The organism is Mesorhizobium sp. M0698 (genome assembly GCF_040320455.1).
In the GTDB taxonomy this organism is placed as follows: Bacteria; Pseudomonadota; Alphaproteobacteria; order Rhizobiales; family Rhizobiaceae; genus Mesorhizobium.
Genome location: NZ_JAMYPQ010000010.1, coordinates 55877 through 166401 on the forward strand (window position 1 = coordinate 55877; position 110525 = coordinate 166401).

At 62.5% G+C, this 110525-nt stretch carries 120 protein-coding genes (2 of these 120 running past the window's edge); 45 read left to right on the plus strand and 75 right to left on the minus strand.

Going from position 1 to position 110525, the window contains the following annotated elements:
* The 6 genes from NKI16_RS20210 to NKI16_RS20235 all read right to left on the minus strand — a co-directional run.
* Positions 1-222, minus strand: partial view of a DUF6638 family protein gene (locus NKI16_RS20210; RefSeq protein WP_031212593.1) — the 5' end (the start) only. The gene continues 1077 nt to the left of window position 1, outside the view; 222 of the gene's 1299 nt are visible here — the first part of the coding sequence; it begins with the start codon at positions 220-222; the stop codon falls past the left edge of the window.
* A 198-nt stretch (positions 223-420) separates the two neighbouring features.
* Complete coding sequence (locus NKI16_RS20215) at positions 421-2331, minus strand: AAA family ATPase (RefSeq protein WP_023679510.1); 1911 nt, start codon at positions 2329-2331, stop codon at positions 421-423.
* Positions 2332-2355: 24 nt separating this feature from the next.
* The gene (locus NKI16_RS20220) at positions 2356-3501 is read right to left on the minus strand and encodes a hypothetical protein (RefSeq protein WP_023679509.1); all 1146 of its coding nucleotides are present in this window, start codon (positions 3499-3501) and stop codon (positions 2356-2358) included.
* 35 nt (positions 3502-3536) lie between these two features.
* The gene (locus NKI16_RS20225; RefSeq protein WP_023679508.1) at positions 3537-4625 is read right to left on the minus strand and encodes a hypothetical protein; all 1089 of its coding nucleotides are present in this window, start codon (positions 4623-4625) and stop codon (positions 3537-3539) included.
* A 215-nt stretch (positions 4626-4840) separates the two neighbouring features.
* The gene (locus NKI16_RS20230) at positions 4841-5230 is read right to left on the minus strand and encodes a c-type cytochrome (protein ID WP_023679507.1); all 390 of its coding nucleotides are present in this window, start codon (positions 5228-5230) and stop codon (positions 4841-4843) included.
* 127 nt (positions 5231-5357) lie between these two features.
* Positions 5358-5969 carry a thymidine kinase gene (locus tag NKI16_RS20235; RefSeq protein ID WP_023679506.1) on the minus strand — a complete coding sequence of 204 codons (612 nt, stop codon included), beginning with the start codon at positions 5967-5969 and terminating at the stop codon, positions 5358-5360.
* A gap of 238 nt (positions 5970-6207) precedes the next feature.
* On the opposite strand from NKI16_RS20235, the gene NKI16_RS20240 reads away from it, so the two are divergent.
* The 3 genes from NKI16_RS20240 to choV all read left to right on the plus strand — a co-directional run bounded on the left by NKI16_RS20240 (position 6208) and on the right by choV (position 9294).
* On the plus strand, positions 6208-7143 hold the full coding sequence (locus NKI16_RS20240) for a choline ABC transporter substrate-binding protein (protein ID WP_023679505.1): 936 nt from the start codon (positions 6208-6210) through the stop codon (positions 7141-7143).
* 118 nt (positions 7144-7261) lie between these two features.
* On the plus strand, positions 7262-8116 hold the full coding sequence (choW, locus tag NKI16_RS20245; RefSeq protein WP_023679504.1) for a choline ABC transporter permease subunit: 855 nt from the start codon (positions 7262-7264) through the stop codon (positions 8114-8116).
* Positions 8113-9294, plus strand: a complete 1182-nt coding sequence (gene choV / locus NKI16_RS20250) for a choline ABC transporter ATP-binding protein (protein ID WP_023679503.1) — start codon at positions 8113-8115, stop codon at positions 9292-9294. Before choW ends, choV begins: the two co-directional genes overlap by 4 nt.
* Positions 9295-9531: 237 nt before the next feature.
* Here choV and NKI16_RS20255 read toward each other — a convergent pair whose 3' ends face one another.
* Together NKI16_RS20255 and NKI16_RS20260 are read right to left on the minus strand one after the other, a co-directional pair.
* Entirely contained in the window at positions 9532-10941 is a 1410-nt protein-coding gene (locus NKI16_RS20255; protein WP_023679502.1) for an ATP-binding protein, read from the minus strand.
* On the minus strand, positions 10938-11654 hold the full coding sequence (locus tag NKI16_RS20260; protein WP_023679501.1) for a response regulator: 717 nt from the start codon (positions 11652-11654) through the stop codon (positions 10938-10940). Before NKI16_RS20260 ends, NKI16_RS20255 begins: the two co-directional genes overlap by 4 nt.
* Before the next feature lie 237 nt (positions 11655-11891).
* Here NKI16_RS20260 and NKI16_RS20265 point away from each other — a divergent pair, with 237 nt between their 5' ends.
* The 3 genes from NKI16_RS20265 (at position 11892) to clpS (ending at position 13050) form a co-directional block, all read left to right on the plus strand.
* Positions 11892-12236 (plus strand): hypothetical protein, encoded by a 345-nt coding sequence (locus NKI16_RS20265; RefSeq protein ID WP_023679500.1) that lies wholly within the window; start codon positions 11892-11894, stop codon positions 12234-12236.
* A 34-nt stretch (positions 12237-12270) separates the two neighbouring features.
* A complete protein-coding gene (locus tag NKI16_RS20270) occupies positions 12271-12486 on the plus strand; it encodes a hypothetical protein (RefSeq protein WP_023679499.1) in 216 nt (71 codons plus the stop codon).
* Between the two features lie 258 nt (positions 12487-12744).
* Positions 12745-13050, plus strand: coding sequence for an ATP-dependent Clp protease adapter ClpS (clpS, locus tag NKI16_RS20275; RefSeq protein WP_023679498.1), 306 nt, complete (start codon positions 12745-12747; stop codon positions 13048-13050).
* 172 nt (positions 13051-13222) lie between these two features.
* On the opposite strand, the gene NKI16_RS20280 is transcribed toward clpS, so the two are convergent.
* Genes NKI16_RS20280 through NKI16_RS20295 form a run of 4 tightly spaced genes read right to left on the minus strand, consistent with a single transcriptional unit; the run spans position 13223 to position 20051 of the window.
* Positions 13223-15310 (minus strand): membrane protein, encoded by a 2088-nt coding sequence (locus NKI16_RS20280; protein WP_023679497.1) that lies wholly within the window; start codon positions 15308-15310, stop codon positions 13223-13225.
* A gap of 3 nt (positions 15311-15313) precedes the next feature.
* The gene (locus tag NKI16_RS20285; RefSeq protein WP_023679496.1) at positions 15314-18136 is read right to left on the minus strand and encodes a DUF4159 domain-containing protein; all 2823 of its coding nucleotides are present in this window, start codon (positions 18134-18136) and stop codon (positions 15314-15316) included.
* Complete coding sequence (locus tag NKI16_RS20290) at positions 18133-19047, minus strand: DUF58 domain-containing protein (protein ID WP_023679495.1); 915 nt, start codon at positions 19045-19047, stop codon at positions 18133-18135. The genes NKI16_RS20285 and NKI16_RS20290 overlap by 4 nt, the downstream gene beginning before the upstream one ends.
* Positions 19047-20051, minus strand: coding sequence for an AAA family ATPase (locus NKI16_RS20295; RefSeq protein WP_023679494.1), 1005 nt, complete (start codon positions 20049-20051; stop codon positions 19047-19049). The genes NKI16_RS20290 and NKI16_RS20295 overlap by 1 nt, the downstream gene beginning before the upstream one ends.
* Before the next feature lie 146 nt (positions 20052-20197).
* On the opposite strand from NKI16_RS20295, the gene NKI16_RS20300 reads away from it, so the two are divergent.
* The 3 genes from NKI16_RS20300 to NKI16_RS20310 are packed head-to-tail and all read left to right on the plus strand — an operon-like array spanning position 20198 to position 22738.
* Positions 20198-20827 carry a DUF1285 domain-containing protein gene (locus NKI16_RS20300; protein WP_023679493.1) on the plus strand — a complete coding sequence of 210 codons (630 nt, stop codon included), beginning with the start codon at positions 20198-20200 and terminating at the stop codon, positions 20825-20827.
* Between the two features lie 13 nt (positions 20828-20840).
* Positions 20841-21473 (plus strand): CoA pyrophosphatase, encoded by a 633-nt coding sequence (locus NKI16_RS20305; protein ID WP_023679492.1) that lies wholly within the window; start codon positions 20841-20843, stop codon positions 21471-21473.
* Positions 21470-22738, plus strand: a complete 1269-nt coding sequence (locus NKI16_RS20310) for a CCA tRNA nucleotidyltransferase (protein ID WP_031212590.1) — start codon at positions 21470-21472, stop codon at positions 22736-22738. Before NKI16_RS20305 ends, NKI16_RS20310 begins: the two co-directional genes overlap by 4 nt.
* Positions 22739-22741: 3 nt before the next feature.
* Here the strand turns inward: NKI16_RS20310 and NKI16_RS20315 are convergent, their stop codons facing one another.
* The 3 genes from NKI16_RS20315 to hemF form a co-directional block, all read right to left on the minus strand.
* Positions 22742-22927, minus strand: a complete 186-nt coding sequence (locus NKI16_RS20315; RefSeq protein WP_023679490.1) for a DUF1059 domain-containing protein — start codon at positions 22925-22927, stop codon at positions 22742-22744.
* A 280-nt stretch (positions 22928-23207) separates the two neighbouring features.
* Positions 23208-23468, minus strand: coding sequence for a DUF1344 domain-containing protein (locus NKI16_RS20320; protein ID WP_023679489.1), 261 nt, complete (start codon positions 23466-23468; stop codon positions 23208-23210).
* 256 nt (positions 23469-23724) lie between these two features.
* A complete protein-coding gene (gene hemF / locus NKI16_RS20325) occupies positions 23725-24639 on the minus strand; it encodes an oxygen-dependent coproporphyrinogen oxidase (protein WP_023679488.1) in 915 nt (304 codons plus the stop codon).
* A 103-nt stretch (positions 24640-24742) separates the two neighbouring features.
* Between hemF and NKI16_RS20330 the strand changes: the two genes are divergently transcribed.
* Positions 24743-25000, plus strand: a complete 258-nt coding sequence (locus NKI16_RS20330; protein WP_023679487.1) for a hypothetical protein — start codon at positions 24743-24745, stop codon at positions 24998-25000.
* A 36-nt stretch (positions 25001-25036) separates the two neighbouring features.
* Here NKI16_RS20330 and NKI16_RS20335 read toward each other — a convergent pair whose 3' ends face one another.
* From NKI16_RS20335 to NKI16_RS20345, 3 genes are all read right to left on the minus strand, one after another.
* Positions 25037-25387 carry a hypothetical protein gene (locus NKI16_RS20335; protein ID WP_156937440.1) on the minus strand — a complete coding sequence of 117 codons (351 nt, stop codon included), beginning with the start codon at positions 25385-25387 and terminating at the stop codon, positions 25037-25039.
* A gap of 119 nt (positions 25388-25506) precedes the next feature.
* Entirely contained in the window at positions 25507-25950 is a 444-nt protein-coding gene (gene soxR / locus NKI16_RS20340; RefSeq protein WP_023679485.1) for a redox-sensitive transcriptional activator SoxR, read from the minus strand.
* Between the two features lie 170 nt (positions 25951-26120).
* A complete protein-coding gene (locus tag NKI16_RS20345; protein ID WP_023679484.1) occupies positions 26121-26579 on the minus strand; it encodes a tRNA (cytidine(34)-2'-O)-methyltransferase in 459 nt (152 codons plus the stop codon).
* A 283-nt stretch (positions 26580-26862) separates the two neighbouring features.
* On the opposite strand from NKI16_RS20345, the gene NKI16_RS20350 reads away from it, so the two are divergent.
* Genes NKI16_RS20350 through NKI16_RS20365 form a run of 4 tightly spaced genes read left to right on the plus strand, consistent with a single transcriptional unit; the run spans position 26863 to position 31537 of the window.
* On the plus strand, positions 26863-27405 hold the full coding sequence (locus tag NKI16_RS20350) for a hypothetical protein (protein ID WP_031212588.1): 543 nt from the start codon (positions 26863-26865) through the stop codon (positions 27403-27405).
* Positions 27406-27431: 26 nt separating this feature from the next.
* Positions 27432-29321 carry an ABC transporter ATP-binding protein gene (locus NKI16_RS20355; protein WP_352782466.1) on the plus strand — a complete coding sequence of 630 codons (1890 nt, stop codon included), beginning with the start codon at positions 27432-27434 and terminating at the stop codon, positions 29319-29321.
* Positions 29318-31198, plus strand: coding sequence for an ABC transporter ATP-binding protein (locus NKI16_RS20360; RefSeq protein WP_352568015.1), 1881 nt, complete (start codon positions 29318-29320; stop codon positions 31196-31198). Before NKI16_RS20355 ends, NKI16_RS20360 begins: the two co-directional genes overlap by 4 nt.
* A gap of 24 nt (positions 31199-31222) precedes the next feature.
* Positions 31223-31537 carry a DUF6665 family protein gene (locus tag NKI16_RS20365; RefSeq protein ID WP_023679480.1) on the plus strand — a complete coding sequence of 105 codons (315 nt, stop codon included), beginning with the start codon at positions 31223-31225 and terminating at the stop codon, positions 31535-31537.
* 27 nt (positions 31538-31564) lie between these two features.
* Here NKI16_RS20365 and NKI16_RS20370 read toward each other — a convergent pair whose 3' ends face one another.
* Complete coding sequence (locus NKI16_RS20370) at positions 31565-31921, minus strand: cupin domain-containing protein (protein ID WP_023679479.1); 357 nt, start codon at positions 31919-31921, stop codon at positions 31565-31567.
* 280 nt (positions 31922-32201) lie between these two features.
* Here NKI16_RS20370 and petA point away from each other — a divergent pair, with 280 nt between their 5' ends.
* From petA to NKI16_RS20390, 4 genes are all read left to right on the plus strand, one after another.
* On the plus strand, positions 32202-32762 hold the full coding sequence (petA, locus tag NKI16_RS20375; protein ID WP_352638464.1) for a ubiquinol-cytochrome c reductase iron-sulfur subunit: 561 nt from the start codon (positions 32202-32204) through the stop codon (positions 32760-32762).
* Between the two features lie 16 nt (positions 32763-32778).
* A complete protein-coding gene (locus NKI16_RS20380) occupies positions 32779-34080 on the plus strand; it encodes a cytochrome b (RefSeq protein ID WP_352586768.1) in 1302 nt (433 codons plus the stop codon).
* Positions 34081-34168: 88 nt separating this feature from the next.
* Positions 34169-35041 (plus strand): cytochrome c1, encoded by an 873-nt coding sequence (locus NKI16_RS20385; protein WP_023679477.1) that lies wholly within the window; start codon positions 34169-34171, stop codon positions 35039-35041.
* Between the two features lie 213 nt (positions 35042-35254).
* Positions 35255-35800 carry an adenine phosphoribosyltransferase gene (locus tag NKI16_RS20390; protein ID WP_023679476.1) on the plus strand — a complete coding sequence of 182 codons (546 nt, stop codon included), beginning with the start codon at positions 35255-35257 and terminating at the stop codon, positions 35798-35800.
* A 43-nt stretch (positions 35801-35843) separates the two neighbouring features.
* On the opposite strand, the gene NKI16_RS20395 is transcribed toward NKI16_RS20390, so the two are convergent.
* From NKI16_RS20395 to NKI16_RS20430, 8 genes are all read right to left on the minus strand, one after another.
* Positions 35844-36314: a MaoC family dehydratase gene (locus NKI16_RS20395; RefSeq protein ID WP_023678444.1), complete on the minus strand. Its 471-nt coding sequence runs from the start codon at positions 36312-36314 to the stop codon at positions 35844-35846.
* Positions 36311-36772 carry a MaoC family dehydratase gene (locus NKI16_RS20400; protein WP_352782464.1) on the minus strand — a complete coding sequence of 154 codons (462 nt, stop codon included), beginning with the start codon at positions 36770-36772 and terminating at the stop codon, positions 36311-36313. The genes NKI16_RS20395 and NKI16_RS20400 overlap by 4 nt, the downstream gene beginning before the upstream one ends.
* A gap of 134 nt (positions 36773-36906) precedes the next feature.
* Complete coding sequence (gene corA, locus NKI16_RS20405) at positions 36907-37881, minus strand: magnesium/cobalt transporter CorA (RefSeq protein WP_352841381.1); 975 nt, start codon at positions 37879-37881, stop codon at positions 36907-36909.
* A 217-nt stretch (positions 37882-38098) separates the two neighbouring features.
* Positions 38099-39202, minus strand: coding sequence for a redox-regulated ATPase YchF (gene ychF / locus NKI16_RS20410; protein ID WP_352782462.1), 1104 nt, complete (start codon positions 39200-39202; stop codon positions 38099-38101).
* A gap of 77 nt (positions 39203-39279) precedes the next feature.
* Positions 39280-39843: a hypothetical protein gene (locus NKI16_RS20415; RefSeq protein ID WP_352782461.1), complete on the minus strand. Its 564-nt coding sequence runs from the start codon at positions 39841-39843 to the stop codon at positions 39280-39282.
* Positions 39844-39846: 3 nt separating this feature from the next.
* Positions 39847-40572 carry an aminoacyl-tRNA hydrolase gene (gene pth / locus NKI16_RS20420; RefSeq protein ID WP_352782460.1) on the minus strand — a complete coding sequence of 242 codons (726 nt, stop codon included), beginning with the start codon at positions 40570-40572 and terminating at the stop codon, positions 39847-39849.
* Positions 40573-40595: 23 nt separating this feature from the next.
* A complete protein-coding gene (locus NKI16_RS20425) occupies positions 40596-41240 on the minus strand; it encodes a 50S ribosomal protein L25/general stress protein Ctc (RefSeq protein ID WP_023678438.1) in 645 nt (214 codons plus the stop codon).
* Between the two features lie 253 nt (positions 41241-41493).
* Positions 41494-41988 (minus strand): DUF2938 domain-containing protein, encoded by a 495-nt coding sequence (locus NKI16_RS20430; protein ID WP_352450509.1) that lies wholly within the window; start codon positions 41986-41988, stop codon positions 41494-41496.
* Positions 41989-42083: 95 nt separating this feature from the next.
* Here NKI16_RS20430 and NKI16_RS20435 point away from each other — a divergent pair, with 95 nt between their 5' ends.
* On the plus strand, positions 42084-42761 hold the full coding sequence (locus NKI16_RS20435) for an ArsR/SmtB family transcription factor (RefSeq protein WP_352450508.1): 678 nt from the start codon (positions 42084-42086) through the stop codon (positions 42759-42761).
* A 217-nt stretch (positions 42762-42978) separates the two neighbouring features.
* On the opposite strand, the gene NKI16_RS20440 is transcribed toward NKI16_RS20435, so the two are convergent.
* A complete protein-coding gene (locus tag NKI16_RS20440) occupies positions 42979-43659 on the minus strand; it encodes a response regulator transcription factor (RefSeq protein WP_352623098.1) in 681 nt (226 codons plus the stop codon).
* A complete protein-coding gene (locus NKI16_RS20445) occupies positions 43637-45241 on the minus strand; it encodes a sensor histidine kinase (protein ID WP_352623099.1) in 1605 nt (534 codons plus the stop codon). The genes NKI16_RS20440 and NKI16_RS20445 overlap by 23 nt, the downstream gene beginning before the upstream one ends.
* Positions 45242-45503: 262 nt before the next feature.
* Here NKI16_RS20445 and NKI16_RS20450 point away from each other — a divergent pair, with 262 nt between their 5' ends.
* Together NKI16_RS20450 and NKI16_RS20455 are read left to right on the plus strand one after the other, a co-directional pair.
* On the plus strand, positions 45504-46874 hold the full coding sequence (locus tag NKI16_RS20450; protein WP_352623100.1) for an SLC13 family permease: 1371 nt from the start codon (positions 45504-45506) through the stop codon (positions 46872-46874).
* A gap of 1 nt (position 46875) precedes the next feature.
* Complete coding sequence (locus tag NKI16_RS20455; protein ID WP_051406170.1) at positions 46876-48066, plus strand: glycerate kinase family protein; 1191 nt, start codon at positions 46876-46878, stop codon at positions 48064-48066.
* Between the two features lie 123 nt (positions 48067-48189).
* On the opposite strand, the gene NKI16_RS20460 is transcribed toward NKI16_RS20455, so the two are convergent.
* Positions 48190-49440 carry an MFS transporter gene (locus NKI16_RS20460; RefSeq protein WP_352568006.1) on the minus strand — a complete coding sequence of 417 codons (1251 nt, stop codon included), beginning with the start codon at positions 49438-49440 and terminating at the stop codon, positions 48190-48192.
* 128 nt (positions 49441-49568) lie between these two features.
* Here NKI16_RS20460 and NKI16_RS20465 point away from each other — a divergent pair, with 128 nt between their 5' ends.
* Positions 49569-50450 carry an AraC family transcriptional regulator gene (locus NKI16_RS20465; protein WP_023678428.1) on the plus strand — a complete coding sequence of 294 codons (882 nt, stop codon included), beginning with the start codon at positions 49569-49571 and terminating at the stop codon, positions 50448-50450.
* 97 nt (positions 50451-50547) lie between these two features.
* On the opposite strand, the gene NKI16_RS20470 is transcribed toward NKI16_RS20465, so the two are convergent.
* The 6 genes from NKI16_RS20470 to lgt form a co-directional block, all read right to left on the minus strand.
* Positions 50548-51483 carry a ribose-phosphate pyrophosphokinase gene (locus NKI16_RS20470; protein WP_023678427.1) on the minus strand — a complete coding sequence of 312 codons (936 nt, stop codon included), beginning with the start codon at positions 51481-51483 and terminating at the stop codon, positions 50548-50550.
* Between the two features lie 253 nt (positions 51484-51736).
* The gene (locus NKI16_RS20475) at positions 51737-52357 is read right to left on the minus strand and encodes a hypothetical protein (protein WP_352568005.1); all 621 of its coding nucleotides are present in this window, start codon (positions 52355-52357) and stop codon (positions 51737-51739) included.
* 54 nt (positions 52358-52411) lie between these two features.
* A complete protein-coding gene (locus NKI16_RS20480; RefSeq protein ID WP_023678425.1) occupies positions 52412-53563 on the minus strand; it encodes a M24 family metallopeptidase in 1152 nt (383 codons plus the stop codon).
* On the minus strand, positions 53563-54351 hold the full coding sequence (pgeF, locus tag NKI16_RS20485) for a peptidoglycan editing factor PgeF (RefSeq protein ID WP_023678424.1): 789 nt from the start codon (positions 54349-54351) through the stop codon (positions 53563-53565). Before pgeF ends, NKI16_RS20480 begins: the two co-directional genes overlap by 1 nt.
* Positions 54352-54490: 139 nt before the next feature.
* Positions 54491-55579 (minus strand): class I SAM-dependent methyltransferase, encoded by a 1089-nt coding sequence (locus NKI16_RS20490; RefSeq protein ID WP_023678423.1) that lies wholly within the window; start codon positions 55577-55579, stop codon positions 54491-54493.
* Complete coding sequence (gene lgt / locus NKI16_RS20495) at positions 55576-56427, minus strand: prolipoprotein diacylglyceryl transferase (RefSeq protein WP_023678422.1); 852 nt, start codon at positions 56425-56427, stop codon at positions 55576-55578. Before lgt ends, NKI16_RS20490 begins: the two co-directional genes overlap by 4 nt.
* Positions 56428-56558: 131 nt before the next feature.
* Here lgt and NKI16_RS20500 point away from each other — a divergent pair, with 131 nt between their 5' ends.
* The 3 genes from NKI16_RS20500 to NKI16_RS20510 all read left to right on the plus strand — a co-directional run bounded on the left by NKI16_RS20500 (position 56559) and on the right by NKI16_RS20510 (position 58059).
* Positions 56559-56861: an accessory factor UbiK family protein gene (locus NKI16_RS20500; protein ID WP_023678421.1), complete on the plus strand. Its 303-nt coding sequence runs from the start codon at positions 56559-56561 to the stop codon at positions 56859-56861.
* Between the two features lie 331 nt (positions 56862-57192).
* Complete coding sequence (locus NKI16_RS20505; protein ID WP_023678420.1) at positions 57193-57693, plus strand: type III secretion system chaperone family protein; 501 nt, start codon at positions 57193-57195, stop codon at positions 57691-57693.
* 6 nt (positions 57694-57699) lie between these two features.
* A complete protein-coding gene (locus tag NKI16_RS20510; RefSeq protein WP_023678419.1) occupies positions 57700-58059 on the plus strand; it encodes a tRNA-binding protein in 360 nt (119 codons plus the stop codon).
* A 12-nt stretch (positions 58060-58071) separates the two neighbouring features.
* Here the strand turns inward: NKI16_RS20510 and NKI16_RS20515 are convergent, their stop codons facing one another.
* The 4 genes from NKI16_RS20515 to NKI16_RS20530 all read right to left on the minus strand — a co-directional run bounded on the left by NKI16_RS20515 (position 58072) and on the right by NKI16_RS20530 (position 62001).
* Positions 58072-59094 (minus strand): glycosyltransferase family 4 protein, encoded by a 1023-nt coding sequence (locus tag NKI16_RS20515; RefSeq protein ID WP_023678418.1) that lies wholly within the window; start codon positions 59092-59094, stop codon positions 58072-58074.
* Positions 59095-59300: 206 nt separating this feature from the next.
* Complete coding sequence (locus NKI16_RS20520) at positions 59301-60716, minus strand: ATP-binding protein (RefSeq protein WP_023678416.1); 1416 nt, start codon at positions 60714-60716, stop codon at positions 59301-59303.
* 51 nt (positions 60717-60767) lie between these two features.
* Positions 60768-61487, minus strand: a complete 720-nt coding sequence (locus NKI16_RS20525) for a response regulator (RefSeq protein WP_023678415.1) — start codon at positions 61485-61487, stop codon at positions 60768-60770.
* Entirely contained in the window at positions 61474-62001 is a 528-nt protein-coding gene (locus NKI16_RS20530; protein ID WP_023678414.1) for a MarR family winged helix-turn-helix transcriptional regulator, read from the minus strand. The genes NKI16_RS20525 and NKI16_RS20530 overlap by 14 nt, the downstream gene beginning before the upstream one ends.
* Before the next feature lie 249 nt (positions 62002-62250).
* On the opposite strand from NKI16_RS20530, the gene NKI16_RS20535 reads away from it, so the two are divergent.
* The 3 genes from NKI16_RS20535 to NKI16_RS20545 all read left to right on the plus strand — a co-directional run bounded on the left by NKI16_RS20535 (position 62251) and on the right by NKI16_RS20545 (position 64419).
* The gene (locus NKI16_RS20535; protein ID WP_352623101.1) at positions 62251-63144 is read left to right on the plus strand and encodes a branched-chain amino acid aminotransferase; all 894 of its coding nucleotides are present in this window, start codon (positions 62251-62253) and stop codon (positions 63142-63144) included.
* 145 nt (positions 63145-63289) lie between these two features.
* Positions 63290-63601, plus strand: coding sequence for a hypothetical protein (locus NKI16_RS20540; protein ID WP_023678412.1), 312 nt, complete (start codon positions 63290-63292; stop codon positions 63599-63601).
* 176 nt (positions 63602-63777) lie between these two features.
* Positions 63778-64419 carry an MBL fold metallo-hydrolase gene (locus NKI16_RS20545; RefSeq protein WP_352923633.1) on the plus strand — a complete coding sequence of 214 codons (642 nt, stop codon included), beginning with the start codon at positions 63778-63780 and terminating at the stop codon, positions 64417-64419.
* Positions 64420-64488: 69 nt separating this feature from the next.
* On the opposite strand, the gene NKI16_RS20550 is transcribed toward NKI16_RS20545, so the two are convergent.
* The 3 genes from NKI16_RS20550 to NKI16_RS20560 form a co-directional block, all read right to left on the minus strand.
* A complete protein-coding gene (locus tag NKI16_RS20550) occupies positions 64489-64899 on the minus strand; it encodes a BA14K family protein (protein ID WP_023678410.1) in 411 nt (136 codons plus the stop codon).
* Positions 64900-65091: 192 nt separating this feature from the next.
* Positions 65092-65304, minus strand: coding sequence for a cold-shock protein (locus NKI16_RS20555; protein WP_006202521.1), 213 nt, complete (start codon positions 65302-65304; stop codon positions 65092-65094).
* Between the two features lie 229 nt (positions 65305-65533).
* On the minus strand, positions 65534-65746 hold the full coding sequence (locus tag NKI16_RS20560; RefSeq protein ID WP_006202520.1) for a cold-shock protein: 213 nt from the start codon (positions 65744-65746) through the stop codon (positions 65534-65536).
* A gap of 491 nt (positions 65747-66237) precedes the next feature.
* Here NKI16_RS20560 and NKI16_RS20565 point away from each other — a divergent pair, with 491 nt between their 5' ends.
* Positions 66238-66639 (plus strand): Kazal-type serine protease inhibitor family protein, encoded by a 402-nt coding sequence (locus NKI16_RS20565; protein WP_023678409.1) that lies wholly within the window; start codon positions 66238-66240, stop codon positions 66637-66639.
* Positions 66640-66777: 138 nt separating this feature from the next.
* Here the strand turns inward: NKI16_RS20565 and NKI16_RS20570 are convergent, their stop codons facing one another.
* Both NKI16_RS20570 and NKI16_RS20575 read right to left on the minus strand, forming a co-directional pair.
* Complete coding sequence (locus NKI16_RS20570; protein WP_023678408.1) at positions 66778-67023, minus strand: hypothetical protein; 246 nt, start codon at positions 67021-67023, stop codon at positions 66778-66780.
* Positions 67020-67286, minus strand: coding sequence for a hypothetical protein (locus tag NKI16_RS20575; RefSeq protein WP_023678407.1), 267 nt, complete (start codon positions 67284-67286; stop codon positions 67020-67022). The genes NKI16_RS20570 and NKI16_RS20575 overlap by 4 nt, the downstream gene beginning before the upstream one ends.
* A gap of 367 nt (positions 67287-67653) precedes the next feature.
* Between NKI16_RS20575 and NKI16_RS20580 the strand changes: the two genes are divergently transcribed.
* The 3 genes from NKI16_RS20580 (at position 67654) to NKI16_RS20590 (ending at position 69954) form a co-directional block, all read left to right on the plus strand.
* On the plus strand, positions 67654-67836 hold the full coding sequence (locus NKI16_RS20580; protein ID WP_023678406.1) for a hypothetical protein: 183 nt from the start codon (positions 67654-67656) through the stop codon (positions 67834-67836).
* 10 nt (positions 67837-67846) lie between these two features.
* Complete coding sequence (locus NKI16_RS20585; protein ID WP_023678405.1) at positions 67847-68113, plus strand: DUF1488 family protein; 267 nt, start codon at positions 67847-67849, stop codon at positions 68111-68113.
* A 185-nt stretch (positions 68114-68298) separates the two neighbouring features.
* On the plus strand, positions 68299-69954 hold the full coding sequence (locus NKI16_RS20590; protein ID WP_023678404.1) for a tetratricopeptide repeat-containing sulfotransferase family protein: 1656 nt from the start codon (positions 68299-68301) through the stop codon (positions 69952-69954).
* Here NKI16_RS20590 and NKI16_RS20595 read toward each other — a convergent pair.
* The 6 genes from NKI16_RS20595 to NKI16_RS20620 all read right to left on the minus strand — a co-directional run bounded on the left by NKI16_RS20595 (position 69941) and on the right by NKI16_RS20620 (position 77654).
* Entirely contained in the window at positions 69941-70294 is a 354-nt protein-coding gene (locus NKI16_RS20595) for a DUF1428 domain-containing protein (RefSeq protein WP_023678403.1), read from the minus strand. The two genes, NKI16_RS20590 and NKI16_RS20595, sit on opposite strands and share 14 nt — an antisense overlap.
* Before the next feature lie 77 nt (positions 70295-70371).
* Positions 70372-70800 (minus strand): VOC family protein, encoded by a 429-nt coding sequence (locus NKI16_RS20600; protein ID WP_023678402.1) that lies wholly within the window; start codon positions 70798-70800, stop codon positions 70372-70374.
* A 128-nt stretch (positions 70801-70928) separates the two neighbouring features.
* Positions 70929-71102, minus strand: coding sequence for a hypothetical protein (locus NKI16_RS20605; RefSeq protein WP_023678401.1), 174 nt, complete (start codon positions 71100-71102; stop codon positions 70929-70931).
* A gap of 104 nt (positions 71103-71206) precedes the next feature.
* Positions 71207-72736 carry an ABC-F family ATP-binding cassette domain-containing protein gene (locus tag NKI16_RS20610; RefSeq protein ID WP_023678400.1) on the minus strand — a complete coding sequence of 510 codons (1530 nt, stop codon included), beginning with the start codon at positions 72734-72736 and terminating at the stop codon, positions 71207-71209.
* A gap of 431 nt (positions 72737-73167) precedes the next feature.
* A complete protein-coding gene (uvrB, locus tag NKI16_RS20615; protein ID WP_023678399.1) occupies positions 73168-76287 on the minus strand; it encodes an excinuclease ABC subunit UvrB in 3120 nt (1039 codons plus the stop codon).
* A gap of 113 nt (positions 76288-76400) precedes the next feature.
* The gene (locus tag NKI16_RS20620) at positions 76401-77654 is read right to left on the minus strand and encodes a hypothetical protein (RefSeq protein WP_352623103.1); all 1254 of its coding nucleotides are present in this window, start codon (positions 77652-77654) and stop codon (positions 76401-76403) included.
* Positions 77655-77815: 161 nt separating this feature from the next.
* On the opposite strand from NKI16_RS20620, the gene NKI16_RS20625 reads away from it, so the two are divergent.
* Together NKI16_RS20625 and NKI16_RS20630 are read left to right on the plus strand one after the other, a co-directional pair.
* Positions 77816-78856 carry a CapA family protein gene (locus tag NKI16_RS20625; RefSeq protein ID WP_352623104.1) on the plus strand — a complete coding sequence of 347 codons (1041 nt, stop codon included), beginning with the start codon at positions 77816-77818 and terminating at the stop codon, positions 78854-78856.
* A 61-nt stretch (positions 78857-78917) separates the two neighbouring features.
* Positions 78918-79889: a hypothetical protein gene (locus NKI16_RS20630; protein ID WP_352623105.1), complete on the plus strand. Its 972-nt coding sequence runs from the start codon at positions 78918-78920 to the stop codon at positions 79887-79889.
* A 26-nt stretch (positions 79890-79915) separates the two neighbouring features.
* Here the strand turns inward: NKI16_RS20630 and NKI16_RS20635 are convergent, their stop codons facing one another.
* On the minus strand, positions 79916-80401 hold the full coding sequence (locus NKI16_RS20635; protein WP_023678395.1) for a YegJ family protein: 486 nt from the start codon (positions 80399-80401) through the stop codon (positions 79916-79918).
* A 61-nt stretch (positions 80402-80462) separates the two neighbouring features.
* Here NKI16_RS20635 and NKI16_RS20640 point away from each other — a divergent pair, with 61 nt between their 5' ends.
* On the plus strand, positions 80463-82142 hold the full coding sequence (locus NKI16_RS20640) for an FAD-binding oxidoreductase (RefSeq protein WP_352623106.1): 1680 nt from the start codon (positions 80463-80465) through the stop codon (positions 82140-82142).
* Positions 82143-82150: 8 nt separating this feature from the next.
* Here the strand turns inward: NKI16_RS20640 and NKI16_RS20645 are convergent, their stop codons facing one another.
* The 3 genes from NKI16_RS20645 to NKI16_RS20655 form a co-directional block, all read right to left on the minus strand.
* Positions 82151-82666: a hypothetical protein gene (locus NKI16_RS20645; RefSeq protein WP_023678393.1), complete on the minus strand. Its 516-nt coding sequence runs from the start codon at positions 82664-82666 to the stop codon at positions 82151-82153.
* Between the two features lie 160 nt (positions 82667-82826).
* Positions 82827-83957: a hypothetical protein gene (locus NKI16_RS20650; RefSeq protein ID WP_023678392.1), complete on the minus strand. Its 1131-nt coding sequence runs from the start codon at positions 83955-83957 to the stop codon at positions 82827-82829.
* A 6-nt stretch (positions 83958-83963) separates the two neighbouring features.
* Positions 83964-84398: a DUF4383 domain-containing protein gene (locus tag NKI16_RS20655; RefSeq protein ID WP_023678391.1), complete on the minus strand. Its 435-nt coding sequence runs from the start codon at positions 84396-84398 to the stop codon at positions 83964-83966.
* 736 nt (positions 84399-85134) lie between these two features.
* Here NKI16_RS20655 and NKI16_RS20660 point away from each other — a divergent pair.
* A complete protein-coding gene (locus tag NKI16_RS20660) occupies positions 85135-86073 on the plus strand; it encodes a diacylglycerol/lipid kinase family protein (RefSeq protein ID WP_023678389.1) in 939 nt (312 codons plus the stop codon).
* Positions 86074-86165: 92 nt separating this feature from the next.
* On the opposite strand, the gene NKI16_RS20665 is transcribed toward NKI16_RS20660, so the two are convergent.
* The 7 genes from NKI16_RS20665 to NKI16_RS20695 form a co-directional block, all read right to left on the minus strand.
* Positions 86166-87089: an NAD(P)-dependent oxidoreductase gene (locus NKI16_RS20665; RefSeq protein WP_023678388.1), complete on the minus strand. Its 924-nt coding sequence runs from the start codon at positions 87087-87089 to the stop codon at positions 86166-86168.
* Positions 87086-88297, minus strand: a complete 1212-nt coding sequence (locus NKI16_RS20670; protein ID WP_023678387.1) for a mandelate racemase/muconate lactonizing enzyme family protein — start codon at positions 88295-88297, stop codon at positions 87086-87088. Before NKI16_RS20670 ends, NKI16_RS20665 begins: the two co-directional genes overlap by 4 nt.
* Positions 88294-89910 carry a GMC family oxidoreductase gene (locus NKI16_RS20675; protein WP_352782450.1) on the minus strand — a complete coding sequence of 539 codons (1617 nt, stop codon included), beginning with the start codon at positions 89908-89910 and terminating at the stop codon, positions 88294-88296. The genes NKI16_RS20670 and NKI16_RS20675 overlap by 4 nt, the downstream gene beginning before the upstream one ends.
* 142 nt (positions 89911-90052) lie before the next feature.
* Positions 90053-90673 (minus strand): SMI1/KNR4 family protein, encoded by a 621-nt coding sequence (locus NKI16_RS20680; protein WP_352640815.1) that lies wholly within the window; start codon positions 90671-90673, stop codon positions 90053-90055.
* Between the two features lie 311 nt (positions 90674-90984).
* Entirely contained in the window at positions 90985-91623 is a 639-nt protein-coding gene (locus tag NKI16_RS20685; RefSeq protein WP_352639983.1) for a hypothetical protein, read from the minus strand.
* Entirely contained in the window at positions 91623-92207 is a 585-nt protein-coding gene (locus NKI16_RS20690; protein ID WP_352782448.1) for a GNAT family N-acetyltransferase, read from the minus strand. The genes NKI16_RS20685 and NKI16_RS20690 overlap by 1 nt, the downstream gene beginning before the upstream one ends.
* A gap of 114 nt (positions 92208-92321) precedes the next feature.
* Positions 92322-93113: an alpha/beta fold hydrolase gene (locus tag NKI16_RS20695; RefSeq protein ID WP_352782446.1), complete on the minus strand. Its 792-nt coding sequence runs from the start codon at positions 93111-93113 to the stop codon at positions 92322-92324.
* Between the two features lie 105 nt (positions 93114-93218).
* Here NKI16_RS20695 and NKI16_RS20700 point away from each other — a divergent pair, with 105 nt between their 5' ends.
* From NKI16_RS20700 to NKI16_RS20715, 4 genes are all read left to right on the plus strand, one after another.
* Positions 93219-94145, plus strand: a complete 927-nt coding sequence (locus NKI16_RS20700; RefSeq protein ID WP_352697595.1) for a LysR family transcriptional regulator — start codon at positions 93219-93221, stop codon at positions 94143-94145.
* A 262-nt stretch (positions 94146-94407) separates the two neighbouring features.
* The gene (locus tag NKI16_RS20705) at positions 94408-95379 is read left to right on the plus strand and encodes an MBL fold metallo-hydrolase (protein WP_352743236.1); all 972 of its coding nucleotides are present in this window, start codon (positions 94408-94410) and stop codon (positions 95377-95379) included.
* 200 nt (positions 95380-95579) lie between these two features.
* Positions 95580-95975 (plus strand): acyl-CoA thioesterase, encoded by a 396-nt coding sequence (locus NKI16_RS20710; RefSeq protein WP_023678380.1) that lies wholly within the window; start codon positions 95580-95582, stop codon positions 95973-95975.
* A 143-nt stretch (positions 95976-96118) separates the two neighbouring features.
* Complete coding sequence (locus NKI16_RS20715) at positions 96119-96439, plus strand: hypothetical protein (protein WP_352567975.1); 321 nt, start codon at positions 96119-96121, stop codon at positions 96437-96439.
* Positions 96440-96488: 49 nt separating this feature from the next.
* Here NKI16_RS20715 and NKI16_RS20720 read toward each other — a convergent pair whose 3' ends face one another.
* Entirely contained in the window at positions 96489-96857 is a 369-nt protein-coding gene (locus NKI16_RS20720; protein WP_023678378.1) for a winged helix-turn-helix transcriptional regulator, read from the minus strand.
* Between the two features lie 91 nt (positions 96858-96948).
* On the opposite strand from NKI16_RS20720, the gene NKI16_RS20725 reads away from it, so the two are divergent.
* Entirely contained in the window at positions 96949-97554 is a 606-nt protein-coding gene (locus tag NKI16_RS20725; RefSeq protein WP_023678377.1) for an NADPH-dependent FMN reductase, read from the plus strand.
* 74 nt (positions 97555-97628) lie between these two features.
* Here the strand turns inward: NKI16_RS20725 and NKI16_RS20730 are convergent, their stop codons facing one another.
* Positions 97629-98021 carry a winged helix-turn-helix transcriptional regulator gene (locus tag NKI16_RS20730; protein WP_023678376.1) on the minus strand — a complete coding sequence of 131 codons (393 nt, stop codon included), beginning with the start codon at positions 98019-98021 and terminating at the stop codon, positions 97629-97631.
* Positions 98022-98119: 98 nt separating this feature from the next.
* Here NKI16_RS20730 and NKI16_RS20735 point away from each other — a divergent pair, with 98 nt between their 5' ends.
* A complete protein-coding gene (locus tag NKI16_RS20735; protein WP_352567974.1) occupies positions 98120-99100 on the plus strand; it encodes a quinone oxidoreductase family protein in 981 nt (326 codons plus the stop codon).
* Positions 99101-99149: 49 nt separating this feature from the next.
* On the opposite strand, the gene NKI16_RS20740 is transcribed toward NKI16_RS20735, so the two are convergent.
* The 5 genes from NKI16_RS20740 to NKI16_RS20760 all read right to left on the minus strand — a co-directional run bounded on the left by NKI16_RS20740 (position 99150) and on the right by NKI16_RS20760 (position 102747).
* Positions 99150-99878 carry an HAD family acid phosphatase gene (locus NKI16_RS20740; protein WP_352843389.1) on the minus strand — a complete coding sequence of 243 codons (729 nt, stop codon included), beginning with the start codon at positions 99876-99878 and terminating at the stop codon, positions 99150-99152.
* A gap of 696 nt (positions 99879-100574) precedes the next feature.
* Positions 100575-101009, minus strand: a complete 435-nt coding sequence (locus NKI16_RS20745; RefSeq protein ID WP_352575815.1) for an FKBP-type peptidyl-prolyl cis-trans isomerase — start codon at positions 101007-101009, stop codon at positions 100575-100577.
* A 234-nt stretch (positions 101010-101243) separates the two neighbouring features.
* Entirely contained in the window at positions 101244-101969 is a 726-nt protein-coding gene (locus NKI16_RS20750; protein WP_352567972.1) for an SDR family oxidoreductase, read from the minus strand.
* A gap of 34 nt (positions 101970-102003) precedes the next feature.
* The gene (locus NKI16_RS20755; RefSeq protein WP_352456958.1) at positions 102004-102489 is read right to left on the minus strand and encodes a VOC family protein; all 486 of its coding nucleotides are present in this window, start codon (positions 102487-102489) and stop codon (positions 102004-102006) included.
* Between the two features lie 72 nt (positions 102490-102561).
* Positions 102562-102747, minus strand: a complete 186-nt coding sequence (locus NKI16_RS20760; RefSeq protein ID WP_352637203.1) for a DUF1127 domain-containing protein — start codon at positions 102745-102747, stop codon at positions 102562-102564.
* A 208-nt stretch (positions 102748-102955) separates the two neighbouring features.
* Between NKI16_RS20760 and gcvA the strand changes: the two genes are divergently transcribed.
* Positions 102956-103849: a transcriptional regulator GcvA gene (gene gcvA / locus NKI16_RS20765; RefSeq protein ID WP_352615639.1), complete on the plus strand. Its 894-nt coding sequence runs from the start codon at positions 102956-102958 to the stop codon at positions 103847-103849.
* Positions 103850-103888: 39 nt separating this feature from the next.
* Here gcvA and NKI16_RS20770 read toward each other — a convergent pair whose 3' ends face one another.
* The 3 genes from NKI16_RS20770 to NKI16_RS20780 form a co-directional block, all read right to left on the minus strand.
* Positions 103889-104671, minus strand: a complete 783-nt coding sequence (locus NKI16_RS20770; protein ID WP_352782441.1) for a class I SAM-dependent methyltransferase — start codon at positions 104669-104671, stop codon at positions 103889-103891.
* Between the two features lie 84 nt (positions 104672-104755).
* A complete protein-coding gene (locus NKI16_RS20775) occupies positions 104756-105229 on the minus strand; it encodes a VOC family protein (RefSeq protein WP_352450557.1) in 474 nt (157 codons plus the stop codon).
* A 258-nt stretch (positions 105230-105487) separates the two neighbouring features.
* Entirely contained in the window at positions 105488-107485 is a 1998-nt protein-coding gene (locus NKI16_RS20780; RefSeq protein ID WP_352456961.1) for an ABC transporter ATP-binding protein/permease, read from the minus strand.
* Between the two features lie 428 nt (positions 107486-107913).
* Here NKI16_RS20780 and NKI16_RS20785 point away from each other — a divergent pair, with 428 nt between their 5' ends.
* The gene (locus NKI16_RS20785) at positions 107914-108204 is read left to right on the plus strand and encodes a hypothetical protein (RefSeq protein WP_352456962.1); all 291 of its coding nucleotides are present in this window, start codon (positions 107914-107916) and stop codon (positions 108202-108204) included.
* A 52-nt stretch (positions 108205-108256) separates the two neighbouring features.
* On the opposite strand, the gene NKI16_RS20790 is transcribed toward NKI16_RS20785, so the two are convergent.
* Positions 108257-108550 carry a hypothetical protein gene (locus NKI16_RS20790; protein WP_352541050.1) on the minus strand — a complete coding sequence of 98 codons (294 nt, stop codon included), beginning with the start codon at positions 108548-108550 and terminating at the stop codon, positions 108257-108259.
* 214 nt (positions 108551-108764) lie between these two features.
* Here NKI16_RS20790 and arr point away from each other — a divergent pair, with 214 nt between their 5' ends.
* Positions 108765-109181 carry an NAD(+)--rifampin ADP-ribosyltransferase gene (arr, locus tag NKI16_RS20795; protein ID WP_502897611.1) on the plus strand — a complete coding sequence of 139 codons (417 nt, stop codon included), beginning with the start codon at positions 108765-108767 and terminating at the stop codon, positions 109179-109181.
* Between the two features lie 126 nt (positions 109182-109307).
* Here arr and NKI16_RS20800 read toward each other — a convergent pair whose 3' ends face one another.
* Both NKI16_RS20800 and NKI16_RS20805 read right to left on the minus strand, forming a co-directional pair.
* Positions 109308-110045: a class I SAM-dependent DNA methyltransferase gene (locus NKI16_RS20800; protein WP_352684361.1), complete on the minus strand. Its 738-nt coding sequence runs from the start codon at positions 110043-110045 to the stop codon at positions 109308-109310.
* Positions 110046-110121: 76 nt separating this feature from the next.
* A protein-coding gene (locus NKI16_RS20805) for a hemolysin family protein (RefSeq protein ID WP_352623125.1) crosses the window boundary here: on the minus strand, positions 110122-110525 show its final stretch. 907 nt of this gene lie beyond the right edge of the window; the window shows 404 of its 1311 coding nt (coding positions 908-1311); the start codon falls outside the window, past its right edge; the stop codon is at positions 110122-110124.

The window sequence follows — 110525 nt, forward strand, 5'->3', positions numbered from 1 at the left end:
GTTGACCTCGTTCGGATCGAGGTAGCTGTAGTCGCCGCATTCCTCGGCGACCTGCGGCGAGAAGCCAGTGCGATCGATCTCGAAGCTTTTCAACTTGGTCGGCTTCAAGCCGAACGCGACCATCGCCTTGTTGTAGCGCTGGATCAGGTGCGGCTCGTCGATCGTCAGCAGCCGGCCGTAGATCAGCTCGTTGTCGCGCAACAGATCGGGTTTCTTAGCCATTATTCCTTCTCCCCGTTCACGGGGAGAAGGTGCCCGAAGGGCGGATGAGGGGCGCGAACGCTCCTTCTCCCCTTGTGGGAGAAGGTGGCCGAGCGAAGCTCGGTCGGATGAGGGGTGTTCCAGCTTGACGAATACCCCTCATCCGTCGCCTTCGGCGACCCCTTCTCCCACAAGGGGAGAAGGGGGCGTCGGCGCATCTCACGCATTCCACAGCCCCTTTTTCTTCATATCCTCGATCTCGCGGACGGCACGCTCCCGCAGACGGGTGTCGCGGATCATCTTGGTCACCGCCGCATCATCGGACTTGTCGGAATAGCGGAACTCGGAATCCGCGTAGCGGTTGATCTCCTGCATGACCATGTCCATCGAGAATGGCCCGCGCAGCTCCTCGATCATGGCTTTCTTGTCGTCGTAACCCTTGTGCATGAAGGCTTCCGGCTTTTCGAACCACTCGTCCGGCAATTCGATGTCCATGGCGCGCATCTTGATGGCATCGGTGACGTTCTTGATGGCGCGACCGGTAAAGCGCGGCTCGGCATCCTTGATCATATGCAGATAAGTGCCGATGTCGGCCATCGTCTTTGGCGCGCCATTCTCCTTCATGTAGCGCTCATAGACCTTCATCAACCCGTCTTCCTGTGGCTTCTCATGCTCCTCGTAAGCTTCCATCACCGCGCGCTGGATCTCTTGCGCCACATAGAGCTTGTGGTCGCCGAGCGGGATCTTGTGGTTCTTGCCGGCGAGCAGAACGAAGATGTCGATGTAGTCGTCGCGGCTCTGCGGGCCGTCGACCAGCCAGCGCGCGCCGGCGCGCTGGCGTAGCGCGTCGTCGACGTTTTCGGGATAGTTGGAGAACATGCCGAACGAGCAGTTGCCGCGCACCACGGTCGCCGCACCTCCAAAGGCGTCCATCAGGACGCCGGTGATTTCCTGCTGGCCGGCCGAGGCGCGGTCGTCGGACCGGCGTGCCGCCACCTGGTCGATATCGTCGATGGTGCCGAAGCCGATGACGCGCGGGTTCAGCACATTGTTGATGAACTGGCGGCAGTTCTGGCCGGACTTGCCCTGGTAGGAGGAGATCTGGTCGACGCCGAAATTCTCGTAGGCGAAGGGATAACCGGCGACCTGGCAATAACCATTGAGAAGACCGGCGATCATCTGGATCAAGGTTGTCTTGCCGGTGCCGGGCGCGCCATCGCCGATAAAAGTGAACAGGAAGCCGCCGAGCTCGACGAACGGGTTCAGCTCGCGCTCGAAGTCATAGGCCATCAGCATCTTGGCAAGCTTGACCGACTGGTATTTGGCGATGTGGTTGCCGACGACCTCTTCCGGTTTTTTGAAGGTCATCACCAGCGGCTTTGCCCGCTTACCCGGCGCGACGTCGAAGCCGTCAAGGGTAAAATCGTCGACGTCGATGCGGATATGCGCGTTCTCGAACGGACCGATGCCGTCGAAGCGGCCCTTTCGCGCCAACAGCCCGTCGATGGCGACGCGGGCAAAGGCGCGGGCGCGGGTCATCAGGTCGGCATCGTCCTTCGAACCCGCTATCGCCCTGTCGAGCCCGGCCACGATCGACTTCACCGCATCCTGTGGCGTGTCGAACAGAAAGTCCGGCTCGGGCGTGTCGTTCGGCGCCTCGCCGTCGCTGTCGATCAGCTGGAACAAATAGGAGGCAAGGCTGAAGGCGGAGATGTAGGCAGAGGCCGACAGCAGCTTCTTGAAGGTGGCAGCTTCATCGCCTTCGAGCGGCGCGCGGGCGTTTTTCGCCTGCAGACTTTCGAGGTCCGAGCCCTCGGCGAAGACATCCGATATGGCCAGCGCTATCGCTGTGCCGCGCCGGGCGCGAAACAACAGCGTGTGCTGCGGGATAGTCAGCAACTGGTCGTCGGAATGGACGGCGGCGACGGTTTTGGAGAGCTCGACCTCGCGCGTGCGGCGCACCGAGCCGACCGAGACGGTAGAGACGAAGCGGCGGTTGGTGCCGGCAAGCGCGGTGCCGGACTCGCGCGATGGGTCCTCCAGCACGACGATGCGAGTGATGAAACTTTGCGCAGTGGCACGGTGCTTTTCAATTGCCGCTTCCGGGATGGTGGTCAGGCCGGTGTCCATGGAGGATGCTCCGCGATTTGATGGTCAGACGTCGCTGATGACCTGCCCTTTGGACAGGATGTGGACCTTGTAGCCCGAAAAGATCTTCTGCGCCTCGCCGGCGGCATAGAGCGCCTGATAGGCCTCGTGCGGAATCAACGCATGGTTCTCATAGCTCGACACGCCTTGCCGCGCGGCCTCGAGATCGTCGGTATTGATGAAGAATTCCTGCGTCGTCTTTTCGCTCGAAAACAGCCCCTTGCGGCCTGGCTTTTCGGCCTTGGAAAAGACCTCCTGGATGGTCCAGGTCAGCAGCCAGGCGTTTTCCGGCTTGCGCACCTTGGCCAGCACTTCGCTCACCGTCGAATTGTTGTCGGTAATCCCTGCAGAATAGAACGGGCCGAGCACGACGCGACGCAGTTGCTTGGGATGCAGCGGCTCGAAATCCTTGTCGAGGTTGACCGCGATGGTCGCCGGCGACAGCGCGTAGGCGGAATTCTTCTCGGTGAAATCGTCGAAACGGTGGGCAAGCTCGGGATTGAGCAAGCCGTCGACCGGCAGCGGAATGTCGACCCTCTCATTAAGTTTGCCACTGGAGTCGACAAGCTGCCGGATCATGTCGTCCGAGGAATCCTCGACCGTCACCATATACACAAGCGGCAGGTTGGCGCTGCCGTCGAAGCAGGCCCAGTGGACCAGATAATAGGGGCGCAACGTCTTCGGATTGACCGACACCTTGACCGTCTGGGCCAGCGTGAACGGGCCGAAGGTGGTCTCGCTCTTGACGTCCTCGAGGTAAAGCCGCTCGGCCATCGACTTCTGCAGCGCTTCGGGAAATTCCTTGTGGCGCAGGATGAAGTCCGCCATTTCCTCGCGCAGCTCATCGGCCAGCGGAAGGTTGGCGAGGCGCGCATCGGCCTGGAGCCGGTCGTTCTCCAACTCGAGCAGGTTCTGGAAGACCGGAAAACCGCTTTCGGCGCGCGAGATGCGGAACGTCTCGGTGAAGCCCAGCCGGTTGCGCCAGCACGAGAACGACTTGTCGAGCCGCGCAATATATTCGGCGACGACCTTGGCGACGATGCCGTGCCGATAGAGCGGCGAGCGATCGTCGCGCATGAACACTTCGAGGCCGCCAAGTGCCGCCGTGATCGCCGAGAAATAGCGCGCCGCAGCTTCGTTTTCGGGGGTCATGCTGCCAGCCCTTGGGAGCAGTGCACGTGCAGCAATTACGATTGCACGTAATTTGCCGAATTGTGCTTCTTCATCACATCGTCGAAGCGGCGGGCGAAGGCATCGTCGGCGAGCTTCTTGCGGCGCTGGATGTCGGCGGTGGCGACCATGTTCTTCTCGTGCATTTCAAGCAGATCGCCGATGTGCTTTTGCGAGGCGGCACCAATGCCGGCCATGGTCTCTTCGGCGGTGTTGTCGACCTGGCTGCCCAGCGTGTTGATCTTGTGGGCGACATCCTGTTGGGCGGCGGTCTTCAGCGAATCTTCCAGCGCCTTGTACAGAACGATGCGCTGCTCGGTATCGATGGTCAGCTTGTTGATCAGCGTCGATTGCGCCGCGATCTGGTTGTTGAGCGAATCGACGAAGGTCTGGAACATCGAGGTGTAGCGCTCCAGCGTCTGGCTTTCGGCCAGCAATTCCTGCTCCTTGGCCTGCTTCTCGTTGTATTCCGTGGCCAGTTTCGAGCGTTCGCCTTCCAGCTGCGTGCGCACCTTCTGGCTGGTCGAGGCGGCGATCTTGTTCTCGATGTCGAGCAGCATCGGGTTGAGCTCCTCGATGCGCTTCTGCACGGTCTCGAGATTGGACATGGTGGTCTTGCGGCGCTCGATCACCTGCGACAGGCTGGCCTCGGAGGTCTTGTAGCGCGTGTCGAGAACCTGCTTCTGCGCCTTGAGGATGCCGACGATGGTGTCGGATTTCGCCAGCAGCTCCTGCAGATTGCCGGCCAGCGACATGTTGCGGACGCGGTCGGTGCGCAGGCGCTGCTTGCGCTGGCTGGAGAAGACACCGACGAAATTTTCCCAGCCGGTGTAGTTCTTCATGCTCTCGAATTCGGCGCCGAAGACGTTGGTGGCGTCCTCGAGGCCGATAATCAGGTCGGCGATATTGCCTTCCATCACCTTCTGCTGCTTCAGCACATCCTCAATGCGGGCATTCTCGATGTCGAAATTGGCGTCGCCGATCTTCTTGTCGGCGGTGGCGAGCGTGTCGAGCACAGTACCGGACTGCTCGATCTTGGTGCGCATGTCCTCTACGACCTGCTTGGTCTTGGCAATCTCGGCATCGAAATTCTGCAATGTCGCCATTGGGGCCTCCCGCTTCGGCATCGGTTTCGTTTCGCAAACCGCCGCGAATATATGTGCCGGGTTTGGCGAATGAAAGACGGAAGACATGGGATTACAGGAAAACAAAAGAATTTCAGGAGGCCGACCGCAGGATAGTCAGGCAATGATTACGGTGTAACTGCCGTCCGGTCAGACACCGCTTCAACCGCGGCTGGACTTTAGGTCGGGAGCGACGCTCAGGGCTTGGGATCGGCCTTGAGGTAGGCGATGACATTGGCGATGTCGTCGTCGCTGGTCAGGCCGGAGAAGGCCATTTTGTTGCCGGGGACCTTCTGCCGCGGCGCCCGCAGGTATTCGGCGAGGTTTGCTTCGTCCCAGACCAGGCCGGCGGCGCCGGCGTCCTTCATCCCCTGCGAGTAGCGGCTGAGATAACTGTCCGCGGTGCCGGCGGTGCGGCCGACGACACCCAGCAGATGCGGGCCGACCTTGTCGTGGTCGCTCGTGGCCTCATGACAGGCCATGCATCTGTTGAAGACTTTCTTGCCGAGAGCGGCATCGCCGTCGGCATGCGCGGCAAGAGCGCCGGCGATGAGGAAAGCAGCGGCAGACGAAATGGCTCGAAGCATGGGAACTCCCCGACGGCTCTGGCTGAGAGGTTCTGAAATAGCAAGCAGGCCTTAAACAAGCGCCGCACGATGGCGCGATTGGTGAACGAATGTCGGCCGGGAGGTCGGATGAAAGCAATAGCGCTGGTCAGGTTTTGGTGAAGCCGATGAAATCGTCGGGCACGGCGCGGCCCATTTCTTCTTCCCAATGGCGGCGGCAGAGCGAGACATAGACATCCTTGCCGATCGCCACCTGTTCGCCCTGTTTCGCCACCTTGCCGTCGGCGCCGAGGCGCACCACCATCGTCGCCTTGCGGCCGCAACGGCAGATGGTGCGCACCTCGCGCAGGTCGTCGGCGATTGCCAGCAGGGTGCGCGATCCGGAAAACAGCTTGCCTTGGAAATCGGTGCGCAGGCCGTAGCACATGACCGGGATGTTCAGCCGGTCGGCGATGCGGGCGAGTTGCCAGACCTGCTCCTCTTCGAGGAACTGCGCCTCATCGACGAAGACGCAATGGACCGTGGCGTGGTCGTGATGCTCGGCGACCCGGGCAAACAGATCGTCGCCGTCGCGGAACATCTCGGCTTCCGTCTCCAGGCCGATGCGCGACGAGATCAGCCCGGTATCGCCCTTGCGGTAGTGGCCGGCGATGAACAGCATCGTCGTCATGCCGCGCTCGCGGTAATTATACGAGGCCTGCAACAGCATCGTCGTCTTGCCGGCATTCATCGTCGCATAATGGAAGTACAGCTTGGCCATGCCGTCCTTTTAAGCCGAGTTGCAACAAAGCGGGGAGGGGGAGCGCCTACATTCCACCGGGAAAAGGCGACTTCCATCCGGAAAGCGGCGGGCGTGTCGCTGATCGGCCAGCCTGCGCCGTTGTTCGTGATTGCCTTAGTGCTTGAAACCGCAGCAGAATGATGTTTGGCTGACAGAACAAAGGCGGAGATAAAACCGTCGCTTCGCTTCACCGAGAACTGAAAATGGGAGAATTTTCATGTCGCGTATGAGTTCATTCGTCGCCGGCCTCGGCCTGGCGGCTTTTCTATCCACGACTGGGGCCTTCGCCGGCGATCCGGAAAGCTGCAAGACGGTGCGTCTGTCCGATGTCGGCTGGACCGACATCCAGGCGACCACCGGCGTCGCCTCGGTGCTGCTCACGGCGCTCGGCTACGAGCCGCAGGTGATCCAGCTTTCGGTGCCGGTGACCTATGCGTCCCTGAAGAACAAAGATCTCGACGTGTTCCTCGGAAACTGGATGCCGTCGATGACCAACGACATCAAGGACTATGCCGCCGAAGGCTCGGTCGAGACCGTCAGCGAAAATCTCAGCGGTGCCGGCTACGGCATCGTCGTTCCGACCTATGTCGCCGATGCCGGTGTCAAGACGCTGACCGATCTCGGCAAGTTCAAGGACAAGTTCGACGGCAAGATCTACGGCATCGAGGCCGGCAATGACGGCAACCGCATCATCCTCGACATGATCAAGGATCCGAAGACCAATCTCGAAGGCTTCGAACTGGTCGAATCTTCCGAGGCCGGCATGCTCACCCAGGCCGACCAGTCGATGAAGAACAATGAATGGATCGCCTTCCTCGGCTGGACGCCGCATCCGGTGATGGGCGCCATGAAGATCACCTATCTCGAGGGGATGGGAGATAGCGGCTTTGGTGCTGCCACCGTGCATACCAATGTACGCAAGGGCTACATGAGCGAATGCCCGAACGCCGGCAAGTTCATCGCCAATCTGAAGTTCAACCTGGACATGGAAGGCGAGATGATGGACGCGATCCTGAAGGGCGGCGACGCCAATACGGTCGCGACCGACTGGCTGAAGAAGCACCCGGACGCGGTCGCTCCCTGGATCGCCGGCGTCACCACCTTCGACGGCGGCGATGCGGCGGCTGCGGTGAAAACGGCGCTCGGAAGCTGACCCGACCATCTGGCATGACGAGACAAGGGGCAGCCACGGTAGAAATGGCTGCCCTTTTTCATATCCTGTGACAAGATGACCGTCCGGCGAAGGACGGCGCCGGCAGAAGAGGGGCTAGATGGATCCGATCTCCAAATTCCTGGTCAGTTACAAGATTCCCATCGGGGCATGGGGGAAGGCGTTTTTCACCTTCCTCACCGACAATTTCAACACCGTCTTGAGGGCCTTTTCCAATGGTCTAAATTTCCTGCTCGACGGGATGGTCGACGGACTTCTTCTGTTGCCGCCCGTCCTGCTCATCGCGCTGATCGCATTGCTCGCCTATGCCCTGCAGCGTTCGAAGGGGCTGGCATTGGCCGTCTTCCTCGGACTGCTGTTCATCCTCAACCAGAACCTGTGGAAGCAGACGGTGGAGACGCTGGTGCTGGTGGTTGCCGCCGCCGCCACCTCGATGGCCATCGGCGTGCCGCTCGGCATCTGGGCCGCGCACAAGCCGAAGGTCTACCGCATCATGCTGCCGGTGCTCGACCTGATGCAGACGCTACCGACCTTCGTCTACCTGATCCCGGTGCTGACATTGTTCGGGCTCGGCAACGCGCCCGGCCTGATCGTCACCATCATCTTCGTCATCCCGACCTCGGTCCGTCTCACCCATCTCGGCGTCACCTCGGTGCCGAAATCGATCATCGAGGCCGGCGAGGCCTTCGGTGCCACCAGGCGCCAGCTGCTGTGGAAGGTCGAATTGCCTTCGGCGCTGCCCACCATCATGGCCGGCTTGACCCAGTCGATCATGCTGTCGCTGTCGATGGTGGTGTTCGCCGCTCTCATCGGCGCCGGCGGCCTCGGCACCGAGATCAACCGCGCGTTGGGTTCCAGGAAAATCGACCTCGGGCTTGAGGCAGGGCTGGCGATCGTCGTGCTCGCCATCGTGCTCGACCGGATGACGCGCATCGGCGTGGGAGGCAAGAAATGACCGTCGCCGTCGATTTCAGGAATGTCGACATCGTCTTCGGCGCCGACCAGGCCGGCTCGCTGGCGCTGATCGACAGCGGCGCCACCCGCGCCGAGATCCTCGAACAGACCGGCAACGTGCTGGGCTGCGCCGGCGCCAGCCTCACCGTGAACGAGGGCGAGATCTCGGTGCTGATGGGGCTTTCCGGCTCCGGCAAATCGACGCTGCTCAGAGCCGTCAACCGGCTGAACGTCGTCTCGCGCGGCCAGGTGCTGGTCAAGGACGGCGACGGTACGGTCGACGTCGTCACCTGCGACGAGGCGACGCTTCGGCGGCTGCGGCAGAAGCAGGTGGCGATGGTGTTCCAGCAGTTCGGCCTGCTGCCGTGGCGCACGGTGGAGGAGAATGTCGGCCTTGGCCTCGAGCTCGCCGGCGTACCCGAAGCCGAGCGCAAGGAGCGGGTGAACAGGCAACTGAAGCTGGTTCATCTCGACCAGTGGTCGAAGAAATACGCGCATGAGCTTTCCGGCGGCATGCAGCAGCGCGTCGGCCTGGCGCGCGCCTTTGCCACCGAGGCGCCGATCCTGCTCATGGACGAGCCGTTCTCGGCGCTCGATCCGCTGATCCGGACCAAGCTGCAGGACGAGTTGCTGCAGCTCCAGGCCGAGCTGAAGAAGACCATCATTTTCGTCAGCCACGACCTCGAGGAGGCGCTGAAGATCGGCACCCATATCACCATCATGGAAGGCGGGCGCATCGTGCAAACCGGCGCGCCGGAAGACATCGTGCTGCGGCCCGCCAACGACTATGTCCGCGACTTCATCGCCAATGTGAACCCGCTCTCGGTGCTGACCGCGTGGAACGTCATGCGCGACCGCCGCGACCTCGAACACGGCGAGAACGGCTGGGTGTGGCTCGACCGGCGCAGGACGACGCGTTTCAAGATCGACGAGCATGGGCTGGTGGCGGCGGCCGAGCGCGACGGCAAGCCGGCGGTCTGGGTGTCCTGCGCCGATGTCGAAGCCCAGCCGGAGGAGACGGCTCAGGTATTCTGGGCCAATCCCGGCACCTCGCTGAAGACCGTGATGCTGGCTATGCATCGCTCGCAGACCGCACCGGTGGCGCTGTTCGACGACCAGTCGCGCTTCGTCGGCGCCATCGGCGTCAGGGATGTGCTGAGCGCGGTACTGCGAAGATAGTTTTTCTCCTTGGGGAGAGAACCAAGACCAAACGCCGAGTTCTGTCGCGCGCCCCTCTGTCCTGTCGGACATCTCTCCCACTTGGGGGGAGATCGGCGGTTTCGAGGACGGCTCTCACATTCCAACGTTTGTAATTGGCCAAATCGGCGACGACGGCCAATCTCCCCACCTGTGGAGGAGGTGTCCAGCAGAACAGAGGGGGCGCGAAGGAACGCCGGCTTAGCCCGATACCGCAAGCTAAACCGCCAGCGGCAGGCGCAGCTCCGTCATCAGGCCGCCATCGGGATGGTTGGACAGGCTGACTTCGCCGCCGGCGCTACGGGCGATGTTGCGGGCGATGGTCAAGCCGAGGCCGAGGCCGCCGGTCTGACGGTTGCGCGACTGTTCCAGGCGCACGAACGAGCCGAACACGGCGTCGAGCTCGGCTTGCGGTATGCCCGGACCCTCGTCATGGATCGCCAGCGTGATTGTCTTGCCTGATTGACGCAGGCTGAGATGCGCCCTCTTGCCATAGGTCACCGCGTTCTGGACGAGGTTGGTGACACAGCGCCGTAGCGCGACCGGCCGCGCGACGCAGATCAGGCCGCGCGAGCGCGCGTCCTCATTGTCGAAGGAGACCTCGTCGAAGCCGTCGGCGATCGATTCTACCAGCGACCAGAAATCGATCCTCTCGCTCTTCTCCTCGGTCACCTCGAAAGTGGCGAAGTCGATGACCGAGCTGGCAATGCCTTCGATGTCGGCGAGGTCGTGCGCCAGTGCGGCGCGCACGGACGAATTCCTCAGCAGTTCGAGGCGCAGCCGCATCCTGGTCAGCGGCGTGCGCAGGTCGTGCGCCAGTGCGGCCGCAAGATGCTCGCGGTCCTCGACGTAGGCGCGCAGCCTCGCCTGCATGGCATTGACCGCCTTTGCCGCGGTACGCACCTCGCGGCTGCCGCTCTCGGCGATCGGCGGGCTTTTCAGGTCCTCGCCGATCCGCTTCACCGCGGTCTCCATCATCCGGTAGGGCGCCGTCAGCCGGCGCAGCGACCAGATCGAGGAAGCCACCACCAGCCCGGCGATCAAGGCATAGAGCGGCAGGCTATCGAAGCTCAGTATCGGTCCGGCCGGTGTGTTCGGCTCGGTGAAGTTCAGCCATTGGCCGTCGGCAAAGCGAAGCGAAGCGGTCAGCTTGTCGCTCTGGGCGAAATCGGCCGCCAGCACCAGCAGGTCGCGCTCGACCTGGCCGATATCGGGACCGGCGACCGTCCCACCGGGAGCGTCGGCTTCGTGCGTTGCCGGGTCGCGGCGGACCCGCGCGTCGGTGATGCCGAACTTCGATAGCCGACCGACCAATATGTCTTCCAATTCGGCCAGTTCGTCGTCGCCGGCTATCGACGAAGTAACGGCGGGCGTGTCGGAGACGGTGAGCGCATAAGTGGCGTTGAACAGGCCGGAGGCCGTCGCCTTGCGCTGTTCCGGCGTAGCATCATGCATCAGCTGCACCAGCGAGAAGGCGCGGTCGTTCAGCCGGTAGAGATCGACGACGTCATTGGCGGCGGCACGGTCGCGCGAAACGATGTAAAGGGTCGCGATCTGGCTGATCAGCAGGCCGGCGATGACGATGAGCAGCACCCAGACCGGCAGCGTTTGCGGCAGGATGCGTCTCATTCGGAGGTCGTCTCAGGCAGGAACTGGTAGCCGCCGCTGCGCACGGTCAGGATCAGCTTCGGCGTTTTCGGGTCGTCCTCCATCTTGCGCCGCAGCCGGCTGACCAGAATGTCGACGCTGCGGTCGAAGCTGTAGCCGCTGTCGCCGCCGGACAGCTCGATCAGCTGCTCGCGGCTCAGTACGCGCTGCGCGCTCTTGACGAAGGTCTGCAGGAGATTGAATTCGGCCATCGTCAGCTCGATCCTGACGTCGCCGGGCGCCATCAGCCCGCGGCGCGAACAGTCCATCGTCCAGCCGGCGAAATGGTAGATCTGCCGCGAGGCGGCGCGTCGCGGTTCGGCGGCGCCATTGCGTCTCAAGACGGCACGAATGCGTGCGAGCAGCTCGCGCGGATCGAAGGGTTTCGGCACGTAGTCGTCGGCGCCCATCTCCAGCCCAACCACCCGGTCGGTAGTTTCGGTAACCGCGGTCAGCATGATGATCGGCGTCGAATAATTGGCGCGCAACTCGCGGCAGAGCTCCAGCCCGCTCTTGCCGGGCAGCATGACGTCCAGGACGATCAGGTCGACCTGGGCGCGGCGCAGGATGGTCTCCATCTCGGTGCCGTCGGCGGCGACTGATGTATGCAGCCCTCGCTTCTGGAAAAATTCCTGAAGGAGGTCGCGAATGCCCTTGTCGTCGTCGACGATCAGTATGTGGGGGTCGGATTTCACAGGGAACCTGTCATTTGTGGATCGCCCAAGCGCTGCTTCGGCCGTCAGCCAGACGATAGAATTCAGGCCATAAGTTGGCCAGTGGAGATCGGCGGCCCGATCTGGGCTGCCCAGAAACAATCCAGAAACAAAATTCTACAATCCGGAAAAACTGCCGAAAAAAATCAAAGGCATAAGTGGTGCCGTGGCGGTCAGGTCATCGGCTGCGACACGCGTTACGGGATTACGGACAGACCAATGCAAAGGTTCTCGATCAGTCTGATGGGTGCGTTGCTTTCCATTTCGCTCGTCACGGCCGCGGTCGAACATGCCGATGCAAAACTGGCCGATGCGAAGGTGGCCAATGCAAAGGCGGCCGATGCAAAGGTGGCGACCACCCGCAGCGAGCGTTGCATCGATCTGAACCGCCAGTTTGACGAAGCCCTCGAAACCCATGCCGCGGCAACGCAGGTCACCGCTGCGAAAGCACTTCAAAGAAAGGGAAACCGGTTCTGCGCCAACAAGAAACAGGCACAGGGAATCCGGATGCTCGCGAATGCTTTGAAGCTGCTTGGAGTGACACCGATCGATCCCGTTCAGTGACACAATCCGATCTGCACAAAAAGGAAGTGAAGCCATGAAAAAGTCCCTCCTCTCCGCCCTCGGTCTCGCCATCGCGCTGGCCGTCTCGATGCCGGTTCTCGGCGCCAGCAGCGCCAATGCCGCGACCACCACCGCGGCTGCGACGACAACGACGACCGCTGCGCCGGCCAAGGCCGTGAAGAAGGTCGCTGCCAAGAAGACCGTCAAGAAGCACAAGAAGCACGCGGTCAAGGCAACTCCGAAGGCCTGATCAAGCGACATCTTTCTACCCTATGAGAAGACCGCTCCAGTTGCGATTTGCCTGGAGCGGTCGTCTTTTTTGTTGCGTGCAGACAGTAGGGCCAGTCCCGGCCCACACCCCCCGTTGAACGCCAGACGGCAGTTCCCACATAGGCACGGACTTTTGAACTGCGCCTGCCGGGAAAGCCGATCGCGCGCGGTTGAATGGACGACCGCTTTTGCCCATGTCAAAATGACCGCAAAGCTGTCGTACGCAATTGCCGGTCCAATGCCTGAAATCACGACAAAACCCCGTACCAGCACGAAGCCGAAGGTCGAACGGCCGAAGCTCTACAAGGTCATCCTGGTCAATGACGATTTCACTCCGCGCGAGTTTGTCGTGACGGTGCTGAAGGCCGAGTTCAAGCTCAGCGAAGACCAGGCGCATAGGATAATGATCACCGCGCACCGGCGCGGCGTCTGCGTTGTCGCCGTCTTCACCAGGGATGTCGCCGAGACCAAGGCGGCGCGGGCAACCGATGCCGGCAAGGCCAAGGGCTACCCGCTGATGTTCACGACGGAGCCGGAGGAGTAGGGCGGCTCGCTTTCTTCCTTCTCCCCTTGTGGGGGAAGGTGGCCGAGCGAAGCTCGGTCGGATGAGGGGTGTTCCAGCTTGGCATCACCTGCACTCCGTCCAGCACCCCTCAACCGTCTTGGCGCTGCGCGCCAATCCACCTTCTCCCACAAGGGGAGAAAGATAAACCGCGTTACCGCCCTTCGCGGTACCACATCGAGCCCATCGCCAGAAGCAGCAGGCCGAGCCCCAAGAAGCCGCCGAACAGCGGCACGCGCGAGACGGCCTTGAGTACGCTGTCGTCGGTGGTGCGCAGGCCGATCCAGTCATCGCCGGAGGCAGCGCCCGAGGAACGGACCGGAACGATCGAGGGCAGCGTGACCGTGCTGGTGAGAGTGCCAAGTGCCGAGGCCGGCGCCAGCCGGCGAACGCTGCCGCCGGTTGCCTCAGCCGGTGGTTTGAGCCGGTTCTCGGTGGAGACGACGTCGGTGAATTCCGGCGCGTTGACCGGCCCGACATGGGCCAATGCCGTCAGGTCGCCATTGCCGACCTGATAGAGACCGATTTCGCTGGTCTCGACGCTGCCGAGGAAGACGCCTGGTTCGGATTTCTCGAGCCTGACGATCAGTGCCTTGCCGGACGGCGTGATGACTTGCGCCGGGCCGGGGTCGTCGCTCATCGTCTGGCGGCGGATTTCCAGCACCATGCCGCGGCCGTCGGCGGTCAGCCGCTCTTCCTCGAGTTCGGGCTCCTTCATCAGCCAGTGGGCGATGCGCCGGTAGAGTTGGACGTGGGGGCCACCGCCCTCGAAGCCGCGCGCCCACAGCCAGCCCTGGTCGGACAGAAGCATGCCGACGCGGCCTTCGCCCTTGCGATCGAGCAGCAGCAGCGGCCGGTTGTCGGCGCCCTTCATCACCACCTCGCCCTCGGGGTTCTCAACGCCGATGGTGCGGAACCAGCGGCTCCAGTGCGGCGGCTCGGTCGCGGAGCCATCGAGCCCGCGCGTTACCGGATGACGCTGGCCGGTATCGGTGAGGCGCGGATAGAAGGCCTTGTCGATGACCTCGCCGGTCGGCATTGCCGGCAGCGCCGACATCAGCGGCGTGCGGGCGATCGAGCTTTCGCCGGCATATTCGGGGCCTGCCGCGATCAGTAGCGCGCCGCCCTTTTCGACATACTCGGAGATGTAGTCGTAATAGAGGATTGGCAGCACGTCGCGGTGCTGATAGCGGTCGAAGATGATCAGGTCGAAATCCTTGATCTTCTCGACGAACAGCTCGCGCGTCGGGAAGGCGATCAGCGACAATTCGTTGATCGGCGTGCCGTCCTGCTTTTCCGGCGGGCGCAGGATGGTGAAGTGCACGAGGTCGACCGAAGCGTCGGATTTCAGCAAATTGCGCCAGGTGCGCTCGCCGGCATGCGGTTCGCCGGAAACAAGCAGCACGCGCAGATTTTCGCGGATGCCGTCGATCAGCGCGATGGCGCGGTTGTTGGTGTCGGTGAGTTCGCCCGGCTCGTGGTTGATGGCGAGTTCGACGATGTTGCGCCCGGCGCTGGGAATGGTCACCTGCAGCGGCATCGCCTGGCCGATGTTGGCGTGCTCGACCGATACCTGCTCGCCGTTGACCGATACGCGGACATCGACCGGGCCGGTTTCGTTGTTGGTGGCGATGACGCGATAGGTCATGTCGAGCGGCTTGCCAACGAGGCCGAAGCGCGGCGCATTCTCGAAGCGGATGCGGCGATCCTTCTCATGCTCGTTGCCGGTAATCAGCGCATGCAGCGGGGCATTGAAGTCAGGTGCGCCAAGCGGCGCGTCATGCACCTCGCCATCGGTGATCATGACGGCGCCGCCGATGCGCGATGGCGGCACGTCGCGGAAAGCATTTTCGAGCGAGGAAAACAACCGCGTCTCGGTGCGCTCGTCGGCGGCTTCGGACTTGCCGGCCTCGACGACACGGACGTCGAACTGCTTGAAGCGGCCGAGACGCTGCTGAAGCCCGGCCAATGCCGCATCTGTCTGCTTGGTGCGGTCGCCTATATCCTGGCTCTGGCTGCGATCGACGACGACGGCGACGATGCTTTTCAGCGGCTCGCGCTCTTCGTCGAGGAACACCGGATTGAGCAGCGCCGCAGCCAGCGCAATCAGGGCTGCCAGGCGGAAGACCGCGCCGCGCTGGCGAAACCAAAGGCCGGCGAGGGACAGCAGCAGCAGCGGCACCGGAACCACGGCGAGCAGCGGCCAGGTGATGAGCGGTTCGAAGGCGAGCGACCAGTTCATGGTCTATTGCCCCAACCGTTCGAGCAGCACCGGGACGTGCACCTGGTCGGATTTGTAGTTGCCGGTCAGCATATACATCATGATGTTGACGCCGGCGCGCAGCGCATAGATGCGCTGCATCGGATCCGAAGGCACCGTCGGCAATAGCGGGTCGCCATTCTCGTCGACGGCCCAAGCGCCGGCGAAATCATTGGCGGTGATCATGATCGGCGAAACGCCGTCGCCGGTGCGCACCGGGCGGTTCTCGGTGTTGCTGGCTTCGAGCGATGCCTCGACCCAAAGCGGGCTGCCGGCAAAACGGCCAGGAAACTCCGGAAGGATGTAGAAGGATTTGGTCAGCACGTGGTCCGACGGCACCGGCTCCAGCGGTGGCACGTTGAGGTTGCCGAGGATGTCGCGCAGCCGCTCCGTCGCCGGGCTGGTCGAATCCGCACCAATACCATTGGCGAACTGGTCGCGGGTGTCGAACAAGACCGTTCCGCCCTGCTGCATGTAGGCGTCGATGCGGGCGATGGCGGCCTCGCTGGGCAGCGGGGCCGAGGGATCGATCGGCCAGTAGATCAGCGGATAGAAGGAAAGTTCGTCCTTCGAGATGTCGACGCCGGCCGGTGCTCCGGGTTCGAGCGCGGTTTTTTCGATAAGAAAGCGGGTCAGGCCTTCGAGCCCGGCGCGGCTGATCGAATCGACACCCGGCTCGCCGGTCAGCACGTAGGCGATCCGGGTCTTTGAAATGTCCCCGATCGCCTCCGTATCTCCCGGTTTGGCGTCGTCGGCACGCGCGACGTCCGCGTGGCCAATCAAGGCGCCGAGCGCAATCAGCAGGACGGCTGCCGTCGCCGCAGCGCCGGCACGGCGCGGCCGGCGCGACAACAGGCCGCCCATCCAGAATACGGCAAGCGTGTCGAGCACCATCAGCACCAGGGCGGCCGTGACAAGCGGACCTTTGAGGTTGTGCTGCTCGTCGAAGGCATACTGGATGGTGGTGACCGGCACCGTGATTTCAGGCCGGGCCAGCGGCCTGAATGCGCTGTCGCCGCCGAGCAGATTGTGAGCGAACACTCCTGTCTCGGAGCCGTAGAGGCCGGGCGGGTTTTCCAGCGTCACCGGCAGCGGGCCGGCGCCGGGCACCAGCGGCCTGGCATCCGGCGTCGGCGGCACCAGCGTGCCGTCGGCGGCGATCATACGATAGGGTGCCAGCGACGTGGCGGCGGCCTCGGCATTGGCGACAGCCGCGCCCTGGTTGCGCGACAATTGCACGATGCGCCGCAGCATCTCGACGAAGCTGCCGGAGATCGGCAGGTTGGACCACGTCGCCTCGGGGGTGACGTGGAACAGTACGAGGGTGCCCTTGTCCTTCTTCATCCCGGTCACCAGCGGCGTACCGTCGGCAAGCGTGGCCCAGGTGCGCTCGACGATGTCGGGCGTCGGTTCGGCCAGCACCTGCCTGGTGACGGTGACCTCGGTGGGCGGCGCGAGGTCGGCGAAGGGACCGGTTTTCGGGAATTCGGTGACCGGCTGCGGCGCCGTCCATGACAGCGCGCCGCCAAGCGATCGTTCGCCCGTGCGCAGCCGAACTGGCAGCAGGTCGTCGTCATTGCCGGCAGCGGCCAGCCGCGAACCGGCAAAACGCACCAGCGTGCCGCCCTTGTCGACCCAGTCAACCAGCCTTTGCCGCGCTTGTTCCGGAATGGTGCCGACATCGGCCATGAGGATCATCGCCGGCTTCTGGTCGAGCAGTTGCGGGATGGCGTCGGCGAGATCGACGCTCGACGGCTCGACCAGATCGGCGAACGGCTGCAGGGCGCGGCGGATGTAGTAGAGCGGCGACAGCAGCGGTTGCGCCTGGTCGGCCTCGGCCTGCGACAACAGCCCGACGCGGCGGCGTTTTGAGCTCTCATCGAGCACGCGGACGGCACCGGCCTGGCGCTCGCCATCGAGCGCGATGTAGGCGAAGTCGTTACGCAGTTCGAACGGCACCGCCACCGTGCCGGTGGCGGTGGTTCCGCCCGGGGCAAAGGTCAGCGTCGCGTCGGCAATGCGGCGCCCCTTGTCGTCGAAGGCGCCGGCCGTCACCTGTGCAGGTGCCGGATCGCCCGGTGCGCGGATGGCGGTCAGGGCGAAGCCGTCGACCTGGTTGTCGGCGCCGGTCAGGCCGGTCAGCGACAGCCGGTCGGAGACGGCCCAGACAACACGTGCCGCGTTCTTCGACAACAACGTGTTGAAGGCGGCTTCGTCGCCTTGCGCCGCCAAGCCATCGGCGAGCACCGCGACGCTGGCGCCAGGCAGCGACTCCAAGGCTGAAGCGACGCGGGCATAGACGGCGGGGCGGTCGGTCGGGATCGGCCGCGGCTTTGCCGCGCGCAGCCGGTCGAGCGCGGCAGCGGCATCGAAGGGACCGATCTCGGCATTCGGCTTCTCGGCGGTGAAAGCGATGAGCACCGGCACGCCGTTCGAATTGGCATCGGCGATCAGCCGCTCGGCGGTGGCGACCCGCTTGCCCCAGTCGGCGGCACTTGCCCAGTCATTGTCGATCACCAGCGCCAGGGCAGCGCCCTCGGCCGGCAGCTTTTCGCGCGGATTGAAGACCGGTTCGGCAAGTGCTGCCACGACAAGCGCGGCCATCAGCAGCCTGAGCAGCGTCAGCCACCAAGGGCTCTGCTGCGGCGTTTCTTCGCGCCTCAGCACGCGGGCGAGAATCCTGAGCGGCGGAAACACCTCGGTTTGCGGCCTGGGCGGGGTCAGCCGCAGAAGCCACCAGATCACCGGCAGCGCCAGCAGGCCCCACAGCACCATCGGCGCCCCGAAGGAGAGCGGCAGCCAACTCATGCGCGGGCCCTCCCGGCAAAGGCGCCTTCGCCGGTCATCGCCATGTGGATGCGCACCAGCGCCTCGGAGGCAAGGCGATCGGTATGATTGACGGTAAAGCTCCAGCCAAGCCGTTTGCACCAGGCGGCCAGTTCCTGGCGGCGGGCGGCATAAAGCAGGCGATATTCCTCGCCCAGCATTTCGGCGCGGCCGGCGGTCAGCTTGTCGCCGGTCTCAGGATCGGTGAATTCGGTGCGCCCGGCATAGGGGAAGCTTTCCTCGGCCGGATCGGCGACCTCGACCAGATGGGCGCGCACGCCGTGGCGGGCGAGCACGTCCAGCCACGCCATGGTGTCCTCGACCGGGTCGAGGAAATCGCTGACGAGGACGATGTCGCAGAACCGGCGAATGCCGGATAGGTCGGGCTTTGCCGGCAGGTCGGCGGCGTGCATCAGTTGCGCCGCGATGCGCTCGGCGCCATTGCGGGCGGTGAACGGGTCGGTCAGGCCCGGCCAGGCAATGCGCTCGCCGCTGCGCGACAAAAGCTCGGCCATGGCCAGCGCCAGCACCAGGGCGCGCGATTCCTTGGAAACGCTGGCTCCGGTCGATTTGTAGAGCATGGAAGGCGAGGGATCGGCCCAAAGCCACACCGTGTGGGCGGCCTCCCATTCACGGTCGCGGACATAGGTGTGATCGTCGCGGGCGGAACGGCGCCAGTCAATGCGCGAGGAATCGCCTTCGACATAGGGCCGGAACTGCCAGAAATTCTCGCCGATACCGCGCTTGCGGCGGCCATGCCAGCCGGCAATTACCGTGTTGACGATGCGGCGCGCCTCGACCAGCAGGTCCGGCACCAACGAAGCCCGCAACCGGCCTCTGGCGAGCGCATCGCGCGTCGCTGCCGGTGCCTGCGCTTCACCGATGCGCGCCATCAAATCCCTTTCGCGAGCTTCGCCACAACATCGCGAACCGTGGTGCCCTCGGCGCGGGCGGCGAAGGTCAGCGCCATGCGGTGCTGCAGCACCGGCTCGGCGAGCGCGCGGACGTCGTCGACCGACGGCGCCAGCCGGCCGTCATAGAGGGCGCGGGCGCGGGTGCACAGCGTCAGCGCCTGGCTGGCGCGCGGGCCTGGGCCCCAGGCGACGTACTTGTCGGTATCGGCGTTGCCCTGGCCGGGGCGCGCTGAGCGCACCAGCTTGAGGATCGCCTCGACGACGCTTTCCGGCACCGGCATACGGCGGATGAGCGTCTGGATGTCCTTCAGCCGCGCCGGCTGCAGCACGTTTTCAGCCTTGGCATCCTCGATACCGGTGGTTTCCAGCAGGATGCGGCGCTCCGCCTCGATCTCGGGGTAGAGGATATCGACCTGTATCAGGAAGCGGTCGAGCTGCGCTTCCGGCAGCGGATAGGTGCCTTCCTGCTCCAGCGGGTTCTGCGTCGCCAGGACGTGGAACGGTGACGGCAGATCATGGCGCACGCCGGCAATGGTGACGTGGTATTCCTGCATCGACTGCAGCAGCGCCGACTGGGTGCGTGGCGAGGCGCGGTTGATCTCGTCGGCCATCAGCAGTTGCGCAAAGATCGGCCCGGAAATGAAGCGGAAGGAGCGCTTGCCGAATTCATCCTGCTCCATCACCTCGGAGCCGAGAATGTCCGATGGCATCAGGTCGGGCGTGAACTGGATGCGGCGCGAATCGAGGCCGAGCACGATGCCCAGCGTTTCGACCAGCTTGGTCTTGGCGAGGCCGGGCACGCCGACCAGCAGTGCATGGCCGCCGGCCAGCAATGCGACGAGCGTGCGCTCGACGACGCTTTCCTGGCCGAAAATGACCCGGCCGACGCCGTCACGGACCCTCGAAATGTCGGCCAGCGCTTTCTCGGCCTGCGCCACCATGTCCTTTTCGCTGATCGGGCTTTCCTTGATCATAACGCTCATGCAGCATCGATCCTTCTGGTTGGAAATTCCGCTTGGCACCTTGGTGCCGCAGAGAATGCCGCGATTCGGCCTCGCATGGCGCCTGCAATGAACTTAAATCACAGACTTAGGCTGACAAGCGGAACAACAGTGACTATTTCGTGACCATGACGGAAGCCGCCGACCATCGTGAAGAGAGGCTGACGGCCGCGACCGAGGCGCGCGGGCTGGAGGCGCTGGTCTCGCGCGCGACGCGCGCTGGCAAGGGGCCGGCGCCGGTGGAACGCTGGAATCCGGCATTTTGCGGCGATCTCGACATGGAAATCAAGCAGGACGGCACCTGGTTCTATCTGGGAACGCCGATCGGCCGGATGCCGCTGGTGCAGCTTTTTTCCTCAGTGCTGCGCAAGGACGCGGACGGTAGAACCTACCTGGTGACGCCGGTGGAAAAGGTCGGCATCCGCGTCGCCGACGCGCCCTTCATTGCCGTCGAGATGGACGTGTCGGGCGCCGGCGACGGACAAATCGTCACCTTTCGCACCAATGTCGGCGACGTGGTAGAGGCTGGGGCGGGACACCCGCTGCGCTTCGTCGATGAGGACGAGACAGGTGGCCTGAAGCCTTATGTGCTGGTGCGCGGGCGGCTGGAGGCGCTGGTGGCACGGCCGGTGATGTACGAATTGGTCGAGCACGGCGAAGAGATCGACATCGGTGGCAAGACGATGTTTGCCGTCCGTTCCAAAGGCGAGGTCTATCCAATCATGCCGGCTGAGAAACTGAAACGGCTGAGCGCATGATGGACCGCCTATGATGGATCAGGTGATGCCGTTGCCGTTTTCCGCTGCCGGGTTTCGCCAGCGCGTCGCGGCACAGCCGCTGGCGCATGCCGGCGACGATTTTGGCGACCACCGCTTCAATCCGGGCCATCCCAGGCTGAAGCTGGCCAAGGCGCTGCGCGATGCCGCCGTGCTCATCCCGGTGGTCGATCATGGCCATGAAGCCACGGTCCTTTTGACCAGGCGGGCGGAAAAGCTGCGCAACCATTCGGGGCAGGTGGCTTTCCCCGGTGGTACCATCGATCCAACCGATGCGAGCCCGGAAACGGCGGCGTTGCGCGAGACATCCGAGGAGATCGGTCTCGATAGTGATTACATCGAGATCATCGGCCGTCTGCCGGACTACGTTTCCGGCAGCGGCTATCGCATCGCCCCGGTGCTCGGGATTGTACGGCCCGGTTTCAGCCTGACGCTGAATTCCGACGAAGTCGATGCCGTCTTCGAGGTGCCGCTGGGCTTTCTGATGGACCCCGCCAACCACACCAGAGACAGTCGCATGTGGAACGACCTCGAATGGTTCTATTACGAGATGCCCTATGGCGGCCAGCGCATCTGGGGCGTCACCGCGGGCATCATCCGTACGCTTTATGAAAGGCTCTATTCGTGAGCGATCCAGTGTCGATCGCGGGCAAGGCCGGGTGGCTCGGCGAACGCCACCTGCAGCGCCTGCTCGCCGCGCTGACCGATGGCGGCGAGGAGGCGCGTGTCGCCGGCGGTGCGGTGCGCAACGCGCTCATGGGCCAGCCGGTCGCCGACATCGACATCGCCACCACCACGGTGCCCGAGGAAACCATCCGGCGCGCCGAGGCGGCAGGCTTCAAGACGGTACCGACCGGCATCGAGCATGGCACAGTCACCGCGGTCGGCCACGGCAAGGCCTATGAGGTCACCACGCTGCGTGCCGATATCGAAACCGACGGCCGGCGCGCCAAAGTGTCGTTCGGCCGCGACTGGAAAGCCGACGCTGAGCGGCGTGATTTCACCATCAATGCACTCTATGCCGAAGCCGATGGAACGGTCGTCGATCTGGTCGGCGGTATCGCCGATATCGAAGCGCGGAGGCTGCGATTCATCGGCGATCCGGAAGCGCGTATCCGCGAGGATTATCTGCGCATCCTGCGTTTCTTCCGTTTCTTCGCATGGTATGGCGACGGCAGGCCGGATGCCGAAGGGTTGAAGGCTTGTGCCCGGCTGAAGCAGGGGCTCGACCAGCTCTCGGTCGAGCGCGTCTGGTGGGAATTGAAGAAATTGCTGTCAGCGCCAGATCCGTCGCGGGCGCTGCTGTGGATGCGCCAGGCCGGCGTTCTGACCGCCGTTTTGCCGGAAAGCGAGAAATGGGGCATCGATGCCATCCACGGGCTGACCAAGACCGAGAAGGATCTGGCCTGGGCGCCGGACCCGCTGCTCAGGCTGGAAGCCATCGTGCCGCCGGATGCCGCGCGCATGAAAACGCTTGCCGAGAGATTGAGGCTTGCCGTGAGCGAAGCAAGCCGGCTGCGGAATTGGGCGATCACGGCTGCCGTCGATCCGAAAACGACCGAAGGAGAGTTGGCGAAAAGGCTTTATTTTGGCGACCGCCAAGGCTTTGTCGATCGGTTGCGGCTGTTGCTCGCTTCCGCTCGAGCCCGCGCGGTCGAAGACAATGACGCACTGCTCGAAGCCGGCGGCTTCTCGCGCCTGCTTGCCTTCGCTGCAAAATGGCAAAACCCTGTTTTTCCGGTCAAGGGCGCCGATCTGACGACGCTTGGCGCATCACCGGGGCCGAAGCTTGGTGCAACGTTGAAGAATCTCGAAAAGGAATGGGTCGAGTCCGGTTTTGCGCTTGATCGCGGCGCGCTGCTCAAGCGCGCCGCGGAGGCACTCGAATCCTGACCGTCACGCTGCGTCGCGGACCTTTTCGATGCGCGAGCGGATCGCCTCGATCATCGTCTCGCGGATCACCGTCTCGCCGTGCGTCTCGCGCAGATGCTCGACGGCACGGCGCATGACCTCAGCCTCCTCCTCGGCGCGTGTGTGCCACTCGCAGCCGGGTACGAGCGACCCGCAATGGAATTCCTTCATCGGCTTCTCCTCATTTCCTCCTTGGAGCGCCGCGCCGCGCAATGACACGGAAGCTCCAGACCTTTGACTGCGCGATCCGGAAACCGCGTCCGGTATCCGGGCTACACGCTGGCCAGCTTAGCATAACACGATCGAACGGTTTTGGTTGCCTTAGAGTGCCGTGCGTCCAAGCCGACACGCGGCCCTCTAGTGATCGGGTTGCGAAAAGGCGGAGCATCGCTGCTCCGCCCTCTTACGCTACCCAGGAGTAAGACCTCGTCTTGCTCCAGCGGGCAGGACATCACTTCACGATCTTGACTGCCTCGGCAATTTTATCCTTGCCGCTCATATCCCACGTGACGCGGACCTTTTCGCCGACCTTCAGGCCAGGATCCTTGAAGGTCTGGGGCAACGTAAAGGTGGCTCCGTTATCCAGAACTAGGCTCATCGCCGTTCCATCAAAGCTTTTGATCGTGCCGGTGGTGTGCTTGACCGCAGCGAATGCGGCAGTACCAGAGGCGAGAACGGCAGCGGCGGCTGCGGTCATAATAAGCTTGCGCATGGCATGCTCTCCTGGAAAATGCGGGCACCGCTTGGGAAAGGTGCCCCATTCAATCTGGGCCGTCCGGTCACGTCGGGTCGCGGCTCTCGGGAGTAAAGAACCGCCGGCGTTTCCCGGCCCGACGCGACAAATAGCCCAATCTTTACAATGGCATATTAGACGAAAAAGATATTTTCTGGCGCGCCTTGCGCCACATTCGCCGTCAAATTCTGGGGATTTGGACCCGATTGCGGCTCACGTCGTGCTCACCGAGATTTTACGGCCATTTCGCTTCTGGCGGCAGGCTGGACAGGATCGAGGCGACATTGCCGCCGGTCTTCAGCCCGAAGATGGTGCCGCGATCGTGAAGCAAGTTGAATTCGACATAACGGCCGCGGCGGATGAGCTGCTCGTCACGGTCGCCATCGGTCCAGTTGTCATTGAAGTTGGCGCGCACCAGATGTCCGTAGACGACGAGAAAAGATCGCCCGACGTCCTGGACGAAGTTGAAATCGGCGTCCCAGCCGCCTTTGTCCTCATCCGAATGCAGCCAGTCGAAGAAGATACCGCCGGTACCGCGTGGCTCGTCGCGGTGCGGCAGGTAGAAGTACTCGTCGCACCAGGCTTTGAATTTCACGTAGTCGGCGATCGCCGCGTTCTTCTCGCAGGCAAATTGCATCGCTCTGTGGAAGGCGATCGTGTCGGGGTCGTCCTGGCTGCGGCGGCGGTCGAGCACCGGTGTCAGGTCGGCGCCGCCGCCGAACCACTGGCGCGAGGTGACGACCATGCGCGTGTTCATATGCACGGCCGGCACGTTGGGGTTCCACGGATGGGCGATCAGCGAAATGCCGCTTGCCCAGAAGGAGGGGTCCTCTTCGGCGCCCGGCATCTGCTTCCTGAATTCGGGCGAGAACTCGCCGTGGACGGTCGAGGTGTGGACGCCGACCTTCTCGAAGACGCGGCCGTGCATCATCGACATGATACCGCCGCCGCCCTTGCCGGCATCGCGTTGCCACGGCGTCTTTTCGAAGCGGCCGGGCGACCAGCTAGCCTGCGGCCCCTGCAGGTCCTGCTCGATCTGCTCGAAGCTGGCACAGATGCGCTCGCGCAACGTCTCGAACCACAGCCGTGCCTTCGTCTTCTTCTGTTCGATGTCGGCTGGCAGCCCCGCCGGTATCTCGGGTCGTTGCAAATCCTGTCTCCGGTTGCGGGCGCGCCCGACAAATGACTCGTCTTTTCCGGCCGCGATCCCTAATCTCTTGGGTGCAAGGGTAAAGTGTGAATGGAGTTCTTTCGTGCGCACCCCGGCAAGACCGCCGCTGGATGGCCTGAAGAAGAGGCTCGACCGTTCGCGCGCCGAGAACGCGCGCATGCCGCGCGACGGCTTCCTGCGCGAGACCTTCGTGCTGCCGCGCTCGGACGCTCGTCTCAAGGCGAAGGAATGGTTCGAGCGCTTTCCTAAGCAGGCCTATTGGACCGAGATCGAAAGCTGGTTCGAGCGGCCGGGCGACGTCATCGAATTCACCATCAGGCGGCTGCCGGCGGCGGATTAACGCTCCGGTCTCGAGGCTGAACGTATCAGGGCTAGTTCATCTGCCCTGAACGATCTTGATAAACACGCTTCTGTCGCCCGTTCCAAGATGCGCTCGTTTCATCTCGGCATACGTCAGGCGCCCATTCGCGAAGGCCCGCACGGTTCTTCCGCACCAGACACGTGGCGCCGCGGCTGCGCTGACATTCATGATCTTGCCAGCTTCCTGCTTCGAACTGAGAGGCGATTGCTCCGAATGCCTGATGCATTCCGTAAGCACTTTCTTATACATGGCAGGACTGCCCTGAACCAAAGTCCTTGCCGTATTCCATTCACCTTCGCTCGGCATGCATCCAGCCAACACAATGGCGCCAAGCAACGCGGCGTAAGTCTTGTATGCAAATTTCAATTCTGCCCCCCAAGGTTAGTTGCAGGGGCGTATCAAGCACGGGCACATGACCTTCACAAGACTGTATAGTGACTAACGGACAGGATAAGTTCGCTGAACCCGTCCAGACCGTCATGGCTTCAACGCACGACCAGCCTGCGGGCGCCCGCGCCGTCCCTTGCCAGCCTGTCGTTCTTATTCCGCAGCGGACATTTGTCGATCGACATGCAGCCGCAGCCGATGCAGTCGCTCAGCCCGTCGCGCAGCTTCTTGAGCTGACTAATTTTCTGGTCGAGGTCGTCGCGCCAAGCCGTCGAAAGCAGGTTCCAATCCTCGCGCGTCGGCGTCCGGCCTTCAGGCAATGATCGAAGGGCTGTGCCGATCTCGGCCAGCGAAATGCCGACCTCCTGCGCTACCTTGATGATCGCCACCCGTCGCAGCACGTCGCGGCCGTAACGCCGCTGGTTGCCTGATGTGCGGTGGCTGCGGATCAGCCCGCGTGCTTCGTAGAAATGCAGCGCCGACACCGCCACGCCGCTGCGCATCGCCACCTGGCCGACTGTTAATTCCGTTGCCGCAGCCATCTCCGATTTTCCGCTTGACCTCAAGTTAAGTTGAGCTTGTAGCGAAGAAGCCTCGAAGATGCAAACGGCAGGAGAAGGCGATGGGCGTCTGGATGAGAATGACCGGAGAGGACGCAGTGTTGCGTGAGGATGACGCCTTGGTCGCTGCGGCCGGCGATCGCGTACACATCCTAGCGGAGCTGCCGGATCGCCTCGGCCGCCACCATTGCAACGGAAAGCGCGACGTTGATGCTGCGCGCGCCGGGCTGCATCGGGATGATCAGTCGCGCATCCGCCGCCTCGTGAACGGCGTCCGGCACGCCTGCGGATTCACGGCCGAACAAGAGAATGTCGTCGCCGGCAAAAGCGAAATCCGTGTAGGCGGCAGCTGCTTTGGTCGACAGCAGCACCAGCCGCCGCATGGCAAGCTTGCGCCAGTCCTCGAAGGCGTGCCAGTCGACATGGCGGGTCAGCGCCGCCATTTCGAGGTAGTCCATGCCGGCCCGTTTCAGCGCCCGGTCACCGAGCGGGAAGCCCGCCGGTTCGATGATGTCGACGCCGAGACCGAGGCAAGCGGCGAAGCGCAGGATTGTCCCGGTGTTGCCGGCGATATCAGGCTGATAGAGCGCGATGCGGAGACGGTCGTTCATTTCCGCGTCTTTCTAATAAGTGGCAGATCAGCCACAGAGCTCTCGCGGTTTTGGAAATTCCTGGACTGGCGGGTGGTCATTTTCTGCGAAGTCGGTTATACGGCCAGCATTGTCAACCCGAACCGATGGAGGGGTAATTCATGATGGCCATGCACATCCACCACCCCTCTCGTGGGCTTACCAGCCCGACGGCGGTTTCGGTACGACGATTCTCCTGACCTTCTAGACTTCAATCGCACCGATTCCCGCCGAAACCTTTTTCGGCCTTTGAAGGAATCCTGCGATGTTTTTCAAGCTGTGGAAGGGGCTGAACGCCCCACCTGAACACGCTTCGACCGATGCCACCTTTGCCGCGCCGCGCGTGCCCGCGGCCTGGGTTGGTTCACCCTTCTACCTGCATCTTCAACTGGAGGACGGACCGATGTTCGATCCATGTAGAATACCCGGCTCAAGAAGCCTGCACGAGCGCAAGACTGCGACCTGGGCGCTTTTGATCGGCGAGACCTACTCGTCGGCGGTTCACGCCGAGACCCGCCGGCGTCCGCATCGCGGCATGCTGCCGGACGTCGATTTCTCGCGCGCCGTTCCGGACTATAGCCGGCCGTCGCTGGTGCGCCGGATCATCAGGCTGATCCGGCCTGGTGCAAAAACCAGCGCGAAAATCCGGATCGTCAAAACGTCGTCAGCATCGTCAAACGAGACTGTCGGCGAAAGGCCCGCGACAACCTATATAGCGCGAAGCAGGACCGGCGAGGCGGACGATTCCGTATCGCCGGTCCTTGACGCCATGCGGTCTGGGCACCTCGTCCGTTCGCGTGCCGCGTGAGCGGAAACAGTATTGTGAGCATCTCTATGTTTAGCTGGTTTGAAAAAAGGCTCGATCCGTTCCCTGCCAAGGAGCCGGTCGAGCCGCCGCGGACACTGATCGCCTTCTGCGTGCATTATACGCGCGGCGCGTGGCCCTACATCGCTCTCGATGCGGTACTGGTGACGGCCATCGCCCTTGCCGAGGTGTGGATGTTCGGCTTCATGGGCCGGATCGTCGACTGGCTGTCCGGACAGAATCGCGAGACGTTCCTGCAGACCGAAGGCTTGAAGCTGGTCGGCATGGCCTTCATCGTGATTTTCGCGCTGCCGGCGACGGTCTGGTTCCATTCGCTGCTCAACCAGCAGACGCTGATGGGTAATTATCCGATGCGTATCCGCTGGCAGGTGCATCGCTATCTGCTCAAGCAGTCAATGAGCTTCTATCAGGACGAGTTTGCCGGGCGCATCGCGACCAAGCTGATGCAGACCGCGCTCGCGGTGCGCGAGTGCGTCATCAAGCTCATCGATGTGCTCAACTATATCGTCGTCTATTTTCTCGGCATGCTGTTCATTGTCGGCTCGGCAGACTGGCGGCTGGCTGCGCCGCTTGCCGTCTGGCTTGCCGGATATGTCCTGCTGTTGCGCTATTTCATCCCGCGGCTGGGCAAGGTCGGCGAGGAGCAGGCCAATGCGCGCTCAACCATGACCGGCCGTGTCGTCGACAGCTACTCCAACATCCAGACGGTCAAGCTGTTCTCGCATGCGCGGCGCGAGGCATCCTTCGCCAAGGACGGTATGGCCGGCTTTCTCGATACAGTCTACCGGTCGATGCGGCTGGTGACACAGCTCTACGGCCTGCTCTACGTCCTGAATTCGCTGCTGTTGTTTTCGGTCACCGCAATCTCGCTATGGCTGTGGCTCGGCCAAGCCGTGACGATCGGCGCCGTCGCCCTGGTCATCGGCCTCGTGCTTCGGCTCTGGGGCATGTCGCAATGGATCATGTGGGAGATGTCCACGCTGTTCGAGAATATCGGCACGGTGCAGGACGGCATCGCCTCGATCTCGCTGCCGCGCCTCGTCGAAGACCGGCCTGGCGCCAAGGATATTGCCGTGACCAAGGGCGAGATCCGTTTTGAGGACATCCGCTTCCATTATGGCAAGCAGAAGGGCGTGATCGAAAGCCTGTCGCTGACGGTGAAGCCGGGCGAGAAGGTCGGCATCGTCGGCCGTTCGGGTGCCGGCAAGTCGACGCTGGTCAATCTTCTGTTGCGCTTCTATGACCTCGAAAGCGGCAAGGTCCTGATCGACGGCCAGGACATTGCGGCGGTGACGCAGGACTCGCTGCGCGCCCAGATCGGCATGGTCACGCAGGACACCTCGCTGCTGCATCGCTCGGTGCGCGAGAATATCCTCTATGGCCGGCCGGACGCCAGTGACCAGATGCTGATCGAGGCGGCGCGGCGCGCCGAGGCGCTGGATTTCATCGCCGGATTGTCGGATTCTAACGGTCGAAAGGGTTTCGACGCGCATGTCGGTGATCGCGGCGTCAAATTGTCCGGCGGCCAGCGGCAACGCATCGCCATAGCCCGTGTTATGCTGAAGGACGCACCAATCCTTATCCTCGACGAAGCGACCTCCGCCCTAGATTCCGAGGCCGAGGCGGCCATCCAGGAGAACCTCTACAGACTGATGCAAGGCAAGACCGTCATCGCCATTGCGCACCGGCTGTCGACGATCGCCGCCATGGACCGGCTCGTCGTCATGGACAAGGGCCGCGTCATCGAGGAAGGTTCGCATGAGGAACTGGTTGCCAGCGGCGGGCTCTACGCCCAGCTCTGGCAGCGCCAGTCGGGCGGCTTCCTGCTCGACGACGGCCCCTCTGCCAACGATGCAGCCGCCAACGATGCACTCGTCAAGGGTGAAGCCGCCGAATGACTGCCATCTACCGCTGGTTCGAGAACTGGGTCTATCCATTCCGGGAGCCTGCGGACCTTCGGCCACCTGCCGGCGTCAGGGGTTTCCTCTGGCATTATGTTGGGCAGGCGAAGATCGCCTTCTTCGCCATGCTGCTGATCGGCGGCATCGCGCCGTTAGTCGAAGCCGGACTGTTCTATTTCGTCGGGCGGCTGGTCGACATCCTCGACCAGCTTCCCGGCGAACGCAGCTGGCACGCGTTGTGGACTGCCGCCGGCCCGGAACTTGTCTTCATGATCGCGGTGGTGCTGGTCATCCGCACCATCGTCGTCGGCCTGTCGGCGCTGGTCGACGAGCAGACGATCACGCCGGGTTTCTATAATCTGGTGCGCTGGCAGGCGCATCGCCATGTCTCGCGCCAATCCTACGCCTTCTTCCAGAACGACTTTGCCGGACGTATCGCGACCAAGGTCTGGCAGGCGGGACAGGCGACCGGCGATCTGATGGAAAGCTTCATCGAGGTCGTCTGGTTCATGGTCGTCTATACGGTAACGACGCTGGCGCTGGTCGCCGGGCTCGATCTCCGGCTGGCGGTGCTGGTGGTGATCTGGATTACCGCCTTCGGCTTGCTGGCCAGGCGCTATTTGCCGGCGATCCGCAAGCATGCCGAAGCCACCGCCGAAGCCGGCTCGATGATCACCGGCCGCCTTGTCGATTCCTATTCGAACGTCCAGACGCTGAAACTGTTCTCGGCCGATGGCGACGACCGCTACATCAGGAACGGCTTCGACATCTATCTCGACGCGCTGCGCCCGTTCACCCGCCGGCTGACCGGCGTGCGCATGGCACTGACGATGCTGTCGGGCATTATGATCACGGCGATCGCCTGCTTTGCCGTTTATCTCTGGGTCGAGGGTTCGATCACAGTCGGCGCCGTGGCTTTCACGCTGTCTTTGGTGCTGCGGCTGAACATGCTGCTCGGCCGGCTGATGATGCAGCTCAACGGCATCTTGCGGAACCTCGGCGTGCTGGAAAACTCCAAGGCGCTGATCTCACAGCCGCTCGGCCTGATTGATGCGCCGGACGCGAAAGAGATTGTCGTCGGCGGCGGGCGTATCGACGTCAGCAATGTCGAGTTCCACTACGGCAAGGGGTCCGGCGTGCTCGACGGCATCGACCTCGTCGTGCGGCCGGGCGAAAAGGTCGGCCTGGTCGGCCCGTCCGGCGCCGGCAAGACGACCTTGGTCAATCTGATCCTGCGCCTCTACGACCTCGAGAGCGGCAAGATCACCATTGACGGGCAGGACGTCTCCAGGGTCACGCAGAATTCGCTGCGCGCCAATATCGGCGTCGTCAGCCAGGATACGGCACTTTTCCACCGCTCGCTGCGCGACAACATCAAGCTCGGCATGCCGGAAGCGACCGACGCCGAGGTGGTCGCGGCAGCGAAGAAGGCCGAGGCGCACGAGTTCATCCTCGGTCTGCGCGACAATCGCGATCGTATCGGCTACGAGGCCTATGTCGGCGAGCGCGGCGTCAAGCTCTCCGGCGGCCAGCGCCAGCGCGTGGCGATCGCCCGCGTCTTCCTCAAGGATGCACCGATCCTGGTGCTCGATGAGGCGACCTCGGCGCTCGATTCCGACATCGAGGCGGCGATCCAGGAAAATCTGGCAAGGCTGATGGAAGGCAAGACGGTCATCGCCATCGCGCATCGGCTATCGACCATTGCGGCACTCGACCGGCTGGTGGTGCTCGACGAGGGCCGCATCGTCGAGCAAGGCACGCATGACGAGCTGGTCGGGCTCGACGGGCTCTATGCCAGGCTGTGGAAGCGGCAGTCCGGCGGCTTCCTGTTCAACGAAGAGAGCGCGTTGGCCGAGACCCGGCCGGCGGAGTAGTTTTCTATAAAGCGGAGTGAAATCATGGCGGTGAGAATGCCATCGAATTTCGGACGGTCCGGCGCGCAGGAGAGCGCGTTGGACCTGCTTGGCCATGAAATCCTCGGTGAAAAGGCGGCAGCGCTCGGCCGCGCCGGCCGGCGCGTCGAGGAAACATTGACGAGGCTGCGCGAGAATTGCGACAGTGTCGACCGTGCCCGGCTGCTCAGGGATGCAGCCGAAGCGGTGCACGGGTATTTCATCCAGCGCGAACTCTGCGGCCTGCGCAAGCACGACGCGGTGATCCGGGAATACAACATTCCCAAGGCCGTGCTGGCCAGGCTCGGCGCTAGCGCATGATCCGAACCGGAACTGGTTTGGGAAGCGTTATTCCAGCCACTCGGTGATGAAGCTGCCGTTCTCGTGTATGTCGGTGGTTTCCAGCGGGCCTGGCCCGAGATTGGTGAATTTGTGCGGCGTGTTCGGCGGCACGATCAGGATCTGGCCGGCTGTGGCCTCGATCTGCCGGTCGCCGACGGTGAACAGGCCGGTCCCGGTCCGGATGATAAAAATCTCGCAATAGGGGTGGCTGTGCAGCCTGGGGCCGCCGCCGATCTCGGGCAGGTAGTTGAAGATCAGGCAGCTGTTGGAGCCGTAGGCGCCGCATTGCAGCTCGCCCTGCCAGTGGTCGGGCCAGTGGTCGGGCGCTTCGGCCCACTTGTCGCGGTCTATGACATGCGCCATAGGGCGAGGATAAACCGGGCCAGCGTCCGCTGTCGAGGTGAGCGCAGTCGTTTGGTTTTGCTGCTGTTTTCCAATCGTTCCGCTGGGCAAATTACGTCCCCGCGACAATCTGCCCTTGTGCCTTCACCCGTCTGGACAAAAACAGGCTTCACGCATAAACCCAAGTCCCAAATGCCGGAGGAATTCGCTAGCCTGTTCGCCATGCGCTGTCGGGCCGGCGTGATTGAGCGGGGAACAGGCTCGGCCGCCGGCACGGAAGAGACGAAAGGATCAGGCACCCGTGAGCGCAACCGACACCCAGGATCCCAACCGTCGTGATTTTCTCTACGTCGCCACCGGCATGGCGGCGGTGGTCGGCGCGGGCGCTGTCGCTTGGCCGTTCATCGATCAGATGCGTCCGGATGCCTCGACGCTGGCCCTTGCCTCGGTGGAGGTCGACGTCTCTTCGCTGACGCCAGGAATGTCGCTCGTTGTGAAGTGGCGGGGCAAGCCGGTGGTCGTGCGCAACCGCACCGAGCAAGAGATGAAGGACGGCCAGGCGGTCAATCTTGCCGAGCTCAAGGATCCAATCGCCCGCAACGCCAATTTGCCGGCCGACGCCCCGGCAACCGACGCCAACCGCACCACGCCGGGCAAGGAAGCCTGGATGGTGATGGTCCAGGTCTGCACCCATCTCGGCTGCATCCCGCTCGGCCAGGAAGGCGATTTCGGCGGCTGGTTCTGCCCGTGCCACGGTTCCGTATACGATACCGCCGGCCGCATCCGGAAGGGGCCGGCGCCCGAGAACATGGCGGTGCCGGTGTTCCAGTTCATTTCCGACACCAAGATCCGTATCGGCTGAGGCAAGGGATATTTCCATGAGCGAGGGACACTCGACCTATACGCCCAAGACCGGCATCGGACGCTGGTTCGATTCGCGCATGCCGCTGCCGCGGCTGGTCTATGACAGCTTCATCGCCTATCCGGTGCCGCGCAATTTGAATTACGCCTGGACCTTCGGCGGCATTCTCGCGCTCATGCTGGCGGCGCAGATCCTGACCGGTATCGTGCTGGCCATGCACTACGCGGCCGACAGCACTCTCGCCTTCGATTCGGTCGAGAAGATCATGCGCGACGTCAATTCGGGCTGGCTGCTGCGCTACCTGCATTCGAACGGCGCGTCGTTCTTCTTCGTCGCCGTCTACATCCATATTTTCCGTGGCCTCTACTACGGCTCCTACAAGGCGCCGCGCGAGCTGCTGTGGATCCTCGGCTGCATCATCTACCTCTTGATGATGGCGACCGGGTTCATGGGCTATGTGCTGCCCTGGGGCCAGATGAGCTTCTGGGGCGCCACCGTCATCACCGGCTTCTTCACCGCCATCCCGCTGGTCGGCGACTGGATCCAGCAGCTTTTGCTCGGCGGCTTCGCGGTCGACAATCCGACGCTGAACCGTTTCTTTGCGCTGCATTACCTATTGCCGTTCATGATCGCCGGCGTCGTCGTGCTGCACATCTGGGCGCTTCACGTCGTCGGCCAGAACAATCCGACCGGCATCGAGGTCAAATCGAAGACCGACACGCTCGCCTTCACGCCTTACGCGACCATCAAGGATGGGTTCGGCATGATCGTGTTCCTGTTCGTCTTCGCCTATTTCGTCTTTTATCTGCCGAACTATCTCGGCCATCCGGACAATTACACCGTGGCCAACCCCCTGAAGACGCCGGCCCACATTGTGCCGGAATGGTACTTCCTGCCGTTTTACGCGATCCTGCGCGCTATCACCTTCAATATCGGGCCCATCAACTCCAAGCTCGGCGGCGTGCTCTGCATGTTCGGCGCGATTGTCATGCTGTTCCTGGTGCCGTGGCTCGACACCTCGAAGGTGCGCTCGGCAGTCTACCGGCCCTGGTACAAGCTGTTCTTCTGGCTGTTCGTGGCCGACGCCATCCTGCTCGGCTGGCTGGGCTCGCAGCCGGCCGAGGGCAGCTATGTGTTCATGGCGCAGATGGCGACGCTGTTCTACTTCGCCTTCTTCCTGGTAGCGCTGCCGGTACTTGGGCTGATCGAGACGCCGCGGCGGCTGCCGAATTCGATCACCGAGGCGGTGCTCGGGAAGAACAAGGGTGGCGGTGGACATCCTGCCGGCGCCACGGCCGCGCCGGAAACCAAAGGCTGAGCATGATCCCGAAAAGTGGAAACCGGTTTTCGGACAAGATCATGCTCGAGACGATGACAGCGCGTCAGAGAATCTCAAGGGGATTTGCATGAAGAAGATTCTCACCTCGCTGGCGCTGCTTGGCCTTGTGGCCGCGGGCATTGGGGCCACAGGCACTGGAGCGCGCGCCCAGGAAGAGGCGCACAACGAGGCGGCGCCGACGCATTTCCCGATACACGAACCAAAGGAAATGGACTGGAGCTTCGCCGGGCCGTTCGGCACCTACGACAAGGCCCAGTTGCAGCGCGGGCTGAAGGTCTACAAGGAAGTCTGCTCAGCCTGTCATTCGATGAATTTGGTGGCGTTCCGCACGCTGGAAGGCCTTGGCTATTCGGATGCGCAGATCAAGACGCTGGCGGCCGAATACACGATCCACGACGGCCCGAACGATGCCGGCGACATGTTCGATCGCCCCGGCAAGCCGTCCGACCATTTCCCGGCGCCGTTCCCCAATGCGGAAGCGGCGGCGGCGGCCAATGGCGGCGCAGCACCGCCCGACATGTCGCTGCTGGCCAAGGCGCGCGGCGTTGAACGCGGCTTCCCGCGCTTCGTCTTCGACATCTTCACGCAATATGCCCAGGGCGGTCCCGACTACATCCACTCGCTGCTGACCGGCTACGACCAGCAGCCGCCGGCGGGCATGGTCATACCGGAAGGCACGCACTACAATCCGTACTTCCTGTCCGGTGTGTCGCTGAAGATGCCGAAGCCGCTCTCCGACGGCCAGGTTACCTATGATGACGGCGCGCCGCAGACGGTCGACCAGTATTCTCGCGACGTGTCGGCCTTCCTGATGTGGGCGGCCGAACCGCATCTCGAGGACCGCAAGAAGACCGGCTTTCGCGTACTGGTCTTCCTGCTGCTGTTCGGCGCACTGGTCTACCTGACCAAGCGCAAGGTGTGGGCCGGCGTGGCGCACTGAGCCCGGCAACACACGAGACCGGGAGGGCGTCGAAAGGCGCCCTTTTCATTGCAGGCATTTCGATTTATTGCAGCCGTCGCTGAGCACGCCCTTTGCCGGACAATTTTCCGTCAGGCGTCACATGGCGGTAGCCGGACTTGGCTGCACCGGGTTACGATTGGCCAATTCCCTTCACGTCTTCAGCCGAATCTGAAAGGCCCGGAGAGCCGCTTGATGAAATCCTCGCTCGAAGAGACGCTGCTTGCCGCGATCCGCACCATTCCGGATTATCCCAAGCCGGGGGTCCTGTTTCGCGACATCACCACGCTGCTCGGCAATGCGCGGGCCTTCCGCCGCGCCATCGACGAACTGGTGCATCCCTATGCCGGCCTCAAGATCGACAAGATCGCCGGCATCGAGGCGCGCGGCTTCATCCTCGGCGGCGCCATCGCCCACCAGCTCTCGGCCGGCTTCGTGCCGATCCGCAAGAAGGGCAAGTTGCCTTACGAGACGGTGCGCGTCGCCTACAGCCTGGAATACGGGCTGGACGAGATGGAGATGCACAAGGACGGTGTTTCTCCAGGCGAGAAGGTAATCCTCGTCGACGATTTGATCGCCACCGGCGGCACGGCCGAGGCGGCCGTCAAGCTATTGCGGCAGATCGGCGCCGATATCCTCGCCGCCTGCTTCGTCATCGACCTGCCGGACCTTGGCGGCCGAGAGAGGTTAGAGGCGCTCGGCGTACCGGTGAGGACGCTGATCGGGTTTGAGGGGCATTGAGCGTTTCTTCCTTCTCCCCTGTGGGAGAGGGAAAGAACTCCGCTCACTCCACCTTCACCAGCACGGCACTTTCGAATTCGATGACCTTGTCGCCGGTCGAATCGAAGGCCTCCGAGCGGAGCGTCAGCAGCCGCCAGCCCGGTCGCGAGGCGATGGGGCGATGGGCCAGCGCGGTGCGGGTGAAAGTCACGGTTTCCCCGGCATAGACAGGTTTGGGCCATTTGAGATTCTTGAAGCCGGGCGAGGGGCCGAATTCCGGCACCGGCCCAGGACCGGGCCAGCGGGCGACCTCTGCCTCTATGCCAGCCTCGAGGTTCAATTTCATCCAGGTGGCGGCGGTGTGCCAGCCCGAGGCGCAGAGCCCGCCGAATATGCTGTTCCTCGCCGCCTCTTCGTCGATATGGAATATCTGCGGGTCGTATTTGCGGGCGAACGCCTTGATCGCCTCCGGTTCGAATCGATGTGAACCGAGCGTGACGGTGATACCGATGCAGAAGAATTCGTCGAGGCTCACGCACTGCCCTCGCGGGTGAGGAACATGACGGTGTTTTCGAGCTCGAAAACACCTTCGCCGCGCTGGTTGAACAACTCGCTGCGCATGGTCACCAGGCCAAGCCGGGGCTTCGATCTGGACAGTCGCTTGGCAAGGACGGTGGTGCTGCCGGTCAACAGGTCGCCGGCCAGGACTGGCCGTTTCCATTTGACCTGGTCGACGCCCGGCGCGCCCTGGGAGGTCGAGTCGAGCAGGAAGGCATCGCACAGCATGCGCATGAACATGGCGCAGGTGTGCCAGCCCGAAGCCGCCAGCCCGCCGAGAATGCTGGCCTGGCCCGCGGCCTCGTCGAGATGCATCGGCTGGGCATCGAATTCACCGGCGAATTCTATGATTTCGGCGGCACTTACCAGCTTGGTGCCGAGGTCGAGCGAAGCGCCCTCGACAAAATCCTCATAAGCCCAGGTCTTTGCGGTCATGGTCTGGAAATCCTGTTCAGGATTGTACGATCGCTACGGGTCCGGGTCCCGGATGCAGGCAGCGTGGCATTTGGTCAAGCAATTTCTATTGCGCCAGCCCGCTGCGCCCAAGCCGCAGCGCGGTATTGACGACCCTATAGCCAGCCGCGGCGGCGGAAATACCAGAAGGGCAGGATTGCCGAAAGCACCATCATGCCGATGGCGAAGGGATAGCCAAAGTGCCATTTGAGCTCAGGGATGATGTCGAAATTCATGCCGTAGATCGAAGCGACAAGCGTCGGCGGCAGGAAGATGACAGCGGCGACGGAGAAGATCTTGATGATGGCGTTCTGCTCGATCGAGATCATGCCGAGCGTCGCGTCGAGCAGGAAGCTGATCTTCTGCGACAGGAAGGTGGCGTGGTCGGCGAGCGACAGGACGTCGCGCGACAACGTCTTGATGCGAGCGCGGCTGTCCTTGCTCATCCTGCTTTGCGTGGAGGCATGGGCGAGAAAGCCGGCAAGGCGCTGCAGCGAGATCAGGCTGTCACGGATCGAGGAGGCGAGGTCCTCCTTGCGGCCAATGCCTTTCAACAGCTCCTGGAAGTCGCGGTTGCGCTTGGAAACCTTGGTCGAGCGTGCCTCGAAGATGTCGCGCGAGATCGTCTCGACGTCGCGGCCGGCGCGCTCCAGAATGTCGGCGAGGCGGTCGACGATCGCCTCCAGCAGTCCGATCAGGATGGTGTCGCCGCTGGTGCAGCCGGTCGCCACCTTCTCGGCGCGCAGCGGAAAGGTCTTGAACGCCTTCGGCTCGTGGTAGCGCACGGTGATCAGCCTACTGCCGGCGAGCACGAAGGTGACCGGCGACATCAAGGGATCGTTCACCTCGGTCTGCGCAGGCAGAATGGCGGTCATGAAGTAGGCGCCGTCCTCGACGTAGAGACGGCTCGAGATCTCGATCTCTTCCATCTCTTCGCGGGTCGGAACGGCGATGCCGAGCCAGGTCTCGATCGTGGTCTCTTCTTCCTTTGTCGGGTTGAAGAGGTCGACCCAGACGACAGTGTCGCTGTTTTGCAAGAGATCGTCGACCAGGCGCAGGCGATCATTGTCGACGACGAAGGCCTTGATCATCGCCGGGTCTCCCTTGCTGTTGCCAAAGAGCGTTCGTTTGGAGGGGGCGCGTCAGTCACATCGCACGGACACGGGCAGGCGAGGCGCGAGGCCGGTGCAGAGGCCCCTTAGACCCCGCACGATGGCCCGTCAAGCAGCGCAAGAGGCACTGCGAGACCCTGCTTTGAAGTTTGTCATCGAGCGACGGCAATGGTGACCATTGGGCTCCCTCGCCGGGTCAGGTGTTGAACTTGAACAGCATGATATCGCCGTCCTGGACGACATACTCCTTGCCTTCGTCGCGCGCCTTGCCGGCCTCCTTGGCCGCGACTTCGCCGCCCAGCCTGACGAAGTCCTCATAGGCGATGGTCTGGGCGCGGATGAAGCCGCGCTCAAAATCGGTGTGGATGACGCCTGCCGCCTGCGGCGCCTTGGCGCCCTTGTGCACGGTCCAGGCGCGTGTCTCCTTGGGGCCAACGGTAAAGTAGGTGATGAGCTGGAGCAGCTCGTAGCCGGCGCGGATGACCTTGTTCAGGCCGGGTTCGTCCAGACCGAGCGTTGCCAGGAATTCCATCTCCTCTTCGTCCGAGAGCTGGGCGACCTCGGCCTCGATCGCCGCGGAAATCACAACGGTGCGGGCACCTTGCGCGGCGGCCATCTTCTCGACCGCCCTGGTATGCGCGTTGCCGGTGGCGGCATCGGCTTCCGCGACGTTGCAGACGTAAAGCACCGGGTGTGAGGTCAAGAGATTCAGCCCCTGCAGGATGCGCAGATCCTCAGCCGAGATGCCGTTGAGCAGTATGCGGGCGGGCTTGCCGGCCTGCAGCAGTTCAAGCGCCGCTTCCATCATCGGAAGTACGGTCGCTGCTTCCTTGTCCTTGCCGGCGGCACGCTTGCGGATCTGCACGATGCGGCGCTCAAGGCTGTCGAGGTCGGCAAGCATCAATTCGGTTTCGACGGTCTCGGCATCAGCGACAGGATCGATGCGGCCCTCGACATGGGTAATGTCGTCATCCTCGAAGCAGCGCAGCACATGGACGATGGCGTCGACCTCACGGATGTTGGCGAGGAATTGGTTGCCAAGCCCTTCGCCTTTGGAGGCGCCACGCACTAGGCCGGCAATGTCGACGAATGAGATGCGGGTCGGGATGATCTCCTTCGACTTGCCGATCGCGGCGATCTTCTGCAGGCGCGGGTCGGGCACCGCCACCTCGCCGGTATTCGGTTCGATGGTGCAGAACGGATAATTGGCGGCCTGCGCCGCCGCCGTCCTGGTCAACGCATTGAAGAGCGTCGACTTGCCGACATTGGGCAAGCCAACGATGCCGCATTTGAAACCCATTTTTGTCTGGTCCTATCGGGAAATCGAAATTTGATCAGGGCTATGGGCGAAAGCGCCGATGATCGTCAAGGCGCAATTCAATTCAGACGCTGCGCGATGTCATCGGTGCCTATCGCCAACGAACGAACGCCGGACCTGCTCAGTATTTGCAGAAGATGCCAGAACGCGTCGACCTCAGCGGTTCCAAAATCGATGGTCAGTTGCCCGTCGAGCAATTGCGCACTGTGAATGACGTTTCCGACGGTCTCCGATGTTTCACGCTCGCCATCGATATCGAACCAGCCGCGAAACCATTCGTCGAAGAGATCGCCGTCGAGCTCATTCATAGGGAATTTAAAATGAACCTCATCCCACCTGAAAGGTGAGATGAGGACATCCATTCCACCCATCCCGGCGTGAATATCCGGAGAGAATTTCACATAGGAATCGCTGTTGATGAATTGCGGATTTGGCTGTCCGTCATTACTGACGAAATCAACCGCGATGAAATTTCGATAGAAGGAATCGACGTTCGAAAACTTGATTTCGGTCGCATGCGATCCTTGGCTGTTGCGAGCAAGTTCGCCGGCAGCGGCGACGAAATAATCAACATACTTCTGTCTGATGAGACGGACCAATTCCTGAATGTCATCCAGATCCATGGCTCAGTCCTTGCCGCCAAAAAGCTTCTTCAGCATGGCCGCCATCGGGCCGGTTTCGGGCAGCTTGGCCGCCGGCTGCTGCGGCCGCGCCTGGCGGACGTGGCTTTGCGCCTTTGGCGCCTTGGGCGGCGGGCGATCGTCGTCGTCCGTCGGCGTGAGCTTGTCGCGCAGCGCCAGCGTCACGCGGTTCATGAACGAATTGTCGTCGCCCTTGGCAAGCAATCCGGCACCATCGGCGATTGCGTCGAGCAGCACGTCCAGCCATTCGCGGTCGCCCTTGGCGAAATCGCCAAGCACATGGCCGTGCACCATTTCCTTGACGCCGGGATGGCCGACGCCGATGCGCACACGGCGAAAATCCTTGCCGACGTGCTGGTCGAGCGAGCGGATGCCGTTGTGGCCGCCGGAACCGCCACCGACCTTGACCCGCACCTTGCCGGAGGCAAGGTCGATCTCGTCATAAAAGACAGTCAGCGCCGAAGGGCCGAGCTTGTAGAAGCGCAAGGCTTCGCCGACCGACTGGCCGGACAGGTTCATGAAGGTCTGCGGCTTGATCAGGATCACCTTTTCGCCGGCAAGCGTGCCTTCGGCGATCAGGCTCTGGAATTTCTTCGACCAGGGCGAAAAGGAATGGCGGCGGGCGATCGCGTCCGCCGCCATGAAGCCGACATTGTGCCGGTTGTTGGCGTATTTCGCGCCCGGATTGCCGAGGCCTGCAAAGACAAGCATCGTCGCCTCCGGGCGGGAAGGGGTTACTTCTCTTCGGCGGCAGGAGCCGCTTCGGGCTCAGCCGCTTCAGTCGTCTCTTCCGCGGCCTCCGGCTTCATCGCCGAGGAGCCGGCAATGGTCGCGATGGTGAAGTCGCGGTCGGAGATCACCGGCTTGACGCCGGCCGGCAAGGTGATGGCCGAAATGTGGATCGAATCGCCGATATCGGTACCGGTGAGATCGATGGTGATGAAATCCGGGATCGCATTGGCCGGGCAGTGGAACTCGACCTCGTGGCGCACGATGTTGAGCACGCCGCCGCGCTTGATACCGGGCGACTTGTCTTCATTGATGAAGTGCACGGGCACGTCGACATTGACTTCGGTATCCTTGCCGATGCGCAGGAAATCGACATGGACAGGGAAATCCTTGACCGGGTCGAGCTGGAAATCCTTGGGCAGAACCTGGATCTTGTTGCCGTCGACATCGATCGTGGCGACCGTGGTCAGAAACCCGCCGCCATGGATCTTGTAGTAGATGTCCTTGTAGGTCAGCGCAATCGCCAGGGGAGGCTGCTTGTCGCCGTAAATCACTGCAGGCACTTTACCGTTGCGGCGAACTGCACGGGCGGACCCCTTACCGACCTGTTCGCGCGCTTCGGCCTTGAGCTCGTAAGTATCGTGGCTCATGGCATTTCCTTTCGCGTTGTTCTGGAGCGCTCACGGTCAGCGTGGCTGGGCCGTAAACGTCGAAAGCCACCGGGCCTGCATATCCGAAAGCCAGCAGCCGCATAAGCAAGCGGACCTTTTGTTCGGGATCACAAGGGAAGGCAGCCTTCCGCCGCGTTGCCTCCAAGGGTGTCTACGCGGGTGGCGGCTCTATAGCCGAAGGCGGCGCGAGGTGCAAGCGGGCGGAAGGGCGCCAGGGATGGACCGTGTCCCATCAGGCCGGAAGTAGCAGTGCCGAAAGCAATCCTGCAACGTACAGCCCAACCCCGAAAGACAGATGGGCCATAAGGCTGCGCAGGCGCGCAGTGCGCGGATTGGGAACTTTCGAAGCCGCGATGCCGATCCCAAAAGCCGGTTGCATCACGAAGAACGGGGCGACGATGGTGCAGACGCCGATCAACAGGGCCGGAAGCACTGTCGGGTGCCGTGCCCAGTCGAGGCCCCACACTCCAATCAGCGCTGCGGCAAATACGATGCCGGTCGCGTAATGCGCACTCCATCCAATGGCGGTTTCGCCGCGAACGCGGGCAGCTTGTGCGATATTCGCATGTGCAAAACGTCCATGTGGAAAGTGCCCGATCCAGCGGCCGACCCAGGCGTAATCAAGCGGTGGAATCGCGAACATTCGCTTCAGAAACCATCCCCAGAGATCCATCAGGGCTGTCGCGCCGATTCCAATGACGGCCGCACGGACAACGAACTCCAACATTTTGGCATCTCCTGTTTCACCTGTCAGACACTAGCCAAAAAGAATCAATCATTCAACATATTGATTGATTGATTGAGTGATGCTAGCTATGTCATATGAAAAGCGCGGACGTTCACCACCCAATCTTCGACGAAATAGCGGATCTCGCCCGCACCTTGGGGCATGCCCACCGGCTGGTTCTGTTGCGTCACATTGCCGATGGCGAATTGGCCGTCGAACAACTGACGCAACTTTCCGGGATCGCGTTAGCGAATACGTCGCAGCATCTTCAGCACCTCAAGCGAGCGGGCTTGGTGCAGACCCGGCGAGACGGAAAACGCGTTCTGTACCGGCTTGCAGATGGCCCAATCGAAAACGTGCTTGCGGCGCTGCGAAATCTTGCAAACCACAGACGCCAGCAGATCCGTGAGTTTATCAACGATAGCATCAGCCAGCCGGACAGGTTGGAAAACATCTCGCGCGAGGAACTCGTGCGCCGCATGCGAAACGACGAAGTCGTGCTGCTCGATGTCAGGCCGCAGAACGAATTCGTAGCGGGGCATTTGCCGGGTGCGATCAACATTCCCGCTGACGAGTTGGAGCAGCGGCTTGCGGCGCTCCCACGGGAAAAGGTCGTTGTCGCCTATTGTCGTGGAGTCCAGTGCGTTCTGTCGGCCGACGCCTTGGCAATCCTCAGGGCACGAGGCTGGGCCTCGCGCCGGTTCGAAGGCGGCTTCCCCGACTGGGTGGCTGCAGGCCTGGGGGTAGAGGGCGTGAATTACGAAAGCGGTTAACGGCCGCCAAATCGGCGTCGCCGGCCAAGCCCGAACACAAATGGAAAGGTGGGACCGCGGCGGGGCAATGCCCACGGCGGGTGGACGGCGCGCGCCGGCAGCATGGAAGGGAGCCAATGAACACCTATTCGGAAACAAGCGGTGGAACCGGCGTTGCGGAAGGGAAGGTTTCCAGCGAGTGGCGAGAACGGTGCGATAAAGAGTTTCGCTCTACCTTCTATGGCTTCCGCTCGACCAGCATGTAGCCGATCCCACGAACCGTCTGAATGCTGGCCGATGCATCCGGCCCGAGCTTCGCACGCAGATAGCGAATGTATACCTCCACGATCTTCGTCCCGGGTTCGAAGCTGTATGACCAGACATTGTTGAGGATGCGCTCGCGGCTAACCACTTTCCCCGCATTGAGCATGAGAAAATGCAGAAGGTCGAATTCACGTCGGGTAAGGCTGATTTCCCGGTCGCCGTCCGCAAAACGACGAGCGCTCGTGTCGAGATTGAGGCGGCTCACTCGAAGCAACTGCCGATCCACTGCACCCTGACGGCGTCGGCGCAGCGCGTCAATCCTGGCCACCAGTTCATCAAACGCAAACGGTTTCGTCAGGTAATCGTCGGCACCGCCCTTGAGCCCATCTACGCGATCCTGAATTGTCTCCTTCGCGGTCAGCATCAGGATGAGAACCGGCCGCTGCTCCAATCGCACGATCCGGCACAGCTCAAGGCCGTCCAGGTAGGGAAGCAGACGGTCCAGGATCACGAGATCGAATGGATCCGTACGAATAATGGCTAGTCCCTCGCGACCGTCCTCCGCGACACTCACGTGGAAGCCTTCGGCCTCCAACCCCCGGCGGAGAAAGTCGGAGACACGCCGGTCGTCTTCAACGATCAGGATTCGAATCATGGGTGCGATGTACCAGCGGCAGTCTGATTCTGAGGAGGGTTCCCGAAGGCTCAATTCCTTCAAGGCCGATTGTGCCATTGTGCCCGTCTATAATCTCCTTGGCGATCGCGAGGCCAACACCAAGGCCATCGGCTGCGGACCTCCCGCCGACACGCCCGCGATAATAACGGTCAAACACGAACGGGAGATCGTTGGCATCGATCCCTGAACCGTTGTCGCGGATGGCGATCTCAAGCATTCCATGACGCTCAGCCATCTCGACTGCTATCGTCTGATATGGCTTTGAGTACTTTATGGCGTTGTCGAAGCCGATCAGCAGCGCTTGCTTTAGGCGCTGGGCGTCACCCCGAATGAGGCAATGATCTGGGTTGAGCGACAGATTAACGGATATCTGCTTGGGACCTGCGAGTACGGAAGCCTCCTGAACGGCCGCCTTCACAACCTCACCGGTATCGATGTTGTGCAAGGAGAACCTGAAATTTTCAGCTTCGGAGCGGGCGAATGCCAGAAGGTCCCCCAGGTTGCGAGCCATATCTTCAGCGCAATTGCGGATTCGGCTCAGAGCTTCGCGGTAAGGTCGAACACGCGGTTGGCCGCGGAGGGCAACGTCGGCCTCTCCGCGGAGAATCGTCAACGGCGTGCGGAGTTCGTGGCTTGCCTCCGCAAAAAATTGTGTGCGTCGGCTATCGATCGCTCTCAGTTGCTCATTGGCTTTCCGCAGTTCACGGGTGCGCAACTGAACCTCCGCCTCCAAGCGGTCCTGTACCGAAATCAGAGCAGCACGTTCGATCTCGAGAGCCTCGGCCATGCTGTTGAAACTTCGCGAGAGGGAAGCGAACTCGTCGCGTCCGGTCGCGGAAACGCGATGGTCGAGCTTGCCTGCAGCGATGGCTTTGGCGCTTTCGTTCAGTTCACGCACAGGTGTGGCGATTGATCGTCGCAGGACGAGGCCGAACCCCAGACTGCCTAGCATGAGCAACGTAGCGAAGCCGCCGGTCAGCAGTAGCAGTCGCCATTGTGCGCCACGGACGCCGGCGAGTTCCTCTCCAACCTCCCTGCGCTCCTCGTGCAAAGCGGCTTCAATCATTTCTTCGAGATCGTTCTCCAGTCGATGCTCCACATCGTTGCGGAAGGCGTCTACGATGCCCTTTGGATCCCCCTTTGTTCGCTGGCTAAACAGTCGCTGGGCGGCCCGATCGATCGCCTCAAACAGCGCGTTGATGCGGCCGACGAATCTGAGTTCGGCCTCCTCCTGGTGTCTATCGCTCCAATATCCGAGAGCGCCGAGTTCCTCGCGAGTGGCGCCCTCCAGCTTGTAGAATCCGGATTTCACTGCTTCTCGTGCCGCTTCGAAATCCGGCATTTGCTCGGGCCCAAGCAGCAAGACTTCAGCGAGTTGCTCGGTGTAATTGTTGGCATGCCCATTGAGTTCGGCGAGCGCCTCGAACCGCCCGTGGACGCTGTCGATTCGGCGGACGAATTCCTCTGTCAGCTGGAGTGTTGCGAATGCCAGTCCTGAAATCAGTCCGACAAGGGCGAGAATGACGACTTGAAATAGGAAGATGCGGCCTCGAACGGTCATGCGGTAATCCTGCCGGCGATCGGATAATGCCTCTCACCAAATTCTAACCGGAGCCCTCCCAAGCGTCTAATCGGAACCTCCTAAGTTCGAGCGGAGGGTGTGCGACGCCCTCATCGCCACGTTGGCGACGAACTAGACGAGGTTTCGGTTGGCACAAGTAGATTTTCGGACCGACAGTGACGCCACCCTTCGGGAAAGGACATCGCCGGTGCTCTGGCCGATATGGCGAGCCGCACTGATCGGAACCTGTGTATCCCTGTGTGTGGCCATCATTGAATTCGGCCTCCCCGCGCTCCCGTCCGACGCCCGGCGAGCGCTCGAGATCCTGCTTGTCGCGATCATCGGGTGGACCTTAACGCGGTTCGACGATGCCTTCGTTGCAATCGCCGCCGGATTGGCAATGGCGCTGCTGGTCAACCGTGATCCAGGCGCGCTGTTTCATGCGCTCGGCGATGAGTTGATCTGGCTATTGCTTGCCTCCTTCATATTGGCGGCCACCTTCAAGGCGAGTGGGGTCGCAGATCGCGTTCTCGGCCTCGTGACGGGGCGCATGCAATCGGTTCGCACAATCGCCTATTCTTTGACGGCCGTCATGATCGCCACAGCCTTCGTCATTCCGTCGACCTCAGGTCGCGCAGCTTTGATGATCCCCGCCTATCAGGCGATCGCGGGACGCTGTGGAAGCGCCCGGTTGCGAAGGGCCTTCGCGCTGCTGTTCCCCACTGTTATCCTGCTCTCGGCCATTGCATCACCCGTCGGCGCCGGTGCCCATCTGCTGGCGATCGAAATGGTCGGCCGCCTCGCGGGTGTGAAAGTAAGCTATCTGGAATGGATCGCTTTCGGCCTGCCGTTTGCGGCTGTGAGCACCTTCCTTTCGGTCGAATGCCTGCTCCGGCTTTTCCTGTCGCCGGTCGAACGGCGGATGACCCTTTTGCAGCCAACGACGGTGACTAGTGGCGGTGCCGGATTGGCACGGCAGCCGATACTCTGGATCGCCGGCGGGGTTGTCATCGCGTGGCTGACCGAACCTGTCCACGGACTTGATGCCACCGTTATCGCTCTTGGCGGCGCTCTCTTGGCCACGCTTCCTGGAGTCGGCTCCGTGGCGTTTGGCGATGCAATCAAGAGTGCGGAGTGGAAGCTGCTCTTGTTTCTGGCGGCGACGATCTGCTTGGCAGACGGCCTGACGGCATCAGGCCTCAATCGGTGGTTGATCGAGACGACGGTCGATCCACTGCGCGGCACCGGCTTGGGCCCGTTGGCGCTTATCTCCTTATTAGCCTTGCTTGGGCTTTTCAGTCATCTCGTGATCCACAGTCGCACGGCGCGTGTCTCGGTGCTGCTGCCCCCGGCGCTAATGCTCGCATCGACAGCGCGGCTCGACCCTCTCCTTGCAATGTTTGTCCTCGTCTCGGCGACTGGCTTTTGCCAAACCCTCGCGATCTGCGCGAAACCGGTGGCGCTTTTCGCGGGGGTCGACGAGGAAGGCTACGGCCCGAAAGACCTCGCCTTGCTCAGCTCAATCCTGCTGCCGATGCAGTTCATCCTCATCGTCGTGTTCGCGGTCGCCGTGTGGCCAGCCACCGGAGCCCTGCTCAACACGCTCCATCTGCAACTTCCTGGAGAGCCGTAGAATGTCGAAAAAGAAAGGATTGACGAAACGAAGACGGCTTCGAGTATTGGTCGCACCCTCCGGCTTTAAGGAGAGCCTCGGGGTTCGTGATGTCATCGCTGCATTGGCGCGGGGCGTTCGCAATGCCGTTCCGACAGCAAAGATCCTGGGCCTTCCAATGGTGGATGGCGGCGAGGATTTTACGCGGACCCTTGTTGAATTGTCTGATGGCGAGCTGCATTCCGTCACAGTGACGGGACCGGTGGGACAACCCGTGGCGGCCAATGTCGGTTTTCTCGGGCGAAGAAAGAAACGGACAGCAGTTCTGGAAATCGCGGCGGCTGCCGGGCTCCGGCTCGTCCCCACGGACATGCGTGACCCGACCCGCACTACAAGTTATGGGGTTGGTGAGTTGATTCGTTTTGCGCTCGATCTTGGCGCGGAAAGAATTCTGATCGGCTGCGGTGACTCGGGTGTCAACGATGCAGGAACCGGCATGGCCCAAGCATTAGGCGTGCGTCTGCTCGATGGCGGCGGCCGTCCCATTTCGGGGAGCGGCTCGGCCCTCTCATCGCTAGCTCGTGTCGATCTTTCCAGTCGTGATCATCGCCTTTCGAATGTTCGTATCGACGTCGCGGTAAATCCCTACAACATGCTGCTCGGCGAGAGAGGCGTCGCCCGGGTGTTCGGCCCGCAAAAGGGTGCAACACCTGACCAGGTGGTTTTGCTCGAGCAGGGCATGGAAAATGTCGCTCACGTCGTTCGCCGCGACCTCGGCGTCGACGTGACGCCGCTTGTCGGCGGAGGAGCTTCCGGGGGACTCGGCGCCGGACTTCACGCCTTTGCTGGGGCCCGGCTGCATCCGCGCTTCGACCTGATTCTGCGGTATATGGATCTCGATCATCGGCTGTCAAACGCCGACATCGTCATGACAGCCGAGGGTGGCCTGGATGGTCAGACGAGCTTTGGAAAGATACCAGCCGAGATTGCCCGGCGCGCGAAACGTCACAATCTGCCTGTCATCGCCTTGGCCGGAACGATCGGAGCAGGTGCAGAGGCGACCCACGACATCGGCATCGATGCCTTCTTCAGCATTCTGTGCCGACCGTGTTCCCTCGAAGACGCGATCCGTGACGCCGACACGCTGCTGGCGAACGCTGCCGAGCAGGCATTCCGGCTGATGCGGGCGACGCGTGCTTTCAAGTTCAGATGACGGAGCGTGTCAGCCAATGGCCGCGATGTCGCTACGCGGCGGCCCTGACCGGCTCGAAGTCTATGTCGAGAACCGAATTTCGCGCTGCCCGGTGGGCGGGGAAGCCGAAGTCCAACCCAAACTTCACCCGATCGTGGTCCCCGCCTTGAGCTTCCTCGCCTCCTTCATGTTGGGAAGAAAAACCGTCAGCAGCCCGAGCAGCGGCAAATAGGAGCAGACCTGGAAGACGAAATCGATGCCCTTCATGTCGGCGACGACACCAAGCACGGCGGCGGCGATGCCGCCCATGCCGAAGGCGAAGCCGAAGAAGATGCCGGCGATCATGCCGACGCGGCCGGGCACCAGTTCCTGCGCGAAGACGACGATGTTCGAGAAGGCCGAGGACAGGATCAGGCCGATCAGCACGGTGAGAACCATTGTCCACTCGAAATTGGCGTAGGGCAGGGCCAGGGTGAAGGGCAGCACGCCGACGATCGAGAACCAGATCATCGCCTTCTGTCCGTAGCGGTCGCCGAACGGGCCGCCGAGCAGGATGCCCAGGGCCGAGGCGCCGAGGAACAGGAACAGCATGACTTGCGACATCTGCACCGAAACGCCGAATTTATGGATGGCATAGAAGGTGTAGTAGCTGGACAGGCTGGCGATGTAGGCGTTCTTGGTCAATACCAGCAAGGTCAGCATCGCCAGCGCGCCCAGGACCTTGCGGCGCGGGAAAGGCGAGACGAAGCCTGCCCCCTTGCGGGTGCCCTGTGCGGCGCGCAGGCGGCTGTACCAGCCGCCAACCTGCCACAGCACGATGATGCCGATCAGCGAGCCGCCGGCAAACCAGGCGATGCTGGTCTGGCCGAAGGGCACGACGATGAAAGCTGCCAGCAGCGGACCCATGGCCTGGCCGAAATTGCCGCCGACCTGGAACAGCGACTGTGCCAGACCGAACCTGCCACCAGAGGCGAAGCGGGCGATGCGCGAGGATTCCGGGTGGAAGATCGCCGAGCCGATGCCGATCAGCGAGGCGCCGATGAGGAGCAGCGAGTAATGTCCGGCATAGGCCAGCACGACCAGCCCGATCAGCGAAGAAGCCATGCCGTAGGGCAGCGAATAAGGCATCGGCCGCTTGTCGGTAATCATGCCGATCACCGGCTGCAGCAAGGATGCCGTCACCTGGAAGGTGAAAGTCAAAAGGCCGATCTGCCAGAAATCGAGACCGTAATTGTCCTTCAGCAGCGGATAGATCGCCGACAGCAGCGACTGCATGATGTCGTTGATGCAATGGCAGAAGCTCACCGCCAGGATGACGGTGAAGGCCGTCGCCTGAGCTGAAATGTGGCTGGCCGCTGCCGGCTTGGCGTCGGCGGTTGCTGTGGTATCGGTCAAGGCAGGCTCCGTGGTCTTTTTAGCGGGCGCTTCCGCAGGCGGTCTTATAGGCCGCAGCCTTATACGTTGCTTGTCACGCGACTTCTTTCGTGGTTTGGTCCAATAGTTTCGCAAGTGGGCCATAGCTGATGCCGCATGGCAGGGAAATGTTCAGAGCGGGCGACACCGATCTCGGGCTGTTGCATGAGCGTCGCTGGCAATGGCTGGAGCAGGCCGTAGGGCCGGCAGTGGCGCTGCCGACCGAATATCCGGACGGCTACCATGTGCCACGGCACCATCATAGCCGCAGCCAGTTGCTGCACGCGCTGGTCGGTGTCGTGCTGGTGACGACGCGGCATGGGCGCTGGATGGTGCCTCCGGACCACGCGATGTGGATCCCCGCCGGCACCGAACATTCCGTCGAGATGCTGGGCGACGTCAGCATGCGGTCCGTCTATGTGATGCCGGAGGCCATTCCCGGCCTGCCGGACGGGTTGCGTGTCGTCGGCATCACCGACCTGATGCACAGCCTGATCGTGGAATCGGAAAAGCTGCCGCAAGGCGCCGAGCTGGAGGGGCGGGGCGGGCTGATCATGAAGCTCCTGCTGCACGAAATCCCGAACCTGCCGGAACGGCCGCTCGGCCTTCCGTTCCCGTCCGATGCAAGGCTGGCGACGCTGTGCCGGCGCTTCGTCTCGGCACCGTCACCGCATGCGACGATCGACGAGTGGGCCGCTATCGTCGGCATGAGCCGCCGCTCTTTCACCCGCGCGTTCCACCGCCAGACCGGATTGTCGCTGTCGACCTGGCGTCAGCAGGCCTGTCTGTTCGCGGCGCTGCCACGGCTGGCCGACGGCGAGCCGATCACGAGGGTGGCGCTCGATCTCGGCTATGACAGCGTGCCGGCGTTCATCACCATGTTCAAGCGCATGCTGGGAGCCTCGCCACGCGGTTACATGCGGGGCGCCCGTGATGCTGGCGAAGGTGTGCGACGAATAAGCGGTCCGGCTCGGCCTGAGTCGCAGCCCTGAAGGGCGTCGCGTTCGACCGGCCTCATGCGAGGCGCTTTGGGTTCTTGATTTTATGCATGTCGTTATCGCAAAACCGCTGCACTTTGCGCGACACGCATCAATCGAACAGGCTCGACACCGATTCCTCGGTCGCCGTGCGCGAGATCGCCTCGCCCATCAATTCGGCGATGGAGATGACGCGGATATTGGCGGCGTCCAGCACTGCCTGGGTCGGCTGGATGGAATCGGTGATGACCAGTTCCTGCAGTTTCGAGGCGCCGATGCGGGCGATGGCGCCGCCGGACAAAACGCCATGGGTAGTATAGGCGGTGACACTGGTGGCGCCGTCGGCAAGCAGCGCATCGGCCGCATTGCACAGCGTGCCGCCCGAATCGATGATGTCGTCGATCAACAGGCAATCCTTGCCGCGCACGTCACCGATGACGTTCATGACTTCCGATTCGCCGGGGCGCTCGCGGCGCTTGTCGACGATGGCAAGCTGGGCGTCGATGCGCTTGGCGAGCGCGCGGGCGCGGACCACGCCGCCGACATCCGGCGACACCACCATGACATTGGCAAGCTGCTTGTATTTCGCTTTTACGTCGCGGGCCATGACCGGCACGGAAAACAGATTGTCGGTCGGGATGTCGAAGAAGCCTTGAATCTGGCCGGCATGGAGATCCAGGGTCAGCACCCGGTTGACGCCCGCCCTCGTGATCATGTTGGCGACCAGCTTGGCCGAGATCGGTGTGCGGCCCGAGGCACGGCGATCCTGCCTGGCATAGCCGAAATAAGGAATAACCGCAGTGATGCGCTTGGCCGAAGAGCGCATGAAGGCGTCGATCATGATGAGCAGTTCCATCAGATGATCGTTGGTCGGGAACGAGGTGGACTGCAGGATGAAGACGTCCTCGCCGCGCACATTCTCCTGGATCTCGACGAAGATTTCCTGATCGGCGAAGCGCCTGACGCTGGCCTTGCCCAGCGGAATGTTGAGGTAGCGGGCGACTGATTCGGCCAGCACCCTGTTGGAATTGCCCGCGAAGAGCTTCATGCACCGTTCCTGGCGAAGGATTGAGAGACTCCGATAGCACTCCAGCCTCTTAGTCGGGCTTTTAGCGGCCCGCGCCGGTATTGCAAGCGTCGTGAATGGGAATCCGCCGGCTAATCTCAATAAACGCTTACGGCTTGAGCATGCGGCGATAGAGCCAGTTCCATGCCGACGGAATCGGGATAGCTTCTAACTTTCAGTCTGAGCATGCTCTTTTCCGAAAACCGGATTCCACTTTTCGGAATCACGCTCCAGGTCAGCCGGCGCCGCCGCCAAGCCAGGTGGCGAACTGGTCGATTGTCTGGTCGGCAATTGCCTGCATGGTCGCCGGCTCGACCGCCGCCCAGCCTTCGCCGCCGCCAACAGAGGGCGCCTTCTGTTGGCCGTTGATGCGATGCAGCCGGTTGCCGGCCGGGTCATAGATGTCCCAGACGTAGATGACGGTGGTGTCCTTGCCTTCCGTCATGGTCGAGAAATAGCCCTTGAGCACATGCGTAGGGGTCTGGTCGGTGCTGCCGGCCAAGGTGATGCCGCGCTGCCTGGCGCGTGTCTGAAGCTCGGCGGTCAGCGGTGTCGCGGCTTCTACTGAGGCGCCGACGATCGGCGCCACCTGCAGCCGGGTCCGCGCAATGGCAGCCGCGCTTTTGGCGGGCGGCACGGCTGCTGCAGCGGAAGGCTGCGCTGTATCTGCGGTTTGCGCGGTGCCGGCAGGCTGAGCCGGAGTTGCGGGGGGCGTTGCGGCACCTCCGGCTCCGGAGAGCGATTGCGTCGATTGCGGGGCAATGGCCGAGGGTTCGAGAACGTCCTTCGCATTGGTGCAGGCCGCCAGTGCCAGCGCCACGAGCAATGACACGGTCGTCACATGCGATCGTCTCATTAGCCTGAAAACTCCTTGGCGACGAACGCCCCTCACACTCTTTCCATTATGGATTCACTGCACGATCAAGTCGAGATCATGGCGGGACAGCGGCTTCGGCTGGGATTCGGTGGTCAGATAGGTGCGGCCAAGCGTCATCGCGGTTTCGGTTTCGGAGTCCATGATGATCATATGGGCGAACAGCGTCATGTTCGGCGCAATCGGTTCGGGATTACCCTGATAGAACATCGGCATATCCATCCAGGACGGGGTGAAGCGGGCGCCGAGCGAATAGCCGCAGGCATTGAGCCGGTGCTTGGTCAAATTGTGGGCTTCGAGGGTGCGGGCATGGGCGTCGAACACGTCGCCGAACGTATTACCGGGCGTCATCGCCTTCTCGACTGCAAGTAGCGCGGCGCGGGCGGCATCGAACAATTCCTGGTGGCGTTTCGATACCTTGCCGGTCAACACCGTGCGCATCATTGCCGCATGGTAGTGGTGGAAGACACCGGCCCATTCGAGCGTCAGCTGGTCGTTCTTGGTGAGCTTGCGGCGACCGGCCTTGTAGCGGCAAAGCAGGGCGTCGACTCCGGAGCCGATGATGAACTCGTTGGCCGGATAATCGCCGCCGCCGGCAAAGATCGCACCTTGCATGGCGGCGAGGATCAGCGCCTCATCGCCGCCCTGCTTGATCAGCGGCAGTGCTGCGTCCAGCGCGTCGTCGGCCAGATTTGCGGCTTTTTCCGCCTTGGCGATTTCTGCCGGGCTCTTGAACAGCCGTAGCCGGCTGACAATGCCGGAGGCATCCGCGATCTGCCCGAAGGTCTGCAACTGCTCGTCGAGGCGCCGGCCATTATAGGCGGTCAGGCCGTGGGTGTCGTATTCGACGCCGATCCGGGCGCCGAGCAGGTCAAGCTCGTTGAGCAGATTGCGCAGATCTACCGCCGGATTGGCGCCGTTGCGGTCCGTCCACAAAACGATGTTGTCGATGATCGAGGTGTGGCGCGCCTGGCGCAAGTCGGCCGAACGCGTCAGCAGCACCATCGAGCCGTCGGCCTTGACCACCAGGCACTGGAAAAAGCAGAAGCCGAAGGTGTCGTAGCCGGTTAGCCAATACATGCTTTCCTGGGCAAACAGCAGGACGGCGTCGAGCTTCTTTTCGGCGATCTCGATCATCAGTCGATCGCGCCGCGCGTCGAATTCCGAGCGTTCGAAATGCAGCGCCATCAGTCAGCCTCCAAAACGATTGCCGAAACCTGCCGCCCGTAGTCGGGCTCGTTGCGATGCGTGCTGCGCCGATAGGAGTAGAAAAGCTCTTCCTCGGCATAGGTGCAGCGGCCAAGTCCTTCGGCGTTGACGCCAGCCTTGGTCAGCCGGTCGACCGTGTAGCGGTTGAGATCGAACATCGCGTGTCCGGCAGTTGCGGAGGGCGCGAAATAGCGAGCATTGCCGGCATCGGCGTCGACGAAACGGGCGACGAATTCCGGTCCGACTTCGTAATTCCGTGGGCCGATCGAAGGACCGAGCACTGCGACGATGCGGTCGCGCCGGGCGCCGAGGCTTTCCATTGCCGCGATGGTGTTTTCCAGCACTCCGGTGAAAGCGCCTTTCCAGCCGGCATGGGCGGCGCCGATAATGCGCGCCTCGGCGTCGGCGAAGAGGACCGGTCCGCAGTCGGCGGTCGAGGCACCGACGGCAATGCCCGGCCGGTCGGTGACAATGGCGTCGGCCTTGGGCCGCTCGCCGGCAAAAGGCTCCCTGGCAATGACGACGTCCGGCGAATGAACCTGGTGAGCGGTCAGCAGATGGTTTGCAGGCACGCCCATCCATTCGGCGACCCGGCGGCGATTCTCGCGCACCAGCGTCTGGTCGTCGTTCGAGCCGGTGCCGATGTTGAGGCCCCGGTAGATGCCGCTGGAAATGCCGCCGACTCGCGTGAAGTAGCCGTGGCGGATGCCTTGCGCCGTTTCCAGCAAGGGCGACCGAACGGGATCCGGTTTGGTCTGATTCAGCATGGCGGCTTTGTTGTCCGTATGGGCGATTTCGTCAAGCGAGTTGAAGGGGCGCAGTTGAAGGCTAGTCAGTTGAAGGCTGGCGCAGTTGATGTCGGGCGCTAGTCGGAGACGGGAGAGTGAGAGAGGCGGCAGCGAAAAGTCAATCCGTGCTTGGAAACGGCGGAACGGCAATGCCGGCGGGGAGGACGGCAAGCACCTTGAAGAGTTCGCCCATGGCCAGCGGGCCGGCGAGGCGCTCGACGTCGGCCGCGATCTTTTCGCGAGCTGCCTCATCGGCATTGGCGCCGAGCCGGCCAGCCCGTTCGAGAAGCCCCATCTTGAGCAGGAATTCACCTTGCGTTGAGAGGTGGGCATCGAGGCTGTGTGCCCGAACGGTTGCCGCGAGGGCAGCGAAATCGACATGGGCTGTGAGATCGGCCTGCCCCGGATTGGCCAGCACGTCCTCATGACCGTGCTTGCGCAACGCCTGCAAGGTGTCGCCGATCCCGGGCTGGAGGTGACCGTAGTCGAGAAACAGGCCGGCGCCGCCAAATCCGGCAAGTCGCCCGGCGATGGCCGCCATCAGGGCGGCGCGGGCTGGCGCCACCTCGACGACGGCACCTTGCGGCGCATTCTCGGCACCCTCCGGCAGCAGCATCGGGTCAAGCGAGCCGGCGCCGACGAAAAAGCGCAGCCGGTTCGCATCGTCGAGACCGATCATCCGCTCGCGCCAGCCGGCCCCAGCGCGGACGAACTGGCGGATGGGCACCGCGTCAAACAGCTCGTTACCAACAATCAGAAGCGGCCCCTGCGGTAGTGTGTCCACGGCCTCATGCCAGGCGATGGTGGCCGACGTCCCGGCAAGCGTTCGTTTCTGGACCTCGGTCAACCGCAGACTGGTCTCGATCAAGGCGAACGATGCGCTGGCGGTAAGCGTCCGATCGAGCCGCGAAAGCGTGCGCAGCATATCTCTCATCAGCGTGCCGCGGCCGGGGCCTATTTCGGCGATGGCGACCGGCGTCGGCCGGTCGATCGCCAGCCACGCCTGGTAGAGCCAGATGGCGACCAGTTCGCCAAACATCTGGCTGATCTCCGGCGCGGTGACGAAGTCGCCGGCGGCGCCGAACGGCTCGCGCGTCGTATAATAGCCGTCCTGCGGATCGAACAGGCAGAGCGCCATGTATTCGCTGATGGGGATCGGTCCCACCGCACCGATCAGCTCGGCGATGCGGGTCTTCAGCCGCGTCATGCCGGCTGCGGTTTTGTCACCGGCTTGGCTGTAGCCATCGCCCAGATGCCGGCCAGCACCATCGGCAGTGACAGCACCATTCCCATGGTCAGCCAGCTCGTGCCAAGGAGGTAACCAAGCTGCTGGTCGGGCTCGCGAAAGAATTCGACGAAGATGCGCGAGGCGCCATAGCCGGCGATGAAGGCGCCGCCGACGAAGCGCGGCGCCTTCAGCTTGAGCCGCGAATGGGTGAGGAAGCGCAGGACAAGGAACAACACCAGCCCTTCGAGGAGCGCCTCGTAGATCTGGCTCGGATGGCGTGCAAATGGGCCGCCATTGGGGAATTCGAATGCCCATGGAACGTCGGTCGGCCGGCCCCATAGTTCGGAATTGATGAAGTTTGCCAGGCGAACGAGGCCAAGCCCCACCGGCACGCCGGCGGCAACCACGTCGAACAGCGACCATGTGCGGATGCCGCGAGACCGGGAAAACAGCGTCATTGCGAGAATGACGCCGAGCAGGCCGCCATGAAACGACATCCCGCCCTGCCAGACGGCGACGATATCGAGCGGATTGGCAATGTAGCGCGGCAGGTCGTAGAACAGCACGTAGCCGGTGCGTCCGCCGAGCACCACACCGATGGCTGCCCAGACGATGAAGTCGTCGAGGTCGACGGGCTTCATCGGTAGGGTGCCGTCGGGCCACAGTTTTGGGTTGGTGACGAGGCGCTTGGCATACCACCAGGCAAACAGAATGCCGACGATGTAGCCGACGCCGTACCAATGCACCGCCAGCGGTCCGATCCGGACGATGACCGGGTCGATGTTGGGAAAGGGCAGGGCGGCCAGCGGCAGCAAATATTCGCTCAACAGGGTCTCCGGGTTCCCAATCAGGTTCGGGCGCGGACCATGCGGCAGGCTTTTGGCGCGGTCAAGGCAAGCATATGCTTGCATTCCGAATCGTGCGCCACTACGTCAATTCGACCAAGCGAGGATTTGCCATGGCGACCGGACCGAACCGCATTCTCGATGAATTCGCCAAGCTGATGACCGATGCAGCCGGTGCCGCGCAAGGCGTGCGGCGCGAGGTGGAGACCGCCTTCAGGGGCCAGGCCGAGCGCATACTCAACTCCATGGACGTGGTGCAGCGCGAGGAATTCGAGGCCGCTCGCGACATGGCGGCGAAGGCCAGGGAAGAAAACACCCGCCTCGCCGCTCGCATCGAGGCGCTCGAGGCCAGGCTTGCCGAATTGACCGGTCAAGCAGCGCCTGCGGCTGCGGCAAAGCCGCGTGCAAAAAAATAACAAGAAATAAATCGTTAAACTTTTCCACAAAGCCGGATCGCAAAAAGCGCTTTGTCGTGAATCGCTTACCGGTACTGCGTGAATCTTTGTGACAGCGCCTTTCCACATGCGAATGACGCAGTGCGAAAAATTTGGCTGGTCACGCGACTCCCGATCAATAGACTGAATTTGTTGCATGATTCGGAGCAGGGTCATGCGCCGGGCGGTGGGGTCCGGTCCGGGGTTTTTGCGTTGACGAAGTCCTGGCCGTCCGAGTTCTAGGCAGAATTGTTCGAGTGTGCCTCTCCCGCGGAGCGTGTGGTGGCGCTCCCAGAACGACAGGAAGCATTTCATGGAACTTCTCGAACTCGAATTCTCCCGCGAAATCCATCCGGTGGATGTTATCGAGCAGGTGGCGCACAACAACGATTGGTCCTTCGAGCGGGCCGGCGACGACGAGATCTCGATCTCGGTTGCCGGAAGCTGGACCGACTACCACGTTTCATTCTCCTGGATGGAGGACTACGAGGCGCTGCACCTGGCCTGCGCCTTCGACATCAAGGTCCCGGAGGCGCGCGCGCTCGAGGTGATGCGGCTGCTTTCGCTGATCAACGAGCAGATGCTATTTGGCCATTTCGACCTCTGGGAGCAGGAAGGCGCCATCATGTTCCGCCAGTCGCTGCTGCTGGCCGGTGGGGTCGAGCCGTCGAGCCAGCAGGTCGAGGTGCTGCTGTCGTCGGCGCTGGAAGCCTGCGAATGCTATTTTCAGGCGTTCCAGTTCGTCGTCTGGTCGGGAACTTCGGCCAAGGATGCGTTGGCCGGCGTGCTGTTCGAAACCTACGGAAACGCCTGACCGTCGATGGTTTCGAGCAACGCGCGAAAACCCGAGATCAGCTTTGCCGATTTCGACCGCATCGACATCCGCGCCGGCACGATCGTCGAGGCCGAGCCTTTTCCCGAGGCGCGCAAGCCGGCGATCAAATTGAAAATCGATTTCGGTCCCGTGATCGGGGTGAAGAAATCCTCGGCCCAGATCACGAAATACTATACGCCCGAAACCCTGATCGGCCGGCAGGTGTTCGCTGTGGTCAATTTCCCGCCGCGTCAGATCGGGCCATTCATGTCGGAAGTGCTGACGCTCGGCTTTCCTGACGAGGAGGGCGCCGTCGTCCTTGGCGCGATCGAGCGCAAGGTGCCGGACGGCGGCAGGTTGTTCTAGCTGCGCTGTTGTTCACGCAGCCAGTTTACGCCTGGTACCCAGCGCCTCTTCGACCGTTTCCATGAACATTTCCGCGCAGGCCTTCCAGCTGTAGCGCATCGCGCGTTGCCGCGCCTCGGCGCGGTCGACGTGAAGGGCGGCGAGCGCTGCTTGCCGCAGGTCGTCCGACACCGCGCCGCCGATGCCGTCACCCACAATATCGATCGGTCCGGTGACGGGATAGGCTGCGACCGGCGTGCCGCTGGCCAGCGCCTCGATGATGACGTTGCCGAACGTGTCGGTACGGCTGGGGAAGACGAAAACGTCGGCCGAGGCGTAGATCTCGGCCAGTTCGTCGTTCGGACGATGGCCAAGGAAATGGGCATCGGGATATCTGGCCTTCAGCCTCGCCAATTCCGGCCCTTCGCCTACGACCAACTTGCTGCCGGGCAGGTCGAGGTCTAGGAAGGCCGGCAGGTTCTTTTCGATCGCGACGCGGCCGACGCAGAGAAAGATCGGTCCGGGAAATCCCAGGTCCTTTCTTTTATCCGGCCGAAAATGATCGGTGTCGACGCCGCGCGTCCACGGCCGGAGCTTGGTGAAGCCGCGCGCCGCAAGATCGTCGGCAAGCGACTGGGTGGCAACCAGCGTGCCCTGTCCTGAATTGTGGAAATCACGCAGCCAGCGATAGGCCCATGCTTCAGGCACCGGCAGGCGCGCGCTCAGATATTCCGGAAAACGTGTGTGATAGCTGGTCGTGAACGGGCGGCCGGCATTGCGGCAGTAGCGCCGGGCCATAATGCCGAGCGGTCCTTCGGTGACGATATGGATGTGGTCCACCTTGCGTGCCTCGATCAGCTGCGCCACGCGGTGCGGCGTCGTCAGCGCCAGCCTGATATCGGGATAGGTCGGCAGAGGCAGGGTGCGAAAGATATTCGGCGTCAGGAAGTCCGTCTCGATATCGAAGGATTTCAGGGTCTCCGAGAGGCGCTCCAGCGTGTGGACGACGCCGTTGACTTGCGGGCGCCAGGCGTCGGTGACCATCAGGATGCGCATGGCGGTCCCTTGGCGGCAAGCTTGATTGCCTCGCCGCGACGCCTGAGCGGCGACCACGCCGCAGCTCTGGCGTCGCACCAGCGCACCCGGGCAGGCGCGGGGTCGAAATGAGGCCGCAGGGCCGAATCAATCAGGATCGCGCGCTTCATTGGCGCTCTTCACCATGGTTTCATGACGGGCCGATGAAGGCCCGGGTGTCGCTGCCGTCAAGCGGGGACCTTGATCACCGCCCGAAGGCCGCCGAGCGGGCTGCGTTCGAGGACGATGTCGCCGCCATGGCTGCGGGCAATGTCACGTGCGATGGAGAGGCCGAGGCCGGTGCCGCTGGCGTCGAGGTTGCGGGCCTCGTCCAGCCGCACGAACGGCTTGAATACATCCTCTCGCTTTTCGGGCGGAATTCCCGGGCCGTCATCGTCGATGGTGACGAGCAGCGAACCGCGCCCATGATTGGCATTGATCTCCACCGTCTTGGCATAGCGGAATGCATTGCCGACGACGTTGGACAGCAGCCGGGCAAAGGCATTGGGGCGCACGTGCACATGCGGATCGCCGACAAGCACGGTCGACAGCTTGCGCTTGCGCAGCGCGGCTTCCTCGCGAAGCTTGTCGAAGAAGGCTTCGAGATCGAACTGACCTGCGTCTTCCGAAGCTTCGCCGCGTGCAAAGGCAAGGTAGCCTTCCAGCATCGACTGCATGTCGTCGATGTCCTGGTCGAGTGCCTGGGTATCGGCCGCCTTGGTCCCGGCAAGCGCCAATTGCAGTTTGAAGCGGGTGAGGATGGTCCTCAGATCGTGGCTGACGCCGCTCAGCATGGCGGTACGCTGCTCGAGCTGGCGTTCGATGCGTTCGCGCATCTGTATGAAGGCAAAGCCGGCGCGGCGGACTTCCTCGGCTCCGCGCGGGCGAAAATCGCGCGGCATCGGCCGGCCCTTGCCGAAGCTCTCGGCCGCCTCGGCCAGCGTCAGAATCGGCCGGATCTGGTTGCGCAGGAAGGGAATGGCGATCATCAGCAGCACCAGCGAGGTGCCGACCATCCAGATCAGGAAAATATGGGTGTTCGATGCATAGGCCTGGCTGCGGCGCACGAAGACGCGCAGCACCTTGTTCTCGAGCTGGACGCGGACCTCGACGATATTGGAATTGCCGACCGTATCGATCCAGAACGGACGGTTGATCTGGCGGGTGATCTCGGACGAAAGGATCTCGTCGAGGATCGAGAAGAACGGCTTTGGCCCGGGAGGCGGCAGCGGGTCGGGCGGCAGGAGGTCGACTTTCAGCTGCATGCGATCCTGGGCGATGCGAATGACGTTGGCGTAGTCGGCGTCGTGAGGATAGGTCTCTATCAGGTCGATGATGGCGGCGATGTCGCGCACCGTGGCCTGCGACAGGCGCTGCGTCACGGTCTGCCAGTGGCGCTCCATGAAGACAAAGGCGACGACCGACTGCAGCATGATCATCGGCGCGATGACGATGATCAGCGAGCGGGCATAGAGCCGCTTCGGCATGTAAAGCGACACCAGGCGCCAGAAACGGTTCCAGGCGCGCGGCACGGCCTTGAGCGCCCGCGTCGCGCGAGCGCTCAAGCCGCCATCTCCCGGCCGTTCGAGTTGCGTGGTCGCCATTCGTCTTTTCGCTCACCGGCGGCCCGGCAAAGGACCGCTGTCGGCGACATTCTATTCCACGCTGAGCCGATACCCAATACCGCGCACTGTCTGCAGCCAGACCGGATTGGACGGATCGCGTTCGATCTTGCGGCGGAGCCGATTGATCTGGACGTCGATCGTGCGCTCGCCGACCTCGGATTCATCGCCGACAAGCTCATGCCGCGGTATCGTTTCGCCGGCACGCGCAGCGAAGATCGCCAGGATTTCCTGCTCGCGGTCGGTCAGCTTGAGCGCCTCGCCGCCGCGCTTCAGCTCACGCCTGGCGATCTGGAACGTATAGGGGCCAAAGACCAGCTGTTCGACCTTAGGCGTTGTCGCGGGGCCGCCGCGGCGCAGGATATTGTTGATACGCAGGATCAGCTCGCGCGGGTCGAACGGTTTAGGCAGATAGTCGTCGGCGCCGGCCTCGAGCCCGGTGATCCGGCTGTCGGTTTCGGACAGTGCGGTGAGCATCAGGATCGGCACGTTTTTCTCCGCCCGCAGCGCCTTGGTGAGGTCGACGCCACTTTCACCCGGCATCATGACGTCGAGCACGATCAGATCGAAGTCGAGGCCGGCGAGCTTGCGCCGCGCCTCGCCGGAATTTCCGGCGACGGTGACGCGAAAGCCGTTTTCGGTCAGATACTGTTTCAGAAGATTGCGGATACGGGTGTCGTCGTCGACCACCAGCAGATGCGGCGCGTCGTCTTCCGGTGCTGTCGGATGATCAACCCTCTCAATGGTCTCCATGGTTTTTCCCTGACATCTTTGCGGGCACAATGTCGATCTGCGCCCTTAGTTCCGGATTGACCATCGCTTCAAGGAACCGTTCGATAACGGCGCGTTCGGTGGCTCCGGAATCTTCCAATGCAGCATGGATGCGGCGCGACTGTGGCCGCGCCAGTGCCAGCGCCAGCGCACGGCCCTTGGCCGTCGGGTAGAGTTCGCGCTGGCGGCGGTCGCGGGGGCCCTGCAATTGCACGATATGGTCGGTGTCGATCAGTTGCTTGAGCACGCGCGCCAGGCTCTGCTTGGTGATCTTGAGCACGTCGAGGAGTTCGGCGACCGTCAGCCCGGGCCGGCGATTGACGAAATGCAACACCCGGTGATGGGCACGGCCAAAACCGTATTCGGCCAGGATCTGGTCCGGATCGGAGGTAAAGTCGCGATAGGCGAAGAAGAACAACTCGATGATGGCGAAATCGATGCCGTCCTCGTCGGTGATCGCCGTCCTGATCGGTTCTGCGGCTGCGTGGCTCGTCATCTTTTCTCCGTGTGAAGCAGGAAATTATGTCAGCACTATTGACGTATTTTCCGCGCGATGCTAATTTTTGGCAAGCTTTTCGGCGGATTGCGAACGAAAAGGCAAGCGAAGCCGTTTTTTCCGGAACTTCCTGAGTTTGCCAGACCTTAAATATCCGCCTACGCTTTGAGACAATGGCCGCCCACAGCGGCCGAAACGAAACACGCAACGACACAATGATGTGCGGGCCGCCGCCCGCGGGAGGTTACCATGGCATCCGTTCCCTTCGACCAACTGGACGGCTTTATCTGGATGAACGGCGAGTTCGTCAAATGGGCCGACGCCAAGATCCACGTCTTGACCCACGGGCTGCACTACGCCAGCGCGGTATTCGAGGGCGAGCGCGCTTATGGGGGCGAAATTTTCAAGCTGACCGACCACACCGAACGCCTGCATGAATCGGCGCGCCTGCTTGGCTTCAAGATACCCTACTCGGTCGCCGAGATCGACGACGCCTGCCGCACGCTGTTGAAGAAGCAAGGTTTCCAGGACGCCTATGTCCGGCCGATCGCGTGGCGCGGCAGCGAACAGATGGGCGTTTCCGCACAGAACAGCCGGATCAACTGCGCCATCGCCATCTGGCAGTGGCCGAGTTATTTCGACCCGGCGCAGAAGCTCAAGGGCATCCGGCTCGACATGGCCGAATGGCGCCGCCCCGACCCGCGCACCGCACCGTCGAAATCGAAGGCGGCCGGCCTCTACATGATCTGCACCATGTCCAAGCATGCCGCCGAGGCCAAGGGCTATGCCGACGCCATGATGCTCGACTGGCGTGGCCAGGTGGCGGAAGCGACAGGCGCCAACATCTTCTTCGTCAAGGACGGCAAGATCCATACGCCCAGGCCTGATTGCTTCCTCGACGGCATCACCCGCCGCACGGTCATCGACCTTGCCAAGGACCGCGGTTTGGAGGTGATCGAGCGCGCCATCATGCCGGAGGAGCTTGAAGGCTTCCACCAGTGCTTCCTCACCGGGACGGCGGCCGAGGTGACACCGGTTTCGGAGATCGGTCCGTACCGATTCGAGGTCGGCGATATCGCCAAGACATTGATGAACGACTATTCTGCGGCGGTTCAACCCAACCACGCGATTGCTGCAGAATAACGAAAGTCACAGGTTTTTTATCAAGTAGGGGCGGTTTTCGGGCCGCTCCTTTTATTTAAGCGTTTGCGCATTTGACTTTCATTCAATTCGGCGTCTCATGATGGCGTCGGCCTGGGAGGCTGGCAGCTATGGAGGGACTGGAAATATGGATATGAACACGCTTCTTCCGATCATTATTCAGGTGATTACGGGCATCATCGGTGGTCAGGCGGTGGGTGCGGCTATCAAGAGTGCGGCGATGGGGCAGCTTACCAAAATCCTGGGTGGCGCTGTCGGCGGCGTCGGCGGTGCGGCCATCCTCAACAGTCTGCTGGGTGGCGCGGTCGATCCGGCAGCAGCCGCCACGGCGGCAGGGGCCGGCAGCGCGTTGAACATTTCAAATATCGTTGGCGGTGCCGGCGGCGGCGCCATCCTGACCGGCATCATCGGTGCGGTCATGAACGCGATGAAGAAATAAGCTTCGACGTTTCAGGTTCTCAAATGGGCGGCTTCGGCCGCCCATTTCGTTTGCCGTTTGTGGGAGCGGTGGACGCCGTTCGCGTGTGTCTCTACATCAGGGCCTGGTTCAAGGTTGGAGCTCTCCTGACGCGTTCGAGGGGACGCGCAGCACTCCGACAGCGTGAAAGGACGAATATGGGTCAGCTCAACGCCGGCATCGTGCCGGTCACGCCGTTCCAGCAGAACTGCACCATCCTCTTCGACATGGACGACAGACAAGGCGTTGTCGTCGATCCGGGCGGTGACATCGACAAGGTGCTGGCGGCGCTCGAGGACAATGCGATCACTGCCGGCGCGATCTGGATTACGCATGGCCATATCGACCATGCCGGCGGGGCCATGGAACTGAAGGAGGCGCTCGGTATCGAGATCATCGGTCCGCATGCCGCCGACCGGCCGCTGCTCGCCAATCTCGAGAACCAGGCGAAGCGCTACGGCATCACCGATTCCGTGCGCAACTGTGTCCCCGACCGGTTCCTTGCCGAAGGCGAGACCGTTTCGTTCGGCTCGCACGAGTTCGAGGTGCTCCATTGTCCGGGCCACGCACCCGGCCACGTCGTCTACTATAACCGGGCGGCGAAGTTCGCGCATGTCGGCGACGTGCTGTTCCGCGGTTCGGTCGGCCGCACCGATCTGCCGGGCGGCAACCACGCCGCGCTGATCGCCTCGATCAAGGAGAAGCTTTTGCCGTTGGGCGACGACATCGGCTTTATCTGCGGCCATGGTCCCGGCGGCCGTTTTGGTGAGGAGCGGCGGAGCAATCCTTTTCTGGTCTGAAACCGCTTGCCGGAAACAAAAAGCGCGGCCTGTGCGACCGCGCTTTTTTCCGACGGGAAACTGCCTCCGCTAATTGGCGGTGCAGAAATGCTGTTCGCCGTCATAGCCGGTGAACGTGCCGGTACGGGCGTTGAAGCTCCGGTAGCGGTCCGAGCAGTATTCGTACCAGCCGCGGGTCCACGGCTCCGCATAGCTTTCGGCATAGGCCACTCGCGGCTGCACGTAATAACGGCGCACCGGGGCAGGCCTGTAGTATTCATCATCATAGGCCGGGTCGTAATAGCGGGGCTGCGGGCTGGCGAGCGCACCGCCGATCAGGGCACCGGCCGCAAGGCCGAGCACGCCGGCCGCAACGGCGTCGCCGTGGCCGTGGTGGCGGCGGTGATGGCGCCATTCGTCGGCATTGGCCGCGGGCAAGGTCGCAAGCGTGGTCGCAACGACCGCGGCGGACAGGATGGCAGTCTTGAAAATTCGGTTCATGTCGGTCTCCTTCGTGCCGGCCCGGGTCGTTTTCGGGGGATGCGGTCCGGCTTTAACGAAGATTAATATGCGACCGTGGCTGAACGGGGGCTGAACGAAATTTGACCAGGCGGTTCATCTAACTGGGCGGTTCAAGCGTGCGGCAAACACCGCAGGCCAGACCGGCCCACGTCCATTCTGTCCGGGGGTGGTTCAGCCGATCGACAGGTTGACGGCTTTCGGACCCTTGCCGCGCTTGTCCGGCTCGGTGTCGAATGTCACTTTCTGCCCATCCTCAAGACCGGGAAGACCCGACGCCTGCACGGCCGAAATATGGACGAAGACATCCTTTGCCCCGTCGTCCGGCGTGATGAAGCCGAAGCCCTTGGCGTGATTGAAGAATTTGACGGTGCCGGTCTGCGGCATGGGAAGCTCCTTTGATCCCACAAGTCCAGTCTCGGGCCGGCAAATGCCCGGACGGAAATTTGTCCTTTATTTTAGTGCCATCGGCAAGAGAAAGTTTTGCGGGTGCGGGCAAGCATCCCGGAACACAAAAGGCGCGACGAAAACCGCCGCGCCTTTACAGAATTCAAGTTCACTCCAAAAGCCTTGCAGCATCCTCACACCCCGAAAGGACGCGCGGCACGCTGTGGTTTCAGGCAGCGCGGAGATTGACCGCTTTCGGACCCTTGCCCATACGGTCGGGCTCGACATCGAAGGTGACCTTCTGACCGTCGACAAGCGTGCGCAGCCCGGAAGCCTCGATCGCCGAGATGTGGACGAACACATCCTTGGCGCCGCCATCGGGCGTGATGAAGCCGAAGCCTTTGGTAGCGTTGAAGAATTTAACGGTGCCGGTCTGGGCCATTGGGGAAACTCCTTCACCCGTGTCAGTCTTGGTGGTTCCGCCCGCCGCCTGGCGCCGTGGGCAAGTCCCGGTGGTTGCTTCGGCAGTCATGCATTGGCGCATGGGTAAAACCCCCCGCCGAAAACGGGGCTGTCAGAGATTCACAGTATCGGGGAAAGGTCGTCCAAAACGTTCCGCTCTCCGGGTCGCAAATGCCCGAACACAAAATTTATCGCACGGAAACGTGATGCTTGCAAGACACAGCCGCGGGCGGCCCCAACAGGCGCATCCCGACGCATCGCACCGATAGTCCCGGTTCTCTGCGCGGTCATCGGCCAGACTTCACCCAGGCATGGTCCAGCCAGCGGGGCAGGTGCTGTCTTGGCTTGCGCCGGCATACCGCCCTGGCTCGCCAGTTGCAAACAGGGGTTGCATCTGGCAGCGGAATGACGAGGATCGGCCTGACCCAGGCACCATTTGTGCAGGCAGGAGTTTCGAGGGAGGGAACATTCATGCGGTTTCTTGCGGCAATCTTTCCGCGGCAGGTTTTTTCCATCCTGTTCCTGTCGGCAATTCTCGCAGCCTGCACCGTCGTGGTGGATGATGAGGGGCCGGGGCCGCGCCCGCCACGGCCGGGGCCGCAATTCTGCACTAGGCAATATGACCCGGTCTGTGCCCGGCGCGGCGGCGACCGCCAGACCTTCGCCAATGCCTGCCTTGCCGAACGGGCCGGATACCGCATCATTCGCGAGGGCGAGTGCCGCGGCGGTGGTGGTGGCGGTGAGGAGCAGACATTCTGCACCCGCGAATACCGCCCGGTCTGTGCCCGTCGCCATGGCGAACTGCGCACATTCCCCAACGAATGCGAAGCCCGCGCGGCGGATTATCGCGTCGTCGATGACGGGCCCTGCTAGCGCACCGACCTACAGCCTGGCCGGATAAGCACCATCTGGGGGCCGGCGTAGAGCTCAGCGCCGTTCCCGTTGGAGATGCGCAGGCGACGCAGATCTGCGGCACCATCAGCATGTGAAGCAGCGTTGCGGCGCGTCGGCTCAGTTGGCCGGGTTGTCGACCGGTTCGAGATTGTCTTCCGTGGTGACCCGCTCATAGGTCTCCTGATCGCTGCGGATGCGATATTGCGGCGAGCCGTCCTTGACCGGCAGCCGGCTCTTGATCTGGAACAGCTCCGCGGTCTTTTGGGCAAGGCCGGTGCGGCTCTTCATGCGGACGGTCTGGCCGACGGTGAAGATATGCGCCGGCGTGTCCGTGCGCCGCGCATTCTGCTGGAAGCGGATCATGTGACATTCTCCTGGTCGTGCCGAAGCGCTGCGTCGAGCTCGGCATGGTCAATGGCGACAAGCTGGCTGGTCGCGCTTTTCACTGTCCTTGCCGGCAGATGGATGAAAGTGGCGACGCGGCGCCAGGCAGGCCAGGACATGCCGTCGATCAGTTCTTCGTCGTGGTCGATGTCATAGTCGCCGGCCGGCTGCACGCCATCCAGCCCGCCAAGCACGAAAGGTGCCGCGAAATGCGCTATGGAATGGGTGGTGCGAGCAGACATTCTTGTGCCTCGAAGTTCTCGCTTGTGCCTTGAAGTTCTCGTGCCTTGAAGTTTCTTTCCGGCCTGCCCCGGAAGCGGAGCCTGCATTGCGGTACCAGGTGTCGGCGATTTGGATAAGTTTGGCGGGCCGAGAATCCCTGACACCGCGGGGCCAAGCATGGCCCAAAACGGTTTCATACCAATAGTCTGAAAATACGGCTTATTCAAGAAGTTTTCGGCCTCTTACCCCTACCAACGTCAAATTACTTTTCTATAGTTATCCGCAGAACGATGATACGGTCCCGGTGCACCTCAAAAATTGTTTGAAGAACTTCCGAAAAAATTCCTCCGGCATTTGTATTTATCTAGCAATGGAAGGAAGAGAGTCATGAACTCCGCAAGAACACCGGATGTCCCGACAGTTGCAGTCAGTCCTGTCGCAAAGCCGATAAAGGTCTTGTCGCCGCGTCTCACGATAAGAAGCGACGAGGCGGCAAGGCGAAGGATTGCCGACACCGACGGCACGGCGCGGCGGGCGCGCCAGCTTGCCGAAAGCAACCGCCTGATTTGACGCGCAAGCCATGACGCTCAATTTTCCCAATCCCAGCCGCTCCTATGACGCGGCGGCCAAGCGCATTCGTTTCGTCGGCCATGACGGCATGCTCGAAGTCCCGTTCTTTGTCGAGGTCGCGGCACTTTCGGCGGCAAACCCGGCAGCAAGCGGAGCCGAGGCCGAATTTCTCAGCGCCTTCGACGCCAAGCGTTCGTCGATCCACGAGATTGCGCGCCAAGCCTACTCGCACGGCCGCAGGAACATGTATGTGCTGACGCCGGCCGACTTTCGGTAGGCTCCCCCCGGGTTCGAAGGTTTGCTTCGCAGCGACCGCCGTCTGCTCTTGCACGCGCCGCAGCGATGGCCTAGATCGCGGCAGGCGGACAACACGGCAGGTTTCCCATCAACAGAGATCCGAGACAACCGGCAGGCGCACGTTACGGCTCAGGCGGACAGCCGCCGCTGGGGCTCGACCAGCACGTGCAGCAGGCGCTGCAGCTGCACCAGGCCGGGCGCCGGCAGGAAGCCGAGGCGCTTTACCGGCAGGTGCTGGCGCAAAAGGCCAACCACCCGGCTGCTGCGCATTTCCTCGGGCTTCTGCTGCACCAGACCGGGCGCAGCGCCGAGGGGCTGGCGCTGATCGAACAATCGGTGCGTCTGCAACCGAACAATCCGGATTTCCTCAACAATCTCGGCACCGTGCTGCGCGACCTCGGCCGGGTCGCGGCCGCCGCCGATCTCTTCCGCAAGGTGGTGGCGATTCGGCCGGACCAGCTGGCGGCGCGTGACAATCTCGGCTCGTCGCTGAAGCAGCTCGGCCAATTCGAAGGCGCCGAGGATATTTATCGCGGCACGATCGGCCGTAACCCGTTCCATGTCCGCGCCCGCGTCGGGCTTGCCGAAACGCTGCAGGAAGCGGGCCGGCTGGATGAGGCACTGGCTGTCTTTCGCGAGGCGCTGACGATCCGGCCGAAGGATGCCGATCTTTTGCACGGCCTGGGTGTCGGGCTGATGGAAAAGGGCAATCTCGACGAGGCTGCGGATCTTTTCAGGCAGGCGCTGGCTGTGGACCCCGGCATGGCGAGGACCTGGCTGATGCTTACCCAGGTCAAGCGCCAGAAGGAGCGCGACGCCGAGCTTGCCCGCATGGAGGCGGAGCACGCCAAGGCGCCGCAAGGCAGCCTGGCGCGCATGCAGCTTTCCTTCGGCCTCGGCAAGGCCAATGACGACCTCAGGGATTATGGCCGCGCCTTCGACTATTTCGCCGAAGGCAACGCGATCCGCCGCCAGGGCATCGACTACGACGCCGGCAAGACGCGCGGCGAGTTCGAGGCGATGAAGGCGGTGTTCGACAAGGCCTTTTTTGAAAGGCACAGGCCGAGCGGGATAGCCGACGACACGCCGATCTTCGTCGTCGGCATGCCGCGTTCCGGCACCACGCTGGTCGAGCAGATCATCGCCAGCCATCCGCAGGTCTATGGCGCCGGCGAGCTCAGCATATTGAAGACGGCGGTCGGCAAGCAGTTTCCGCTCAGCATGAAGGGCGGCTTTCCCTGGGGCATCGCCGACATGCCCGACAAGGCCTATGCCGAGGCCGGCCAGGCCTATCTCGACATGCTGCACGCCCGCTATCCGGGTTCTCGGCACGTCACCGACAAGATGCCCGGCAATTTCCTCTTGGTGGGCTTCATCCATTTGATGCTGCCGAAGGCCAAGATCATCCATTGCGCGCGCGATGCGGCGGCGACCTGCCTGTCGATCTACAAGGTGCACTTCCGCGGCGACAGCCATCGCTACGGCTACGATCTCGACGAGCTCGCCGATTTCCACAATCTGTACACCGACATCATGGCGCACTGGCACGCCGTGCTGCCTGATGTCGTGCACGACGTTCGCTACGAGGATTTCGTCGCCGACCAGGAAGGCCAGTCGCGGGCGCTGATCGCCCATCTCGGCCTGCCGTGGGACGACGCCGTGCTGTCGTTCCACCAGACCGACCGGCCGGTGCGAACGGCGTCGGCTGCGCAAGTGCGCCAGCCGATGTATCAGGGCTCGGTCGACCTGTGGAAGCGCTATGGCGACCGGTTGAAGCCGCTGCACGACAAACTTGATCGAGGGGCGCCTACAGCTCGATGAAGGGCTGAAAACCGCCAAAGATCATGCGCTTGCCGTCGAACGGCATGGTCTCCCAGTCCGACTTGAGGCGCGGGTCGGCCATCACCTTGGCCATCACCGCGTCGCGGCTCTGGCGCGATTCGTAGACCACCCATGAGAAGATGACGACCTCGTCGTCCTTGGCCTGCACGGCGCGCGGGAACGAGGTGAGCTCGCCATAAGGGACGTCGTCGCCGACGCATTCGACGTAGGCAAGAGCACCGTGCTCCTTCCAGACGGCGCCGCCGGTTTCCGCCAGCTTCTTGTAAGCATCGAGCTTTGCCTTCGGTACGGCAAGTACGAAACCGTCGACATAGGACATCTGATTTCCTCCATGCGATCGTTTTCCTCTCCCTCTGGAGCGGGAGAGGTGATTTCAGACACAGCCTGTGTGGAATGCTAAGCTGCTTTCACCGGTGCGTTCATTGCCCATTCGACGCCGAACGGATCACGCATATTGCCCCAGCGATCGCCCCAGAACATCACCTGCAACGGCACGACTTCCTTGCAGCCCGCCTCGACGGCTCGCTGCCACCAGGCGTCGATGTCGTCGCTGCCGAGATGGAGCTGCATGGTGTAGCCCTGCGGCTTCACAGCGGCCATTCCATGCTCGGGATAGAAGTCGGAAAGCATCAGGGTCGAACCGTTGATGTGGAGATGGATATGCATGGTGCGGCCCTGTTCGTCCGGCGGATAGGCAAAGACCTGCTCGGCACCGAAGGCCTTTTGGTAAAATTCTGCGGCTTTGAAAGCGCCGTCCAGCTGAAGGTAGGGCGTCAATCCGCCAAGCACTTTGGCGGCGGGCTGGGTCTGCGGCTGGTCATTCATGTCATGCTCCTCTTTGCGTCTGGTTTGCCTTTGCGAACCACAGGACGAACGAAATGGCGACGATCCTACACGGCCGATGGTTTTTTGGATTCGAAATGGCGCCTGCCGCGACGGCCAACTGCCACCTTTCAACCTTCGATGCGAATCCGCGGGCTGTTTTGCGCGTCGACGACGATTTCCGGCCAGCCAATATCTTTGCGCAGCTCGATCGGCAACGAAAGGATGGCGCGTTCGCTGCGATAACGGGCGCGAGCCGCCGAGTAACGCGTCACGGCGTAACCTATGGATGACAGAATAGACATGATGCTTTCTCCTCGATTGGCGCCGGCATCACCGTGTCGGCAACCCAAGGACGTGGCATGCGATCATCATCCGACAGAGCGCCGGAATTTTTTTCCGCAAGCCTTCAGCCGCCGGCTTCGGCAACCTCCCGGAAGAACTCCTCCGGGCTGTCGATCTCGGTCAATCGCCGTTTCTCGATCAGCCAGAAGCGGTTGCCAACCGCGCGGATGAAGGAGCGGTCGTGCGAGGCAAGCAGGCAGCTCGCCTGATGTTCCAGCAATTCCGCTTCCAGTGCTTCCTGACCATCGATATCGAGGTGATTGGTCGGCTCGTCGAGCAAATAGAAGTTGGGATTGGCGAGCCTGAGCGCCAGCATCATCAGCCGCGCCTTCTGCCCGCCCGACAGCACGCCGATCCTGCGCTCCTGCATGTCGATGCTGACGCCGGCGCCCGCCAGCAGCGAGCGGGCGCGCTGCTCGCCGACATCGAATCTGCGCGAGAGCATCGCCAGCGGCGTGTCGTCGCCGCCGATGCCCGACAATGCCTGGTCGCTATAGCCGAGCACCGTCGACGGCGTCACCTTCAGGCTTTGCGCCGCTGTTTCCGGCTCGACGATGGCGTTCCGGATCAGGCCGATCAGCCGTGACTTGCCGACGCCGTTACGGCCGAGCAGGACGATGCGGTCGCCTTGGCAGATGTGGCGCTTGCCGGTGCTGAACAGAACCGTGCCGTCAGGTGTTCCGACCACCAAATCGTCGAGCGTGATCAGCACCTTGGCATGGCTGCCGCGATTGGCGAGCTTGATCGCGCCCGCTGATCTTTCGCGGTGTGCCGGCGCTGCCGCTTCTTCCAGACGCTCTGCCCGCTGGTTGAGCTGCTTGGTCTTGACCGTCAAAAGGTCGCTGCCGGAATTGATGCCGATATTGTTGAGCTTGGCGGCCTGCCGGCGCAGCTGCTGCGCCACTTTCATGTCGCGCTGGAATTTGCGCTCGGTCGAGGCATCGACTTCGCTCAATGCGTCCCTGGCTCGTGAATAGGGCAGCGAGAATACCGGCGACTGTTCGGGGCGCAGGAACAGCGTCCGGTTGGTCGTAGCATCGAGAAAAGCGCGGTCGTGGCTGGCAATCACCAGCGGCACCTCACGTGGCAGCGCGTTCAGCCAGGTCTCGAGCTGGCTGATCTTGCCGAGATCGAGGTGATTGGTCGGCTCGTCGAGAAGCAGGACGTCGGGGTCGGTGACCCAGACGCGGGCGATCAGCGCCAGCCTTTGCCAGCCGCCGCTCAAGGCCCGCATCGGCCGCTCGCGCATCGGCTGCGGCACATCGAGCGAGTCGAGAACCACGTCAACGCGCCATTGCTCGCTTTCGGCCTGCTCGGCCGGCAAGGCGTCGGCCACGACCTCATGAAAGCTACGCCCGGCCAAGGCTGCGGAGACGACTTGCTCGACATAGCCGACGCGCAGGCCGCGCGTGCGGGTGATGTCGCCTGATGTCGGCTCCATCTCGCCGGTCAGGCACTTCAGCAAAGTGGATTTGCCCCGACCATTGGCGGCGACGATGCCGAGCCGGTCGCCGGTGCCGATGGTGAGGTCGAGGTTGGAGAAGAGCGGCGCACTCATGGTGACGCCGAGGGACTTGAGGCTGATCAGGGCCATATTGATTTCTCTGGTCTTGCCGGAGCCCGGCTCAATGCACTTTGACGGTGCGCAGGCTGGCCATCAGGCTCGGCGTTGCAGCACCACGAAGGGCGGACCAAAAAATCGAAGCGGGAGAACCCGGACCGTCTCTGGTCAGCCCTGCAAGCAAGCTCGCAGGGCAGAGACAGGGCCGCGCTGACGGTGGTGAGAAAATAACACGCAGCCCTCCTTTCAAGACGTTCGAGTTGTAGAAACTGGCTACACCAAGGGTAGGGCCGATGGCAAGTGGCTAGGCTCCCCCTTCTCCACTTGTGGGAGAAGGTGGCCGCGAAGCGGTCGGATGAGGGGTGCTCCAGCTTGGCACCGACGGCGATCCGTCCAGCACCCCTCAACCGTCTCGGCGCTGCGCGCCGATCCACCTTCTCCCACAAGGGGAGAAGGGAAGCTCGCTACCGTCCCGGCCGACCCGTCTTGCCGGGCCGGCGCTTTTCACGGCGGGCGTCGGCGGGGTCTTCGTAGGAGCCGATGCCGGCGCGCTGGCGGGCAACAGGTTTGGCGGAATCGTCGCGTTCCTTCGCGCCCCCCTCTGCCCTGCCGGGCATCTCCCCCACTTGGGGGGAGATCGGCTGCGGCTTGGCCGGCACTTTTCCCTCGACTGGCTTTTCCGTGCGCCGCACCGTCATCTCGTCGAGCGAATTCTTCTTGAACAGCGGTTTGATCGGCTCGCCGGGGATGCCGAAATCGGAGCCGTGCGCCTCTTCTGCCGACTGCTTCTTGAACAGCGAACGCGACACTGCGCCGGCAGGGGTCGGCATGTCGGTGCCGGGTCCCATGGCGTCGAGCGAGGGTTTTGCGAAGAGCGGTTTCTTGACCGGCACGGCACCGTCGGCCCCCATCTCGTTGAGCGCGGGCTTGCGGAAGAGACCCTTGCCGTCGTCGTCGACCGCGCGGTGTATGGCACGGCCCTTGTTGTGCTTGCCCTTTTCGCGGCCCGAGACCGGGCTTTCCATGTCGGCATATTTGGCCAGCGGATCGTCGGAGATGGACAGCTCCATCTCGCGCAGCCGCTTGATCTCGTCGCGGATGCGGGCCGCCTTCTCAAAGTCGAGGTTGGCGGCGGCGTCGCGCATCTGCTTGTCCATCGCGTCGAGATGCGCCTTCAGATTGTTGCCCATCATCGCGCCGGCGCTGTCGGTGAACTGCGAGATATCGGCGCGGACATGATCTTTTTCGTAGACCGAGTCCAGGATGTCCGAAATGCGCGACTTGACCGATTCCGGGGTGATGCCGTTGGCCGCGTTCCACTCCATCTGCTTTTCGCGACGGCGATTGGTCTCGGCCATCGCCCGCTCCATCGAGCCGGTGATCTGGTCGGCGTAGAGGATGACCTTGCCGTCGACGTTTCTGGCGGCACGGCCGATGGTCTGGATCAGCGATGTCTCGGAGCGCAGGAAGCCTTCCTTGTCGGCGTCGAGAATGGCGACGAAGCCGCATTCGGGAATGTCGAGGCCTTCGCGCAGCAGGTTGATGCCGACCAGCACGTCGAAGGCGCCGAGGCGCAGGTCGCGCAGGATCTCGATACGCTCCAGCGTGTCGATGTCTGAGTGCATGTAGCGCACGCGAATGCCCTGCTCGTGCAGATACTCGGTCAGGTCCTCGGCCATGCGTTTGGTCAGCACGGTGACCAGCGTGCGGTAGCCGGCCCTGGTGGTCTCGCGGATTTCGCCCACGACATCGTCGACCTGCGTCTTGGCCGGGCGCACCTCGACCGGCGGATCGATCAGGCCGGTCGGGCGGATGACCTGTTCGGCGAAGACACCGCCGGACTGCTCCATCTCCCAACCGCCGGGCGTTGCCGAAACCGCAACGGAAAGCGGGCGCATGGCGTCCCACTCCTCGAAGCGCAGCGGCCGGTTGTCCATGCAGGACGGCAGGCGGAACCCATACTCGGCCAGCGTCGCCTTGCGGCGAAAGTCGCCGCGATACATGCCGCCGATCTGCGGTATGGTGACGTGACTTTCGTCGACAAAGACCAACGCATTGTCGGGGATGTATTCGAACAAGGTCGGCGGCGGATCGCCCGGCTGGCGGCCGGTCAGATAGCGCGAGTAATTCTCGATGCCGGCGCAGGAGCCCGTCGCTTCCAGCATCTCCAGGTCGAAGCGGGTGCGCTGCTCAAGCCGCTGCGCCTCGAGCAACCGACCCGCCCGTTCCAGTTCGACCAGCCGGTGCTTGAGTTCTTCCTTGATCGACTTGATGGCCTGATTGAGGGTCGGACGCGGCGTCACATAGTGCGAATTGGCGTAGATCTTGACGCTCTTCAACTCGCCGGTCTTCTGGCCGGTCAGCGGGTCGAATTCGGTGATCGCCTCGATCTCGTCGCCGAACAGCGAGATGCGCCAGGCGCGGTCCTCGAGGTGAGCCGGGAAGATCTCGATCGTGTCGCCTCGCACCCGGAACGAGCCGCGGACGAAATTGATGTCTTGGCGCTTGTATTGCTGGGCGACGAGGTCGGCGAGCAGCGCGCGCTGGTCGAGCCGGTCGCCGATCTGCATCTGGAAGGTCATCGCCGTATAGGTCTCGACCGAGCCGATACCGTAGATGCAGGACACCGAGGCGACGATGATGACGTCGTCGCGCTCGAGCAGCGAGCGCGTCGCCGAATGGCGCATGCGGTCGATCTGCTCGTTGATCGAGGATTCCTTCTCGATGTAGGTGTCGGTCCGGGGCACATAGGCCTCAGGCTGGTAATAGTCGTAGTAGCTGACGAAATACTCGACGGCGTTTTCCGGGAAGAATTTCTTGAACTCGGAATAGAGCTGCGCGGCAAGCGTCTTGTTGGGCGCCAGGATCAGAGCGGGGCGCTGCGTCTCTTCGATCACCTTGGCCATGGTAAAGGTCTTGCCCGAGCCGGTGACGCCGAGCAGAACCTGGGTGCGGTCGTTGCTGTTGACGCCCTCGACGAGATCCTTGATCGCGGTCGGCTGGTCGCCGGCGGGCTCGAAATCCGAGACCATCTTGATGGCGATGCCGCCTTCGGATTTTTCCGGCCGGGCGGGACGGTGCGGCGTCCACAGCACGCCGTCCTTATGCAACGGATTGCCGGATTCGATCAGCGCCGACAGCGCCGCGACGGTGGCGGTGACGCCGCCCGAGGCCATTGTCTCGGCCTCTTCCAGTGAGACATCGAGGCCGGCGACAGGGTTGAGACCGGCCGCAGTGCGCTCCCGCGCCGAAGCCGCGCCGCCCATCGAGGTGCCGCGTGCCGTACGGCCGGGGGAAGAGGAGCGCTCGGGGATTTTCTTCGCCGGCTTCGGCGATTTGCCGCCGTCTTTGCCGGAAACGCGCCCTTCCTTCTCGGCTTCCTGCTCTATCTGCTCGGCCCAGTCGGCGATCGAGCCGGTCAGCGGCGCGCCGGTGAACTCGGCCTGCGGCGCCTCGGCAAAGCCGCCCTTGTACAAGGGCTCCGACGCATCGAGGAAATCGGTCAGCGGACTGCGCCGCTTGGGCGGCGAAGCGCGCTCGTCATTCGCCGGCGGAGGCGTTTTCTTGTCGGACAGTCTGGCCATGGCCCGAATATGGGAGGTATCGGCCAAAATGGAAAGAGCGGAGTGGCGGGTGGCGCGAGGCGCAATCCAGCTGCTGACAGAAGGGTGTCAGGAGCACCCTCCACGTTTCCCGCTCAATTAAACCAAAGCGCGAACGTCAGAAACCCGGCGCCGCCGAACTGGCGCTGGATCTGGTTGAACTCCTCGCTGGTGAGAATCTTCCCGCGCTCGAGATAGGGCGCGATGGCCGGGCCGGTGATCGACAGCACCAGGTCGAAGGTTTTTGGCTCATCAAAGAAGCGCTTCATGTTGATGCCTTTGTCGGCGATGCGGAAATGCGGCAGCAAGGTGCGTCCCTCCAGCAGATCCTCGGCCATGGCCAGGGCGGCGAGCCAGGCCTGTATCTGCTGCTCACCAACTTCGAGACCGGTCAGCGGGCTGGCGCCTTTCTGCTGCGGCCCAGGCAGCCATTCGCGGTCATTGTCGGTTTCGGCGCGGATGGCTTTCCAGTCCTCGCGCGACAGCCGGATCATTTCCATGAGATGGCGGCGTGCCGCTTGCCGGCGCTCCGGCTCGACCACTTGCCAGTTGATGAGATGGACCAGCGAGATGAAATCGGCGATGCGCCATTCGGACGACAGAATGCCGCCGCTCATGCCGCCGTCCGGCGGAACGAGCGTGTCCTGCAGCGGTAGTTTGGCGCGCGGGAACAGCATATGGAACGAACCGTCGAAGGTGTTGCTGAAGTCATGCGCCAACCAGAAGTCGGCCTGCGCCATCAGGAACTCGGCATAGCCCTGCAGCCAATAGCCGTCGGCGCGGTCGAAGCGGAAGATGAGGGCGGGTGCGGCCGCGTCTGGCGCACCGCCGCCGCGTGACAGAGACGCCATGATCGCCGCGGCGCTTTCGTCCGGCGCGATCGTACCGTCCTCGTTGAGGTCGATGCCGAGGCGGGTGAGGTCGATGACCATGCCGATGTCCGCGTCGGCGGGTACCGAACTCAGCGTGGCTGCGGATTTCTCCAGCCGGTCGCGGAAGGCGACGAGAATGGCGCGGAATTGTTCGTAGGTCAGCGGCTCGGGATTGGCATTGTCCGGCACCGGCAGCCGCATCAGCGGCAGCATGAAGGATTGCGGGCTGTCGAAACCGTGGCGGTGCAGACCGCCGGCCAGGATCTCCAGCGCTGTGAAGAATTCGCCGGCGCCGGCGGCATAGGCGGCTGCCGGATCGCCTGGCGCGGCGGCTTCCAGAGCGGCAAGAGCGCTGTCGCGCTCAGTCACGGTTTTTGCCTCGAACAGGGCCGCCGGTTCGGGAGCCGCGGCGCCGGCTGAGGACAGCGGCAGGACAAGAACGATGGCGCCTGCCATCAGCCTGAAAAAACGCGTCATCTTGGTCGCCCCTCTTTGTCGCTCCGCACGAACCATACACGCATTTGGCTCACGGCGCCTGTTACCTTCGGACGGGCCGGTCATCATTTCATTTATGCTAACAGTCGAAGCTTCAATCAATCCGGCAGACGGTCTACACAGGGCAAACCATTGGGCGTCGCGTGTCGAACTATCCGCTTTCGTACAAACTGTCGTGGCTGCCGCGCTTCCTCCGGCCTTCGCTCGACGGCGACGCGCGCGGCTTTGCGCCTGCGGCAGCGACCCTGATCGAGCCGCCGCCGGCACGGGTGGTGCGGTTGGCTTTCGTCGGCGATATCTCGGCGGTGGCCAATCGCCGCGCGCCGGACTGCGATCCGGCGATTGCGGCACTGCTTGCCTCGGCCGATCTGGTGGTCGGCAATTGCGAAAGCCCGGTGGTGGAGCGGCCGAGCGCTGTTTTGGGCACCAGGCTTGGCACGCACCACGCGATGAGCGAGCGGTTCCTTGCTGAGGCGCTGGCCGCCGCCGGCATTTCGCGTGAAAAACTGGTGCTGTCGCTGGCCAACAACCATGTGCTCGACCAGGGTATTGCCGGCTTCGACGAGACCGTCGCCGCGCTGGAGCAATTAGGCATCCGCACGATCGGCACTGCGGCTCCGGTCGAGCGGTTTGCAGTTGGTTCGCTGACCATAGGCCTTGCCGCCTTTACCTTGTGGCGCAATACCGACGAGGCTCAGTTCGCGGGCCGAGTCTCGATGCAAGCCGATCCGACGCAATGGCCGCACGCTGCCGCTTTGGGTGTCGACCTCCTCTGCGCGGTGCCGCATTGGGATTGGGAATTCCGGCATTTTCCACGTGCGAAGACGCGGGCAATGGCGCGACTTCTGGCCGAACATGGCGTCGGCCTGATCGCCGGACATCATGCCCATGTCGTGCAGCCGATCGAGCGGATCGGCAAGACGCTCGTTGCCTATGGGCTCGGCGATTTCATCGGCACCGCCTTCGCGCGGCAGCCATGGCCCGGCCGCATCGGCGCCATTCTCGTCGTCGAGATCAGCGACGATCCCGGCACGCGCGGGGCCATCGCCGCCTACCGGCTGCATGCCTTCATGCGGTTGCGCGCCGGCGATCACGAGCGGCTGGTCCCGCTTGAAACGCTGGCGGGAAAATCCAGGCAAAGGGTTCTAGCCCGCCTCGATGCGGTCTTCGGTGCCGTGCGCTGACGCAGTCCACCAAACCGGCTATCATGCCCAGCGCGGGCAGGCTTGTGGCGGCGGGTGGGTGATGGAAACTGCGGATTTCATGCCGAACGAAGCGGTGATCGCCGGCCTCAGGAAGAACATCGAGGCCTATGAGGCGCAACGAGCTTCGGCCCATCGCCGGACACGCTGGCGGGTGCCACTTTTCATCGGGCTGGTGCTGGTGTTCGTGGCGTTTGTGGCCTGGCTCTTCAACGGCGTTGCCGACCCCAACGAGCAGTGGTTCTCGACCCCGCATGTGTTCCTCTATATCGGCGGATTCCTGGCTGCGATCCTGCTCTATTTCCAGGCGATCAAGCCAGCGCGCAAATTGCAGCAGTCGTTCCGCAGCACGCTGTTGCCGATCATCTTCGGCTTCATCGAGGACATGCAGTACCGGCACAACGTCAAGCCGAATTCGTTCGACCGGCTGCCGCGCGAGACGGTTGGTCCGTTCAACCAGCAGTCTTTCGACGATGTTTTTTCCGGCCGGTACGAAGGATTTCCGTTCGAGCTTTACGAGGCAAATCTCCGGGAAGGAACGGGCAAGAGCACGACGGTGGTATTCAAGGGCGTCATCGTCGCCTTCGAGACGATCGTGCCGTTCCCCGGCACATTGGTGGCCGCGCGCCGGACCAACAAAGTCCTCGGCTTCTTCCGCGGCATCTTCGGCAGCAAGATGCAGGAACTATCCAGCGGCGTGCCGGAGCTCGATGCCGCCTACGAGTTCCGCACCGACAATATCGAGGCGGCGCGGCCGCTGGTAACCGGCCGGCTGGCGCAGGCGCTCGAATGGCTTGGCGAAACATGGCCGAAGGAACCGGCACGCGTCGCGCTCAACGGCAGCGACGGCTTTCTGCTGCTTCCGCAGACGAAGAACTTCTTCGAGCTGCCGGACATCTCTGTGCCGCTCGACTATGTCAAGCATGTTGCGCCGATGATCGCCGACATGGGCACGATCCTGGCGACCGCGGCGCTGGTGCGCAAGATTGGGGCGCAGGACGAGGACGCGGGGTAGCGGCTAAAGCGCCTCGCGCTCGGACATCAGCAGTCGAAGCCGTAATTGTCGCGGAGATAGTCCGCGTCTTCCTTCGACATCTTCTTGAGCATCACACAGACGGTAAAGCTGCCCACCTGATGGCCGTTCTTGGTGTATCCCCAGTCCGAAATTTCGTCCCGGGTGAATTCGATCTCCTGGCCGGCGACGACGTTGTGCACTGCCTGCGGCTCGTTTGCTAAAATTCCGGCAAATCCGCTCGCCGTTCGGTGAAAGGGAATGATCCAGAAATGTTCCGTCGCGGTTCCGTCTTCGATCCTTACCTTCAATTTGAACGTGGCTGTTCCGGACGGCGGCGCCTCGGACAGGATCAGGAAGTCATCCAGGCTGGCGCGGGCCTGCTCAATCGCCGCCGCCATCTCCGGATCGTCCCTTGCCACACCGAGGACTCCCTTCTCACCGCTTTGGGCGTCGGCTGAGACCGGAGCAAACGCGAGTAGCAGGGCAATCGTGGCACGGACGGCAAGCTTCATGGTGCGGCTGCTTTCGACGCTTTCGCCAGAACGACTGTGATCATCATTTGCCGAACGTCTGATGGCAACTGGTTTTTGTCTCCATCTGGCGCTATTCCTGGGACAGTGGGGTGGGGCTATGGTCGAGGAACGCAAGGGGTTTCGCCTGTCGCGGCGGCTGCTGCTGGGTGCGGCGGTGGTCGGCGGCGCGATGCTCTGGGGCGGGACGACCGTGGCGCGGCTGGCGCGCGGTCCGTCGGGGCAGAAGAATTCCGGGCGCATCGCCGACATTGACGGGATCGACCTGGCGCAGAAGCCGCTGGAGGGCCCGCCAGCCTACGATCCGGCGCTGCCATGGCTGACCAAGGGCGGCAACATCAACGATGCCAGCGGCCTGTCGATGACACCGGTCTACGGCGTTATCGAAGTCAGCGAGGAAGACCACATCGCGAGCGCGCTGGCCCTTGCCCGCGCCAATAGCCTGAAGGTCTCGGTCGCGGCGGTGCGCCATTCGATGGGCGGCCACGCCTTCGACGACAACGCGCTGGTCCTCGACATGCGCAAATTCAACAAGGTCAGTGTCGACCCGACGGCGAAGACGATCACCTTGCAGCCGGGCGCGCGCTGGCACGACATCCAGAACCTTTTGCACCCGCGCTTCGCGGTGAAGGCGATGCAGTCGACCGACATCTTTTCGGTCGGCGGCTCGCTGTCGGTCAACGCGCATGGCATGGACCACCAGGCCGGCTCGGTCGCCGGCTCGATCCGATCGATGCGGGTGATGCTGGCGGACGGTTCCGTGACGACCTGCTCACCGGCCGAAAATACCGAGTTGTTCCGCCACGTCGTCGGCGGCTACGGCCTGTTCGGCGTGGTGCTGGAGGCGACGCTCGACATCGTCGACAACGCCGTCTACCGGACCTCGCGCGAGATCATTAAATCGGACGATTTCCCGACGTTCTTCGCCGAGGTGCTGGAGCCAAACAGGGCGATCGGTCTGTTTTATGGGCATCTGTCGACTGCGCCGGGCAATTTCCTCGAGGATATGATCGTCTACCGCTATGACAAGGTGGCCGACCAGCCGCCGGCCGACCAGCCGGCAATCGGTGAACCGGGTTCGGTCGGGCTCAAGCGGGTGATCATCAACCTGGCGAAATGGGGCAGCCTGTTCCAGGAGCTGAAATGGTTCACCGAAAAGACGCTGGAGCCGCAATTCGAGAGCTGCACGGTGGCGCGGACGACGGCAATGGCCGAGGGCGAGGCCTGCCTCGTCACGCGCAACAATCCGATGCACGATTCAGTGCCCTATCTGTTCAACGATCTGCTCGACGAGACCGACATCCTGCACGAGTATTTCATCCCGCGGGCGGCCTATAACCCGTTCATCGCGGAAGCGCGCGAGATCCTGCGCAACCAGAGCCTGCCGGTGCTCAACGCGTCGGTGCGCATCGTCCACAAGGAGGATGTGGCGCTGAATTATGCGCCGGAGCCGGCCTATTCGCTGGTGCTCTACATCAATCAGCCGACAGACGCCGACGGAAATGCCAGGATGCGGGCGCTGACAAGGGCGCTGATCGACGTGACGATCAAGCATGGCGGGCGTTTTTTCCTGCCCTACCAGCTCCACTACACAGGCAAGGAACTGCTTGCCTCCTATCCGGAACTGCCGTCCTTCCTGGCGAAGAAGCTGCAATACGATCCGGGCGAGCTGTTTTCGTCGATTTTTTATCGCGCCGTCAAGGCACTGATCGGCACGGCCTGAAGCGGCGGCTACAGACCGTCAGGCAGCTTCGCCGCCAGCCAGTTCGCCGAACGCCTGGCGATGCCGATCGTTGCCGATGCGGCGCGGCCGAGATCGGTCTTGACTACGGCGTAGCCGGCCTTCGTGCGGTAGAGCAGGGCGCTGCCGCCATCGACCGCCGCTTCATAGGCGACCGGCCGGACGGCTTCCGTTTCCGTCGCCGTGGCCTGCGTTCCGACCGCAGCACTGGGCCGATGGCTCAGTTCCGGTGGCAGCGGGTCTGTCGCTGCGGTGCTGGCCGTCGTCAATTCAGGCTCGGAAGCGGTCACAGCGAGCTGCGATGACGAAGACGAGTTCTGTGTCCGGCAGATGCCGGAGACCAGCGGATAGTCGAAATTGCGCTCGTGCAGCATCTGGCTTTTCATCGCCGCTTCGCATTCGGCGATGGTCGACCATTTGGCGGGCGTCTCGCCGATATATTCGCAAAGCCTGGCGTCGCAGTCGCAGCCGACGATGGTCATGGCGACAAGGGCGGTCTTGATCACGGTCTTGTCCCTCCGAGTTGCCTGGCACATGTGCGCAAGACAACGTGTCTACGGCATCATCAATCGTTGCGGAACAAGGCGGGATTTGGCCGCGATTGTGGAATGAGCGTGGCGGAGCATCACGCAACGTCTTGCCGAGGCCGGCTGTGACCGAAAGGCCTCAGTAATCGTAGACATGCTCGAGCCTGGCGCCCGCCGTCATCAGCGCCGGCAGCACGATGTGCAGCTTGCGCACGGCGACAGTCAGCCCGGTGCGGCGCGTCGAAGGTTCCGCCGGAAGCGGGTAGCTGAACAAGGTGCGTGCACCTTCGGGAACATTGATCTCGTCATTGGAAAGCATGGTGACCATGATCTCGTCATTGCCGCCGATCTCGACGAAGGAGACGCCCTTGTCGATCAGGCGCGGGATCATGTCGGTGAACACCTGATAGCGCCTGGTGACGAAGACCGTGCCGTCGGCGCCGAGATCGCGCTCCAGCAAGGTGTCGGGTTCGTTGCGCGTCACTTCCCCGACCGGACCCTTGGCCCAGACATGAATGTCGAGCAGGGCCGGGTCGGTGGTGGCGGCGAGCGCCGACTTGATCAGATCGGCGTAGCCCTGCTTGATCGTGTCGGCGAGGCCGAAGGCGAGCTTGCGTTCGCCGGTACGGAAGGCGCTGTCGTCCGGCGCCGGCTGGACGGCTAACAGGCCGGCACGTTTTTCGGCATAGGGAAACTGGTACCACGGCACCTGGTCGAGAAAACCGGCATAATCGGCCGCGACCTTGGCCTGGTAGATGTCGACGGCGGTGCGCTTGCCGGCTGTCGCTTCGGTGACGCGGCCGATCGTATTTTCATAGGCCCACTGGATGGCGTGCTCGATCGTGTGGCTGGTGCCGATGACCACCAGCATCTGGTGGTTGTCGAGGTTGAACTTGTAGGTGGAGCTGGCGCGGATGACCATCGCATAGTCCTGCCAGAAGCGGCCGATATAGGAGAGATAGGGAAAACCGCTCGGCTGGTTCTTGTCGACAAAGCCGGCATATTCGCGGGCGGCGTAGACGATGGCCCATTCCGGATAGGTGAGAAAGGTCGATTCCTCCGGCCGTTGGTAGCCGGGGATCTCGGCACGGACCTTGTCGGCCAGCGCCTTTGGCGGAGCACCCTCGGCGATGCCCGGCAATGGTGTTGTGTCCAGCGACGGCGTGGTGAGAAAGCCGTAGGCCAGCCCGGCGATCGGGATCAACACGACAATGACGACGAGCCAGAGGATCGCCTTGATGATGCGCTTCAGCCAGCGGAACAGGAACATGGCTGGTCAGGCCGTGGCGAAATGGTCGTACACACGTTTCGACAGCCAGAACCCGACGTAGACGGCGAAGCCGCCGATGACGATGTGCGGCAGGTTGGCGAAGAAGCGGGCCGGGAATTCGATGTCGTTCAGGGAGCGGAAGCCGTTGATGAAGATGCCGCCATCGAGGCAGCCGGAACCGGTGACCAGGCCGAGCACGCCGTCGAACAGATAGACCGAGCCGAACAGCTTGAAATAGAACACCGCCTGGCGGTGCGAGATGAAAGCGGCGGCCAGCGCCCAGACGCCGGAGAAGGCGTGCAGCAAATCATCATACCATTGCAGCGAGAACAGGCCGAACAGATTGCCGCCGGCATCGTTGAAGGCCGGCACATAGCCGATGGCAACAACGCCGAAGAACAGGAAAGCATAGGCAACGGCAAGCCTCTGGATGAGCGTCATGAAATGTCCCCCTGCCGTCAGCCCCTTTAAACGGCCCCCGACGACAAATGGATAGTAGCTGATTTTGGCGCAGCGTGAAGCGTCGCCGGCAAAATCGTCAGGCGGGGCCACAAAGACAGTCGGCGCCGGGATTTCTCCCAGCGCCTCCCTGTCAGATCAGGACACGGTCGCGGCAGCAACTCCCGAAAGATGTCGCGCCATGCCGGCCTTGATTTTGACGGTCCTGCCAGTCGCCGCCCGAAGGCAGCGTCCGTTCCGGACCACGCCGGTCTCCACTCTTGCGAGCTTTGCCCAGCGCGCCATCGAAGGTTTTTGCCGTCCTTCATGGCAGCATCGGTCCGCCGTCGGCGTTCGCACGCTTTCCGCGGCCCCGTAGGTCTCGGCGTCCATCCCTCCAACAAGCAAGCCTGTTCTCGTTCAGGGCCGTACGGGCCTCAGGAAATCCGCCGTTCCGCTTTGCCTTTCGGCGTGGCGATCGGTAGCCGCCTGAGATGGGTTTTAACGTACGTCGGATAAGCGTTTGGCGGAACTGCCGCATGCCTGTGGATAGCGGGATTATCGGGGACTGACCCTGCCAAAATAGCGACTTTCCAATCTCTGCCGCCGCCAGCCGGGATTTGCCGCCTCGATGCCGAAGCCGCATTGTCAGACATTCGATCTTGCCCCGCGGCCCGGCGCGGGCTTCAATGCCGGCAAATGAGTGGAAGGCGTGTTCGATGGCCTTGGGGAGGCGGGCTTGAAGGTCGCGGTGGTTCTCAATCCGATCGCCGGCGGCGGCAGGCTCAAGCGGCATTGGCCCGAGGTTGCGGCTTCGCTGAAAAGACATTTCGGCGATTTCGAGCTGCGTGAAACGCAGGCCGAGGGGGATGCCGAACGGCTGGCGCTCGACCTTGCCGCCATCGGCTTCGAGCTGGTGATCGCGGCCGGCGGCGACGGCACCGCCAGCGAGGTTGCCGACGGGCTGCTGAAGGCTTTCCGGGAAAGCGGCCGGACGGCCGAACTTGGGCTGCTGCCTTGCGGCACCGGCATCGACTTCGCCCGCGGGCTCGGCCTGTCGAACAATGTCGATCTGACGCTGAAGCGGATTGCCGAGGCCAAGCCGCGCAAGGTCGATGCCGGCTGCATCAGCTATGTCGACGACCACGGCGCGCTGGCCAGCCGCCATTTCATCAACATCGCCAGCCTCGGGCTTTCCGGCGCTACCGACCGCGCGGTCAACGCCGACAAGCGCAAGGGCAAGGTTTCGGCCAAGGCGCTGTTCTACTGGCGCACGGTCTGGGAATTCCTTCGCTACCGCTTCCAGGACGTTGCGATCACCATCGACGACGGTGCCCCGGTCGAGGCGCGAATGGCGCTGGTGGCGGTGGCCAACGGGAAATTCTTCGGCGGCGGCATGATGATTGCGCCCGACGCCGAGCTTAACGACGGCGAGTTCGACATCGTCATCCTGCGCGCCGCCGGCAAGCTGAAGCTGATCTGGGACATCCGCCTGCTCTATGGCGGGCGGCACCGCAACCATCCGGCGATCACCATCCTGCGCGGCAAGAAAGTGGTTGTCGAGCCGCTCGGCGATGTGCAAAAGAACGCCGCGCTGATCGACATAGACGGCGAATCGCCGGGTCGCATACCGGCGACCTTCGAGATCCTGCCCGGCGCATTGACGCTGAGATATTGAATCAAGGCGTTGAGACTTTGATTCAGTTGACTGCAGCTCTGGTTCCGGCGATCTCTCCAATCGACTGAAATCGATTGATAATCCGGCCAATATCAACTTGCGAGTTTAGCCGGGAAACCGGGTGCGCGCAGGTCGGTGCCGACGGCATCCTCGAGCAGTTTCACGATCATCGTCGACCAGGCGCTGCCGCCATAGTCCTGCTTGCCTTGCCTGAAGATTGCGTCGACGCGCGAGGCAAGCTCGAGCGGCACGCCGAATTTTTCACCCATGCCGAGCGCGAAGCCGAGATCCTTCAACGCCAAGTCCATGGTGAAGCCGATGTCGTAGGAGCCGTTCAGCACCAGCTGGCTTTCGGTCTCATGGACGAAGCTGTTGCCGGAGGAGGCGACGATGGCGTGATAGGACTGGGCAAGGTCGAGCCCGCCCTTTTTGGCCAGCATCAGCGCTTCGCCGGCGGCGACCAGATGGATGAAGGCCAGCATGTTGGTGATGACCTTGATCACCGCCGCCGAGCCGATCGGACCCATCAGGAACGAGCGCGCGCACATCGCCTCGACGGCAGGGCGGTGGCGCGCATAAAGCGCTGCGTCGCCGCCGACCAGCGCGGTGATCTGTCCGACGGCTGCCAGATGCACGCCGCCGGTGACCGGGCATTCGAGCGTCTCGACGCCTCTTGCCGAGGCGAGGGATGCAAGGCGCACGATCTCGTCTTGGCCATTGGTCGACATCTCGATCCAACTGCCGCCTGCGGGCAGGCCTTCGAGCAATCCGCCGGGGCCGGCCAGCACCGCCTCGCTGACTTTTGGCGAGGGCAGGCAGGTGATGGCATTGCCGGCGCGGCCAGCGGCATCAGCCGGGCTGTTGGCGGCATCGGCACCAAGCATCACCAGCCGCTCGACGGCCGCCGGGTCGCGGTCGAATACGGTGACGGCAAAGCCGTTGTGGATCAGGTTGGCGGCGAGCTGGCCGCCGAGATGGCCAAGACCGACGAAGGCATAGCTCTGACGCGCGCTCACGGCATCAGCGGCGTCTGCAGCATCTGCAAATGCAGGTCCTTGCCGGTCCAGGGATGCGCCTCGCAGACGGCTTCGTCGAGTTCGACACCGAGGCCTGGCTCCTTCGACGGGATGACGTTGCCGTCCTGCCATTCGATCTTCTTCTTGAGCAGCTTCGCGTGAAAACCGTCCCACTGTTTCAGCGATTCCAGAATGAGGAAGTTGGGCAGCGTTACCGCGAGCTGGATGTTGGCGGCGCCGACGATCGGTCCGCAATAGCAGTGCGGCGCGACCTGGATGTGATAGGCCTCGGCCATGGCGGCGATCTTCTTGGTTTCGAGAATGCCGCCGGAGCGGCCAAGGTCGGGCTGAAGAATGGTCGCCGCACGGTTCTCGATGACGCGGGCGAATTCGAACTTGGTCGTCAGCCGCTCGCCGGTGGCAATCGGGATCGAGGTCGCGCGGGCGACCTGCGCCATCACCTCGGGCATGTCGGGCGGCACCGGCTCCTCGAACCACAGCGGATCATAGGGCTCGATGGCGCGAGCCAGGCGCAGCGCGCCCGATGCGGTGAACTGGCCGTGCGTACCGAACAGGATGTCGGCTCTTGTGCCGACCGCCTCGCGGATCGCCTTGACCATGCGGGCGGAGAGGTCGATGTCGACGAGGCGCGGCTGGTGGCCGTCGAAGGCGGTGTAGGGGCCGGCTGGGTCGAGCTTGACCGCGTTAAAACCCTGCTCGACATATTCGAGCGCGCAGGCGGCGGCCAGATCGGGGTCGTTGTAGACGTTCTTGCCGCGGGCGTCCTCCGAATGGACGCTGCCGCTGTGCGGGTAGAGGTAGGTATAGGAACGCAGCGTTTCGTGAACCTGGCCGCCGAGCAGCTTATAGACCGGCTTGCCGGCCTCCTTGCCGATAATGTCCCAGCAGGCGATTTCGAGCGCCGAAAAGCATCCCATCCCGGACACGTCGGGGCGCTGGGTGAAGCCGGACGAATAGGCGCGGCGGAAGAAATTCTCGACGTCGTGCGGATCGCGGCCGATCAGATAGCGTTCGGCCATGTCCTCAACCATTTTCGCCGTGACATGAGCCGAAAAGGTGGCGTTGTAGGCCTCGCCATAGCCGACGACGCCGCCATCGGTGGTGAGCTTGACGAAGATGAAATACTTGCCGCCGATGCCGGGCGGCGGATTGCCGACCACCCAGGTCTTGACGTCGGTGATTTTCATTTCTGATCCTCCAGAACCAGTTCGGCGCCCTTCCACCCGGTCATGATCGCGGCGGCGTTGGTGTTGCCGGTTATGTTGTCGGGAAAGATCGAGGCATCGATGACGCGCAACGCCTCGATGCCGTGTACCTTGAGGCGCGGATCGACGACGGCGTGCGCCGCGTCCGGCCCCATGCGGCAGGTCGAGACCGGGTGATAGACGGTGCCCGAGCGCTTCCTGAAATCCTGAATGAGATCGGCGTCGGAGGTGATCGAGGGACCAGGCAAAACCTCTTCCTCGATGATCTCGGCCATTGCCGGCATCGAGGCGATCTTCCGGACGAATTTCACCGCCGCCAGCATTTCAGCGACGTCCGCCTCGGTCGAAAAGGCATTGGCGACGATTTTGGGATAATCGCGCGGATTGGCGGAGCGGATCATGATTTCGCCGCGGCTTGACGGACGGCAGTTGGAGAGCCCGATGGAAAAGCCCGGCCATGGATCGGGCGTCAGGATCGGGCGTTCGCCGCTCTTCGGAATGACGGTCGAAAACGCCTGGAAATAGAGCTGCATGTTGGGCCGTGCCGCGGCCGAGTCGGTGCGGAAGAAGCCGCCGGCATTGTTCATCGACAGCGACAGCGGGCCTGAGCGCAAAAACACGTATTGCATGCCGACCAGCAGCTTGCCCCACCACGGGCGCAGGATCTGGTTGAGCGTCGGCAGCCTGCCCTTGAACGTGTAGTTGATGCCGACATGGTCCTGCAGGTTTGCCCCGACATTCTCGTTGGCGTGAACGACGGGAATGCCGAGCGCGCCAAGAAGCGCCGACGGGCCGACACCGGAGAGCTGGAGAAGTTGGGGCGAATTGACCGAGCCGCCCGACAGGATGACCTCGCGGCCGGCGCGGGCGGTCTTTGTCTCGCCATTCTGGAGATATTCGATGCCGACGGCGCGCTTGCCCTCGAACAGGATTTTTGTTGCCAGCGCGTTGATCTCGACGCGGACGTTTTTGCGCTTCATCGCCGGGTGCAGGAAGGCGCGCGCCGCCGACATGCGGCGGCCGTTCCTGGTAGTGATCTGGTAGACGCCGACGCCTTCCTGGAAGGCGCCGTTGAAATCCGGGTTGAGCGGCAGGCCGGCTTGATTGGCGGCGGCGAGATAGCGCTTGGTGAGCGGATGGACGGAGGTCGAGCAGTCGGTGACATGCAGCGGCCCGCCGACGCCGCGCCATTGGTCGGCGCCGGCCTGGTTATCCTCCAGCGCCTTGAAGGCGGCCAGCAGGTCATCGAAGCCCCAGCCGGGATTGCCGGCCGCTGCCCAAGCGTCGAAATCCTCACGCGCGCCCCTGATCCAGACCATGGCGTTGATCGAACTCGAGCCGCCGAGCAGCTTGCCGCGCGGCCAGTGGTCGGCATTGCCGGCCAGGCCGGGATCCGGCTCGGCCTTGTAGTTCCAGTTGACCGCCGGGTCGAAGAAGGTCTTGCCGTAGCCGAGCGGCATCTGCACGTAGAAGCGACGGTCGCTGCCGCCGGCTTCCAGCACCAGCACCGAGAAGCGGCCGGAAGCCGACAATCTTTCGGCCAGGACCGAGCCGGCCGAACCGGAGCCAACGATGATGAAATCATAGGTCTGCATGGTGGCTGCGGCTGGCTCCGGAATTCGGCTCTAACCTAGGCTTGGGCGCGACGCGGCGTCGCCGGGTCTTCCGGCATCCGTTGTGAAAAAAGCGACCGGGGATATTCAGTCTGAATGTCAGCCTGTCGCCTGCTGCCCGAGTTCAGTCGTGTTCGCGCCCATCCGGGTCGAACAGGGCCGCCGCCTCATTGGCTTCTTCCAGCAGGAAGGTGAACACGCTTGAGTAGGACTTGGTCGAACCGGACAGAGGATCATCACTCTCCCAGCGAAAGACCCCCCCGTCCGGATTCATGCCAATTAAATCGTCATTGTCCCCTAGCGCACCAATAAAGAGAACATCGTCTGGTGCATTGCCTGGTCGTCTCTTTATATTTGGTTCCAGTATGGAGAAGGGTTGTTGACCCGCCTCCACCAAATTCGTGCGTGACCAGCTACGTCGCAGCCCATAGACGCTTATATAATTCGCAAACAGACCTATCCCGTTGTGGAGCATGAGAAAGCAACGGAAATTATCTGGGAGTCGACGCGAAATTTCAGACTCCATCTGCCCAATTCCGATGGCGCCAAGTGGTGCGTACAGCTGATGCAAATACGCTTGAGGCGCTCGATGCGGGGTATGGCCAATCCACTCGGTTCCATCCGGATAGGTCTTGTATCCGAGGCGTTTCCATTTATCGACCAAGGTTCGGAGCTCTCGGTAGGCACGAGCGTCTTCTTCGCTTGACCATTCTTCCTGCCCAGGCATTTCCTTAATAGGCTCCATTTACCCAGTTCGACGGGTTCGTAAGGTCTAACCTGTCGAACGCATCCATCGCATCGAAAACTTTACCAAGTGGCTCTAGCGACCGGCCGGAAGCCGACAATCTTTCGGCCAGGACCAAGCCGGCCGAACCGGAGCCAACGATGATGAAATCATAGGTCTGCATTGTGGCTGCGGCTGGCTCCGGAATTCAGCTCTAGCCTAGACTTGAGCGCGGCGCGGCGTCGCCGGGTCTTCCGGCATCCGATGTGAAAAAAGCGACTGGCAACTTCGTTTGAATTTCGACTTTCAGCGCCAAGAAGATTGATGAAGACCTAACTTGCCCACGCATCGAGTTGATTGAGGACAGCAATGGCTGGATAGGATTTCCGGTTGGGATAAGCACGCCTGTAATAGGCATTCCAATAGCTTGTGGCCTTGCTGCGCATTGCACGCATTACGTCTCGGTTCTGTCGGACAAAACTGGCATAGGCTGAAGCGTCCAGACCAGGTACTGCGGCGTAGATGTCTTCGGCGATTTCGACGACATATTCGCCCAACAGCAGAACGACGAAGGCGATGCTCCAACTTTCGTTCAGCGACAGGATCACCTTGGCTGATTTCTGCCGCAAAAAGCCATCTGTCGATCGTGTCAGCAGGCAATGCGACGGAAATGAAAAGCCAAGGTGATGCTCTCGCACGCTTGGCAGAAAATGTAACCGATAAGGAATATAGATGACCGCTCCATCAGAAATGAGATGTCGGGACGTCGTTCGGTAAGTGTCGTCGACAAAGGGCGTCAGCTCCTCCTCTGCCATGGTGGTCAACATGCTGAATGGGAAAGCTGACTTCGCAGCGCCCGAGAACGGCTTGCGTCGTGTGAACCAATCCACGTTGTGCCTCTGACCAAAAGTTGAAAACGATCCGGCTTCATTTCGAAGTGCCTGCGCTTCCTCGACAAGCGATCCAAGCATTACAGGCGATGATCGGCAATCTGCTTGAAATCATAGCGCATGATCGGGCGGGCCGGCGTTCTGCGAGCGACGACCCGGAACCCGGCGCGCGCGAAGGTGGAGGCATATCCGCTGCCGGAAGCACTCGGCGATACGTCGGCCTCGAAAGGATAGGCTTCGAGTGCCGGAGCATTTGCGCGCCTTGCGACTTCCAGTGCTTCCGCAATCAGCTGGAATGTTACGCCCCGCCTGCGGTATCGTTTTCGCACGTAGAGGCAGGACAGGGACCAGACCGGCCTGTCGTCCACGCGCTTGAGCTGCCATAGCCGATCGAGCCAGGGCAGGGCATCTCGCGGCGTCAACTGGCACCAGCTGACAGCGGTATCGCCGTCGAAGGCGAGGATGCCCGGAGGCGGACCATGCTGGACGGCCTGCCGGAACGCGGCCTTGTTTTCCTCGCCGGGTCGCTTTCGATAAGAACTGCCGATCCGTCCGTACATACACCAACAGCGACTGCATACGGCGCTGTCACCGAACAGGTCCTCGAGCGCCGGCCACAGATCGGGCGTTAGTGGGCGAAAGCCAAGTTCCATGTCAGCCGTCATCCGCTATCGATATTGCCCAGTCTAGCCTGCACTGCGCGCTAGCGCATCATAGGTTTCGGTCCATGCGGGTGATGTTCGAAACAGCATTCACTCAGCAAACCCGTCGTGCTCCGCTCAGCGCAGAAAACCGAGCACGGCCTGCATGAACTCGGCAGGATACTCGACATTCGACAAGTGGACCGCGGGCAGGACAACCAGTTTCGCGCCGGGCACCGTCGCCGCGATCAGCTCGCTATGGCTGGCGGCTGTCACAGTGTCGTGCCGGCCGGCGATCACCAGCGTTGGCCTGGAAATCAGCGCTACGGTTCGGCGAAGGTCCGCATCGCGAACCGCCGCGAACAAGCCAGCCAAGCCTTGCCGGTCGATGGCCAGCAGCATGGTGCGAAATTCTTCGATGACGGGCTCGTTGGCCGCCAGCATACGCGCAGGAAACCAGTTGCCCAGGAACATCTCGGCGGTTTCCGCCATGTCTGGCGCCTGCAGCACGGCGGCAATCCGCTCGTCAAACTGCTTTGCCGGTCCGAGGTAGGATGAGGTGTTGCTCAGGATCAAGCGCTCGATCCGCTCGCGCGCGTGGATGCCGAGCCACTGCCCGACGAAGCCGCCCAACGACAGACCGAGGAAGTGTACGCGTTCAATGCCCAGGGCATCGAGCAACTCGATCACGTCGCGGCCAAGCCGGTCGAGCGAATAAGCGCCGGCCGGAACGCTTGACCCTCCGTGGCCGCGAAAGTCATAGCGCAGAACACGGAAATGCTTCGACAGCTCATTGACCTGCATGTCCCACATCCGCAGTGTGGTGGCGATGGAATTCGACAGCATCAGCACGGGGTTCCCGGCGTCGCCGTCGATGCGGTAGGCGATGCGTGTGCCATCGCCGACGGTCACGAAATCCAGCTCATTCATGGTGAATACACCTTCCTTCTGGAGCGTTGAATGTGGCAAAGCCTAGCTGCGGCGCGCTTTTGATGATATTACAAAGATAGGACTATCTCTGTAATGTAAGCTGACATGGCCGAATTCACCCTGCACGACCTGCAATGCTTCGATGCCGTGGTCCGCTGCGGCGGCTTTCAGCCTGCGGCGGCCATGCTGCATCGCTCGCACCCGGCTGTGTTCGCAGCCGTTGCAAAGCTGGAGCGGCAACTCGACCTCGTTCTCTTGGATCGCAGCGGCTATCGCGTGCGCCCCACCGAGGCAGGGCTGTCGTTCCATCACAGGGCACAATCGCTGCTGCGCGAGCTGGAAGGCTTGCGGCTTCATGCTGCTCAGCTGTCAATGGGCGAAGAAAGCGAGATCCATGTGGTGATCGGCGACCTGTGCCCGCGCCCACAGGCACTGGGCATGCTCGGACGGTTCTTCGCCCAGTGTCCGGGCACACGCCTGCATCTGCATTTCGAGGCGGTGGGCGGCCCGTGGGAGCGCCTCTTCGACGACGAAGCCGATTTGATCCTGCACTGGATCGACAAGAGCGATCCGCGGGTGGAATGGATCGATCTGTGCAAGGTGCCCTTCGTCCCAGTAGTGGCGTCGGGCTTTCTGCCGGAGCGCATCAAGCACCCCATCACGCCGGATCAGATGCACGCGTTCACCCAATGTGTCATGCGCGACACGGCCCGCCATTCACCGCAACAAGACTACTTCATGATCGAGGGTGCGCCTCAATGCATGGTGGCCGATCAGGGCATGAAGAAGGAAATCATCCTGCAGGGCCTCGGATGGGGCCACATGCCCCGCTTCCTGATCGAGGAGGAACTGCGCGACGGACGCCTGCAATCCATGGCCGGCCGTCATCTGCCAGGCCGTACCGAGGAGTTGGTGGTGGCGCGCCGCCGCGACCGGCCGCACGGGCCGATCTCGAACCGTCTGTGGGATTATATCGAGCAAGAGGCGCCGACGTTGCGCCGAGCGCTCGAGCCCCGGCAACCTGTCCAGTAGGTGAAGCCGGGGCTCAGCGAGGCCGTTCGGAGGGCCGAACCAGCGGCCTTACTCGCTTAAGTTCACTGCTGCATAATCTGCAGCAGTGAACTGCATCCCATCGCTATTCCCGCAGTTTGTGAGGCGGATTATTGATGTCGCAAGGAGTTGGCCATGAACCGCGCCGACCCCCGCCCAAGAGCGGTCCGAGCGGTCGGCATCCGCCCCGGCAGCGACGACGTAGTCTGGGACTAGCTTCATCTGCAATTCGAAGGACAAGACCATGAATATCGACCGTCGAACCTTCGGCATCGGCACCTTTAGTGCCGGTGCCCTGCTACTTTCCCCGATCAGCCTCTTTGGGAGCAACGCTGCGGCTATCGCCGCCCGGTCTCCGGCTTCGCTTGCGAGCGCCCACAGGTTCATGCTCGGCGACCTCGAGATCACAGCACTGAGCGACGGCTACCTCAATCTCGGCCTCGAACTCTTCCCTTCCGCAGATACGGCTGCCGCCGAAGCGCTGCTGGCAAAGGCATTCCTGCCAAAACCACTCCCGACCTCGGTCAATGCTTACCTTGTCACCAAAGGCGACAGACGGGTGCTGATCGATACCGGCACGGCATCGGCGATGGGGCCTATACTGGGACATATACCCGAGGCGCTCGCCGCCGCTGGCGTCAGGCCGGAAGAAATCGACACGGTAATCATCACCCACCTCCATCCCGACCATGCCAACGGCCTTGTCGGTATTGGAGGCAAGGCCGCCTTCCCGGCAGCGGAGGTCGTGGTTGCCGCGCCGGAATTCGCTTTCTGGCACGATGACGGGATCCGGTCCAAGGCGCCCGACCAGATGAAACCGTACTTCGAAATAGCGCGCAAATCGCTGGTGCCTTACCATGGCAAGGTCCGGAAGATCGAAGGCGAGGTCGAGATCGCGCCCGGGATCAGGGCATTGCCTGCGCCCGGACACACGCCGGGGCATCTCGCGCTTCGAATTGGCTCTGGTGACGCCAACCTGCTGCTCTTCACTGACGTAATCCACGCCTCCGCGCTGCAATTTGCGCATCCGGAATGGGCAATCGCCTTCGACGTGGACCAGCAGGCCGCAATCGCCACACGCAAGAAGGTGCTCGACATGGTGTCGGCGGATGGCCTGCTCGTCGCAGGCATGCACCTGCCCTTTCCAGGCATCGGTCATGTTATTCGCGAGGGCAACGCCTACGCCTACGTCCCAACGCCCTGGCCCGCTTTGTGAAGCACGCCTATTGGTAAGCTTTCTTACCTCGGCCATGGAATGCAATCCTGCTGGTGCGCTCGTCTAGCTCCGCACAGCATCTTTTCAACACTGTCGACCGATAGCCGAACCTCAGGCCGCGACCTGTTCAGTGGCGCGTTGACCTGTCCGTGCCATGACGATACGGGATCGGGACAATCGGCTTCGAGAGGATTGGCCAAATGGTGCATTACGCGGACGGGCGGCCGATCGGCGATCTGACGCTCAGGACGCTGGCCATGCCTTCCGACGCCAATGCGGCAGGCGACATTTTTGGCGGCTGGGTGATGGCGCAGATGGATCTCGCCTGCGGCATCCGCGCCGCCGAGCGCGCCAAGGGCCGCGTGGTGACGGCGGCGGTGAAGGAAATGTCCTTCGCCAAACCGATGAAGATCGGCGACACGCTGTGCATCTATACGCATGTCGAACGCGTCGGCCGCACCTCGATGACGCTCAAGGTCGAGGCCTGGGCGCAGCGCTATCTCTCCGACCTGATGGAGAAGGTCACCCATGCCGACTTCGTCATGGTGGCGCTGGACGGCGAAGGCAAGCCGAAGGCGGTTCCGGCCGAAGGCTGACCCGGCCTGATTCCAGAAGACGGATTTAAACAGCCGTCTCTCCCGCGCGGGGGATGCGGACAGCGATCCCGCGTGGTCTTTGGCTAACGGGTTCCCGCATGCGCGCCTGCAGCGCGACCGACGGGATCTTGGGAGGAAAGACAATGCGTCAACACATGCTGAACGCTGCCCTGGCGGGTGCCTTTGCAGCCTTGCTCTGCCTGTCGTCAGCAAGCGCTTTGGCCGAGGTCAAAAAAGGCGATCCAGGCGCCACCTGCACGTCGGAAAACCGCACCATCAACGGGCAAGCGGCCAAGTGCGAGATCTGCTCGGCGACGAAATGCGACACCAGCGGCACGACGGTGAGCAATTGCCGCAAGGAGACGACCACGACCTGCACGATTGGCGGCAGGGTGGTCAGTCCCAACCCGAAATGGAACCGGATCGAGAAGCTGCCGAAGAGCAAGATGCAGTTACAGCAGTAGCGCTCATCCGAGGCTCCCCGACAGGTTCAAACCCTTGCAGCACAAGGGTTCAGCTGTGCATGGCGTCGAACTTCTCGCGCGCCGCCTTGACGCGCTCGGTGTTCTTGCGTGCCCATTCGCCGAGCGCATCGACCGGCACCAGCAGTTCGTAGCCAAGATCGGTCAATTCGTAGTCGACCCGCGGCGGGATGGTCGGGAACACGGTGCGCGTAACGAAGCCGTCGCGCTCGAGCCCGCGCAAGGTCGTGGTCAGCATCTTTTGCGAAATGCCGCCGACGGCGCTGCGCAACTCGTTGAAACGCAGCGGCCCGTTGCCAAGCTTGCCGACCACGAGCACCGTCCATTTGTCGCCGACGCGCTGCAGGATTTCCGAGATGGCGCGGCAGTCCTCGGTGCGGTGCGGGTGCCTTGGTAACAAAAAAGTGCCTCCTTGCACATTGAGCGGCCAGTTACTCATATAGCTCAGGTATCCAAACGATACCAGTATTCCCGTAAGGAGAGCCCCCTCTATGTCAAAACCCAAAATCGCCATCATCATTGGTTCAACCCGCGCGGCCCGCTTTGCCGACGTCCCGACCCAATGGATTGCCAAGATAGCCAAGTCGCACGCCGACATCGACGTTGAAGTCGTCGACCTGCGCGATTTCCCGCTGCCGTTCTTCGATGAGGTCGCATCCTCCGCCTGGGTGCCGTCGCAGAACGAAGTGGCGCAGCGCTGGCAAAAGAAGGTCGCCGGATTCGACGGCTTCATCTTCACCGCCGCGGAATACAATCATGGCCCGACGGCCGTGCTGAAGAACGCCATCGACTACGCCGCCAACGAGTGGAACAAGAAGCCGGCCGGCTTCGTCGGCTATGGCAGCGTCGGTGGCGCGCGCGCGGTCGAGCAGCTGAGGCTGCATGCGGTCGAGTTGCAGATGGCGCCGGTGAAGTCCGCCGTACACATCGCCTGGGCCGATTTCCTTGCCGTCAAGCAAGGCGACAAGAAGCTCGATGAGTTCGAGCACCTCAACCAGGCGGCAACCGCGCTGGTCAACGACATTGCATGGTGGGCCAGGGTGCTGAAGACGGCGCGTCAGGCCGATGCCGTCGCCGAGGAAGTCAAGGCGGCCTGAGCACAGGTTCGAGCAGTCCTCCCAAGGATTAATTCTCCCAAGCATTGGGGCGGCGCATGCGCCGCCCTTTTTGTTCACACGGCATGGGCGTCCTGCGCTTGCCGTGGTCTGATGATGCAATCGGCAAGGCGGTCCATCTCATTCAGCTCGTCGGCGTGATGCTGGCCCCACTGGCAAAGTGCCAGCAGGATCGGCTCGAGGCTGAGGCCGAGCCGCGTCGCCGAATATTCGACGCGCGAAGGTATCTCGGCAAAGATCTCGCGGCGGACGAGGCCGTGCTCTTCCATTTCGCGAAGTTGCTGGATCAGCACTTTCTGGGTGATATCGGGCATCAGCGCCTGCAGCGCCGACAGCCGCCGGGGGCCGTCGAAGAGATGGTACAGGATGACCGCCTTCCAGCGGCCCGAAATCACTTTCAGCGCGCGCTCCGCCGGCAGCGTCGGCAGTCTCTTGATCAGCTTGGCCATGGTCACCTCCCGGTCAGCAGCGGACAAATCGGTGTGTAGTCGAAGCCAGGCAGATAGTGGCAAACAGCGGCCGATGCCAACAGCGATCGGTGCATGCGATGAGAGCCATTCAACTGAGCCGCTTCGGCGGGCCCGACGTTCTCGACATAGTCGCGGTGCCGAAGCCTGAGCCGCAAGCCGGCGAAGTCTTGGTCCGCGTTCATGCGGCCGGGGTGAATTTCTTCGAAGTGCTGATGCGCGCGGATCGCTATGCGGTGACGCCGCAACTGCCGATGATCCCTGGCGTCGAGGCCGCCGGGATCGTGGAGGCGCTTGGCCAGGGGGCGGACGCTTCCTTGCTCGGCACGCGCGTCGCCGCACCGTTGTTCGCCTCGAGCCGCCCGTTTGGCGGCTATGCCGAGTATGTGACGATCGACGCAAGCCTGACCGTGCCCTTGCCGGATTCGCTCTCGTTCGAAAACGCGACGGCATTGATGGTGCAAGGACTGACGGCATTGTATCTATCGCGGCAAAGCCCGCCGGCCGGCAGATCGGTGCTGGTCGCCGCTGCCGCGGGCGGCGTCGGTTCGTTGCTCGTCCAGCTTGCCAAGCGCGCCGGCGCTAGCCGTGTCATCGCGGCAGCCGGCAGCAAGGCCAAGCTCGACCTTGCTTTGTCGCTGGGATCCGATGCTGCCGTCGACTACAGCAACACGGATTGGCCGGTGCACGTCCGGGCAGCGACAGGTGGCGCTGGCGTCGACATCATCTACGACATTGTCGGCGGCCCGCTGACGGCGGTTGCGCTGGAGGCTCTGGCACCTCGCGGAGAGTTGGTGTTTGCAGCACTTGGCAGATACGCGCTCGGCGCCCCGGAGATGGAGGCGATGATCGGTCGCAACCAGTCGCTGAAGGGTTTTGCCCTGCTGCCGTTGCTGTCTACGGACGGTCTCCGTGACTGCCTTTTGGAGCTTTTCGATCTGGCCGCTGGTGGTCAGCTTATGGTGACCAAAGGTGGCCGCTTCCCGCTCGACCAGGCCAGCCACGCACATCGCCTGCTGGACGAGCGCGGCGCGACCGGCAAAGTTGTCCTGATACCTTAGTAGGTGCTCGGCAAGGAGCCGAGGATCCGGGCTTGTGCCGTTCCGGCCGTCAGCGAACCCGGTAGAACGGATTAGGCAGCAGGAACAGCTTCTCGGCATGCCCACCGAACAGGTCGGATGGCTGGTCACCGACATTGGCAATTATCGTGTAGCCGGCCTTTTCGATTTCGGCCCTTATGGGTGCCTTGAAATCTGCGGCGGAGCCGTATTTGGCCCCAGGCTGGACCATGTAAAGGTGCTCGTAGCCGGCATAGCCGGCCGACTGCAGGTTCTGTTCGGTTGCCTGACGCTGGTCCTCCGGACGTCCGGTGATGAAGAACACCGCGACTTTCGCCGCTCGTGCCTGCCGGAAGACCTCCAGCACGGCGTCGATGGCCGGATCCTTCGCAAGCTGATCCCAGGCGGCCCAGCCACAGGGACCATCGATTGCGATGTCGCAGGCGCCGCCGATCGGGCGGCCGAAATTGTCACGTGTGATCACCTCCCAGTTGGCCAAAGCCGTCTCGTCGATATCGAGCACCAGTGCGGGGCGAGGCACCTCCATTGCGCGCTTGATGACCCAGTCGCCTGCCTGATTCGCCACAGTGGCCAGGTCGCGGTCATAGTCGCCGGAATCATGATAATTGGCAGCCGCCAGCATCGCATCGCCGACATTGGCTGGCTGGGACGGGCTTGTGAGAAGGAGCGAGTCGGAACGCGCCGGCCGAGGAACATTTGTGCCGATCATCAGCACGATTGCACCGGCACGCGCAATTCTATTCCAACCAATCGCCCGCATCACGAGACTTTGCTGTCACGAGAAGTCGGCTGTCAAGCGAGGTCTTCCACAGGTAGTGTCTCAGTTTGAAATTTGAAATATGCGAAAGCGCCTATCCCGGTTTGCTAGCCTAGGCGAAACCGCCTATGTGCTCAGCGGAAAGCATGGAAGGCACCCAATGTCAGATCCGATTCAGTTGCTACCATTCGCCTTGTTGACAGTCCTCACAGCCATCCCCGCGTGGGTGCTGTTTGGGCGACTAAGAATGTCTCGGGCGTGGGTGCTTCTCTCTGTGGTCCCGTTGGGAATGATAATCATTCTCTGGGTCGTCGCGTATAAGCGCTGGCCAATTCAGGAGGCAGCAATTGCCCACCGGACCTAAAGGCCAGAAGCGCCCCGCCGATGTGATCGGCAACGCCGTCTGCGTCATGCGCATGCAAGACTCCTGCGAGGAAGTCGTGCTTCGGTGGCCAGGCACGCCGCCACCGCCTGACTACGATGGACCGTCGTCTTAATTTCAAACTGAGACACTACCCTTCCACAGGTCCTCGAGACTGCGACGCTGAATTGGACATTCCAGATGCCGAATGTCTCTATGGGTGGTGCAACACGATTTCCGCCGTCGCGGTCTTTCCCTCCGACAGGTGACGCACCGCCGGAACCACCGGTCGAAATGCGTCACCCGAAAATCATGGCCGTTACGCGCTTTGCCGTGCCCTACGCCGCCTGAACGATCTCGACCAGTTCAACGTCGAACACGAGATCGCGTCCGGCCAACGGATGATTGCCGTCGAGCTTGACGCTGGTGTCGTCCACGCCGACGACTGTTACCGGCATCGGGCGCCCTTCCGGGGTTCTGACCTGCAATCGAGCGCCGATATCGACATTGATGTTGTCTGGTACGCGGGCGCGTTCGACGGTCATGACCGCTTCGGGGCGGTGGGGGCCATAGGCGGCCTCGGCGGGAATGGTGACGGTGCTTTTCGCGCCCACCTCCATACCTTCGACATGGGTTTCGAGACCGGCGATCACTTGTCCTTCACCCAACGTGAATTGCAGCGGTTCGTTGCCGGAAGAATCGAACTGAGTGCCGTCAGCCAGGCGGCCATTGTAATTGATGCGCACGGTGTCGCCATTCTTGGCCTGTGTCATGATAGCCATCCTTTGAAAGTTTCGAGGGGCCGGCCAGAGCTCACGGTCCCGTCCTCGATCATCCACACACTTAGGTGCGCGGCGCGAAACGCTAAAACTAGGGACCTGGCTGCCGATGTAAACCCCGATTGAGCGACGCCGGCATGACCCGCCGGCGTTCGTCGCCTTCGGCAGCAGTGCACCGGACTAGCAGTCATGCCGGCTCAACCCATTCAGGCGGCGTGCAAATGGCGGCTAGATCAGGTTATGGCCGCCATCGATGCGGATCGTCTCGCCGGTGGTGAAGTCGCTTTCCATGAGGTAGAGGTAGGCGGCGGCGACGTCCGCAGCGGTCGGAATTTTTCTCGATGGCAACCGGGCAGCCATGTCGGCAAAGAAGCTGGATTTGGCTTCTCCAACAATGTCCCACATCGGTGTGTCGACCCATCCGGGCGACACGACATTGACGCGCGTCGGGGCCAGTTCGAGCGCCAGGGCGCGGGCGAAGTAGCTGAATGAACCGGCAATCGCGGAGACGACCGAGCCTCCCGGCACCGGCGGCCGATCCTTATTTATTCCCGAGGTGAAGGTCATCGAGCCGCCGGCTTTCAGGGTGCGCACAGCGTGCTTGGAGAGCAAGACGGCGCCGATCAGCTTGTTATCGACGAAGCCTCGCACAGCCTCCATGTCGGTACTGCCGATGGGATCGCCGGGCGGCAGTGTTCCGGCGGTCGATACGAGGTGATCGAAGGGACCGACCTCGTCGAACAGGCGAGCGACGTCCGCTTCGTCGGTCATGTCGGCGACCACGCTTGTCACGCGGCCCGCATTGAGCGTCCGTTCGGCAGCCAGCAGTTTCTCGGGCGAGCGTCCGACGATCACGACCTTCGCTCCGCCGTTGAGAGCAGCTTCCGCGACGCCGAGACCGATGCCGGAACTACCGCCGACGACGATGACTTTCCTGTCCACGAGCGATGTCATGAGGGTTCTCCGTTCGTTGCGATTGCGGTGAGGGTCAGGCCTTGCCGGCGTAGGCGGCTTCGAGCTCGGCGATGATGATCTTGCGCATCCCATACATCGCCTGCCGGACGCGGTTGGCCTTTTCGCGGTCCGGATCGGCACTGAGCCGCGGCAGGATTTCCGGGATGACCTGCCAGTAGACGCCGTATCTGTCGGTGAGCCAGCCGCAGGGTTGTGCCCTGCCGCCGCCGGCGGTGAGCGCCTCATAGTAGTAGTCGGTCTCGGCCTGGTCCCTGGTCTCGATGTAGAGCGAGAGCCGCTCGTTGAAAGGCGGCTGCGGCCCGGCGTTGAGCGCTGTAAGGTGCAGTCCTTCGAGCTCGAAATCGAAGGTGGCATGCGGGACCGTCTTGTTGGTTCCGGACACCCAGTCGGTGTATTCGATGGTCTGGAGCGCTTTGCTGTTCTTGAAGACCGAGAGATAGAAATCGCGAGCTTGCTCCGCATCGGTGTTGAACCAGAGGAATGGGTGGATGGTGGCCATGTCCGTTCTCCATTAATTCCTTGCGACAGCGATCTTTTGCGAAGAGCCTGTCCGCTGTTGCTTTCGTTCAGGCTAGCGGTAGTCCGACGGCCGATAGACCGAGCCGTCCCAGTCGCGGGCAAATCCGAGGTCTTCGAGCCGGCGGGTCGAGAAGCGTGCAATCTGCCGCCCGGTCCGGCGCCGGCTGCTCGAGGCGAGGATGCGGCCGGCCATGCCGGTCAGTACGTCGACGATGGGTTCAACTCGTTTGGCGTTCATGGTGCTCTCCCAGAGTGGCGGCAGTTTTGGTTTCAGCAGTTGCCCCGCGACTTTCGTCAGCGAGAGTATCAGTCACATCAAACTCTCCTTTTTGCAGCGGCGGTGAATGACTGATTACGCGAGCAAATATGCCGGCTTCTGGCCTGGACGACAAACGACTTATCGGCGACAATTTGTGAGCATCACTCACACGTACAGGTATCGATCCATGCCCCGGAAGCTGCCTCCCCTCACCACCTTGCCAAGTTTCGAGGCCGCGGCGCGCCTGTTGAGTTTCTCCAAGGCGGCAGAGGAACTTCATGTCACCCACGGTGCGATCAGCCGGGCGATCAAGAATCTTGAGGATCAGCTCGGTGTGCAGCTGTTCGAGCGCGGTACGCGTTCGGTGAGTCTGACAGCCGTTGGCGAGCCCTATGCGCGGGCGGTGCGCGAGGCGCTCGCCCAGTTGGCCACCGCCACCGCTGCAGCAACAGCCCGCTATTCGAGTTCGACATTGAACGTCAGCACCTCCGATGGCTTCGCGGGGAGATGGCTGGTGCCCCGCCTCTATCGCTTTCACCGTGCGCATGGCGACGTCGATGTGCGGGTTTCGACAAGCGGGAAGCTGACCAACTTCCTCGGCGACGGCATCGATGTCGCCGTCCGTTATGGCAACGGAAACTATCCGGGGCTCACGTCGGAGTTCCTCACAGGCGAGGAGGTGTTTCCAGTGTGCAGCCCAAAGCTTCTTGAGGGTGCACATCCGCTCCGCACGCCTCAGGACCTCAAACACCACACGCTGATCCGTGACAGCTTTCCGATCGACTGGGCGACCTGGCTAGCAAGCGCCGGGGTCGAGGGCGTGGACCCGCAGAGCGGGATTACCTTTGACTCTGCCACCTTTGCCATGGAGTCGGCCGCACAAGGCGAGGGGGTGGTGCTCGGCCGGACCATGCTGGTTGCGGCCGACCTTGCCGCCGGGCGACTTGTCCGCCCCTTCGGCCACGCCCTGAAATCCCCCTCCAGCTTCTATTTCGTCTACCCGCCAGAGGCGATCCGTCAGCGCAAAGTCAAGGCTTTTCGGGATTGGCTGCTCTCAGAAGTCGCGCCGCAAATGGACTGACGGGAAGGCCGAGAGAACAGGATCGTCTACATCGCGCAGTCACCATCGGCTCGCCCGAAACGCGGTGACGATCCAGGCACGCGAGTCGAAAAGCACACCGTCCGCGGTCAAATGCGCGGCGAGCAGATCGCGCAACCGCCGCAGCGCCGCGTCGACATCCACATCTGCGCGGGCGAGCGGATCCTTGACCAGTTGCAGGCCAAGCAAAGCGTCATAGGCCACATCGACGTCCTGGCCGTAGAAGACCGGCTCATGCACTTCGGCAAAGTCGACCGAAACAAAACCGGATGCACGCAAGATCTCCGCGGTGATGGCGGGGTCGCCAAGCGAAAACGGGGTGGCGGCGCCCCCCGATATGGCGGTCCCCGGCGCAATTGCCCGCTGAATGGCAGTTGCCCACTCGTTACGGTCCTGGCATCGCCATACCATCCACACAAGACGTGCCCCTGGTCGCATCGCCCGGGCGATATTGGCGAACGCCGCCGCCGGATCGGCAAAGAACATCACTCCAAATCGACTAATGCACAGATCGAAGCCGGCAGGCGGAAATACCAGCAATTGCGCATCGCCGCGCTCAAAGGCGAGGTTTCGCAATCCCTCTTTCGCGCTACACTTCCGGGCGATCTCGAGCATCTCGGCCGATACGTCCACGCCGAGCACGCTGCCTTCCACCGCGACACGGGCAGCATCACGAGAGGATTGTCCCGAACCGCATCCGATATCGAGCACGCGATCGCGCGTTCCCACCTTGACCGCAGCCCTGAAGACCTCGTTGTGCCGTCGCAGTTCGGCGTCGTAAAACGCAGCGCAGTTCAGCACCATCGCACGCCTGCCTGGAGATGATGGGCCGGCAGCATTTCCGGCCGCTCTGCCCTGATCTTTTCGCGTCGGGCCACCCCCGAACTGTCAGCCGCGCCGCGCCGCCTCGATCGCTGCAACGTCGATTTTCTTCATCTCCATCATCGCCTCGAATGCGCGCTTTGCTTCATCGCCGCCGGCGGCCATCGCTTCGGTCAGCACGCGCGGCGTGATTTGCCAGGAGATGCCCCATTTGTCCTTGCACCAGCCGCAGGCACTTTCCTGGCCGCCATTGCCGACGATGGCGTTCCAATAGCGGTCGGTCTCCTGCTGATCGTCGGTGGCGATCTGGAAGGAGAAGGCTTCGTTGTGTTTAAACGCGGGCCCGCCATTGAGGCCGAGACAGGGGATGCCGGCGACCGTGAACTCGACCGTCAGCACGTCGCCTGCCTTGCCGGACGGGTAGTCGCTGGGAGCGCGGTGGACGGATTTCACCGAACTGTCGGGAAAAATCTCGGAATAGAAGCGGGCCGCAGCCTCGGCGTCCTTGTCGTACCAAAGGCAGATCGTGTTCTTGGCGATTGTCATTGCTGGTCCCTTTGCTTTCGAAATCAATCGGGGCTTTTGAAATCAACCCGGGTTTTTCACAGCTGGCCTCGGCGTTGCACCGGACATGGAAATGCGCTCGTGCCATCGACGTTCCGGCAGCAGCAGCTGCCCGGAATCAAGGTACCACGGCTGGTGCTTTCAGGACCAGATGCGGGCAGTGACTCGAATCGGCGATGGTCCGCCTGCTCCGACCGGCGGCCTCACTCTTTGCGTAGGGCAGCGCCGCTTTGCTCAAGGTCGCGCTGGCTTTCCGTTGGCGCGCCGTTGCCTCAGAAGGCGCATGAGCAAGTTCCGTCTGTCCTTGCGCGGGACGAGTTCGATATCGCTGACAAGTTTTGCGCCGCCCTTGTGCCGCTCCAATGTGATCTTGCGGCTGTGGAAGGCCTCCAGCTCGGCGCGGTGCGCTACGCTTATGATGGTGACCTTCGGCAATTCGCGAATAATCATCTCCATCATCTTGTCCTGGCTCTTCTCGTCGAGTGCCGACGTTGCCTCGTCCAGCACGATGATATCGGGGCGGTGCAGCAGAAGACGCGCGAAGGCGAGGCGCTGCTTTTCGCCACCCGACAAGGTCTGGTCCCATGGCGCGTCCTCCTCGATCCGGTCGTTGAGGTAGTCGAGTCCCACCTTGTCGAGGGCAGCCTTGATCTTATCCAGCGTCCAGTTGTCGGCGGCGCCTGGATAGGCGACAGCGCGGCGAAGCGTCCCGGTCGGGATGTAGGGCCGTTGCGGCAACATGAACAACCGTCTGTCGGCGCGGATGTTGACGCTGCCGCTACCCCATGGCCACAGACCCGCGACGGCCCGCACCAACGTACTCTTGCCCGAGCCGGATTCGCCGGCGACGAGCACCCGCTCGCCTGGTTCGATCACGACCTCGGTTTCCTTGACCACGGCGGTGCCGTCGTCGAGCGACACGGAGAGATTGTTCAGGCTGAGCATCGCATCGCCGCCGGTCTCGCCGCGCTTTATGCGTCCCAGCGTGTTGCTCTGTTCCGCGCGCTCGAGCCCGTCGAGCGACATCATCAGCGAGGCGATGCGCCGTGCACAGGCGTTCCAATCGGCGAGACGGGGATAGTTGTCGACCAGCCATCCGAACGCGCCCTGCACGATGGCAAAGGCCGAGGCAGCCTGCATGACCTGTCCAAGTGTCATGCTGCCTTCGAGGAACTTTGGAGCGCAAAGCAAGACCGGCACGACAGGCGCAAACAGGCTCGACCCCTGAGACACCAGCGCCGTGCGCATGTGCTGGCCTGCAAGGAGCGCCCATTGCCTGAGCACATGGGCAAATGTCTTGTCCATGCCGCTGCGCTCCTCCTCCTCGCCGCCGAGCAATGCGATGCTCTCGCCGTTTTCCCGCACGCGCGTCAGCGTGTAGCGGAACTCGGCTTCCGCCTGATTTTTTCCCTCGGAGAGGTGGACGAAATGGCGGCCAATGACCGCCATCGAAGTGGACGTGATCGCGGAATAGAGCACTGCGGTGATGACCAGGAAGCCGGGAATGGTGACCGTCGAACCTGCAATCGTCAGGGTCAGGGCGCCGCCGATCGTCCACAGCACCACGATGAAGGTCGAGGCCGACAGAAATGCGACGATGACACCGGCGATGAAATCGACGGGCGATTCGGTGGCAATCCGCAAATCCTCGGCGATGCGGGCTTCGGGGTTGCTATGATCGCCGCCGACGAGGTTCAGCTGATAGTAGCGGCCGCTTGCGAGCCAGCGCGCGATGACCGCGGTGGTGAGCCAGGACCGCCAGCGGCGCTGTATCCTCATGCGAAAGAAGACTTGTGCCACCACAAGGCTGGCGCTTCCGATCACGAGTGGCAGGAATACGGCGCTCAGCCAATATACGGTGTGGGCATTGCGTTGCTCAATGGCGTCGAAAATTGCGCGATTCCAGACATTGATCCCATACTGGAAGCCGACATTGGCGACGATCAGGACCAACAGCCCGATCGTCAACGGCCAGGCGACCCTGTCGCCACTGCCGCTCCAGTAACCGCGCGCGCTGATCCAGAAGCGCTTAAGCAGGTATCTCTTGCGCGCCCGCTCGGCCTCTTCAGGTGTCAGCTCAGGATCGGGTTCGGTGACATCCGGCGGCGGCGCGGGCTCGCCGACGACCTCGGACGCGACTTCGACAGTCGACTGTTTCTCGCGGCGCGACTTCTCGGCATCGCGCGATTGGGCGCCGTCAACCGATTTCAGCTTAAATTTAGCCTCGGGCATCCGGCGATAACGGCTTAAAAATCAGAAGGTTTCATAGCGTCCGCTCGAGATCCCAGATGCCAACAACGCCAAGGCTTCTCAGCTGTTCCGGTGCTCGCAGCAGCCTATGGTCGTTCTCGATGACAGGCTTTGATCGTTGCGGGGCAGACCGCCGAGCGTCGGCTGCGGGTCAGTCTGCAACAAAGCATCACCTGCTGCGGTCTCGAGAATTCGCTTCAGGCTCTCAAGATTTGTCCGCATGCTGCATTCGAAGAGGCTGGACGCAAGCGGCGCGAGAAGTGCCATCGGCCCGAGTCAACAGGATCGAGGAGGAGAGATCATCTCGATTGCGATTGCGAGCATCTGCTGCCCAGCCGGACCGCGCCAGCCCCGAGTTCCGGAACAAGGGTGCGATTTTGCCGTTGAGCCAGAAACTGGAAGCGACCCGCATGTCCGAATTGCCGAATGAAGAGATCGAAGGGCGGCTGAACGCCCAGCGCGAGACTCTGGCGCTGGTCGTTGCGCTGCTTGCCAGCAAGGATACGGCACCCGAGCGAATATGGGCCGAACTGGAGGCCCGTTTTCAGTTTCAGAACAGTCAGGAGGACCCTGGCGTCCTGCCAAGCCGCGCATTCGCCATCGAAGCTGCGAAGATGCGGGAGTTCAAGCTGATCGCCGAAGAGGCGCAGGCGCGCAATGCGGAATGGAACCGCAGGGACAAGCCACAGGGCGCCAGCTGAAACCCCGGAGAGTGGATGCAGGACCGGCTATTTTACAATGACTGAGCAAGCGTCAGCTTTGCTGCAAAAGTGTACGTGCCAACTCTTGCCATTCCTCGTCAAGCGTTAAGGTCGACGGCGCCGCGTTGCTGCGGCGATACCAATATTCCGCATTCGACTGGTCGCCTTCCTTGCGGTGGAGATAGGCATGCACGTGCATGCCCGCCGTATCGTCGCGCTGCTGCGCGCACTCGTGCGCCTTAGCCCAATCGCCCTTTGCATCCCACCACAGCGCCTGCAGGGCAGGGCTCAAGCCGGCTGGCGGCTGTGGTTTCGCAATCGATTCCCTGAAGGCTTGCAGATCCATTTTCCACCTTAGCGACGGTGCAGGCGCCGATAATAACCGCGCCGCCAGCCGACCGCTAGCGCGCATCGGGCGGTATGACCGGAATGGGTGTCGGGAGCGCTGAGCGCAGACGTCCGATAACCGCGTGGCCGGAGGCTTGATTCGATGACGTGCATGAAATAGTGCGCGCCACGACACCATGATGCCTGAGACAACGAGGATGAGTAGCGAGCCGATGACAGCCACCGACGACCCGCGCCAATTCTACCACGGCACCCGGGCCGACCTTAAACCGGGAGACCTGATCGAAGCCGGTTACAGCTCCAATTACGGGGCGCGAAAGCAGGCAGCCTGGGTCTATCTAACCGGCACTCTGGATGCGGCTATCTGGGGTGCAGAACTGGCCGCCGGTGACGGACGCGAAAGGATCTACATCGTGGAACCAACCGGCCCGATCATGGACGACCCCAATCTTACGGACAAGAAATTTCCCGGCAATCCGACGCAGTCCTATCGCTGCCGCGAGCCCCTCAGGATCACGGACGAGGTCACCGAGTGGCAGGGCCACTCCCCCGGGCGGCTGAAAGAGATGAAGGACCATCTCGAACGGCTGAAGGCACAAGGCATCGAGGCAATCGCGATTGATCGCTGAGTCCTGCGATTGCCAAGCTTGGCTCTGACCTACGGTCGGCGGCAGTCCCCGCGAAATACGGCTCCACGTCCGCAATGGGTCCGCGAGTTGTCGTTGCTTGCAGGGCTGGAGAGCGGATGCTCCTTTTCATCTCGTCGCGAACGTGATGATCTCTGGGCTCGAAGGGCCAAGTGGGCTGCCGTCAAAGCCGCCGAATTGCTGTTCGATCCGTAGCCCCGCGTTCCCCAGCAGGCTCGATAAGGCGTCCGTCTCGAGGAATCGCAAGGTGCTGCGACTAACTTGCGGAAGGCTCGGATGCTTTCCGCCGAACCTGTGGGTGAATGTCACCGTCTGTCCATCGAACGGCATGATCACCTCTGTTGTGATCTGCACCAGCGACCCGTCAGGCAGCTCAACGACGACCGCATTTTCGGGTGTCCAGTGCTCCCACGCCCGCACCGAAGGGTTCCGCGTTTCGAACGCGAAGCATCCGCCTGGCACAAGGGCGTGTCGGACAGCCGCCATGAAATCCCTCAGGTCTTCGTCGCTGACAAGGGCCTGGAATGCGTGCCCCGTCATCACAATGAGATCAAACTCGGCTGTCCAGCCGGCCGATTGGAGATCGCCGAGAACCCATTCGATATCCGCGCGCGTTCGTGCGCGATTCAACACGCCGGGTGCTGGGTCGATGCCGCAGAGCCGCCCTGAATGTCCGGCCAGGCGTGCCTCGTGAAGGAGGGTGCCCGTTCCACATCCGACATCAAGCACCGCGTCTGCTGTTAGAATGCGGGGCAGGTAGAAATCATAGTCGTCGCGCGCAGATCTCGGGTGCCAGGCATCGTAGACGGCAGCGAGATATGGGTCGGCGAAAAGGTGGTCGACCATAGGCGGTATTCCCAATCAACTTTGACTGTGCGAGCGGTGTCGCCGCGAGCATATAGCCCATAAGTCGCGTCGATCGTTACCGCACGACCTCGCGGTGGCGGCCGGGCAGGCGGGTGGCGATGAGCTTGTCGATGCGGCGGCCGTCGAGGTCGACGACCTCGAAGCGCCAGCCTTGCGCGTCGACACATTCGCCGGTCGCCGGCAGATGGTGCAAATGCGACAGCACATAGCCGGCGACGGTTTCGTAGTCGCGGCTCTCAGGCAGGTCGATGCCGAGGACCTCTGCCATCTCGTCGGCCTGCATGTAGCCGGCGAGCAGCCATGAGCCGTCCTCGCGCTTGACGGCGTTTTCCTCGTCGCCGGCGTCGAGATCCGAACGGAAGACGCCGGTGATCGCTTCCAGTATGTCGGCCGGGGTGACGATGCCTTCGAAATGGCCGTATTCGTCATGCACCAGCGCCATCGGGACGTCGGATTCCT

Coding starts and splice junctions, on each gene's coding strand:
- NKI16_RS20215 (WP_023679510.1), bottom strand. CDS start 2,331: ATGGACACCGGCCTGACCACCATCCCGGAAGCGGCAATTGAAAAGCAC.
- NKI16_RS20220 (WP_023679509.1), bottom strand. CDS start 3,501: ATGACCCCCGAAAACGAAGCTGCGGCGCGCTATTTCTCGGCGATCACG.
- NKI16_RS20225 (WP_023679508.1), bottom strand. CDS start 4,625: ATGGCGACATTGCAGAATTTCGATGCCGAGATTGCCAAGACCAAGCAG.
- NKI16_RS20230 (WP_023679507.1), bottom strand. CDS start 5,230: ATGCTTCGAGCCATTTCGTCTGCCGCTGCTTTCCTCATCGCCGGCGCT.
- NKI16_RS20235 (WP_023679506.1), bottom strand. CDS start 5,969: ATGGCCAAGCTGTACTTCCATTATGCGACGATGAATGCCGGCAAGACG.
- NKI16_RS20240 (WP_023679505.1), top strand. CDS start 6,208: ATGTCGCGTATGAGTTCATTCGTCGCCGGCCTCGGCCTGGCGGCTTTT.
- choW (WP_023679504.1), top strand. CDS start 7,262: ATGGATCCGATCTCCAAATTCCTGGTCAGTTACAAGATTCCCATCGGG.
- choV (WP_023679503.1), top strand. CDS start 8,113: ATGACCGTCGCCGTCGATTTCAGGAATGTCGACATCGTCTTCGGCGCC.
- NKI16_RS20255 (WP_023679502.1), bottom strand. CDS start 10,941: ATGAGACGCATCCTGCCGCAAACGCTGCCGGTCTGGGTGCTGCTCATC.
- NKI16_RS20265 (WP_023679500.1), top strand. CDS start 11,892: ATGCAAAGGTTCTCGATCAGTCTGATGGGTGCGTTGCTTTCCATTTCG.
- NKI16_RS20270 (WP_023679499.1), top strand. CDS start 12,271: ATGAAAAAGTCCCTCCTCTCCGCCCTCGGTCTCGCCATCGCGCTGGCC.
- clpS (WP_023679498.1), top strand. CDS start 12,745: ATGCCTGAAATCACGACAAAACCCCGTACCAGCACGAAGCCGAAGGTC.
- NKI16_RS20280 (WP_023679497.1), bottom strand. CDS start 15,310: ATGAACTGGTCGCTCGCCTTCGAACCGCTCATCACCTGGCCGCTGCTC.
- NKI16_RS20285 (WP_023679496.1), bottom strand. CDS start 18,136: ATGAGTTGGCTGCCGCTCTCCTTCGGGGCGCCGATGGTGCTGTGGGGC.
- NKI16_RS20290 (WP_023679495.1), bottom strand. CDS start 19,047: ATGGCGCGCATCGGTGAAGCGCAGGCACCGGCAGCGACGCGCGATGCG.
- NKI16_RS20295 (WP_023679494.1), bottom strand. CDS start 20,051: ATGAGCGTTATGATCAAGGAAAGCCCGATCAGCGAAAAGGACATGGTG.
- NKI16_RS20300 (WP_023679493.1), top strand. CDS start 20,198: ATGACGGAAGCCGCCGACCATCGTGAAGAGAGGCTGACGGCCGCGACC.
- NKI16_RS20305 (WP_023679492.1), top strand. CDS start 20,841: ATGGATCAGGTGATGCCGTTGCCGTTTTCCGCTGCCGGGTTTCGCCAG.
- NKI16_RS20315 (WP_023679490.1), bottom strand. CDS start 22,927: ATGAAGGAATTCCATTGCGGGTCGCTCGTACCCGGCTGCGAGTGGCAC.
- NKI16_RS20320 (WP_023679489.1), bottom strand. CDS start 23,468: ATGCGCAAGCTTATTATGACCGCAGCCGCCGCTGCCGTTCTCGCCTCT.
- soxR (WP_023679485.1), bottom strand. CDS start 25,950: ATGGCTGCGGCAACGGAATTAACAGTCGGCCAGGTGGCGATGCGCAGC.
- NKI16_RS20345 (WP_023679484.1), bottom strand. CDS start 26,579: ATGAACGACCGTCTCCGCATCGCGCTCTATCAGCCTGATATCGCCGGC.
- NKI16_RS20350 (WP_031212588.1), top strand. CDS start 26,863: ATGTTTTTCAAGCTGTGGAAGGGGCTGAACGCCCCACCTGAACACGCT.
- NKI16_RS20355 (WP_352782466.1), top strand. CDS start 27,432: ATGTTTAGCTGGTTTGAAAAAAGGCTCGATCCGTTCCCTGCCAAGGAG.
- NKI16_RS20360 (WP_352568015.1), top strand. CDS start 29,318: ATGACTGCCATCTACCGCTGGTTCGAGAACTGGGTCTATCCATTCCGG.
- NKI16_RS20365 (WP_023679480.1), top strand. CDS start 31,223: ATGGCGGTGAGAATGCCATCGAATTTCGGACGGTCCGGCGCGCAGGAG.
- NKI16_RS20370 (WP_023679479.1), bottom strand. CDS start 31,921: ATGGCGCATGTCATAGACCGCGACAAGTGGGCCGAAGCGCCCGACCAC.
- NKI16_RS20380 (WP_352586768.1), top strand. CDS start 32,779: ATGAGCGAGGGACACTCGACCTATACGCCCAAGACCGGCATCGGACGC.
- NKI16_RS20385 (WP_023679477.1), top strand. CDS start 34,169: ATGAAGAAGATTCTCACCTCGCTGGCGCTGCTTGGCCTTGTGGCCGCG.
- NKI16_RS20390 (WP_023679476.1), top strand. CDS start 35,255: ATGAAATCCTCGCTCGAAGAGACGCTGCTTGCCGCGATCCGCACCATT.
- NKI16_RS20400 (WP_352782464.1), bottom strand. CDS start 36,772: ATGACCGCAAAGACCTGGGCTTATGAGGATTTTGTCGAGGGCGCTTCG.
- corA (WP_352841381.1), bottom strand. CDS start 37,881: ATGATCAAGGCCTTCGTCGTCGACAATGATCGCCTGCGCCTGGTCGAC.
- ychF (WP_352782462.1), bottom strand. CDS start 39,202: ATGGGTTTCAAATGCGGCATCGTTGGCTTGCCCAATGTCGGCAAGTCG.
- NKI16_RS20415 (WP_352782461.1), bottom strand. CDS start 39,843: ATGGATCTGGATGACATTCAGGAATTGGTCCGTCTCATCAGACAGAAG.
- pth (WP_352782460.1), bottom strand. CDS start 40,572: ATGCTTGTCTTTGCAGGCCTCGGCAATCCGGGCGCGAAATACGCCAAC.
- NKI16_RS20425 (WP_023678438.1), bottom strand. CDS start 41,240: ATGAGCCACGATACTTACGAGCTCAAGGCCGAAGCGCGCGAACAGGTC.
- NKI16_RS20430 (WP_352450509.1), bottom strand. CDS start 41,988: ATGTTGGAGTTCGTTGTCCGTGCGGCCGTCATTGGAATCGGCGCGACA.
- NKI16_RS20435 (WP_352450508.1), top strand. CDS start 42,084: ATGAAAAGCGCGGACGTTCACCACCCAATCTTCGACGAAATAGCGGAT.
- NKI16_RS20440 (WP_352623098.1), bottom strand. CDS start 43,659: ATGATTCGAATCCTGATCGTTGAAGACGACCGGCGTGTCTCCGACTTT.
- NKI16_RS20445 (WP_352623099.1), bottom strand. CDS start 45,241: ATGACCGTTCGAGGCCGCATCTTCCTATTTCAAGTCGTCATTCTCGCC.
- NKI16_RS20455 (WP_051406170.1), top strand. CDS start 46,876: ATGTCGAAAAAGAAAGGATTGACGAAACGAAGACGGCTTCGAGTATTG.
- NKI16_RS20465 (WP_023678428.1), top strand. CDS start 49,569: ATGCCGCATGGCAGGGAAATGTTCAGAGCGGGCGACACCGATCTCGGG.
- NKI16_RS20470 (WP_023678427.1), bottom strand. CDS start 51,483: ATGAAGCTCTTCGCGGGCAATTCCAACAGGGTGCTGGCCGAATCAGTC.
- NKI16_RS20475 (WP_352568005.1), bottom strand. CDS start 52,357: ATGAGACGATCGCATGTGACGACCGTGTCATTGCTCGTGGCGCTGGCA.
- NKI16_RS20480 (WP_023678425.1), bottom strand. CDS start 53,563: ATGGCGCTGCATTTCGAACGCTCGGAATTCGACGCGCGGCGCGATCGA.
- pgeF (WP_023678424.1), bottom strand. CDS start 54,351: ATGCTGAATCAGACCAAACCGGATCCCGTTCGGTCGCCCTTGCTGGAA.
- NKI16_RS20490 (WP_023678423.1), bottom strand. CDS start 55,579: ATGACGCGGCTGAAGACCCGCATCGCCGAGCTGATCGGTGCGGTGGGA.
- NKI16_RS20500 (WP_023678421.1), top strand. CDS start 56,559: ATGGCGACCGGACCGAACCGCATTCTCGATGAATTCGCCAAGCTGATG.
- NKI16_RS20505 (WP_023678420.1), top strand. CDS start 57,193: ATGGAACTTCTCGAACTCGAATTCTCCCGCGAAATCCATCCGGTGGAT.
- NKI16_RS20510 (WP_023678419.1), top strand. CDS start 57,700: ATGGTTTCGAGCAACGCGCGAAAACCCGAGATCAGCTTTGCCGATTTC.
- NKI16_RS20515 (WP_023678418.1), bottom strand. CDS start 59,094: ATGCGCATCCTGATGGTCACCGACGCCTGGCGCCCGCAAGTCAACGGC.
- NKI16_RS20520 (WP_023678416.1), bottom strand. CDS start 60,716: ATGGCGACCACGCAACTCGAACGGCCGGGAGATGGCGGCTTGAGCGCT.
- NKI16_RS20525 (WP_023678415.1), bottom strand. CDS start 61,487: ATGGAGACCATTGAGAGGGTTGATCATCCGACAGCACCGGAAGACGAC.
- NKI16_RS20530 (WP_023678414.1), bottom strand. CDS start 62,001: ATGACGAGCCACGCAGCCGCAGAACCGATCAGGACGGCGATCACCGAC.
- NKI16_RS20535 (WP_352623101.1), top strand. CDS start 62,251: ATGGCATCCGTTCCCTTCGACCAACTGGACGGCTTTATCTGGATGAAC.
- NKI16_RS20540 (WP_023678412.1), top strand. CDS start 63,290: ATGGATATGAACACGCTTCTTCCGATCATTATTCAGGTGATTACGGGC.
- NKI16_RS20545 (WP_352923633.1), top strand. CDS start 63,778: ATGGGTCAGCTCAACGCCGGCATCGTGCCGGTCACGCCGTTCCAGCAG.
- NKI16_RS20550 (WP_023678410.1), bottom strand. CDS start 64,899: ATGAACCGAATTTTCAAGACTGCCATCCTGTCCGCCGCGGTCGTTGCG.
- NKI16_RS20555 (WP_006202521.1), bottom strand. CDS start 65,304: ATGCCGCAGACCGGCACCGTCAAATTCTTCAATCACGCCAAGGGCTTC.
- NKI16_RS20560 (WP_006202520.1), bottom strand. CDS start 65,746: ATGGCCCAGACCGGCACCGTTAAATTCTTCAACGCTACCAAAGGCTTC.
- NKI16_RS20565 (WP_023678409.1), top strand. CDS start 66,238: ATGCGGTTTCTTGCGGCAATCTTTCCGCGGCAGGTTTTTTCCATCCTG.
- NKI16_RS20570 (WP_023678408.1), bottom strand. CDS start 67,023: ATGATCCGCTTCCAGCAGAATGCGCGGCGCACGGACACGCCGGCGCAT.
- NKI16_RS20575 (WP_023678407.1), bottom strand. CDS start 67,286: ATGTCTGCTCGCACCACCCATTCCATAGCGCATTTCGCGGCACCTTTC.
- NKI16_RS20580 (WP_023678406.1), top strand. CDS start 67,654: ATGAACTCCGCAAGAACACCGGATGTCCCGACAGTTGCAGTCAGTCCT.
- NKI16_RS20585 (WP_023678405.1), top strand. CDS start 67,847: ATGACGCTCAATTTTCCCAATCCCAGCCGCTCCTATGACGCGGCGGCC.
- NKI16_RS20595 (WP_023678403.1), bottom strand. CDS start 70,294: ATGTCCTATGTCGACGGTTTCGTACTTGCCGTACCGAAGGCAAAGCTC.
- NKI16_RS20600 (WP_023678402.1), bottom strand. CDS start 70,800: ATGAATGACCAGCCGCAGACCCAGCCCGCCGCCAAAGTGCTTGGCGGA.
- NKI16_RS20605 (WP_023678401.1), bottom strand. CDS start 71,102: ATGTCTATTCTGTCATCCATAGGTTACGCCGTGACGCGTTACTCGGCG.
- NKI16_RS20610 (WP_023678400.1), bottom strand. CDS start 72,736: ATGGCCCTGATCAGCCTCAAGTCCCTCGGCGTCACCATGAGTGCGCCG.
- uvrB (WP_023678399.1), bottom strand. CDS start 76,287: ATGGCCAGACTGTCCGACAAGAAAACGCCTCCGCCGGCGAATGACGAG.
- NKI16_RS20620 (WP_352623103.1), bottom strand. CDS start 77,654: ATGACGCGTTTTTTCAGGCTGATGGCAGGCGCCATCGTTCTTGTCCTG.
- NKI16_RS20630 (WP_352623105.1), top strand. CDS start 78,918: ATGGAAACTGCGGATTTCATGCCGAACGAAGCGGTGATCGCCGGCCTC.
- NKI16_RS20635 (WP_023678395.1), bottom strand. CDS start 80,401: ATGAAGCTTGCCGTCCGTGCCACGATTGCCCTGCTACTCGCGTTTGCT.
- NKI16_RS20640 (WP_352623106.1), top strand. CDS start 80,463: ATGGCAACTGGTTTTTGTCTCCATCTGGCGCTATTCCTGGGACAGTGG.
- NKI16_RS20650 (WP_023678392.1), bottom strand. CDS start 83,957: ATGTTCCTGTTCCGCTGGCTGAAGCGCATCATCAAGGCGATCCTCTGG.
- NKI16_RS20655 (WP_023678391.1), bottom strand. CDS start 84,398: ATGACGCTCATCCAGAGGCTTGCCGTTGCCTATGCTTTCCTGTTCTTC.
- NKI16_RS20670 (WP_023678387.1), bottom strand. CDS start 88,297: ATGAAAATCACCGACGTCAAGACCTGGGTGGTCGGCAATCCGCCGCCC.
- NKI16_RS20675 (WP_352782450.1), bottom strand. CDS start 89,910: ATGCAGACCTATGATTTCATCATCGTTGGCTCCGGTTCGGCCGGCTCG.
- NKI16_RS20680 (WP_352640815.1), bottom strand. CDS start 90,673: ATGGAGCCTATTAAGGAAATGCCTGGGCAGGAAGAATGGTCAAGCGAA.
- NKI16_RS20685 (WP_352639983.1), bottom strand. CDS start 91,623: ATGCTTGGATCGCTTGTCGAGGAAGCGCAGGCACTTCGAAATGAAGCC.
- NKI16_RS20690 (WP_352782448.1), bottom strand. CDS start 92,207: ATGACGGCTGACATGGAACTTGGCTTTCGCCCACTAACGCCCGATCTG.
- NKI16_RS20695 (WP_352782446.1), bottom strand. CDS start 93,113: ATGAATGAGCTGGATTTCGTGACCGTCGGCGATGGCACACGCATCGCC.
- NKI16_RS20700 (WP_352697595.1), top strand. CDS start 93,219: ATGGCCGAATTCACCCTGCACGACCTGCAATGCTTCGATGCCGTGGTC.
- NKI16_RS20705 (WP_352743236.1), top strand. CDS start 94,408: ATGAATATCGACCGTCGAACCTTCGGCATCGGCACCTTTAGTGCCGGT.
- NKI16_RS20710 (WP_023678380.1), top strand. CDS start 95,580: ATGGTGCATTACGCGGACGGGCGGCCGATCGGCGATCTGACGCTCAGG.
- NKI16_RS20715 (WP_352567975.1), top strand. CDS start 96,119: ATGCGTCAACACATGCTGAACGCTGCCCTGGCGGGTGCCTTTGCAGCC.
- NKI16_RS20725 (WP_023678377.1), top strand. CDS start 96,949: ATGTCAAAACCCAAAATCGCCATCATCATTGGTTCAACCCGCGCGGCC.
- NKI16_RS20730 (WP_023678376.1), bottom strand. CDS start 98,021: ATGGCCAAGCTGATCAAGAGACTGCCGACGCTGCCGGCGGAGCGCGCG.
- NKI16_RS20735 (WP_352567974.1), top strand. CDS start 98,120: ATGAGAGCCATTCAACTGAGCCGCTTCGGCGGGCCCGACGTTCTCGAC.
- NKI16_RS20740 (WP_352843389.1), bottom strand. CDS start 99,878: ATGCGGGCGATTGGTTGGAATAGAATTGCGCGTGCCGGTGCAATCGTG.
- NKI16_RS20745 (WP_352575815.1), bottom strand. CDS start 101,009: ATGACACAGGCCAAGAATGGCGACACCGTGCGCATCAATTACAATGGC.
- NKI16_RS20750 (WP_352567972.1), bottom strand. CDS start 101,969: ATGACATCGCTCGTGGACAGGAAAGTCATCGTCGTCGGCGGTAGTTCC.
- NKI16_RS20755 (WP_352456958.1), bottom strand. CDS start 102,489: ATGGCCACCATCCACCCATTCCTCTGGTTCAACACCGATGCGGAGCAA.
- NKI16_RS20760 (WP_352637203.1), bottom strand. CDS start 102,747: ATGAACGCCAAACGAGTTGAACCCATCGTCGACGTACTGACCGGCATG.
- gcvA (WP_352615639.1), top strand. CDS start 102,956: ATGCCCCGGAAGCTGCCTCCCCTCACCACCTTGCCAAGTTTCGAGGCC.
- NKI16_RS20770 (WP_352782441.1), bottom strand. CDS start 104,671: ATGGTGCTGAACTGCGCTGCGTTTTACGACGCCGAACTGCGACGGCAC.
- NKI16_RS20780 (WP_352456961.1), bottom strand. CDS start 107,485: ATGCCCGAGGCTAAATTTAAGCTGAAATCGGTTGACGGCGCCCAATCG.
- NKI16_RS20785 (WP_352456962.1), top strand. CDS start 107,914: ATGTCCGAATTGCCGAATGAAGAGATCGAAGGGCGGCTGAACGCCCAG.
- NKI16_RS20790 (WP_352541050.1), bottom strand. CDS start 108,550: ATGGATCTGCAAGCCTTCAGGGAATCGATTGCGAAACCACAGCCGCCA.
- arr (WP_502897611.1), top strand. CDS start 108,765: ATGACAGCCACCGACGACCCGCGCCAATTCTACCACGGCACCCGGGCC.
- NKI16_RS20800 (WP_352684361.1), bottom strand. CDS start 110,045: ATGGTCGACCACCTTTTCGCCGACCCATATCTCGCTGCCGTCTACGAT.